Annotated in this window: 102 protein-coding genes, 1 tRNA gene, 1 other RNA gene and 4 pseudogenes (1 of these 108 only partly in view); 19 read left to right on the forward strand and 89 right to left on the reverse strand. The window is 37.4% G+C overall.

All coding sequences use genetic code 11. The features are described 5' to 3' along the window. From rpsG to rsgA, 9 genes are all read right to left on the reverse strand, one after another. Positions 1 to 249, reverse strand: the 5' portion of a protein-coding gene (gene rpsG / locus FGK96_RS09485; RefSeq protein ID WP_003085033.1) for a 30S ribosomal protein S7. 222 nt of this gene lie to the left of the window's left edge; the window shows 249 of its 471 coding nt (coding positions 1-249); its start codon is at positions 247 to 249; its stop codon lies off the left edge, out of view. Positions 250 to 269: 20 nt separating this feature from the next. Continuing rightward, positions 270 to 683: a 30S ribosomal protein S12 gene (gene rpsL / locus FGK96_RS09490; protein WP_003085715.1), complete on the reverse strand. Its 414-nt coding sequence runs from the start codon at positions 681 to 683 to the stop codon at positions 270 to 272. A gap of 184 nt (positions 684 to 867) precedes the next feature. Beyond that, a complete protein-coding gene (locus FGK96_RS09500) occupies positions 868 to 3,471 on the reverse strand; it encodes an SEC10/PgrA surface exclusion domain-containing protein (protein ID WP_232045820.1) in 2,604 nt (867 codons plus the stop codon). A gap of 22 nt (positions 3,472 to 3,493) precedes the next feature. Next, positions 3,494 to 4,309: a pur operon repressor gene (gene purR / locus FGK96_RS09505; RefSeq protein WP_007892515.1), complete on the reverse strand. Its 816-nt coding sequence runs from the start codon at positions 4,307 to 4,309 to the stop codon at positions 3,494 to 3,496. Positions 4,310 to 4,444: 135 nt separating this feature from the next. Continuing rightward, positions 4,445 to 5,383, reverse strand: a complete 939-nt coding sequence (locus FGK96_RS09510; protein WP_138083312.1) for a 3'-5' exoribonuclease YhaM family protein — start codon at positions 5,381 to 5,383, stop codon at positions 4,445 to 4,447. After that, positions 5,373 to 6,611 (reverse strand): DNA recombination protein RmuC, encoded by a 1,239-nt coding sequence (locus tag FGK96_RS09515; RefSeq protein ID WP_172601643.1) that lies wholly within the window; start codon positions 6,609 to 6,611, stop codon positions 5,373 to 5,375. The genes FGK96_RS09510 and FGK96_RS09515 overlap by 11 nt, the downstream gene beginning before the upstream one ends. 34 nt (positions 6,612 to 6,645) lie before the next feature. After that, on the reverse strand, positions 6,646 to 7,278 hold the full coding sequence (locus tag FGK96_RS09520) for a thiamine diphosphokinase (protein WP_138083314.1): 633 nt from the start codon (positions 7,276 to 7,278) through the stop codon (positions 6,646 to 6,648). After that, positions 7,271 to 7,933, reverse strand: coding sequence for a ribulose-phosphate 3-epimerase (gene rpe, locus FGK96_RS09525; protein WP_138083315.1), 663 nt, complete (start codon positions 7,931 to 7,933; stop codon positions 7,271 to 7,273). The genes FGK96_RS09520 and rpe overlap by 8 nt, the downstream gene beginning before the upstream one ends. A 10-nt stretch (positions 7,934 to 7,943) precedes the next feature. Beyond that, positions 7,944 to 8,816 carry a ribosome small subunit-dependent GTPase A gene (gene rsgA / locus FGK96_RS09530; RefSeq protein ID WP_138083316.1) on the reverse strand — a complete coding sequence of 291 codons (873 nt, stop codon included), beginning with the start codon at positions 8,814 to 8,816 and terminating at the stop codon, positions 7,944 to 7,946. Between the two features lie 242 nt (positions 8,817 to 9,058). Between rsgA and FGK96_RS09535 the strand changes: the two genes are divergently transcribed. Further along, positions 9,059 to 10,558 (forward strand): MDR family MFS transporter, encoded by a 1,500-nt coding sequence (locus tag FGK96_RS09535; protein ID WP_138083317.1) that lies wholly within the window; start codon positions 9,059 to 9,061, stop codon positions 10,556 to 10,558. Between the two features lies 1 nt (position 10,559). Then, on the forward strand, positions 10,560 to 11,276 hold the full coding sequence (locus tag FGK96_RS09540) for a DUF4811 domain-containing protein (RefSeq protein ID WP_138083318.1): 717 nt from the start codon (positions 10,560 to 10,562) through the stop codon (positions 11,274 to 11,276). A gap of 249 nt (positions 11,277 to 11,525) precedes the next feature. Here FGK96_RS09540 and FGK96_RS09545 read toward each other — a convergent pair whose 3' ends face one another. From FGK96_RS09545 to argF, 3 genes are all read right to left on the reverse strand, one after another. Further along, positions 11,526 to 13,085 carry a YfcC family protein gene (locus FGK96_RS09545; RefSeq protein WP_138083319.1) on the reverse strand — a complete coding sequence of 520 codons (1,560 nt, stop codon included), beginning with the start codon at positions 13,083 to 13,085 and terminating at the stop codon, positions 11,526 to 11,528. A gap of 102 nt (positions 13,086 to 13,187) precedes the next feature. Continuing rightward, on the reverse strand, positions 13,188 to 14,120 hold the full coding sequence (arcC, locus tag FGK96_RS09550) for a carbamate kinase (protein WP_138083320.1): 933 nt from the start codon (positions 14,118 to 14,120) through the stop codon (positions 13,188 to 13,190). Positions 14,121 to 14,132: 12 nt separating this feature from the next. Beyond that, positions 14,133 to 15,131, reverse strand: a complete 999-nt coding sequence (gene argF / locus FGK96_RS09555; protein WP_138083321.1) for an ornithine carbamoyltransferase — start codon at positions 15,129 to 15,131, stop codon at positions 14,133 to 14,135. Positions 15,132 to 15,234: 103 nt separating this feature from the next. Between argF and FGK96_RS09560 the strand changes: the two genes are divergently transcribed. Together FGK96_RS09560 and FGK96_RS09565 are read left to right on the forward strand one after the other, a co-directional pair. Beyond that, positions 15,235 to 16,530, forward strand: a complete 1,296-nt coding sequence (locus FGK96_RS09560; protein WP_138083322.1) for an ATP-binding protein — start codon at positions 15,235 to 15,237, stop codon at positions 16,528 to 16,530. Further along, positions 16,531 to 17,379 carry a DNA-binding domain-containing protein gene (locus FGK96_RS09565; RefSeq protein WP_138083323.1) on the forward strand — a complete coding sequence of 283 codons (849 nt, stop codon included), beginning with the start codon at positions 16,531 to 16,533 and terminating at the stop codon, positions 17,377 to 17,379. It begins immediately after the preceding gene. Between the two features lie 101 nt (positions 17,380 to 17,480). On the opposite strand, the gene rsmA is transcribed toward FGK96_RS09565, so the two are convergent. The 3 genes from rsmA to FGK96_RS09580 all read right to left on the reverse strand — a co-directional run bounded on the left by rsmA (position 17,481) and on the right by FGK96_RS09580 (position 19,845). Continuing rightward, the gene (gene rsmA, locus FGK96_RS09570) at positions 17,481 to 18,353 is read right to left on the reverse strand and encodes a 16S rRNA (adenine(1518)-N(6)/adenine(1519)-N(6))-dimethyltransferase RsmA (RefSeq protein ID WP_138083324.1); all 873 of its coding nucleotides are present in this window, start codon (positions 18,351 to 18,353) and stop codon (positions 17,481 to 17,483) included. Positions 18,354 to 18,509: 156 nt separating this feature from the next. Beyond that, the gene (gene rnmV / locus FGK96_RS09575) at positions 18,510 to 19,100 is read right to left on the reverse strand and encodes a ribonuclease M5 (RefSeq protein WP_138083325.1); all 591 of its coding nucleotides are present in this window, start codon (positions 19,098 to 19,100) and stop codon (positions 18,510 to 18,512) included. Further along, on the reverse strand, positions 19,069 to 19,845 hold the full coding sequence (locus tag FGK96_RS09580; RefSeq protein ID WP_138083326.1) for a TatD family hydrolase: 777 nt from the start codon (positions 19,843 to 19,845) through the stop codon (positions 19,069 to 19,071). The genes rnmV and FGK96_RS09580 overlap by 32 nt, the downstream gene beginning before the upstream one ends. A 224-nt stretch (positions 19,846 to 20,069) precedes the next feature. Here FGK96_RS09580 and FGK96_RS09585 point away from each other — a divergent pair, with 224 nt between their 5' ends. Then, entirely contained in the window at positions 20,070 to 20,882 is an 813-nt protein-coding gene (locus FGK96_RS09585; RefSeq protein WP_138083327.1) for a MurR/RpiR family transcriptional regulator, read from the forward strand. Positions 20,883 to 21,125: 243 nt separating this feature from the next. On the opposite strand, the gene FGK96_RS09590 is transcribed toward FGK96_RS09585, so the two are convergent. The 18 genes from FGK96_RS09590 to FGK96_RS09675 form a co-directional block, all read right to left on the reverse strand. Beyond that, the gene (locus FGK96_RS09590; RefSeq protein WP_138083328.1) at positions 21,126 to 22,013 is read right to left on the reverse strand and encodes an ROK family protein; all 888 of its coding nucleotides are present in this window, start codon (positions 22,011 to 22,013) and stop codon (positions 21,126 to 21,128) included. Positions 22,014 to 22,019: 6 nt separating this feature from the next. Then, a complete protein-coding gene (locus FGK96_RS09595; protein WP_138083329.1) occupies positions 22,020 to 22,952 on the reverse strand; it encodes a dihydrodipicolinate synthase family protein in 933 nt (310 codons plus the stop codon). A gap of 173 nt (positions 22,953 to 23,125) precedes the next feature. Then, positions 23,126 to 24,484: an ABC transporter substrate-binding protein gene (locus FGK96_RS09600; protein WP_138083330.1), complete on the reverse strand. Its 1,359-nt coding sequence runs from the start codon at positions 24,482 to 24,484 to the stop codon at positions 23,126 to 23,128. A gap of 54 nt (positions 24,485 to 24,538) precedes the next feature. Beyond that, complete coding sequence (locus tag FGK96_RS09605; RefSeq protein ID WP_138083331.1) at positions 24,539 to 25,372, reverse strand: carbohydrate ABC transporter permease; 834 nt, start codon at positions 25,370 to 25,372, stop codon at positions 24,539 to 24,541. A gap of 14 nt (positions 25,373 to 25,386) precedes the next feature. Continuing rightward, complete coding sequence (locus FGK96_RS09610) at positions 25,387 to 26,262, reverse strand: carbohydrate ABC transporter permease (protein ID WP_138083332.1); 876 nt, start codon at positions 26,260 to 26,262, stop codon at positions 25,387 to 25,389. An 18-nt stretch (positions 26,263 to 26,280) separates the two neighbouring features. Then, the gene (locus FGK96_RS09615; RefSeq protein WP_138083333.1) at positions 26,281 to 26,985 is read right to left on the reverse strand and encodes an N-acetylmannosamine-6-phosphate 2-epimerase; all 705 of its coding nucleotides are present in this window, start codon (positions 26,983 to 26,985) and stop codon (positions 26,281 to 26,283) included. A 201-nt stretch (positions 26,986 to 27,186) separates the two neighbouring features. Next, complete coding sequence (rpmH, locus tag FGK96_RS09620; protein WP_000831903.1) at positions 27,187 to 27,321, reverse strand: 50S ribosomal protein L34; 135 nt, start codon at positions 27,319 to 27,321, stop codon at positions 27,187 to 27,189. 285 nt (positions 27,322 to 27,606) lie between these two features. Continuing rightward, a complete protein-coding gene (gene jag / locus FGK96_RS09625) occupies positions 27,607 to 28,584 on the reverse strand; it encodes an RNA-binding cell elongation regulator Jag/EloR (protein ID WP_138083334.1) in 978 nt (325 codons plus the stop codon). Positions 28,585 to 28,599: 15 nt separating this feature from the next. Next, the gene (locus FGK96_RS09630; RefSeq protein ID WP_138083335.1) at positions 28,600 to 29,412 is read right to left on the reverse strand and encodes a YidC/Oxa1 family membrane protein insertase; all 813 of its coding nucleotides are present in this window, start codon (positions 29,410 to 29,412) and stop codon (positions 28,600 to 28,602) included. Further along, on the reverse strand, positions 29,396 to 29,755 hold the full coding sequence (rnpA, locus tag FGK96_RS09635; protein WP_138083336.1) for a ribonuclease P protein component: 360 nt from the start codon (positions 29,753 to 29,755) through the stop codon (positions 29,396 to 29,398). Before rnpA ends, FGK96_RS09630 begins: the two co-directional genes overlap by 17 nt. Before the next feature lie 687 nt (positions 29,756 to 30,442). Then, positions 30,443 to 31,180, reverse strand: a complete 738-nt coding sequence (locus tag FGK96_RS09640) for a response regulator transcription factor (RefSeq protein ID WP_138083337.1) — start codon at positions 31,178 to 31,180, stop codon at positions 30,443 to 30,445. 1 nt (position 31,181) lies between these two features. Further along, positions 31,182 to 32,333: a histidine kinase gene (locus tag FGK96_RS09645; RefSeq protein WP_232045821.1), complete on the reverse strand. Its 1,152-nt coding sequence runs from the start codon at positions 32,331 to 32,333 to the stop codon at positions 31,182 to 31,184. A gap of 159 nt (positions 32,334 to 32,492) precedes the next feature. Then, positions 32,493 to 33,839 carry a GHKL domain-containing protein gene (locus FGK96_RS09650; RefSeq protein WP_138083339.1) on the reverse strand — a complete coding sequence of 449 codons (1,347 nt, stop codon included), beginning with the start codon at positions 33,837 to 33,839 and terminating at the stop codon, positions 32,493 to 32,495. A 379-nt stretch (positions 33,840 to 34,218) separates the two neighbouring features. Then, on the reverse strand, positions 34,219 to 35,664 hold the full coding sequence (gene gltX / locus FGK96_RS09655; protein ID WP_138083340.1) for a glutamate--tRNA ligase: 1,446 nt from the start codon (positions 35,662 to 35,664) through the stop codon (positions 34,219 to 34,221). Positions 35,665 to 36,051: 387 nt separating this feature from the next. Next, the gene (locus FGK96_RS09660; protein WP_138083341.1) at positions 36,052 to 36,552 is read right to left on the reverse strand and encodes a beta-class carbonic anhydrase; all 501 of its coding nucleotides are present in this window, start codon (positions 36,550 to 36,552) and stop codon (positions 36,052 to 36,054) included. Between the two features lie 154 nt (positions 36,553 to 36,706). Next, positions 36,707 to 38,074, reverse strand: a complete 1,368-nt coding sequence (gene radA / locus FGK96_RS09665) for a DNA repair protein RadA (protein WP_138083342.1) — start codon at positions 38,072 to 38,074, stop codon at positions 36,707 to 36,709. Between the two features lie 26 nt (positions 38,075 to 38,100). Continuing rightward, positions 38,101 to 38,547 (reverse strand): dUTP diphosphatase, encoded by a 447-nt coding sequence (locus FGK96_RS09670; RefSeq protein ID WP_138083343.1) that lies wholly within the window; start codon positions 38,545 to 38,547, stop codon positions 38,101 to 38,103. A gap of 120 nt (positions 38,548 to 38,667) precedes the next feature. Continuing rightward, complete coding sequence (locus FGK96_RS09675) at positions 38,668 to 39,027, reverse strand: YbaN family protein (RefSeq protein ID WP_138083344.1); 360 nt, start codon at positions 39,025 to 39,027, stop codon at positions 38,668 to 38,670. A 180-nt stretch (positions 39,028 to 39,207) separates the two neighbouring features. Here FGK96_RS09675 and FGK96_RS09680 point away from each other — a divergent pair, with 180 nt between their 5' ends. Further along, on the forward strand, positions 39,208 to 39,810 hold the full coding sequence (locus FGK96_RS09680; RefSeq protein WP_003084465.1) for an NADPH-dependent FMN reductase: 603 nt from the start codon (positions 39,208 to 39,210) through the stop codon (positions 39,808 to 39,810). A gap of 17 nt (positions 39,811 to 39,827) precedes the next feature. After that, positions 39,828 to 41,072, forward strand: coding sequence for an NAD(P)H-dependent oxidoreductase (locus tag FGK96_RS09685; RefSeq protein WP_138083345.1), 1,245 nt, complete (start codon positions 39,828 to 39,830; stop codon positions 41,070 to 41,072). A 41-nt stretch (positions 41,073 to 41,113) separates the two neighbouring features. On the opposite strand, the gene FGK96_RS09690 is transcribed toward FGK96_RS09685, so the two are convergent. The 4 genes from FGK96_RS09690 to FGK96_RS09705 form a co-directional block, all read right to left on the reverse strand. Further along, complete coding sequence (locus FGK96_RS09690) at positions 41,114 to 41,899, reverse strand: epoxyqueuosine reductase QueH (protein WP_138083346.1); 786 nt, start codon at positions 41,897 to 41,899, stop codon at positions 41,114 to 41,116. 97 nt (positions 41,900 to 41,996) lie between these two features. Further along, the gene (locus FGK96_RS09695) at positions 41,997 to 43,781 is read right to left on the reverse strand and encodes an ABC transporter ATP-binding protein (RefSeq protein ID WP_138083347.1); all 1,785 of its coding nucleotides are present in this window, start codon (positions 43,779 to 43,781) and stop codon (positions 41,997 to 41,999) included. After that, on the reverse strand, positions 43,781 to 45,493 hold the full coding sequence (locus FGK96_RS09700; protein ID WP_138083348.1) for an ABC transporter ATP-binding protein: 1,713 nt from the start codon (positions 45,491 to 45,493) through the stop codon (positions 43,781 to 43,783). The genes FGK96_RS09695 and FGK96_RS09700 overlap by 1 nt, the downstream gene beginning before the upstream one ends. After that, positions 45,486 to 45,938: a MarR family winged helix-turn-helix transcriptional regulator gene (locus FGK96_RS09705; RefSeq protein ID WP_138083349.1), complete on the reverse strand. Its 453-nt coding sequence runs from the start codon at positions 45,936 to 45,938 to the stop codon at positions 45,486 to 45,488. Before FGK96_RS09705 ends, FGK96_RS09700 begins: the two co-directional genes overlap by 8 nt. Positions 45,939 to 46,132: 194 nt before the next feature. Between FGK96_RS09705 and FGK96_RS09710 the strand changes: the two genes are divergently transcribed. After that, on the forward strand, positions 46,133 to 47,149 hold the full coding sequence (locus FGK96_RS09710; protein WP_138083350.1) for an NAD(P)H-dependent glycerol-3-phosphate dehydrogenase: 1,017 nt from the start codon (positions 46,133 to 46,135) through the stop codon (positions 47,147 to 47,149). A 25-nt stretch (positions 47,150 to 47,174) separates the two neighbouring features. Further along, positions 47,175 to 48,083 carry a UTP--glucose-1-phosphate uridylyltransferase GalU gene (galU, locus tag FGK96_RS09715; RefSeq protein ID WP_138083351.1) on the forward strand — a complete coding sequence of 303 codons (909 nt, stop codon included), beginning with the start codon at positions 47,175 to 47,177 and terminating at the stop codon, positions 48,081 to 48,083. Positions 48,084 to 48,126: 43 nt separating this feature from the next. Here the strand turns inward: galU and FGK96_RS09720 are convergent, their stop codons facing one another. The 15 genes from FGK96_RS09720 to tgt all read right to left on the reverse strand — a co-directional run bounded on the left by FGK96_RS09720 (position 48,127) and on the right by tgt (position 60,380). Next, positions 48,127 to 48,798, reverse strand: a complete 672-nt coding sequence (locus FGK96_RS09720) for a rhomboid family intramembrane serine protease (protein WP_138083352.1) — start codon at positions 48,796 to 48,798, stop codon at positions 48,127 to 48,129. Continuing rightward, entirely contained in the window at positions 48,795 to 49,322 is a 528-nt protein-coding gene (locus FGK96_RS09725; protein WP_138083353.1) for a 5-formyltetrahydrofolate cyclo-ligase, read from the reverse strand. The genes FGK96_RS09720 and FGK96_RS09725 overlap by 4 nt, the downstream gene beginning before the upstream one ends. Before the next feature lie 638 nt (positions 49,323 to 49,960). Further along, a complete protein-coding gene (locus FGK96_RS09730) occupies positions 49,961 to 50,326 on the reverse strand; it encodes a PTS glucitol/sorbitol transporter subunit IIA (protein ID WP_138083354.1) in 366 nt (121 codons plus the stop codon). A 37-nt stretch (positions 50,327 to 50,363) separates the two neighbouring features. Next, positions 50,364 to 51,353, reverse strand: coding sequence for a PTS glucitol/sorbitol transporter subunit IIB (locus FGK96_RS09735; protein WP_138083355.1), 990 nt, complete (start codon positions 51,351 to 51,353; stop codon positions 50,364 to 50,366). A 19-nt stretch (positions 51,354 to 51,372) separates the two neighbouring features. Beyond that, positions 51,373 to 51,921 carry a PTS glucitol/sorbitol transporter subunit IIC gene (locus tag FGK96_RS09740; RefSeq protein ID WP_138083356.1) on the reverse strand — a complete coding sequence of 183 codons (549 nt, stop codon included), beginning with the start codon at positions 51,919 to 51,921 and terminating at the stop codon, positions 51,373 to 51,375. 12 nt (positions 51,922 to 51,933) lie between these two features. Further along, positions 51,934 to 52,410, reverse strand: coding sequence for a transcriptional regulator GutM (locus tag FGK96_RS09745; protein ID WP_138083535.1), 477 nt, complete (start codon positions 52,408 to 52,410; stop codon positions 51,934 to 51,936). Continuing rightward, positions 52,410 to 54,278, reverse strand: coding sequence for a BglG family transcription antiterminator (locus FGK96_RS09750; protein WP_138083357.1), 1,869 nt, complete (start codon positions 54,276 to 54,278; stop codon positions 52,410 to 52,412). The genes FGK96_RS09745 and FGK96_RS09750 overlap by 1 nt, the downstream gene beginning before the upstream one ends. 22 nt (positions 54,279 to 54,300) lie before the next feature. Continuing rightward, positions 54,301 to 55,101 (reverse strand): SDR family oxidoreductase, encoded by an 801-nt coding sequence (locus FGK96_RS09755; protein WP_138083358.1) that lies wholly within the window; start codon positions 55,099 to 55,101, stop codon positions 54,301 to 54,303. A 146-nt stretch (positions 55,102 to 55,247) separates the two neighbouring features. After that, a complete protein-coding gene (locus FGK96_RS09760) occupies positions 55,248 to 56,597 on the reverse strand; it encodes a glucose-6-phosphate isomerase (RefSeq protein ID WP_003085392.1) in 1,350 nt (449 codons plus the stop codon). Positions 56,598 to 56,742: 145 nt separating this feature from the next. Next, an RNA gene (gene ffs / locus FGK96_RS09765) (signal recognition particle sRNA small type) lies at positions 56,743 to 56,832 on the reverse strand. Between the two features lie 9 nt (positions 56,833 to 56,841). Continuing rightward, a complete protein-coding gene (tadA, locus tag FGK96_RS09770) occupies positions 56,842 to 57,372 on the reverse strand; it encodes a tRNA adenosine(34) deaminase TadA (protein WP_138083359.1) in 531 nt (176 codons plus the stop codon). After that, positions 57,372 to 58,151, reverse strand: coding sequence for an MBL fold metallo-hydrolase (locus FGK96_RS09775; RefSeq protein WP_138083360.1), 780 nt, complete (start codon positions 58,149 to 58,151; stop codon positions 57,372 to 57,374). Before FGK96_RS09775 ends, tadA begins: the two co-directional genes overlap by 1 nt. Positions 58,152 to 58,281: 130 nt before the next feature. After that, complete coding sequence (locus FGK96_RS09780; RefSeq protein WP_138083361.1) at positions 58,282 to 58,818, reverse strand: biotin transporter BioY; 537 nt, start codon at positions 58,816 to 58,818, stop codon at positions 58,282 to 58,284. A 2-nt stretch (positions 58,819 to 58,820) separates the two neighbouring features. After that, positions 58,821 to 59,126: a CHY zinc finger protein gene (locus tag FGK96_RS09785; RefSeq protein WP_138083362.1), complete on the reverse strand. Its 306-nt coding sequence runs from the start codon at positions 59,124 to 59,126 to the stop codon at positions 58,821 to 58,823. Positions 59,127 to 59,237: 111 nt separating this feature from the next. Continuing rightward, positions 59,238 to 60,380: a tRNA guanosine(34) transglycosylase Tgt gene (tgt, locus tag FGK96_RS09790; protein ID WP_138083363.1), complete on the reverse strand. Its 1,143-nt coding sequence runs from the start codon at positions 60,378 to 60,380 to the stop codon at positions 59,238 to 59,240. Positions 60,381 to 60,567: 187 nt separating this feature from the next. On the opposite strand from tgt, the pseudogene FGK96_RS10680 reads away from it, so the two are divergent. Then, a pseudogene (locus FGK96_RS10680) lies at positions 60,568 to 61,335 on the forward strand (DUF975 family protein). 133 nt (positions 61,336 to 61,468) lie between these two features. Here FGK96_RS10680 and FGK96_RS09800 read toward each other — a convergent pair. The 29 genes and pseudogenes from FGK96_RS09800 to FGK96_RS09940 all read right to left on the reverse strand — a co-directional run bounded on the left by FGK96_RS09800 (position 61,469) and on the right by FGK96_RS09940 (position 95,062). Then, positions 61,469 to 62,790 (reverse strand): IS3 family transposase gene (locus tag FGK96_RS09800; protein ID WP_138083301.1). Its coding sequence is split into 2 segments (ribosomal slippage): positions 61,469 to 62,349 and positions 62,349 to 62,790, totalling 1,323 coding nucleotides; the frame shifts between segments, so codons are not numbered across the junction. Between the two features lie 81 nt (positions 62,791 to 62,871). Next, the gene (gene perR, locus FGK96_RS09805) at positions 62,872 to 63,342 is read right to left on the reverse strand and encodes a peroxide-responsive transcriptional repressor PerR (protein ID WP_138083364.1); all 471 of its coding nucleotides are present in this window, start codon (positions 63,340 to 63,342) and stop codon (positions 62,872 to 62,874) included. Between the two features lie 36 nt (positions 63,343 to 63,378). Then, positions 63,379 to 63,819, reverse strand: a complete 441-nt coding sequence (locus FGK96_RS09810; RefSeq protein ID WP_138083365.1) for a CoA-binding protein — start codon at positions 63,817 to 63,819, stop codon at positions 63,379 to 63,381. Positions 63,820 to 63,940: 121 nt separating this feature from the next. Beyond that, the gene (gene polA / locus FGK96_RS09815; protein ID WP_138083536.1) at positions 63,941 to 66,586 is read right to left on the reverse strand and encodes a DNA polymerase I; all 2,646 of its coding nucleotides are present in this window, start codon (positions 66,584 to 66,586) and stop codon (positions 63,941 to 63,943) included. Between the two features lie 97 nt (positions 66,587 to 66,683). Next, positions 66,684 to 68,411, reverse strand: a complete 1,728-nt coding sequence (locus FGK96_RS09820; protein ID WP_138083366.1) for an ABC transporter permease/substrate binding protein — start codon at positions 68,409 to 68,411, stop codon at positions 66,684 to 66,686. A gap of 15 nt (positions 68,412 to 68,426) precedes the next feature. After that, complete coding sequence (locus tag FGK96_RS09825; protein ID WP_138083367.1) at positions 68,427 to 69,707, reverse strand: quaternary amine ABC transporter ATP-binding protein; 1,281 nt, start codon at positions 69,705 to 69,707, stop codon at positions 68,427 to 68,429. Positions 69,708 to 69,994: 287 nt separating this feature from the next. Beyond that, positions 69,995 to 70,885 carry a diacylglycerol/lipid kinase family protein gene (locus FGK96_RS09830; protein WP_138083368.1) on the reverse strand — a complete coding sequence of 297 codons (891 nt, stop codon included), beginning with the start codon at positions 70,883 to 70,885 and terminating at the stop codon, positions 69,995 to 69,997. 198 nt (positions 70,886 to 71,083) lie between these two features. Continuing rightward, positions 71,084 to 72,175: an L-ascorbate 6-phosphate lactonase gene (gene ulaG / locus FGK96_RS09835; protein WP_138083369.1), complete on the reverse strand. Its 1,092-nt coding sequence runs from the start codon at positions 72,173 to 72,175 to the stop codon at positions 71,084 to 71,086. A 173-nt stretch (positions 72,176 to 72,348) separates the two neighbouring features. Then, positions 72,349 to 74,013, reverse strand: coding sequence for a BglG family transcription antiterminator (locus tag FGK96_RS09840; protein ID WP_172601644.1), 1,665 nt, complete (start codon positions 74,011 to 74,013; stop codon positions 72,349 to 72,351). Positions 74,014 to 74,085: 72 nt separating this feature from the next. After that, a complete protein-coding gene (locus FGK96_RS09845) occupies positions 74,086 to 74,844 on the reverse strand; it encodes a sugar phosphate isomerase/epimerase family protein (RefSeq protein ID WP_138083371.1) in 759 nt (252 codons plus the stop codon). Positions 74,845 to 74,865: 21 nt separating this feature from the next. Next, positions 74,866 to 76,385: pseudogene (locus tag FGK96_RS09850) on the reverse strand (FGGY-family carbohydrate kinase). A 188-nt stretch (positions 76,386 to 76,573) separates the two neighbouring features. Continuing rightward, positions 76,574 to 77,563, reverse strand: coding sequence for an amidohydrolase family protein (locus FGK96_RS09855; RefSeq protein WP_138083372.1), 990 nt, complete (start codon positions 77,561 to 77,563; stop codon positions 76,574 to 76,576). Between the two features lie 20 nt (positions 77,564 to 77,583). Then, positions 77,584 to 79,035: pseudogene (locus FGK96_RS09860) on the reverse strand (PTS galactitol transporter subunit IIC). A gap of 85 nt (positions 79,036 to 79,120) precedes the next feature. After that, on the reverse strand, positions 79,121 to 80,077 hold the full coding sequence (locus FGK96_RS09865) for an NAD(P)-dependent oxidoreductase (protein ID WP_138083373.1): 957 nt from the start codon (positions 80,075 to 80,077) through the stop codon (positions 79,121 to 79,123). Between the two features lie 38 nt (positions 80,078 to 80,115). After that, on the reverse strand, positions 80,116 to 81,135 hold the full coding sequence (locus FGK96_RS09870; RefSeq protein ID WP_138083374.1) for a hypothetical protein: 1,020 nt from the start codon (positions 81,133 to 81,135) through the stop codon (positions 80,116 to 80,118). 230 nt (positions 81,136 to 81,365) lie between these two features. Continuing rightward, positions 81,366 to 82,352 (reverse strand): LacI family DNA-binding transcriptional regulator, encoded by a 987-nt coding sequence (locus FGK96_RS09875; protein WP_138083375.1) that lies wholly within the window; start codon positions 82,350 to 82,352, stop codon positions 81,366 to 81,368. Between the two features lie 207 nt (positions 82,353 to 82,559). Then, positions 82,560 to 83,273 (reverse strand): L-ribulose-5-phosphate 4-epimerase, encoded by a 714-nt coding sequence (locus FGK96_RS09880; RefSeq protein ID WP_138083376.1) that lies wholly within the window; start codon positions 83,271 to 83,273, stop codon positions 82,560 to 82,562. 4 nt (positions 83,274 to 83,277) lie between these two features. Further along, positions 83,278 to 84,141, reverse strand: a complete 864-nt coding sequence (locus FGK96_RS09885; protein WP_138083377.1) for an L-ribulose-5-phosphate 3-epimerase — start codon at positions 84,139 to 84,141, stop codon at positions 83,278 to 83,280. A 4-nt stretch (positions 84,142 to 84,145) separates the two neighbouring features. After that, positions 84,146 to 84,811 (reverse strand): 3-keto-L-gulonate-6-phosphate decarboxylase UlaD, encoded by a 666-nt coding sequence (locus FGK96_RS09890; protein ID WP_138083378.1) that lies wholly within the window; start codon positions 84,809 to 84,811, stop codon positions 84,146 to 84,148. 50 nt (positions 84,812 to 84,861) lie between these two features. After that, positions 84,862 to 85,347, reverse strand: coding sequence for a PTS sugar transporter subunit IIA (locus tag FGK96_RS09895; RefSeq protein WP_138083379.1), 486 nt, complete (start codon positions 85,345 to 85,347; stop codon positions 84,862 to 84,864). Positions 85,348 to 85,409: 62 nt separating this feature from the next. Continuing rightward, a complete protein-coding gene (locus tag FGK96_RS09900) occupies positions 85,410 to 85,688 on the reverse strand; it encodes a PTS sugar transporter subunit IIB (RefSeq protein WP_138083380.1) in 279 nt (92 codons plus the stop codon). A gap of 205 nt (positions 85,689 to 85,893) precedes the next feature. After that, complete coding sequence (locus FGK96_RS09905) at positions 85,894 to 87,333, reverse strand: PTS sugar transporter subunit IIC (protein WP_003082939.1); 1,440 nt, start codon at positions 87,331 to 87,333, stop codon at positions 85,894 to 85,896. Positions 87,334 to 87,528: 195 nt separating this feature from the next. Beyond that, complete coding sequence (gene leuS, locus FGK96_RS09910) at positions 87,529 to 90,030, reverse strand: leucine--tRNA ligase (RefSeq protein WP_138083381.1); 2,502 nt, start codon at positions 90,028 to 90,030, stop codon at positions 87,529 to 87,531. Positions 90,031 to 90,195: 165 nt separating this feature from the next. After that, positions 90,196 to 91,059: an LPXTG cell wall anchor domain-containing protein gene (locus FGK96_RS09915; RefSeq protein WP_138083382.1), complete on the reverse strand. Its 864-nt coding sequence runs from the start codon at positions 91,057 to 91,059 to the stop codon at positions 90,196 to 90,198. Positions 91,060 to 91,269: 210 nt separating this feature from the next. After that, positions 91,270 to 91,812 carry a transcription termination/antitermination protein NusG gene (nusG, locus tag FGK96_RS09920; protein ID WP_037598996.1) on the reverse strand — a complete coding sequence of 181 codons (543 nt, stop codon included), beginning with the start codon at positions 91,810 to 91,812 and terminating at the stop codon, positions 91,270 to 91,272. A gap of 137 nt (positions 91,813 to 91,949) precedes the next feature. Then, positions 91,950 to 92,129, reverse strand: coding sequence for a preprotein translocase subunit SecE (gene secE / locus FGK96_RS09925; RefSeq protein ID WP_003085088.1), 180 nt, complete (start codon positions 92,127 to 92,129; stop codon positions 91,950 to 91,952). A 9-nt stretch (positions 92,130 to 92,138) separates the two neighbouring features. Then, positions 92,139 to 92,291 (reverse strand): 50S ribosomal protein L33, encoded by a 153-nt coding sequence (gene rpmG, locus FGK96_RS09930; protein ID WP_077322630.1) that lies wholly within the window; start codon positions 92,289 to 92,291, stop codon positions 92,139 to 92,141. Positions 92,292 to 92,339: 48 nt separating this feature from the next. Continuing rightward, positions 92,340 to 94,643, reverse strand: coding sequence for a penicillin-binding protein PBP2A (gene pbp2a / locus FGK96_RS09935; protein WP_138083383.1), 2,304 nt, complete (start codon positions 94,641 to 94,643; stop codon positions 92,340 to 92,342). Between the two features lie 32 nt (positions 94,644 to 94,675). Continuing rightward, on the reverse strand, positions 94,676 to 95,062 hold the full coding sequence (locus tag FGK96_RS09940; protein ID WP_138083384.1) for a RidA family protein: 387 nt from the start codon (positions 95,060 to 95,062) through the stop codon (positions 94,676 to 94,678). A gap of 227 nt (positions 95,063 to 95,289) precedes the next feature. Between FGK96_RS09940 and FGK96_RS09945 the strand changes: the two genes are divergently transcribed. Continuing rightward, positions 95,290 to 95,484 (forward strand): hypothetical protein, encoded by a 195-nt coding sequence (locus FGK96_RS09945; protein ID WP_138083385.1) that lies wholly within the window; start codon positions 95,290 to 95,292, stop codon positions 95,482 to 95,484. Next, positions 95,465 to 96,355, forward strand: a complete 891-nt coding sequence (locus FGK96_RS09950) for an RluA family pseudouridine synthase (protein WP_138083386.1) — start codon at positions 95,465 to 95,467, stop codon at positions 96,353 to 96,355. The genes FGK96_RS09945 and FGK96_RS09950 overlap by 20 nt, the downstream gene beginning before the upstream one ends. An 8-nt stretch (positions 96,356 to 96,363) precedes the next feature. Here the strand turns inward: FGK96_RS09950 and FGK96_RS09955 are convergent, their stop codons facing one another. Further along, positions 96,364 to 97,998: a zinc ribbon domain-containing protein gene (locus tag FGK96_RS09955; protein ID WP_138083387.1), complete on the reverse strand. Its 1,635-nt coding sequence runs from the start codon at positions 97,996 to 97,998 to the stop codon at positions 96,364 to 96,366. 203 nt (positions 97,999 to 98,201) lie between these two features. Between FGK96_RS09955 and FGK96_RS09960 the strand changes: the two genes are divergently transcribed. Continuing rightward, positions 98,202 to 99,704: a C69 family dipeptidase gene (locus tag FGK96_RS09960; RefSeq protein WP_138083388.1), complete on the forward strand. Its 1,503-nt coding sequence runs from the start codon at positions 98,202 to 98,204 to the stop codon at positions 99,702 to 99,704. A gap of 112 nt (positions 99,705 to 99,816) precedes the next feature. On the opposite strand, the gene FGK96_RS09965 is transcribed toward FGK96_RS09960, so the two are convergent. The 6 genes from FGK96_RS09965 to FGK96_RS09990 all read right to left on the reverse strand — a co-directional run bounded on the left by FGK96_RS09965 (position 99,817) and on the right by FGK96_RS09990 (position 108,216). Then, positions 99,817 to 102,675, reverse strand: coding sequence for a G5 domain-containing protein (locus tag FGK96_RS09965; RefSeq protein WP_138083389.1), 2,859 nt, complete (start codon positions 102,673 to 102,675; stop codon positions 99,817 to 99,819). 160 nt (positions 102,676 to 102,835) lie between these two features. Then, positions 102,836 to 104,464, reverse strand: coding sequence for a chaperonin GroEL (groL, locus tag FGK96_RS09970; RefSeq protein WP_138083390.1), 1,629 nt, complete (start codon positions 104,462 to 104,464; stop codon positions 102,836 to 102,838). A gap of 42 nt (positions 104,465 to 104,506) precedes the next feature. Further along, positions 104,507 to 104,797 (reverse strand): co-chaperone GroES, encoded by a 291-nt coding sequence (groES, locus tag FGK96_RS09975; RefSeq protein WP_138083391.1) that lies wholly within the window; start codon positions 104,795 to 104,797, stop codon positions 104,507 to 104,509. 141 nt (positions 104,798 to 104,938) lie between these two features. Next, a complete protein-coding gene (locus FGK96_RS09980) occupies positions 104,939 to 107,380 on the reverse strand; it encodes an ATP-dependent Clp protease ATP-binding subunit (protein WP_138083392.1) in 2,442 nt (813 codons plus the stop codon). Continuing rightward, a complete protein-coding gene (locus tag FGK96_RS09985; protein WP_138083393.1) occupies positions 107,380 to 107,841 on the reverse strand; it encodes a CtsR family transcriptional regulator in 462 nt (153 codons plus the stop codon). The genes FGK96_RS09980 and FGK96_RS09985 overlap by 1 nt, the downstream gene beginning before the upstream one ends. A gap of 171 nt (positions 107,842 to 108,012) precedes the next feature. Beyond that, positions 108,013 to 108,216 (reverse strand): cold-shock protein, encoded by a 204-nt coding sequence (locus FGK96_RS09990; RefSeq protein WP_003085753.1) that lies wholly within the window; start codon positions 108,214 to 108,216, stop codon positions 108,013 to 108,015. Positions 108,217 to 108,563: 347 nt separating this feature from the next. Here FGK96_RS09990 and FGK96_RS09995 point away from each other — a divergent pair, with 347 nt between their 5' ends. From FGK96_RS09995 to FGK96_RS10720, 3 genes and pseudogenes are all read left to right on the forward strand, one after another. Beyond that, the gene (locus FGK96_RS09995) at positions 108,564 to 108,833 is read left to right on the forward strand and encodes a hypothetical protein (RefSeq protein ID WP_138083394.1); all 270 of its coding nucleotides are present in this window, start codon (positions 108,564 to 108,566) and stop codon (positions 108,831 to 108,833) included. 2 nt (positions 108,834 to 108,835) lie between these two features. After that, positions 108,836 to 110,905: a cation:proton antiporter gene (locus FGK96_RS10000; protein WP_138083395.1), complete on the forward strand. Its 2,070-nt coding sequence runs from the start codon at positions 108,836 to 108,838 to the stop codon at positions 110,903 to 110,905. 369 nt (positions 110,906 to 111,274) lie between these two features. After that, positions 111,275 to 111,639, forward strand: a pseudogene (locus FGK96_RS10720) (tyrosine-type recombinase/integrase); the annotation flags it as partial. A 130-nt stretch (positions 111,640 to 111,769) separates the two neighbouring features. On the opposite strand, the gene FGK96_RS10010 reads toward FGK96_RS10720, so the two are convergent. Beyond that, positions 111,770 to 111,840: transfer RNA gene (locus tag FGK96_RS10010), tRNA-Cys, on the reverse strand. A 283-nt stretch (positions 111,841 to 112,123) separates the two neighbouring features. Here FGK96_RS10010 and ahpC point away from each other — a divergent pair. The 3 genes from ahpC to rpsB all read left to right on the forward strand — a co-directional run bounded on the left by ahpC (position 112,124) and on the right by rpsB (position 115,230). Then, positions 112,124 to 112,687: an alkyl hydroperoxide reductase subunit C gene (gene ahpC, locus FGK96_RS10015; RefSeq protein ID WP_138083396.1), complete on the forward strand. Its 564-nt coding sequence runs from the start codon at positions 112,124 to 112,126 to the stop codon at positions 112,685 to 112,687. 33 nt (positions 112,688 to 112,720) lie between these two features. Then, complete coding sequence (ahpF, locus tag FGK96_RS10020) at positions 112,721 to 114,253, forward strand: alkyl hydroperoxide reductase subunit F (protein WP_138083397.1); 1,533 nt, start codon at positions 112,721 to 112,723, stop codon at positions 114,251 to 114,253. A 209-nt stretch (positions 114,254 to 114,462) separates the two neighbouring features. Continuing rightward, positions 114,463 to 115,230, forward strand: coding sequence for a 30S ribosomal protein S2 (gene rpsB, locus FGK96_RS10025; RefSeq protein WP_071794140.1), 768 nt, complete (start codon positions 114,463 to 114,465; stop codon positions 115,228 to 115,230). Positions 115,231 to 115,343 lie beyond the last annotated feature (113 nt).

Raw genomic sequence — 115,343 nt, forward strand, 5'->3', positions numbered from 1 at the left:
TGATCCACCAACACGACGTGCACGTACTTCAAGTACAGGCATGATATTTTCCATTGCTGTTTCAAAAACTTCTAAAGCATCATTTCCTGTTGCTTCTTTAATTGTTGCAAAAGCATCGTATACGATAGTAGCAGCTGTACCACGTTTACCATCAAGCATAACACGGTTGATAAGACGTGTTACAATTTTTGAATGATATAATGGATCTGGTAATACTTCACGCTTAGGCGCTTGATTTTTACGACTCATTGATTCTTATCCCCCTTCTATTATCCTTTTGGACGTTTAGCACCGTATTTAGAACGGCCTTGTTTACGATCAGCAACACCTGCAGTATCAAGTGCACCACGAACGATATGGTAACGTACCCCTGGAAGGTCTTTTACACGTCCACCACGAATAAGAACAACACTGTGTTCTTGCAAGTTGTGTCCAATACCTGGGATGTATGCTGTCACTTCGATAAGGTTGCTCAAACGTACACGAGCGAATTTACGAAGGGCTGAGTTAGGTTTTTTAGGTGTCATTGTTCCAACACGTGTTGCAACTCCACGTTTTTGTGGGGCAGACATTTTAGTGTGAACTTTTTTATGACTGTTGTAACCAATGTTCAAAGCTGGTGAATCTGATTTTTCAATTTTAGATTTACGTGGTTTACGTACCAACTGGTTAATTGTAGGCATCTACATTCTCCTGTGTTTTTTATTTTTGGTTGATTTAGCACTTGGTGACAGCCTAAATCCGGGTGTACTTTTGCAACAATTGTCAGCACGTCTCTGTACACTTTTGAGAGACCAAAAGTAAAAAGTACCGTCTACTATAGTAACATGGACGGTACTTTTTGTCAAACTGATTTGTTAGATTTTCTTATTTTTTACTACCTTTACGAAGCTTATATCCAGTTAAACCAGCAGCTGCCAACATAACTACTCCCGCACGGATAGCACGTTTTGTGCTTTCATCACTTGATGTTGCAATATTACCTGCTGTTGTTGAACCAGCCACATATTCTTTTTGGCTAGATTTATTATTTTTAGTCACGCTCTCAGCGACTTTTCCAACAACACTTTGATTGCCAGCAACGCCTGGAACAATCGTAATAGCTTCTTTTGCAACGGTAGTTGCATTTGAAACAATTGCTTGACCTGTTTTAGCAACAAAGTTTGAAGTAGTTTCTTCAACTCTAGATACAACATCTGCAAGGAGACCAGCTGGAGTAAGAACACTGTTTGAATCAGACTTAAACTCTTTTGCCATTATCATCGCTTCATCTGCAAGCTGTTTCTTAAGGTGTTCTTTTAAAGCAAAGACATGACGACTTGTGGTATGAATCTCTGTTTCAAGTTTATCTTTTAAGGAAGTCAACTCTACTAACTGTTTATTCTTTTCAGCTAATGACGCTGTAGTTTGTTTCAAACCATTCTGTGCAGCATTAAACCTTTGTTTAGCCAGCTCCTTACGGTTTGGATCTAAGTTTAAGTCTAACGCTTTTTTAAGTTCAACTTTTTTACCAACTAGAGATGTAACTTGAGCCTTAAGCGCTTTTTGCTTTGCTTCAAGCCTATGAAGATCAACTTTTTTATTTGAGAGATGTCCTAGAGCCTTGTCCAGTTTAGCTTTAATATCAACATGGTTCTCTTGCGCTACTTTAAGTTGCTTACTCAATTCATCTTTAGACTGATTGAGTTTTGTTAACTGTGCTGATAATGATGCTGATAAGGCTTTTGCCGCAGTCAATTGGGATTTTTTAAGGTTAACTTGATTTTGCGCTGCTTTGACTGGAGCTTCAGATGAAACTTGCGCTAGTCGCCCTTTAAGTGAATTAATCTTGCTCGTAATGTTTGCAATGCTTGTTTTTAAAGACGAAACTTTTGCCGCATCAATAGCTACTATGCTAGATCCAGAAACCAGTTTTTGGTTAAACAGGCTAGCGTTGCGAATATTTGTCGCTGGGAAAACAACAAAGTGAGTTCCTAGACCAGCTACCGTCTCCGTAGAAACTCCGAGATGTACTGTAGCACGTGGGTTGGTTTTATCTACCCTAAGAAGGTTAACTGTATGACCAAAAGTATTCCCATGCAGGTGGTCAGTGAAAAGCATGTACTTGATAGTATTATAAATGCTACGTTTGATGCCATTGACAGTATGAACATCATTAAAGAAACCAATATCCTCATACATATTATCATCATTTGGAATCAGTCCAACACTTGTTGCTGCCCGTTCAATCAAGGTTTTATCGTGTGGGCCCACTCCATAGTGGCCTGCTACACCCGGTTGCCCATAACTAAAGGAGGGCACCTTTGTTCCGTGAGTTGCTTTATAAGAAGTTGTTAGCGTTCGTACAAATGCTTGTGCCCCCTCAGAAACAACGACTGGAGGTAAACCAAGTTGTTGGCGAACAGAATTAATCATTGCAGCTGCAAAGAGTGCTAGTTCATTTTGAACTTCTGGTGTTAACTTGTCTGGATTAACAAAACGGTTCAAATCCTTAGCAATATCAACATAGTGATTCATTGAAGCCCCAGGGCTTGCTTTTGCAACCAGTGTTGACTTCATAGAGTTATAGGCATTAACATATGACTGACTACCAATATAGCCACTTGATACTAATTTTTTAACTTCAGCAATAGGGAAGCCCGTTGGAGCAACCATCTTATTTGCTCCTAGAATATTAACTGTTGTATTTCCAGTAGTAGATTGAACCTTCGCCAATTCTGCTTTTTTACTTTCAAGGCTCTTTTGATTGGAAGCCAGTTCATTTGAAAGTTGCGTTTTTGTAGCACTAGTAACAGTTGTTAAATTATTCTGTGCTTTAGCTAAATCAGCAGTGGCAGTTTGAACTGCTTTAGTGGCATTTTCTGCTTGTGTCGCAATAGTTTTAGGTTTATTAACCAAGTTATTTAAATCAGTTACTTGTTTTTTAGCTACCGCAGCTCTCTCTACTAATCTCTTTGCTTCATTAGTGGCAGCAGTTACTTCGGAAGTTTGAGCATTAACTTGCTTTGCGATTTGCGTTTCAGTAGCCTGAGCAACCTGAATTTGACTTTCAGTCTTCGAAATTTCTTCTTTATGCTTATCTACTAGTGCCTTAAATTCTGTTTCTGAAGCATTCGACACTGTTTCAAGAGTTTGCTTTGCCTTTGTAAGCTCTTCTTCTTTAGCTTGACGATCTGCCTCTAAGGCTGCAATCTGTTCATTGGTAGTTTTGATATCTGTATTAACAGAATCCAACTCTGAACTTTGCTTTTCAAGCTTAGCTTCTTTGGCATCAAGACTTTTTTTCGTCTCCTCCGCTGTTGCTTTAGGTGAGCTAGGATCACTAGCACCAGTATTAGGAGAAGCCTGATCAGTATATTCTTCTGCCTTTACCTGTTGTTGCACGCCAACACTAGCCCCTAACAAGGCCAAAGTCGATGTTAAAGCAATGGTATTTTTGAGTTGTTTGCTCTTATTTGTTTCAAATTCCATTTTATTTCCTTTTCTCTCTTCGTCAATCATTAAAAATATTCCCCACTTCAACAACGACTTTATTATTCTTTACATCAATCTCTGAAACTTTCAGAAGTGACTTGTAAATCATGTCTTCGCGCTCTTCTTTAGCATTCTCTGCAAAGACCGCTACTCCCACCAAATGACTATCAAACTCAGATAGCAAGCTAATCATTCCTGTGATGGTTCCTCCACCTTTAAGGAAGTCATCTACAATAAGTACCCTACTATTTGGTCGTAAACTACGTTTTGATAAAAACATTTTTTCAATACGGTCGCTAGAAGCACTAGCATAGTTAACAGATACTGTTGATCCTTCGGTAATTTTTAAATCGCGTCTAACGATAACAAAGGGGACATTTAAAATATTGGCAACTGCATTAGCCAAAGGAACCCCTTTTGTAGCAACTGTCATAACAGCATCTATTTTTTGTCCTTTGAAGGCATTGGCAATAATTCGCCCAATATTTTGTAAAATTTTTGGTGTACTTAAAAGGTCAGATAGATAAATGTAACCACCTGGTAAAATACGGTTATTTTCCGAAAGGCGTTGACATAAATCTTGGACAATAGCCCTAGCTTCTTCTTCTGAGATGCTTGGCGTAAAAATAACACCTCCACTAGCTCCCGTCAAGGTTTCAATTTCACCGATATTTGACTCTTCAAATGCTTTTTTGATAATTGCAATATCTTCTGAGATAGAAGATTTTGCGGCTTCATATTTTGTTGCAAATGTGTTTAAACTAGTTAATTTATAGGGATTGTTAATCAGGTAATTTGAGATAACAACCATTCTTTCGCTACGTCTTAATTTCATTCTGACCCCATAATAATGTACTTTAGAAAAATTATATCATAAAGGCAAAAAAAAGACGAACGTTCGCAACTGCGACAAATCGCCTTTTTAAGCTATTCTCGGACTTTTGATAATAATTTAACCAAAATGTAACATTTAGTACTTCGGTTTGTAAAATGAGCGGTTGTCCATCGCAAAAATCCGACTTGTCATCTCGCCTTCTCCGACACGATTCAGAGCTGTTAACATCATCATCATATTGGCATCAATATTGTCAATCATGTGCAACATTTCAGCTTCCATGATTCTGGGACGAACTGGGCTACCATACTCCAGTTGACCATGATGACTCAAAATCAAATGTCTAAGGACAGTAACTTCTTCTTTCGTATCATCAATTTGCAGTTCATTTATGACCTTTGTGATTTCTTCATTAATTAAAGAAATGTGGCCAATTAAGTTTCCTCGAACAGTATATTCTGTATGATCTGGACCTGTCAACTCTAATACTTTTGCTAAGTCATGAAGCATTATTCCAGAAAAAAGTAGACTCTTATTTAGTTCGGGATAAATATCCCCAATACTATCTGCTAAACGAACCATAGTTGCAGTATGATAAGCTAGGCCTGATTCAAAAGCATGATGATTGGTTTTGGCAGCTGGATAAGTATAAAATTCCTTGTCAAATTTTCGATAAAGCGCCCTAACAATCCTTTGCCAAGTTGCGTTTTCAATTTTAAAAAGCATTTGTTCTAAGTAATCGCGAACATCATCAACACTCACTGGAGCCTTCTCTCTAAATTCACGTGGATCATTTGGCTCCCCTTCTCTTGTATTACGGAGGGTAATCTGGTTAACCTGAGGTGTTCCATTATAAACCTCTCGTCGCCCTTTCATATGAACAACCTTTCCAGCCACAAATTCCTCTACATTGTAGGGTTGTGCATCCCAAAGATTGCCTGAAATTTCACCAGAATCATCTTGAAAAGTAAAGGAAATAAAATCCTTACCCGCCCTTGTTTTTCTTACTTCTGCTGATTTAATCAGATAAAAGCCCTCAAACAGTTGGTCTTTCTTCATTTGGTTAATTTTCATAGGTATCCTCTTCTATATCAGGTATATTAAGCAAAGCTTCAGTATCCTTATCTTGATAAGTTTCAACTTTTGTCAAAGCTCTAACAATGGCCTTACTGCGTGTTGAAATTAAGTTGTCTAATGTTGAGTTTGCTGTCGAAATTTGTTTTTGCGCCTTGACTAAAATAGTTCCAAACTTTTCAAACTCACTTTTAACATTGCCTAAAATTTTGCTAATATCATCAGCATTTTTTTGAATATTTAAGGTTTTAAAACCTACCGATAGAGAATTAAGCAGAGCCGATAAGGTAGATGGACCTGCCACAACGATATTATCTTCCCTTCGAAGTGCATCAAAAAAGGCTGCGCTGCGAACCACTTCTGAGTAGAGACCTTCAGTCGGTAAGAAGAGAATCCCAAAGTTGGTTGTTTCAGGTGGCTTAATGTATTTTTTGTTAACATCTTTAGCAAAACGTTTAATAGCAGCAAGTAAGGCTTTACGAGTCTGTTCAATCTGCTCTTTGTCTCCAGATTCATAGGCATCTTCTAGACGATAATAGTCTTCCAAGGGAAACTTGGAATCAATCGGCAGATAAACATACTCTCCTTCGTTTTGACCAGGAAGTTTGATGGCATACTCAACGCGTTCACTAGAGCCTTTGATGGGTGAAAACTCTTTTTCATACTGTTGAACTGTTAGAATATCTTCAATAATCTGTCCTAATTGAAGTTCCCCTAAAATACCGCGTGTTTTGGTGTTAGATAGGACTTTATTTAAGGTACCGACATCTTTAGCAACTGTGCGCATCTCGCCTAAACCAAGATTGACATTTTCCAATTGTTTAGACACTGTTTCAAAAGAAACTTGCAGACGTTTATTTAAAGTTTCTTCTAACTTTTCCTCCACAGTCCGACGCATCTCTTCCAAGCGTTTCTCGTTGGAGTCCTGCATTTGCTTGACGGATTGGGAAAGATTCTTGTCAATCAGTTCCAACCTCTGATCACTACGATCACGACTCTCTGATAAATTATGATACAAAACAGTCTTTAAATCATTAAGTTGTTGATAAAGATCTGTTTGATTGCGGTTCAACAAGGAACTGACTTCAATAATCTGATTTTTACTATAACTTTCTAATTGATAAGATAATTGATCTGACAAATTATCAGCATTGTTTTCCAAAGTCTTTTGAAATTGAGCTTCTAAGGACTGAACCTTCTGATAAAGAACGACAATAATAATCCCCATAAGGATAAGTAGAATTACAATAAGAACTTCCAAATTAACTCCTGTCTCTACTTTGAATAATAATAATATAATCAGAATCAACACTGACTTCTATTGGTTGTCCAATAAACTCATTACTAGAATAGACTTTTTTCTCAAAATAATTTGAACTAGTTAAGTCGTATTTAGCGCCTTTTATTGACAAGGGATTTTGACCTACGGCCATAAAAGAAACATAAGTCATACCCTCTACTTGATGGATGATGTGACTACCACTTGGACGAAATTGCACATGGTTTTGGTGATCAAGAAGAGTAATCTGCGATAGAAAAGGCTTTAACTCTGGATTACTAGGCAAGTAAAGATTGGATAATAAATGATCCAATCGTCCTCCAAAGGCCCCAAAAATCGTCACCTCCGCTTCTGGATAATCTTCGAAAACTGTCTTTAAAGCTAACTCCGTATCTGTATCATTTTTTTCAGCAGGCGACTGCATGAAGTGTTTAGCCTCCCTTTTTATATTCGATAATTCCGACTCAGAAACCGAATCAAAATCACCTACTGCATAAGTTAAAGGTAAATTTTCTTCAATAACAAAAAGGCTACCACGATCAATACCACAATAGAAATCGTATTGCTTAGGAAGTGTCTCAAGGTCACCGCCAGCAACTAAGGCTATTTTAAGCATCCAAAGCCAACCTTAATGTTTGGACTTGAGAAACTAAATCATCAGCTTTAAAGAGATAAGAGCCTGCCACAAAAACATTGGCACCCGCTTTGGCACAGGCTGCAATCGTTTTGTCATCGACGCCACCGTCAACTTCAATATCAAAGTCTAAACCAGCCCTTTGACGCATCTCAACAACTTTTTTAACCTTGTCTAAACACTCTGGAATGAAGGCTTGACCTCCAAAGCCAGGATTTACTGTCATAATCAGAACTTGATCAACCAAGGATAAGAGAGGCTCAATGGCACTTACTGGCGTTCCAGGATTGATAACAAGGCCAGCTTTCATACCAGCTGTTCTAATTTTTTGTAGGGCACCATGAATATGATGAGTGCTCTCAACATGGATTGTCATAATATCGGCACCTGCTTGCGCATAAGCTTCCACATAACGCTCAGGATTAATCACCATCAAGTGACAATCAAAAACCAGTCTGCTATGTTTGCGCATACTAGCGACTACGTCTGCACCAAAGCTAATATTAGGAACAAATTGACCGTCCATAATATCAATATGAACATACTCAGCATCTGTTTCCTCAATACGTTTTAACTCTGCGGCAAAATTAGCATAGTCAGCCGCTAAAATAGAAGGTGCAATTTTGTGACTTGTCATGTTCAATACCCTACTTTCTTTTAATTACTTTCTTAAAGGTTTCGCGCCGGTTTTCGATTTCACTGAGGAATTGTAAATAGTTATCATAGCGCCTTTGCCATATCCGGCCTGCCTTTACTGCAGCGATGACAGCACATTGCGGTTCGTGACGATGGCTACAGGATCTAAATTTACAGTTATGGCTAAAATGTCTGATTTCAGGAAAAGCTTCACTAAGGTCCTCTCCATTATCAATAGCGTAATCTAAGTTGGAAAAACCTGGCGTATCAGCTATTTTCCCGCCGTTAACATTATAAAAACTAACAGCACGTGTCGTGTGGCGTCCGCGCCCTAAACTACCAGAGATTGCTGCCGTCTCGAGGCCTAGTTCTGGAGAAATTTTGTTAAGAAGTGTTGATTTACCGACGCCAGTCTGTCCCATAAAGACTGTTACTTTCTCTCTTAAATGTGGTAAAAGCTGACCAAGAGACATAGCAAAATTATAACCTACCTGCTCATAATGACGCCTGGCATCTTCAATAGCTGTCAGATCTTGAAGTAGGTCAAGTTTAGAAATATAAACAATTGGCCTAATACTTTTATTTTCCAACAAAACCAAAAAACGGTCCAAAAGGTTACTGTTAAAATCAGGTTCCTTGGCCGACATAATAACAACAGCTTGGTCAATATTAACAATAGGAGGTCTGACTAGCTCATTTTTACGTTCATGTATGGCTAGAATATAACCTTCCGAGTTATTCTCTGCTGTAAAGTCAACAAAATCGCCTACATAGGGAACCTGTCCTTTTTTTCTAAAATTTCCACGCGCACGTGTTTGGTAAACTCTTCCTTCAGACTCGACATAATAAAAGCCGGCCAAAGATTTAATAATTCTTCCTTGCAAATGAACTCCTCGTAATCATAATAACTTCATTATAGCAAAAATAAGTCTTTAATTCAGCAGATTTACGTTTTCCCTTATGACAATTTTTTTAAATTTTTTCCTGAATCTCTCTAAAAAACGATGCAAATTAATTGCAGCTCATTTAGGTTTATGATATAGTTCTCAGGGTAACTATGTTGATTTCTGAAATTTTAATATATTGTAGCGTCAGCATACTCATAATTCATTTAAAGGAGAGAAGAATGTCAACAGATTATAACGTTGATATACACGGCAAGCCTTTTAATCGGACGACTATGGTTATTTTGCTATTAGTCGCTACCTTTGCCGGTATTTTAAATCAAACCAGTCTCGGTACCGCGATACCGACATTGATGGACAGTTTCCATATTAACTTAGCAACAGCTCAACAAGCAACCACGTGGTTCCTATTAGCAAATGGGATTATGATTCCTGTTTCAGCTTACCTTGCCACTCGTTTTTCAACCAAGTGGCTCTATGTGTCAGCTTACGCTATATTGGTTGTCGGACTACTAATCACAACCTTAGCACCTACATCCAATTGGACCCTTTTTCTAGTAGGTCGAATTATTCAGGCTGTTGCGGTTGGAATTACTATGCCCTTAATGCAGGTGGTAATGGTCAATATTTACCCAGCTGAACAAAGGGGAGCTGCAATGGGACTTAGTGGCTTAGTAGTTGGACTAGCTCCTGCAATTGGACCTACCTTTGCAGGTTGGTTATTAAAGCACGATATCATCTTGTTCGGTCATAATTTAGCTTGGCGTGCTATTTTTGTTTTACCATTAATTATCTTAACTATTTCATTTTTTCTATCACCCATTTTTATCAAAGATGTTATCCCCAACAAAAAAATGACCTTGGATTTTCCTTCCTTTATTTTATCTATTATAGGATTTGGTCTTTTTCTCTGGGGATTCACCAACGTGGCTAGTGATGGCTGGGAAAACCTGACTAATGTTATCATTCCAATTCTTGTAGGGATTGTTATCATTGCAATCTTTATCCGACGACAATTAACTTTAGAACAACCTTTCCTAGATATTCGTGTGTTCAAGGTTAAACAGTTCTCTATTACCACACTTGCCATCGCCTTATCTATGATGGCTATGATGGGAGTGGAAATGATGCTACCTCTGTATTTACAAAACGTACATGGTTTATCTGCCCTTGATTCTGGACTTGTCCTACTACCTGGAGCTCTAATCATGGGAATTATCAGTCCCCTCGCTGGGAGCGCCTATGATAAAGTTGGTGCTCGTCGACTTGCCTTAATTGGCTTTACTATTCTTGGTATCGGAACTATTCCTTTTATTTTCCTTACTGGAACAACACCTGACCACTATATTACCCTATTATATGCCGTTCGTATGTTTGGTATTGCCATGATTATGATGCCTTTAACAGCTTCAGCTATGAGTGCACTACCACCTCATGAGGCTGCTCACGGAACAGCTTCAAACAATACAGCTCGTCAAATTGCATCAGCCATTGTCGTTGCCTTATTATCAAGTGTAACTCAAAACGTTATCAACAATAATAAACCTTCAAAATTATTACAAGAGCAAAACCCACTAGAATATGCTTCTAAATTGTTAGATGCTAGTCTAAAAGGTTTCCATATCTCCTTTACTATTGGATTATCCTTTGCAATTATTGGTTTTGTCGTTGCCCTCTTTCTCCGTCGAGGAAAAGTTATTGAAGTAGGAAAGGAGCTTTAAGATGATTCTATTAATCATTGCCTTAGCAACTGTGCTGTCCTTTGTGACATGGATGTATATTCCCAAACAGCTGGTAAGATATCTTTTGGGAACTCTGTCACTACTTAGTCTACTAGCTAGCACCCTCTATCTAACAGACCACTTTGTTAACCACCGAGGTATGACAGTTGACACAAAGATCAACAAACAGGAAATTTATTCTGCTGGTGATGTTAAAGCTAACTTTGGCCTTCTCATTGCTAAAAAGATTGGTACGAAATCAGACCACCATGTACTCATCTATAGAGAGCATAAAGAAGATCAAAAACCCAAAGCCCATTTTGTTCCTAACAGAAAGAAAATAAATCAAGCCACCAAAATATCTGCTAACTACAAGCAAACTGATAGTGATAAGGCCTATTTGATAACCACTACCAAACGGTATGTTTGGAAAACTCACCTTGATAAACTTATGTTTGGCTTTGGAGGAGAAACTAATGAACTGATTTCGCAAAAAGCGGAGGCGGTCATCCCAAGGGATTATTGGCTAGTGGTCACACCAAAGCAGGCGCAACAATTAGCTAGCCTTGCCCCTCAATTAAAAGCTGACCAAGAAAAAGCATTAAAAGCTAATCCTCAGTTAACTTTCAAAATGCAAGTTTTAGCCAAAGAAAATCCCAAAGCACTAAGCAAATTGCAAGTAGACCAATTAAAAAAAGCATTAGGAATGATTGAATAATAAAAGCCATGTCAGGTTGACATGGTTTAGAACGTAAACAAACTCCTAACAATAAAAAAATGTGAATAGTCTTGCGTAAAATGACACGATATTAAACTCTAAAAAACGTTGATATTCCAATGTTTCTGAGAGTTTTTACTTTTCATAATAAAGAAAAAAGATTGAAGAAAATTGTCCAAAATGGACTTTTTCTTCAATCTGAACCATGTCAGATTGACATGGTTTTTATTATCTGGAGATAAGCTGTCACTAACCTGCCAAAAGTACTAGGAAAACTAACATACCACCACCGAAAATAAGTAGAAAAGCGACAACCGGCCATACAAATTTCAGCCAATGTGAATACTTCATATCTAGCATTTGAAGAGTTGCCATAACCAAACCGGTGGGCGCTAAAAATAGCATAGCATACTGTCCAAACTGATAGGCCATAACAACAAGATATCGTGGTATTCCCACTGTATCAGCCAAAGGGGCCAGAATAGGCATAGACAAGACAGCGAGGCCTGATGAAGACGGAACAACAAAGCCCAAAAAGAAGTAAATAATCATCATCACGATAATAAAGACTGGACCACTTACATGCGAAGCGACTTTTGAAGCACCAAATAGCATCGTGTCAGATATAAAACCTTGGTTTAATATGATATTAATACCTCTCGCTAAACCAATAATCAAGGATACTCCAATTAAACTAGCTGCTCCATTGACAAATTCGTCAACGACTTCCTTTTCACCAATTCCGTTTGGACCTGTTGCCGCAAGAAACATTATAACTATCGTAATAGCCAAAAAAGAGGATGCCATTGTTGGAAACCACCAACCTTGAGACATAATACCCCAAACCATCAAAGGAAAGGAAATCGTAAACAAAACAAGTATAATTTTTTGTCTAATAGTAAATTTTGCTTCTGAAATTCCTGCCACTAACCCCCATTTTTTATTAAACTCTTCTCGATCTTCATAGGAATAAGAAAAACTTGGATCAGCTTTGATTTTTTTAGCATACCAATAAAGATAGGAAACAACAAAGATGGCACCTGCAATACAACCAAACATCCGCCATTCTAAACCTTCTGTAAAGCTAATACCAGCTGCATTTGAAGCAATGACTGATGAAAACGGATTAATTGTTGAGAAAGAAGTTCCCACCGAGCTGGCCAAGAAAATTGCTCCAACACAGATGATGGAATCATAACCCATAGCCAAAAAAACAGGGACCAAAATCGGATAAAATGCAACAGCTTCTTCTTCAATACCACATAGCGTACCACCTAACACCATTAATAATGACACTAAGAAAATCAGTGTGAACTCTCGACCTTTAGTTTTTCTCGTCAAAGCAATTAATCCAGATTCAAAGGCTCCGCTTCGACGAACCACCCCTATCATACCTCCAAGAACCATTATAAAAACCATTATATCTACAGCTTCAATAGTTCCCTTGACCATGCTTGTTGTAATGTCACTTGGTCTAGCAGGATTTTGTTTTAACCTTTTGTAGGTGTTTGGTACAGAAATGGGTTTGCTAATGGCTCCTGAAGTAAACTCTTTAATTTTTATATTGACACCAATTTTATCCAACTCTTTTTGCGTTGCTGCGACATTTTTGACCTTTCCTGAAGGTTCGGTGATCATTAATTTAGACGTTTCAGAATTATAGAGTAATTTTGCATAAGAGCCTGACGGTATAATATAAGTTGCCATTACTGCAATTATCGTCAAGATAAATAGTATCGTGAAGGCACCTGGCATTCGAAAAGCTTTTTTTGCCACTATCCCTTCATTTTTAGTTTTACCTATTATCATATCATTTCTCCCTTTAAGTTGGTTATTTGTATCGAAGGCTAATAGCATAGAAAAAGGCATGAAAAACAGATAATCACTGATCTTTTCATGCCTCCAAAGCTTTTATTTAGTAATGTGTGTGCCAGTAACACCATTTAAAGCTTTTTCCAGGCTATCTAAAGAGGTTATGATTGCTTTTCCGTTTGGATTATGATCAAGGAAACTCAAACAAGCCATTATTTTAGGCAACATACTACCCTTGGCAAATTCTCCATGTTTAACATAGTCAATCAGCTCCCCGGTCTTTACCTGGGTCAGTTTTTCTTGATTTTCTTTCCCGTAGTGAATGTAAACATGCTCAACAGCCGTTAGAATAATTAATTGATCTGCCTCAAGTTTGCCTGCTAGCAAAGCACTAGATTGGTCTTTATCAATAACGGCTGCAACACCTTTATAACTGCCACTTGAACCCTTAATTACTGGGACACCGCCGCCACCACCTGCAATGACTAAAGTTCCTGCTTCAATGAGGGTCTTTATACTAGCTAATTCCAAAATCTCTATTGGTTGAGGAGAAGCTACAACTCGTCGATAACCCCGCCCGGCATCTTCAACAAAAGTATAGCCTTTTTCAGTAGCTATTTTTTCAGATGTTTCTTTATCATAAAAACTTCCTATTGGCTTTGTGAGATTTTGAAAGGCGCTATCTTTAGGATCAACTTCTATTTGCGTCACAAGGGTCGCAACTTCTTTAGTGATACCTTCTTTACCTATTTCATTTAATAAACTTTGTTGAAGGTGGTAACCAATATAACCCTGACTCATAGCACCACACTCAGGGAAGGGAAATGCTGCTCCTTGTCCGTTTTCTGCCGCATAATTCATCCCTAAATTAATTGCTCCGACTTGTGGCCCGTTCCCATGACTGATAACAACTTCATGGCCGGCTTTAATAAGTGAAACAAGCGATTTAGCTGTTCCCTTGACCAGCTCAAGTTGTTCCTCCGGTGAATTTCCTAAAGCATTCCCGCCTAATGCAACGACTATCTTTGTCATAATACAGACCCCCTAGTCGCCCAAGGTAGCTACCATAACTGCTTTAATGGTATGCATACGGTTTTCAGCTTCTTGGAAGACTACAGAATGAGGTCCTTCAAAAACTTCATCAGAAACTTCCATTTCTTTTAGACCATATTTATCATAGATTTCTTTACCTACTTTTGTGTCTATGTTATGGAAGGAAGGCAAGCAATGCTCAAAAATTACATTAGGATTCTTTGTCATTTCAATCATTTTCTGAGTTACTCGGTAAGGCTCTAAGAGTGCAATCCTCTCTTTCCAAACTTCATCTGCTTCACCCATTGACACCCAAACATCTGTATAAAGAACATCTGAGTTAAGGACTCCTTTTTCAATATCATCTGTAATTTCAATGACAGCACCTGTACTCTTAGCTATCTCTTGACACTTCTTCAAAAGCTCTGGATCGGGATTTAAATCTTTGGGACAAACTAAATGATAGGTCATACCGACAATTGAAGCCCCAATCATCAAAGCGTTAGCAACATTATTCCTACCATCTCCGACATAGGTAAAGCGAATCTCTTTGTAAGGTTTTTGAAGACACTCTTTTGCAGTCAAAAAATCAGCTAATACTTGCGTTGGGTGGTCAGCATCTGTTAAACCATTCCATACTGGAACCCCTGCAAATTCTGCAAGAGTTTCAACAGTTTTTTGAGAAAAGCCACGATATTCAATACCATCATACATCCCACCAAGAACACGTGCAGTATCTTTTGCGGTTTCTTTTTTACCCATTTGACTTCCTGTTGGCCCCAGGTAAGTAACGCGAGCCCCTTGATCGTAAGCAGCAACCTCAAATGCACAACGGGTACGGGTTGAATCTTTCTCAAAAATGAGGGCAATGTTTTTTCCAACTAATTTTTGTTGTTCAATGCCCGCATACTTAGCACGCTTCAAATCTTCAGAGAGATTTAAGAGAAATTCAACTTCCTGTGTTGTGAAATCCAATAAGGTTAGAAAATTACGGTTTCGTAAATTTTTCATTGCTTATTACCTCCTTTTTATTTATACTTAGATTATAGTTAGCGCTTTCACAAAGCTTCAATAATATTCAAAAATCTTCAAATAGAAATTTTTAGGAATTGATATGCTTGATATTTTAACCGAAAATCATCTTGAAAGACGACAACGGATTGTTATTGCCGCTATTACTATTGCTTTAGCTGCACAGATACATATTTCAACAATTACTGATGGTTTTATCCTAACTTTGTCTCTCTTCATCTTGCCAGTTTTTTTATACTTTAATGATGATGTGAACCCTTTCCATATTTGTTTAGGAATTGCAGCAGTTTCTCCAATCTTTAGAGGGCTTATTTTGGCCCTTGTAGGAAAATCAGCATCTCTGAAAATCTTAGAATTTGTTTTTACTGATGTTGTATTCTACTTGTGTTACGGATTCTGTTTTTATTTTCTATATTGGAGCCGTTCCTATCGAAATAAAGGAACGTTTTTTCTAGCCATCATTATCTGTGACTATCTTTCGAATATCTTAGAAATTAGTTTATTACTCAATTTTAAGAATTATACCGTCAGTATTTTCCAGATCCTTTTTCTAACCGCCTTGGTAAGAGCTTTAATAAGCTGCGCACTGGCCTACACTTATAGTTATCTGACCCTCTTACTTCTTAAGGATTACCACGAACAGCGTTACTATTATTTTATTTGGTCAACTTCTGCTGTTAAAAGTGAAGTTTACTTTATGCAGAAAAACATTCTTGAGATTGAAAACATCATGAAAAATGCTTATCTTCTTGACAAAGAGTTAGCTAAACATCACTTACCTCAAGAATACCAACATTTATCTTTAGACATCGCAAGAGATGTGCACGAAATTAAAAAGGATTACCAAAATGTTATCAAAGGACTTGGTACTTACTTTAGTGTAGAAAACGAATCAAGTATGACCGTAAAAGATATTTTTAGAATTGCTCTGTCATATATCCGTAGCCTAATTCAAGCACATCAGCAAGACATCATTATTACCGAGCATATTCAAAGCAAGACGACCATTACCAACTATTATTTTCTCCTTACAATCGTGTCCAATATTGTGTTGAATGCTGTGGAAGCTATTGGGGACCAAAAAAATGGTACTATTATTGTTTCAACACAAGAAAACGACCAAAACCTTAGCATCACCATCACTGATAACGGCCCTGGCATTTCTGATAAGATGAAAAAGTTTATTTTTCAATCTGGTTTTTCAACAAAATTTAATGCAAATGGGGATATTTACCGTGGAATAGGGTTATCAAATGTTAAAGTTATTGTTGAAGAACAATTTAAAGGAAGTATAACCTGTTCTGACAACCAACCTAAAGGTGCTATTTTTACTATTAATTTAAGCAAGAAGCAATTAGTAACTGGAGTGAGTGAATGAATGAAATTCTATATTATAGATGACGATCCCTCTGTGACAATGGTGCTTCAAGAAATCATTGAGGATGATTTTAACCACATCGTTTGTAAGACAACAAATGATTCAACTGAAGCCTATCATGATTTATTAGTCTCCGATATTGATATCGTCTTAGTTGACTTATTAATGCCAAAGTTAGATGGTGTGACACTGGTTGAAAAAATCCACCACAGTCGCCCAAAACTCAAATTTATTATGATTTCTCAGGTCAAAGATGAAGGTCTTCGACAAGATGCTTATCAAGCAGGAATTGAGTTTTTCATCAATAAACCCATTAACATTGTTGAAGTACGATCGGTTGTCAATAAGGTCAAAGAAAGTATTCAAATGGAGGCAAAATTAAAGCTAATTCAAGAACTTTTAGGCCCTACCTTAGCACAACAGACTCAAGATAGCATACAAGAAAAGCAATTAGAGAAAATCCGTTCCATCTTATCCTACTTAGGCATTACCGCTGAAGCTGGTTATACCGATATAATGACGATTTGTAAGCTGATGTTAGATCATAATATTCCCTTTGAAAAGGTTAATTTTGAGCATTATTTATCACTAGACGCTCATTGTCAAAAAATTATGCTGCAAAGAGTGCGTCGAGCGGTCAAAAAAGCTATGATTAATATTGCCCACCTTTGCCTAGATGATTTTGAAAATGATATTACTCTTCAATACGCTAATGCATTATTTGGCTATCAAAATATTCATCTTGAAATTCAAGTTATCCAAGAAGAGAGCTTTCAAGGTGGAAAAATTGTTTTGCGAAAATTTTTTGATGAACTAATCGTTCAAAGTCATAACGCACTTTTCATGTAGATGATCGTGCAAAAAAAATAGCCTAGGAGGTAAGCCTAGCTATCACATTCCTAAACTAACTGAAACTAAAATCCCTATTCAACTGAATAGGGATTTTAGTTCTAAATACCAACTGACTTCAACGCATCAGCTAATTTTCCAAATTCTGCAATAGTTAGAGCTTCACCGCGAACATTGGCTTTAATACCTGCTAATTCTAAGGCGTTCTCTAACTTCTTTTTAGTCTCTTCAGACTTACCAAAATGACTGGTCAAGTTATTCCATAAGGTCTTACGGCGATGGACAAAACCCACTTTAACTACTCGGAAGAAGAAATCTTCATCTTGAACTTTAATTAAAGGTTCTACACGACGTTCCATTTTCAATATGGCAGAGTCAACATTTGGAGCCGGTACAAATACTGTTCTCGGCACAATGAAGGCTACTTTAGCCGCCATATAATATTGAACGGCAATTGACAAACTTCCATAGGCTTTAGTATTAGGCTCTGCTGAAATACGATCAGCGACTTCTCTTTGCATCATAACCACAAACTCTTGGAAAGGAATTTTACTTCCAATCAAATGCATTAATATTGGTGTTGTAATGTAATATGGTAAATTAGCCACCACCTTTATAGGTAATTGTGGATTTTTAAAACCTTGAATCTGTGTTTGCAAATCAGCTTTTAAGATATCCTGGTTGATAACTCGGACATTGTCAAAATCTCTGAGGGTGTCAGCTAAGATCGGGACGAGACGATCATCAATTTCGAAAGCCATAACTTCAGCTGCATTCTCTGCTAAAAATTCTGTCAGAGCACCAATACCTGGTCCAATTTCAATAACATTGACATTTTTATCAATTCTTGCCGTATCAACAATCTTTTGTAAGATATTGGTATCCGTCAAAAAGTTTTGTCCGAAAGATTTCTTAAAAGTGAAACCATGACGCTCAAGGATAGCTCTCGTAACACTGTAATCTGCAATTCTCATGTATTCTTTTTTCCCACTTCTTCTTTTCTCTATTGTAACATATTCCTTATCACATTCTATAATAGCAAGACAAGTACATTAACAAAAGTAGTGTCTTTGTATAATTAGGAAAACCGACTAAGAAAAATCATCGGACTTTCTTGTGAGTGTTGGCAGTTAGCTTTTATAGCACGCCATAGCTTCTTCGAGGTCTGCTAAGCTGATGCCAAAAAGCTCTAGTCTCTTCAAAAGTTGTTTACCATTACAGTAGCCTATTCGGAGTTGGTCCCCCAAATATTCACGTTTTTGCCGACTTTCTTTACCCAATGTGAGGCCTAAACGTACCAAGTCCCCACTTGTAACATCAAACTGATTGTCATCGTCATAGGCCTGAGTTACTTTCCTTAGTGCTTTTTGCAGATCCTCAAAAGAAGCATGTTCAATTCCTAATGACCGTCCCTTAGATTTAGATGCTGGTATAGCTTCGTTACGTTTTAAGAAAGCATGTCGAACTGTTGGCACAGCTTGCATAATAATCTTACGGATGCGTTCCCCATTATAATCTGGGTCTGTAAAAACAATCACTCCACGCAAGTTATTTAAACGGTCAATCCTCTCCAAGTCTTTCTCATTAATAGCAGAACCTTGCGTCTCATAAGTATCCACATCATAAAAGCGTCTCAAATTGGCTGTATCATCCTTGCCTTCAACCACAATAACCTCTTGAATTTTAATTTTATCTGTCAATTCTAAAGATCCTTTTCGCATTTTCTGTCGTAGCAGCAGCCACTTCCTCCACTGAAAGTCCTCGCAATTCCGCTATTTTATCGACCACAAACCGAGTATAAGCTGTGCGATTTTCCCGACCACGCTTCGGAACAGGCGCCAAGTATGGTGCATCAGTCTCCACCAAGATTTTCTCTAAAGGTAATTGCTGTGCTGCTTCTTGAATTTCTAGTGCTTTTTTGAAGGTTACCACTCCTGAGAAGGAAATCATCATGCCAAGCTCTATGAATTTGTTTGCCATTTCTAATGACCCAGAATAAGAATGCATGATACCTCCGCGAAAACCGACACCTACTTCCTTGAGAACTTGGTAAGTGTCTTCTAAAGCATCTCTTGTATGCACCACAAAAGGTAAATCATATTCTTTTGACAACTGAACTTGTCGTTTAAAAACTTTGATTTGAATCTCTTTAGGATCTTCCATCCAGTGATAATCTAAACCAATCTCACCTAAGGCTATGACTTTAGGATCTCTTAAATGCGAAACAATCATCTCTTCTATATCCTGAGTGTAGGAACCAGCTTCAGTCGGATGCCAACCAATGGTAGCATAAACTTCTGGATATTTCTGAGCCAGTGTCAGAGCACCTCCGATGGTTTCTTTATCAAAACCAACCACATTATGGTAAATTACACCCTGTTCTTTAGCCAAAGCTAGTTCTTCATCTTCCCTACCTGAAAAGTTATCACTGTTCAAATGAGTATGAGTATCAAAAATCTCAAGCATTCTTAGCTCTTCCTTTCACACAACATTGTTTGACTATTATAACATAAGTCTAAAGGTTTCACATGACTGGGTTTAACTATAATAGTTTCAAGTTGTCTTATTGGCTCTCCCTAAAGACTATAAGAAGGTGTTTGTAAATGGTAAAGTGGTACCATTGTCTTACGGTATCAGTCGCACGTCCTTTATGGTATACTGAGTTGGTAAGGTTTACAGGAGGATATAGGATGCGCAAAGACCACCGTTTGATCACTCAAATTGAAGATGCTTTAGACCAAATGACAGACCTAGAAAAAAAGATTGGCTCCTTTTTTATTGAAACAGAGTTAGATGACCAAAATCTAAAGGCAACTAATATTATAAAGCAATTACATATCTCCCAATCAACTTTGACTCGTTTTGCTAAAAAGTGTGGCTTTGCTGGTTATCGGGCTTTTTCCTTTGAATACAGCAAAAGCTTACAAGAATCCAAAGTCAATTTCCAACCTTTTCATTTGGAATTAACTAAGAGGGTTCTATTTGATTACGATGCCTTGATCAATAAAACTTACGACTTAGTGGATGAAGCTAAACTCCAAGATCTAGCTACTTGTTTTGACAAGGCAGAGCGCATCTACTTCTACGGAAAAGGAAGCTCTGCTCTTGTCGCTCAAGAAATGAAACTGCGTTTTATGCGACTTGGCTTAATTTGTGATGCTTATTCTGACACAGATGGTTTTACTTGGGCTAATAGTGTTGTCAATCAAAACTGCCTTGTCTTCGGCTTTTCTTTGTCGGGTAAAACACAGTCTGTTGTTAAGGCCCTAGACAAAGCCAGCCAAAAGGGAGCCAAAGCTATTCTCCTCACAACCAACAGTAATCAAACATTCCCAAAAGCTATTGACATTATTCCCGTTGCTTCTAATCATAAACTGAATTATGGTAATCGTATTTCGCCTCAATTTCCTCTCCTCATTATGATGGATATCATATACGCTTATGTATCAGCTATTAATAAAACTCAGAAAGAGGAAATTTTCAAAAACACCATTATAAAGTAAAAAAGTTCTAAATTCCTATTTAGAACTTTGAGAACGTAGACAAACTCCTAAAAATAAAAAGTTTGAATAGACTTACGTAAAATGACAAAATATTAAACTCTTAGAAATGTTGATATTCCAATATTTATGAGAGTTTTTGTTTTTCATGATAATAAAAAAAGATTGAAGAAAATTGTCCAAAATGGACTTTTTCTTCAATCAGAAAGTTCTAAATTCCTATTTAGAACTTTTTTATAAATGAAATTAGACTCTCTGCTTTTGTTTAAAATGGTAATAAGCCCCCATCATTCCTGCATTATTTCCGTGACTGGCAAAAACAATTTTCGTTTTTTGGGAGATACTAGAAACTAAATACTTTTCTAGAGCTTGGCTGATTTTAGGGGATAAGTAAGTTTTTTGTCCCATTATACCACCGCCTAAAACAATACATTCTGGATTCACAACATAGCATATATTAGCTATCCCTTGACACAAGTAGTCTACCAATTGATCAATTGCTGCTATACAGTGCCGATTCCCAGCTTTTGCCTCTTCAAAAATTCTTCGTCCATTCCAATCATCAGGCTGGTCACCATGTCTTTTTGCAACATCATTTATTAGTGCTGTCGTTGATGCTAAAGCTTGAAACTGATTATTATCAAGACGCATATAACCAACCTCACAAGCTGAAAAACTGCTCCCATGAAAGACTTGTGAATTCAGCAAAAAGCATCCTCCGATACCTGTTCCGATTGTTAAACAGATGGCAACTTTTGCATTTTTTGCACTACCAGAAATAGCTTCTGCTAGCCCCGCACAATTGACATCATTTTCTACTTCACATGGGATATTGAATTGCTCTTCGATTGACTTTTTAAATGATATTCCTACATAATTAGGAATTTGTGGACCTGAATAAAAAATTTCTCCTTTTTCAGGATTCACCATTCCCGCGGTAGAAATTGCTACACCTGTTAGGGGGACTTGATTGTGATAGTCTTCTACTAGGGATAAGACCTTAGCTAAGATTGTTGGTCCACCTTTTGAAGCTTGCGTTGGAATTTCTTCTTTTCTTAGAAGCTGTCCCTGATCAGTTACTAAACCATATTTTATTGCTGTTCCACCTATATCAATGGCTAAATAAAATGTCATTTTTACTCACCGACTTTCACAAAATCGTTCTTTAGCTAATCTAATAAGGGCAGCAGCTTCTTGACATATTTTATAATCGCTTTCTTCTAATTCTGTCAGAGGTGAGCGAACAGAGCCTATATCAAGCCCTTCATTAATACGCAAAACTTCTTTTATGATAGCATACATGTGCCCATGACCCGATACAAGTAACGCTATGATGTCATTGATCTGTCCTTGTAACTCATATGCTTTTTCTAACTCTTTTTCTGCTATCAGATGATTCAGTTCTAAGAACAATTCTGGCATAACTCCGTATGTCCCCCCAATACCAGCAGCAGCTCCCATTAATCGTCCTCCTAAAAACTGTTCGTCAGGACCATTAAATACAATGTGATTATCACCTCCAAGAGCTGAAAATATCTGGATATCTTGAACTGGCATTGATGAGTTTTTGACACCAATAACTTGCTTATTTTCTAACATTTTTTGATAAAGACTAGGGCTCAGAGCCGTCCCAGCAAGTTGTGGAATATTATAGATGATAAAATCAGTAGCTGGAGCTGCTTTTGAAATTCGGTTCCAATAGTCAGCAACAGCATAATCAGGCAATTTGAAATAGATTGGCGGAATAGCTGCTATAGCATCAACTCCCAAGCCCTCAGCATGTTCTGCTAATTCAATGCTATCCTTAGTGTTATTACAAGCTACATGGTTGATTATTGTTAATTTTCCTTTTGCAACTGCCATGACATTCTCTAGAACACATTTTCGGTCCTCTACACTTTGATAGATACATTCTCCTGAAGAACCATTAACATATAAGCCCTTAACACCTTTTTTAACAAAATAAGTTGTTAGTGCTTGAACGGCTCTAGGATCAATTTGACCTTCCTTATCATAGCAAGCATAAAACGCCGGAATTACTCCTTGGTATTTGACTAATTTTCCTGATGGCATCGCCAACTCCTTTCCTGTATTTTCTCACACCTAACACTCCAAAACTAGCTGAAAACTTCCGCTAATGCTATTGATTTATCCCTATTTCCACGAAAATTTTAACTTAATCTTAAACTTTATGAGATTATCATGGAGCCATTAATCAGTACAGTGTCCAAAACCTTATTATTTTCTTATTTATCGTTTAGGATTTTTGAGCGCTTTATTCCTTGAGAAATAGCCTTATTGCCTTTCTCTACAAACGTATCAAGAGCTTCTTTTGAAGTTTTTTCACCAGTTAATACAGCCTGAATTTCTGGGAACAAGGCATTTCTAACTTCTACATATCCTGACGTATTATTAGAAAAGTTAATAACATACTGATCATTATTAATATAAGTTTCTAGCATTGGATGGTTTGCTTTTTCTTGCTCAACCAGTGATTTCCGTACAGGCATAAAGTTCATACTTGCTTTAACTAACTCTTTATTTTCAGAATAATATTTAACAAAATCTCTTGCTAGTTTTTGTCGTTTATCACCATTTGTATTAAAGACTGCTGATCCTAAAACGTATGTGAATGACTTAGGTCCATCTATACTTGGAATATTGGCTAAGCGTGCATCAAATTTATTGACTGTTCCTGCTGACATACTGTCAAGCATCCCTTTATACAATACCGCGTTGGTAAAACTAATTGCTATCTTCTTATTTTGGAACATAGCATTGACATCATTACTTGTTAATGATTCTGCACCAGAGGTAATCATTTTTTTAGCATTTAATTCCTTGATATAATCTAGAGCTTCGATACCCTTTTTATCATTCACGTTGAGTTTCCCTGACTTATCAAAGAAGCTACTTCCATACATTCTTAAATACATCATGGTCCAAGTATCACCTTGATTATTTTTAGCATAGAAGCCTAACGGTGTGGCATGAATATCACTTTCTTTCAATTTTTTCAAAATCGTTTGAAAATCATCAAGAGACCAATTAGCGATCTTATCTTTATCGGCAATATATTTTTGAAGACCCGCTTTTTCAAACATTTCAGCGTTGTAAGCTAGCATTCCTGGATTTTGAGCAAATGGATAAAAGTAGGTTTTATGGTTAATTGTCACATTATCCCAGACCGATTTAGAAATATCAGCTTTATTTTTATGATCAATAGTGGCATCAAGCGGTGCTAGTAATCCTTGATGAGCTAAGTCAGAGATAGCGAAAGTTGATTCGAAAAATATATCAGGCAAAGTTTTCGTTTGTGTCGCCACACTTAATTTACTATCACGCTCTTCACCAGGAATAACTTGAATAGAAATTTTTTTACCGGGATGCTCTTTTTCATACATTTTAGCGGCTGTTTTAAAGAAACTATCATAATCCGCTCCTTTTTCATCCCCTTTATAAGTTCCTTTCCATTGTGGGGTTAACCAAACTTCTATTTCATTTTGGTCTTTTTTCTTTTTATCAGCTTCTTTTGTAGAACAAGCTGTCAACCCAAGCAGAGGGACTAGTGCAACGGTTACTAAGCGTAAAATACTCTTTTTCATACTTTTTTCCTTTCAAAATAGATAGACATCTTAGCAGCAAAGCCAGTAAAAATTTTATTCTTTTAGGGCACCATCAGTAGCTCCCTTTATAAAAAATCGCTGAAACAAAAAGAAAATTACAAGCATTGGAAGCGCAGCAATTGCTGCCCCAGCTACCTTTAAGCCGATATTAGGGTTAATATCTTGTTGAAGACTTGCAACACCGATAGTTAAAGTTTTCATCTCCTTACTTCGAGCCATTAATAGTTGCCATAAATAGTCATTCCAAGCAGTGACAAAGTTCAAGATGAAGAGGGCACCAATCCCTGGCTTAACAATAGGTAACATCAACTTGGTAAAAATAGTCCATTCACTCGCACCATCTAATTTTGCTGATTCGCGAATAGATTCTGGAATCACTTTAAAATAGGAATAGAGCATAAAGGTTCCAAAACCTGTTGCTAAATTCGGAACAACCATGGACTGATAGGTATCTACCCAGTGTAATTTTTCAATAATATCAAATAGAGGGACAATAAAAGTTTCCTTTGGAATCATGATTGAAGCAATAACAACAATAAAGAAAACTGTTTTTCCTTTAAAGTGAAGTTTAGAAAAACCGTAGGCTGCAAGAGCTGAAATGTAGACACTTAATAGAGCTGTCATAAACGAAACAACAAAACTATTGAAAATCCACCTTAACGTTGGCTGACCTTTAAAGAGTTCAGCTAAATTTCCTAAGTACCACTGTTTGGGCAAAATATCAGGTGGCATCTGATAGATTCCTGAGGAGGTTTTAAAAGTATTAGTTAGTAACCAAAACAGAGGCAGTAAAAACAAAATAGCCAATATAAAGACGATGATATTAGTAATTAAATCAAATCCCTCCATGCGCTTTAATTTTTTCACACAAACACCTCCCACTAGTTTGTTTTAATAAATGATCGCAATTGAGGAACACTTAATAACAAAGCAATCAAGAACATTAATACACCAATTGCCGCAGCTACCCCTGTATTATTGTAAACAAAAGCATTCTGATAAAGATAATACATCATTGTAACTGAAGCATTATTTGGACCTCCACCGGTTAACAGTTGAATAACAACAAAAATTTTCAGAACTGCAATAATGTTAATAACGACTAAGTATGCTGTCGTTGGTCTAACCAAAGGAATAATAATATGACGAATCCGTTGCCACCTCGTGGCACCATCTAATTGAGCCGCTTCAAAATAGTCTTGAGAAATCCCAATCATGGTGGCCAAATAGAGGATAATTGCTTGTCCAACATTTCCCACAAAGGTCACAAAGACAATAATTGGCATTACAGTTTTTGTATTCCCTAAAAGGTTAAGGTGTCCTACTCCAAAATGTTCAAAGTAAAAACTAATCAAACCATTTGAAGGGTTTAACAAGAAATTCCAAACAATACTCATAACTACCATTGAAACCATAACGGGTAAATAATAGGCACCGCGAATGAAAGAGACGTATTTACTATTTTTGTCATAAACAGTCGTTGCGACAAATAAAGCAAATAAGATTGTCAATATGACAATAGCTACAACAAAGAAAACAGTATTTAAAATTGATTTGACAAAGACTGTATCTTGCAAAAGGTGGCTAAAGTTCTCAAACCCGACAAAATAAGAATCCACCCCATAAACAGAGTATAAACTCATCTTAAATCCTTTAATAACAGGATAAAGGATGAATATCAACATTAAAAGCATCTGCGGACCAATAAATAAATAACCAAGGTAATCTTGCTTTGTTTTTATTAGATGTTTCTGCACGAGCAATCCCTTTCTACGCTACGATTTCAAGACCTTTATAAATCGCTGAGCAATTTCTTTTGGCCTAGTAATGGCACCGCCAATAACAATGCCAGCAACCCCCAACTCGTGAACTTTTTTCAAATCAGCTGGCGTGTGTATCTTCCCTTCAGCTATAACAGGAATTCCTTCTTTACAGAGATCAGCCATCAACTCTAAATCCGGTCCATCTTCTTGTCTACTATAAGAGGTATAGCCAGATAAAGTTGTTCCTACAAAATCAACCCCCGCCTCATAAGCTAGAATCCCCTCTTCGTAGGTACTGATATCAGCCATTAATAACTGATGAGGATATTTCGCTCTAACTTCTTTGATAAACTGCTCAATACTTTTTTGATCAAAGCGTTCACGACGAGTACAATCAAAAGCAATGACAGCAATCTCAAGTGCAGCCAGTTGATCCACCTCACTCATAGTGGCCGTTATAAAGGGTTCTTGAGGAGGATAATCTTTTTTTATAATACCAATAATTGGCAAGTCAGTGACCTCTTTGATTTCTTTAATATCCCTAACAGAATTAGCTCTTATCCCAACAGCTCCTGCTTCTTGGGCAGCTTTTGCCATCAGAGGCATCACCCCTCCCTCTTCACTATAAAGAGGTTCTCCCGGCAAAGCCTGACAAGAGATGATAATGCCATCTTTAATTTGTCTTAAAAACCCTGTTTTTGTCATATAACCTGGCATCTTTTCTCCTTTTTTTGTTTTTTTAGAGAACGTTCACAATCCTTATTATAACAACAATAAAAGCGTTTTCAATAGTTTAGAGCCATTTAGAAAATACTTTCGCAAATTTAACATTTCCGCCTTCTTTTGAAAGTATTTTCAAGATGCAAAAAAACCAAGAGTCTCGAGCACTCTTGGTTTGATTTTATATTGTATTCGCAATTATGCAGATAATACTTTACGCCCTTTACGACGACGGCTAGCTAGCACGCGACGTCCGTTTTTTGTTGACATACGGTGACGGAATCCGTGTTTACGTTGACGACGGATTTTACTTGGTTGATAAGTACGTTTCACAGTGAATACCTCCTCATAGATTTTCGTATTCGTTTAGCCGGCTATTGTGATATCAGTTACTAAACATACCTTAATATTCTATTATATATCCTGTCCCTTGTCAAGGTCTATTTCTTATTTTTGTTTTTGATGACAAGGTTGTGATATAGCTTTTATTGTCTTTTCTACTAACTTCCAGGAAGGCTCTAGCTATCTCTCTTATGATGGTTTAAAAAACTGATAGAGGACTCTGATTAATCAAAAAAGCTCTAAGTTTCTCAGACACTTAGAGCTTTTATCACTGATTTAACTTTCAATACTAACAACCACATAACGATTAGGATCATTTCCTTCAGAAAAACTTTCCACACCCTCAATGTTAGCAATTGTTTTATGAACAATTTTGCGCTCGCTATTACTCATCGGATCCATTGTGTAATTTTCTCGACTTTCAAGTACACGACTAGCTACTTTCTGAGTAAAATCAATCAAGGTTTCAGTCCGATGCTCAACATAGTCATGAACGTTCAAGGCAACTGAAAAGTTCCTTGAATAGCGATCATGTAAAAAGTTTTGTGCTAAAAGTTGTAACGATTTTAAAACTTTTCCATGATAACCAATTACGCGTCCAGCTTCCTGCGTGTCAATTTTTAGATTAATTTGACGTCTCGTGTAACTCTTTTCAATAGTCGCTTCAATATCCATTTCATAGATAATCTTTGTCACATAGTCAGCGACTTCTTCAGTTGCTTTTTCGATATCCTTACTGGTAGTGTTCTCTGAAAAGTCACTCGTCACAAAAGCTTCAAAAGAAGCATCTGCTTGGTTATGGTTTATTTCAACTGCATCTTCGTTTTCTTCCACCAATGAAGTCTCTGTAGCAACAGAGTTGTTTTGCGAGTCATCTATTTGTTGATCTATTTTAACACTTCGAGCTTGATTTGCTAGATCTCTGTCAGTGACTGAGGCTTCTAAAGAATCTGTCTTGTCATCTCCGGTTGGACTATTTATACCTTCTCTAGTCAATTGTTCTGGATTAACAACTGGTGCATTTTGACGGTTAATTTCGTCGGGCACCCCACGAACAGCCTTTTTATCAGCTTTATAAACGGTTTTATCACTAATTCCTTCAACATCAACCTGCGCAAGCTTTTTACCAATCCCTAAAAATCCTTTTTTCTCCTTAGAGATAACACGGATATGTGCCTTTAGGCGCGGAATTTGCAAGTCTTTTAAGCCTGTCTCAATCGCTTCTTCAACTGTTTTACCTGTATATAAGGCCATAAAAAATACTCCCTATTATTTTCTTTGTTTTAATGCTTTTTTGCGCGCTCGTCTCTCTCTAAGACGACGTTCTTTCGCTTCTGCTGCTTGACGGTCTCTTTCAGCGATGATTTTAAACGGATTATTCAACAAGAGTAACTGGAAAACTTGGAAGGCATTTGAAATTACCCAATAAAGAACGACCCCACTAGCTAACTTAAATCCCATAAAAAAAATCATCACGGGCATCATATAGGTCATTACTGTCATAACCATATTTTTTTCTTTAGCCGCAAGATTGGTTAACCAACTCGATAAAAAAGTGAAGAGCGCTGCCAGGATAGGTAAAATATACAGGTGATCATGTTGCGCGAGCTCTGTCCATAAAAAAGTACCTGTTTTAAGAAAAGGAACTCTTGTTAATGCTTGGAAGAGGGCTATCATGATAGGCATCTGTATAATAAGCGGAAATAAACTTGCATACGGGTTAACACCGTTACTCTTATATAGAGCCTGCGTCTCGTCTGCCAATGCCATGCGACTTTCGCTGTCTTTCCCTGGATATTTAGCTTGAATTTTTTTGAGTTCAGGCTGTAAATCTTGCATTTTTTGACTTGATTTAATTTGAATATTAAATAAAGGCATAAGCAAGACGCGAATCAAGATAGTAAAGAGAATAATTCCTACACCAATGGATCCATTAAAGGATAACCATTGTACAGATTTGGCAAAAAAATAAACCAACTGATCCCAGCCACTTGTGGAGTGGGCAGAAATATCATTTCTCCCACATGCAACGAGTAAGATTGCCAGAGGAAGCAATCCTGCTATTTTAATTTTCTTTTTCACTTTCAAAACCTTCCTCGAGTAATTTTGCTAGTTTTAAGACATGTTTTAAATTTTGTCTTAAAGCCTGATAATCCAAATCTTCAACACCTCTTCTTGCAACCACAACAAAATCATCTTCTTTAAGATGATTCTTAAATTCCATAAGGACATGGCGAATTTTTCGCTTGATTGCGTTTCGGGTCACAGCGTTGCCAAGGCGTTTGCTAACCGAAATTCCCACTCTAAAGTGGGCTTGTTTTTTTTCTAAAAAATGGATGACGAATTTTCGATTTGCTGTGCTTTCCCCTCCACCAAAGATGGCTTGAAAATCTTTCTCACGCTTGACACGATAGGATTTTTTCAAAACTTAACTCCAATTATCTAAATTAGTATCATTATACCATAAAAAACAAAAAAGCCTCAACTCTATTCATTTCAGGCTTAAAAGAGGGCTATCTACCTTTTCCTCTATGTCTAATTGTTAAACAGTGTAATTTACTTTCATAGCCTTGATTAACTTTCATTTTAAAAGAAGGTAGATTTTTGAATTAGGTTGGCTAGGGAAATGTTGCATATTTATCCTAAAATACATGAAAAATAAAAATGTTTTTACATTTTAAGTTTCCTAACAATAGGTGATTAGTTAATCGCAAAATTATCTAATTTTTCACTGATAAGAAAGTAATTATTTAAAAATGATTACCATAATTGTAAGCCATGAGAAGTGGTTTACCATCTGATTGTTCTGAAATAAGAATGATAAGAAAAGAAAAAGCCTAGAATACTCTAGGCTTCACTGATAAAATCAGTTTCATATCCAAACAAAGACAAATTTTAGTCGTAACCATCAGTAAAGTTAAATCAAAAATACTATTTGTTTTTATGGAGAGAGAGAGAAAACAATATTTTGATTGAATTGGGGAATAACTTCATGATTTGAGACGACTTCAGTCTTTATCTATAACACTATTATAAATAAAAATACAGTTTTTTGAGTTATTTTTCCTAAAATGTCAAAAATTCGTCCTGAAATGTTAACTTTTTAACTTCTTTAGGTAAGTAATTCCCATTGTTCAATTAAATTCTTTATTTTTAAGCGCGAAACTAGGCAGGAATCTCCATTTTCAAAGTACACCAATTGACGCGGTTTGTCTATTCGCACTACATTTTCCAAATTTATTAAAAAAGAACGGTGACAAAGAAATAGCTTAGGAGCAACTTCTTGAATTTCTGCTAAATTACCATAGAACTCTAAACGTTCTGTCTGAGTCCAAAGGCAAACTTTATGAGGAGTTGTTGAAGTAGCAAAATACAAAATATCTTTATAGGGCAATCGAAGACGAGTTTGAGGTGTTTCAAACAAAAACACCTCCTCTGTCTCATGGCTTGACATCATTTGTCTCGCATAGAGGATACATTCTTGAATTTGTTCTTTAAATTGGACATTATCAACAGCTTTATCAATAAAGTCAAGGGCTGAAACCTTATATTTGAATGAAATAGGAGCAAATTCAGAATGCGTTGTAACAAAGACAATAATCGCATTAGTATCTAACTTCCTAATCTCTGCCGCTAATTCTAAGCCTCTCTTTGTTTCACCATTGATATCAATATCCAAGAAAAAAAGTTGATGTTCCCCACGTTCATGAATGCTATCTAGGAGCTTTTTAGGACTTGAAAAAACCTCCATATATGATTTCGTTATTTTCTGCTCTTTTAAAATCTCTTCAATGATAGACTCAATCCGACCTTGTTGGATGTAGTCATCTTCTAATATAAAAATATTCATTCTAATCATCCATTTCTAAACATTGTCTTAAGCGGTAATGATCACTTTTTGAGGAAAAAACTGCTTTGGGATAGTCAGCTAGTATGTCAAAAATATAGACCGAACTTTCTGACATTTCACTTTCAGACTTTCTTCTATTGTCGTCAAATAATTGACTGATGTCAACTCTCTTTACTTTTGTACTATTTTCAATAATGAAAAACTGCTTCTTACCCTGATAGAAATAGGCAACTGAGATAAACGGCCTTCTGCTACCTTTTGCTGTCATAATCGCATGATCGAATAATTTTGATAAAAGTGGTACTAAATCTAATATTTCAATATAGTTTTCACTTATAGTATCAGGAATTTCTAGATAAACATCAATTTCCTGCTGCTTTGCCTCAAGTAACTTTGCATTAATCAATGATTTAATAACAGCTTCTTTTATGTTTCCTAAAGAATTGAAATCTGGTCCTAAAACCTCCATAGCTTTGCCAGATTCTCTAACAATATTACGATAAACATATGAAATATCAGCAAGATTGCCACGATCAATACTATCTTTTAAACTAATCATAATATTTTCAGAATCATGTTTTATCGTTCGAATATCACGATAGAGTTGCTCAATATGATTATTGTAATTTTCTAAATAAAGAACCCTCTCTCTTTCCGCTTGTCTAATTTCAGCTTTTAGTTGATCTTTAGCAAAGCGGTCTAATTTTATAACCACAGTCATCATAATAACTAAATAAATAAAAATAAATAAAGTTCGATAATTTAAGAAATAGGATTGATAAACTGTGTCAAAATGAGCAAAAAAGTGAATGATTAAATAATAGGCCACCATAGCAAAATTCATACCGATTAACCATGTTTTAAGTTTATTATGGGAAATAAACCTTATCAGGTTAAAATTAAATCCAAACATAAAATTAAAAAGATTAGCTACTGGAAGAATTAATAGGTAGGAAAACTCTAGTAACGTAAAATTAGAAACAATCTTGTCCCCCGTCAAACCAGTCACAATAGGTAAAATAATCCCTGATATTACTCGAAATACCACTTCTACAAGCATGACCGAAAAAAAACCATAAAAAATATGTTCTGACCATCTTTTACTCGGGTGAACAAAGTAGCTAACAAGCACTAACAATATCGGATCTACCATAATAAAGCTAGCTGTCAAAAAGTTTAAAATTAAAAAAATAATAAAAAGTCCAGAAATTTTATATAGGGATAATGAGATACTAGTGCATTTTTGAAAAATGAACCAATCTGCCATAAACACAATAAAACAAAACAGAATAACCTGCAAATTGTTCACCATTTAGACTCCGCTTTCTTTTGTAATTGTTATGAGCTGTTGAAAAGTATAATCCTTACTTTGAGTACTTAAACTTAGATTAGAGTATTTTTGTACGATGTTTAAAACGTTAGCTAATCCGATTCCTCGTCCTTTACCTTTTGTTGAAACTCCCTCTTTAAAAATCCGATTAATATTAACTCGCTTTTCTAAACAGGAGTTTGCAACAACCAAAATCTGTTTCCCCTCTGATTTAAAATAAGCAATAGTGATTGTTTTAGCTGCTGACTCAATTGCAGCTTCAATAGCATTATCACAGAAAATAGATATGAGAAGTAAGAGGTCGAAACGAGAAATATAAGTATTATTAATGTAATCTGGCACCTCTAGATTAACTGTTATCCCTAATTTTTCAGCCTTTATAATTTTTGCCGATAAGAGACTCTTAATAGAAGGCATGCCTATATTACTCAATTTTGAAATATTATAGTGCTTATCATCCCAATATTCTCTAGCTTCTGTAACCGTAGACTCATAGACATTTCGGATTAAGGAAATATCTTCTGCTTCGATAGTTTTCCCTAAAATAACTAGTTTGTTAAAATAAGTATCTTTAAAAACGGTAATTTCCTTATACAACTTTTCCAAATGATTACCATACTGCACTAAATTTTCGATGTAGTTCTCTTTTTCTCTTCTCAATGCTCTTTCTAAATGTAGCTTAGAGAGGCGATTAAAATAAGCTAGCAAAAATAAAAAAATTATCGAAAATGTCAGATAAAAAATTTGATAGGATCGAGGGAGACTATTTGGATACAGATAAAACAGAAATGGATCTTCAAAACCTAAAATTAGAAAAATATCAATATAGTAAGCAAAGATAAAAATCAGCATAATCGCAACAAATCGTTTAGCATCTTCAGAATGTTCATTTTCATATATTTTTTTATAATCCTTACCAATCAAATATGAAAACAGTTGGAGACTTGGAAAGAGCAAAAGATAAGCCAACAAATTGATCCACAAATGATCTGTCACCTGAACATGTATCTGAAAAAGATAAGGAATCAAGCAAGAGGCTAAAAAGCGTGACACCAAATCTACAAAGACACTAGGAGCCAACGCTAGATATAAGGTTCGATAGCTGAACACACGGTACCCATGTATAATTAAGATTACCCAAAAGAGCAAAGGATCAATTAAGAGCGGAGCTAATACAGGCACTTGATTAAAGAATAAAGCAACTGCTGTAATCAACATTTTTTTCCAAAAAGAAAGTTTTAAATCTGAAAAAAAACTCAGAACACTAATCTCAGAAAAATAAAACACTATAATAGATAGTTGAAATCCTAGTAACTGAATGGGCGTCATTGGACTTCCTTTCCTCGTTATTTATGTAACCCATATATTCTATCATATATAGTTCTCAAGAATTATACCTTTTTTATTACAAATATTTCAAAAACAGATATTACTTTCAGCAACTACTCCTAAAATTGTCTTATTGCTTATCTAGAAAGCTCTGTCCAAAACATCTCTAAACAAATAGAAACTTAAAATATCCTCTTTATAAGTCTGTTACAAAAAAAATTATGATAGAAAATTTTCTATCAACCTTTGATATATATAACTAACGATATCATTACAGCTACTTCATAATTAACTAGTCTTAAAGAGAAAAAGAGAAGACCTGATTGGTCCTCTCTAAGTCTTAACTCATTAGAATTGACAAAAAGTCAACAGTCCTGATTTAAAGCATGTTATTGATATGTTCAATTGATTTTTCACGACCAAGAAGATAAATGGTATTTGGTAATTCTGGTCCATGCATTTCACCTGAGACAGCGATACGAATTGGCATGAAAAGGTTTTTCCCTTTAATGCCAGTTTCTTTTTGAACAGCCTTAATCTGCGGAAAAATATTTTCAGGTTGAAATTCTTCGTCTGACATAGCTTCCAATTTTTCCTTAAAGGCTTTCAAGACTGTCGGAACTGTTTCGCCAGCCATAAGTTCTTTTTCAGCTGCTGTTAACTCAGGAAAATCACTAAAGAAGAGATCTGTTAAAGGCACGATTTCATCAGCCGATCTCAATTGTGGTTGATAAAGTTCCACTAATTTTTCAGCTTTGTCCGTTAAACGACCAGCAGCTTCCAAAAAAGGCTTACAAAGGTCAAAGACTTTGGCAGAATCAGCTTTTTTCAGATAATCGTTACTCATCCAATCCATTTTCTTTTGGTCAAAGGCAGCTGGTGATTTGCTAAGGCGATTTTCATCAAAAAGATCAATTAACTGCTGACGTGTGAAAATCTCATCTTCCCCACCAGGATTCCAGCCTAAAAGCGCAATAAAATTAAAAACAGCCTCAGGCATATAGCCTTTTTTACGGTAATCTTCGATAAATTGGAGAGTGTCAGTATCACGTTTGGATAACTTTTTCCCAGTTTCAGAATTAATAATCAAGGTCATGTGACCAAATGCAGGTGCTTCCCAACCGAGGGCTTCATAAACCATTAATTGTTTTGGAGTATTCGCGATATGGTCATCTCCACGGATAACATGTGAAATTTGCATGTCATGGTCATCAACAACCACGGCAAAGTTATAAGTTGGATAGCCATCTTTTTTCTGTATAACCCAATCACCACCGATGTTACCACCTTCAAATTCAATATCACCTTTAACCATGTCAGTCCATTTGTAGATACCTGACTCATTGACTTTTAAGCGAACTGTCGGGATAATGCCTTGGGATTCACGGTCTGCGATATAAGCTAATTTTTCCTCTTCAGACATGCCAATAAACTCGTTAATGTATCGAGGCGTTTCGCCAGCTGCCTCTTGACGTTCACGTTCTGCAGCTAGTTCTTCTTCTGTGACATAAGATTTATAGGCTAAGCCTTTTTCTAAAAGAAGATCAATATATTTCTGATAGAGTTCAAGACGTTCTGACTGACGGTAGTTTGCATGGGTTTCAGGGCTTTCATCCCAATCAATACCTAACCATTTAAGGTTCTCAAGCTGGGAGCGCTCGCCATCTGCTACGTGGCGTTTGCGGTCAGTATCTTCAATACGAATAATAAAAGTACCACCGTGATGGCGGGCATATAGATAGTTAAAGAGTGCGGTACGGGCATTACCAATATGCAATAACCCTGTTGGACTTGGTGCATAGCGCACACGAATTGGTTTAGACATTCTATTTCTCCTCTTCCTGTTAGACATCATTAGGGTCAGTTAAAAACAAGCAACACTAAAGTTGAACTTGTTTTTTGATTTAATATACTAATGAATGATTCAAATCACATCTATTATAGCACATTTTATAGGCCTGAGTGAAGAAAATCAGTCTTATGCAGACTGATTAAAATGATATCGTCAAATTATTGAGAACAATTTTTAATGCTCATCGATTATCCTATCCTTTGTAGAGATAAAAGATATAGCTACAAGCTAACGTAGGGGTCCTACTCCAAGCAACAAGGTGAGTCTTGCCATTAAATAACACTCTTCTCACAGTCTATAATTAAAATATTAATTACCATATTAAAGGAAGAGAAAAACTTGCGTTCTCCTAGCTATTATTTATTTTAAAAAAACTTGCGTCATTTTACCAGTATCAACATCATAAACAGCTCCATTAATGTCAACATCATCTGGAATCAGCGGAGATTCTTGCAGTACACGCATATCTTCTCGGACTGATTCTGCTACATCTTGGAAAGGTAAGAAATCCTGACCTGATACATCTATTCCAAGCTTTTGCTGGATATGTTCCGCAAAGCTTTGGTTAGTAAATGTTTGAGCACCACAGTCCGTATGATGTAATACCACAATTTCACGCGTTCCCATTTGCTGCTGTGAAATAACCAAAGATCGTATCATATCATCTGTCACACGACCGCCAGCATTTCTCAAAATATGGGCATCACCAAGTGCTAACCCTAAAGCTTGGGCAACATGCAAGCGAGAATCCATACAGGTTACGATAGCAACACGCGTTTTAGGCTTAAGTGGTAGGTGAGCTGTTCCATGAAGTTCAACATAGGCACTATTAGCTGCCATAAAACTTTTAAAATATGACATAATTTCTCCTTAGTAAATGTAGCGATAAACTACCAGTTTGTGACATCATATCATTTTAAACTTAAAAACTCTAAGTATTTAACCCTGATTCATTTCCCATTACCAATAATTTTTGGAGACTGAAGATAAGGTAATAGCACTGACATTATTATTTCTAAGCTTTAGAGAAAACAGCTTTAAGAACCTCTCCTACCGTGGATACACCAACAACTTCTATATTTTTAGGAATATCTAACCCTTGTAAAGCATTTTTAGGGACATGAATCTTGGTGAATCCAAGCTTAGCTGCTTCATTAATTCTTTGTTCAATACGAGTCACCCGTCTAATCTCACCCGTCAAACCAATTTCTCCTAGAAAGGCCTCTTGAGGATTGGTTGGCAGTTCCTTATAACTTGAAGCAATGGCCACAGCCACAGCTAAGTCAATAGCCGGCTCATCTAACTTAACGCCTCCAGCAGCTTTCAAATAGGCATCCTGATTCTGTAGCAGCAAACCACAGCGCTTTTCTAAAACAGCCATAATCAAACTAACTCGATTGAAATCTAGCCCTGTTGTTGTCCTCCTAGCATTACCAAAAACAGTTGGGGTTACTAAAGATTGAACCTCTGCTAAAATCGGGCGACTACCTTCCATAGTGACCACAATAGCTGAACCTGTGGCACCGTCTAAGCGTTCCTCTAGGAAAACTTGACTAGGATTAATAACCTCAACCAGCCCACCTGATTGCATTTCAAAAATACCAATTTCATTGGTCGAGCCAAAACGATTTTTAACAGCCCTTAAAATTCTAAAGGTATGATGACGTTCACCTTCAAAATAGAGGACTGTATCCACCATATGTTCCAACATTCTTGGTCCTGCTATGGTTCCTTCTTTAGTAACGTGCCCAACTATAAAGGTCGCAATATTATTAGTCTTCGCTAATTGCATGAGTTCCGCTGTTACTTCTCTAACTTGACTAACAGACCCTTGAACACCTGAGCTATCAGGACTCATAATGGTTTGAATGGAATCAATAATTAAAAAATCAGGTTGAATTTTCTCAATCTCAATCCTAATCTCTTGCATGTTGGTCTCGGCGTAGAGATAGAATTCATTATCAATCTCCCCTAAACGTTCACTTCGCAATTTTATCTGTTCTGCCGACTCTTCTCCAGACACATATAAAACTGTTCCTTTATTAGCCAACTGAGTCGAAACTTGCAAGAGTAAGGTTGACTTCCCAATCCCCGGATCTCCACCAATCAGGATAAGGCTACCTGGAACGACTCCTCCACCAAGAACTCGATTAAATTCATCCATGTTGGTCTGAGTACGGGAATAATTAAGATTATCAACATCTTTTAGCTTTACAGGGCGACTCTTTTCACCCGTTAGGCTAACACGCGCATTCTTAAGCTCTTGGACTTCAACTTCCTCTACAAATGAAGACCAGGCTGAACAATTGGGACAACGTCCTAGATATTTGGGAGAGTGATAACCACATTCCTGACAGACAAATGTTGCTTTTTTCTTAGCCATATATACTTTCCTTACTGAGAGGCTTCTTAGTGACCTGTTGAACCAAATCCACCTGTACGAACACCATCTGCCTGATCGTCGTCCGCTAGAAGGTAGGGGCCAAAAATTGCTTGAACAATCCGTTCACCGACTTCTAGGGAGACTACCTGATCAGTAATGTTTTGCATCTGCGCAAAAATATGTCCCTCATTATTATCATTATTATAGTAGTCGCCATCAATAACCCCAACAGAATTAATCAATACTAAGCCTTTTTTGCGAGGATTTGATGAGCGATCATATAAATAAAGAACCTCCCCTGCTTGCATATAGGCTTTCACACCGGTTGGAACTAGTTTTATCTCACCTGGGCCAATCTCTGTAGCCTTGGCTACTTTTAAATCGTAACCTGCCGCATGTTTTGTTTCTCTTTTGGGTAATAGCTGAGCAGCGTCAGCATATTCCGTAATTAACTCAAAACCACGAATTTTCATTAGATTTTATCCTTTTCTCTACAAAATTTATTCTCTCTATTATAAGTTATTCGTAAAAGAATAGCAAAAATGACCACAAAAAAACATTTAATTATTCTTACTAATTAAATGTTATTAGCCTCATTTCTCTGGGACAAATCGGAATAATACCACAGACATGATAGTCGTCATGGTAAAGAAAATGATTTTCATCCAAATAAAGGGCATAAAAATAATTGAGATTCCCATTAATATCCAAACTTGAACGAGAATTTGTTTTTTACGGGCACGGGGGATAATCCGTGTTTCAAGGTAGTCACCTACATAATATTTGTAAACTTTAGTGCTACGCAGCCAATTGTTAAAGCGGTCAGAACTACGCGAAAAACAAAAGCCCGCTAGTAAAAGTAAAGGTGTTGTCGGTAATAATGGCAAAGGTATGCCTAAGATTGCCAAGGCAAAACTAAGGCAGCCAGCACTGATATATAATGTTTTTTTCATGATAATCCTTTTCATTTCTTACTATTATATCAAAAATAAAAGGGACTCGCTCTTTCTATGTTTTCTAGGCTTAGATCATATATAAATGAATAATTCAGAAAATAATTGCTATTCTTATATTAAAGCGGTATCATTGTAATGAGAAAAAGTTCTTGAAATTTTAGAAATAGAGGAATTATTATGAAAGTCATTGGTCTTGTTGGTACAAATTCAAGTCATTCCACTAACCGTCAACTTCTCCAATATATGTCAAATCATTTTGCAGATAAAGCAGAAATTGAATTAATGGAAATCAAAGATTTTCCTCTCTTCAATAAACCTGCTAACAAAGAGTTGCCTAAAATAGTCACTGAAATGGCTGCTAAAATTGAAGAAGCCGATGGTGTCATTATCGGTACACCTGAATACGACCATTCAGTGCCCGCTTCATTGATGAATGCTTTAGCTTGGCTATCTTATGGAATTTATCCCTTGCTTGGTAAGCCAGTGATGATCACCGGGGCTTCTTACGGAACTTTGGGCTCCTCGCGGGCGCAATTGCAATTACGGCAAATCTTAAATGCTCCTGAGTTAAAAGCAACTGTTCTGCCAGATGAATTTTTGCTTTCCCATTCTTTACAAGCATTTGATGCTAACGGTAATCTCTTTGATTTAGAAACCATTCAAAAATTGGATGCTATCTTTGATGATTTCCGAATTTTTGTTAAGATTGCTGGAAAACTATCACATGCTCAGGAACTTTTACGTAAAGAGGCTGAGGATTTTGACTGGGAAAACTTGTAATAAGAAAGGACCTTACTATGAAATTTGTCGCTATTGTTGGCTCAAATGCAGAACAATCTTACAACCGAATGTTGTTAGAGTTTATGAGACGCCACTTTAAATTAAAATGTGAGATTGAAGTTTTAGAAATCAAAGATATTCCCATGTTTAACCAAGATCAAGATCAATCTGATTGCTTTGCCATTAGATACCTCTACCATAAAATCACGCGTGCAGATGGCGTCATTATTGCAACACCTGAACACAACCATACGATTACACCCGCTCTGAAGAGTACTCTTGAATGGTTATCCTTTAAGCTTCACCCACTTGAAAACAAGCCAGTTATGATTGTTGGTGCCTCTTATTATGATCAAGGGACCTCACGTGCTCAAGTTCACCTTCGTAAAATCTTAGAAGCACCTGGTGTTAATGCATTTACACTTCCAGGAAATGAATTTTTGCTTGGTAAGGCTAAAGAGGCTTTTGATAACAGTGGCAATATTAGTAACGAGGGGACTGTTTTGTTCTTAGAAAGTTGTCTTGATAATTTTATTAAATATGTAAAAGTTGTCTCATCACTCCGCCAACCTAAAGCAATTGAGCCTGAGGATTTGGATTGTGGGAAGCCAATTTCAACAACAATCAAGGAAGTCGACCCAGACGATCCTGACTGGTTGGAAAAAGCTGCTAAAATCGTCAATGCTGTTGAAGGGGACACCTACGTCAAGTTGGATCATGGTCTCCTAACAGTCAATCAACTCAACATGTTCTTAAAAGCTATGCCATTTGAATTAACTTACTCAGACGATAATAACCAATTTTTATACTACAATAATGCTCATCAAGATCCTGAAACCATGTATGCAAAGCGTCTTCCTGAACAAGTTGGCAATCGTCTATCAACTGTCCATGGTTCGCTTCCACCTGGACGTATGAAAAATGTGGAGTGGGTAATTGGTTCTTTACGTAATGGTAATGAAGAATATGTACGCACCATCGTTCCTGGATCTCCGGCTGAAGTCATCAATACACATAACTATCAAGCTATGTATTATCCTGATGGCTCATTCTCAGGCATCAACGAAATTGTCTTCAACTTCAAACCATGGTTGGACTGGTATTTAAAAGAAACGGGTCAACATTTGGTAGGAGGAAAAGCTAATGCAATACCTACTTCCCATACAAGCGTTGATGCCACATCTGGTGCCTCAGATACTGGGATAGCTACCAGTCCCGTAGTCGCTGAAGCCGATGCTACGTCGGGTGCTTCTGAGCATTAAATTTAAATCAAAAAACAACTTTTCATAACAAAAGTTGTTTTTTACTTGCTCTTGATTTCTTTTCCTTGATAAATAAATGGCACTCTTACCGAAGCTTCTGATTCTTCTAATCTTTGTTGATTATCTAAATAAGCTTTTGCATCCATCTTTACTTGCCTTAAATCAACTCCTTGTGACTTAGCTGCGTATACACAGCCACAGTAACATTGACGATAAATATCATATTCTTGACACATTTGAACCGAGCGACGATAACCATTATTCTTCTTAAAATCACTCGGAAGGTATTTGGTTCGGTAACAATTTTGAATATCAATCCCAATCTGGTTAATCAATTTGGCATTTTTATGAGGACTTATAGTTAGAGCACTAGCAAAATAATCAAAATCCAATTCTACAGCTTTACGGGCTGTTAAATCCAAACGATAATCAAAACAAACGCGACACCGTTCACCACCCTCTGGCTCGTTTTCAAGTCCCCTTACTTTTTGGATATAGTTATTAGGTTGATAGACTTCCTCTATATAGGCAACCTTATGTCCAGTCTTTTCATTAAATGCCTTGATAAATTCTTGTGTGACTAGTGCTCTTCGTTGATATTCTGTTTTAGGATGAATATTGGAATTCGCAAAGTAGACTGTTATATCGGCAAAATCCGCTAAATACTCCAAGCTATAAGTCGAACATGGAGCGCAGCAAACATGCATTAGAATCCGTGGTCTAATCTCTTTCTTTAACCAATCCTTCCGCATTTCTTGCATGAGTTTGTCATAATTAATAGTTTGATTTGGCTTAGCCTTCCTCAATACATCTTCAACGTTAATCATCTTATTTTCCTCTATTGTACAGTCTTCCATATTGATAGGATACTATAAGTCACTTTGTAAATCAAAAAAAGTTGAGAAGAAACTCAACTTTTTTCTCTTATTCAAAGACAAACTGGTTGTGGTAAAGTTCTGAATAGAAGCCTTTTTGATGTAACAATTCATGATGATTTCCTTGTTCGATAACTTTACCATCTTTAAGAACAATAATTTCATCTGCATTCAAGATTGTTTTCAAGCGATGGGCGATAACAAAACTGGTTCTGCCAGCTACAATAGCTTCCATAGCTTTTTGAATCTTACTTTCGGTTACAGTGTCAACGTTGGAAGTAGCTTCGTCCAAAATCAAAACTTGTGGATCGGTCAGTAATGTCCTAGCAATTGAAATCAATTGTTTTTGCCCAGTAGAGAAAATATTCTCATCGTCTGTGACCATGGTCTCATAACCTTCAGGAAGAGACATAATAAATTCGTGTATATGGGTAGCGCGCGCAGCAATCTCTACCATCTCCTGACTAATACTTTCGTCCCCAAAACGAATATTATCAGCAATTGTGCCAGAAAATAAAACAGATTCTTGTAGGACAATACCGACATTTTTTCGAAGACTATCCAGGTCGTAATCACGGATATCAATCCCATCAAAAGTAATGGAACCACTGTCAACATCATAAAAACGATTAATCAAGTTCATAATAGTGGTCTTACCTGAACCCGTCGGACCGACAACGGCAATCATCTTGCCTTTAGGAGCTTTGATGGTCACATCAGAAAGCACCTTTTTACCAGGTTTGTAACCAAAATCAACATGGTTAATGGCAACTTCTTCTTTTAACTCAGTGAAAAGCGGAGCATTCTGAGGTCTGATTTCCTCAGCCTCATCAAACATCTCTTGGATACGGCTAGCGCCTGTGAAAGCAAGCTGGAGTTCGCCCCATGAGGCAGCCACCTGCATAATTGGCTGATAATATTGTTGCGAAAATTGAACAAATGTCACAACCAATCCAAGTCCAACAGCCATTGAAATGGATTTGTCATTGAGGACAATACTTGAACCGATAAATATAACGATTGCCGTGTTTAGCAAGCTCATTCCGTTCATGACTGGAAAGAGTAAACCTGCAAAAAGGCGACCTTTGAAGGTTGCTGCTCGGACTTTTTCATTATGCTCTACGAAACCATCAATTGTTTCTTCTTGAACACCTTGAACAATAATTGCTTTTTGACCAGAAATTTTCTCATCCATGTAAGCATTAAGTGCTGATACTTCTTTTTGTTGAATATCTGTATACTTTCTAGCTAGACGGATAATAACAACTAAAATGATAAGCGCAAGAGGCGTTGTTGCCATTGTTAAGAGGGCTAAACGGGGGTCTTGGCGGAACATCATCCAAACTAAACCAATGTAAAGAGCAATATTGGTCACAACTTGGACTAAGGACTGGTTCAGGGAATTTTGAATATTATCTAAATCACTAGTAAAGCGAGAAAGAATAGCACCATCCTTATGACTATCAAAGAAAGAAACTGTTAAGCGTTCCAATTTCCCAAACAACCCCTTACGCATCCGGTTAGTTGAGTGTGCTACGATACGTGTAAAAAGTAAGCTATACACCAGATTAGCTAGAGCTGTAAAAAGATATGCCAATAAAAGTTTAGTCATAACAGCCATAAAAGCAGATGTATCAGGGTGATATGCTGATTGACCAGCCATTTTAGCTACGTAATACTTTTGACCAAGTTTCCCAAGCTCCGTTAAGGATTCCCCAAGGAAAACAGGGGCCTTGACCTGAAGGTAAGTGGCTAGAATAATGGCAATTGCTATAAAAACAAAGGAGATTTTATAGCGTTTAAAATAAAACCAAAAAAAACGCGCTGTCTTCATTAGTCTTCCTCCTTACCTTTTTGTGTTTCATAAATTTCACGATAAACAGCGTTATTTGCGATTAAATCCGCATGCTTACCTTGACCAATCAAACGACCATTATCAAGAACCAAAATAGTGTCAGCTTTTACCACAGATGAAATTTTTTGGGCAATAACAACTGTTGTTGTCCCCTTCAAGTCGTGGTTTAGGGCGTCTTGAACTAATTTTTCAGACTTAGCATCCAAAGCTGACGTTGAATCGTCTAATACTAAAATCTTCGGATTATTGATAACGCCACGTGCAATGGACATTCGTTGCTTTTGACCACCCGAGAAGTTGTTGCCACGTTCTTCAACTTGACTTTCATAACCATCATCCATACGATCAATAAATTCCCTAGCTTGAGCAATTGTTGCTGCCCGTTGCATAGTGTCAAAATCAGCCATAGCATTCCCTTGGCGCAAGTTCTCGGCAATCGTACCAGAAAAGAGGATAGCTTTTTGCAGAACAATAGAAATATTTTCTTTTAATGCTTGCTGGCTTAAGCTCTTAAGATCTTTACCACCGACTAAGATACGACCTTTATGGGGATCGAATAAACGTGGAATTAGCTGTGCCAATGTTGACTTACCAGCACCAGTAGCTCCAACGATACCCACCATTTGTCCAGATTGAATTGAAAAAGAAATATCCTTCAAAGTAGGCTCTTCTTCATTAGGGTACGTGAAACTGACCTCTTCAAAGACAATATTACCAGAAATTTCTGTTTCGTCCTCATTATTAACGTAAGTCATTGCTGGCTCAGTATCGAGAACTTCTTTAAGACGGCCAATAGAAATAAATGCCCTACTTGCTTGCATCCCCATAAAACCAACCATAATGATAGAAAACATAATCTGCATCATGTAAGTCATAAAGGAAGCGATACTACCAATAACTGTCGGCTCTGTCTTTACCATTCCAGAAACAATCAAAATAGAGACATAGACTGCCAGATAAGATACCAGCATTAAAGCTGGTTGCATCATTGAGAAACCATAGCCAATAAAAAGATTTAACCCAAGTAACTCATTTGATGTCTCTTTGAATTTAGCATATTGCTCACGTTCTTGAACAAAAGATTTAACCACACGAACACCACGAAGATTTTCTTTTGCAATACGGTTAATCTTATCCATTAAAGATTGAAATTTACCAAAACGTGGCCCCATTTGGCTCATAACCAAGGACATAATAATAGCAATCAAAATCACCATTAAAACTAAAACCCACCATAATTTTGGTAAAGTTTGGACGGCCATATAGAAGGCACCAATAAATAAAATTGGTAAGCGAAAGAGAACTTGGAATAGCATCATGACTAAATTTTGAATTTGATTCACATCATTAGTCATTCGAACGACTAAGTTTCCTGCATTAAATTTTTCGACATTTGCATAAGAAAAACTCTGTATTTTACGGAAAGTTTCTTCCCGAATATCAGCTGAGACACCTTGGACAATTTTAGCTGATAAAATGGTATTGACTGTCCCTGCAATTAAACCGATTCCGGCAATTATCAGTAGCAAAACCCCAACTTGCGCTATTTTTGTTTTATCATTTTTAATAACAGCTTCTAGGACATCTTTCAGATAATGCGGCTGTAACAAAGTACTAGCTACTACACCTATAATCATCATAAAAGAGCCCAGTGCATACCATTTATATTTAAGAATGGCTTTTTTAAGCATCTTCTTCTCCTTTTTTATAGTCAAGCATATTTTGTTTGAGTTGATATATTACTTTTCGGACAACTTGAAATTCTTCCTTTGTGATTTCCTTAAAGAAATAATTTTCAACATCTTTACGACATTCTTGTAAAAGTGGTAATTTATCCACTCCTTTTTGCGTCATTACAACTTGTTTATAACGCTTATCTGTTTGCGATGGTATGACTTCAATGAACCCATTTTTTTCCATCCGCTTAACAAGGTTACTAGCGACTGATTTTGAAATTCCAAGCTCTGTTTCAATATCTTTAACAAATAGTTCTCTTTCAAAATTTCTACTCAGAAAGATTAAAACATGCCCTTGAGGTCCAGCTAAGTGGGCAAGATTATACTTTTGGGCAATTTCTTCACTAATTTGTTCTATTTGATGAGTTAAATCTCTCAAATCAGCAATAATCCGCGACATTATTATCCTCCTTAGTTCTCATGATGACCATTTTAGTTCTCTTAAGAACTATTGTCAAGAAATATGTCTTTAATATTAAGAAAAATGAGATTAATTTTCTCCCCCTATCCCCATAGGCTTTCTATCCCCTTTTCTAATAGAGTAATAATAGCTCTTATGATATAATGAGGTGATGACTCTTAAAGGAGATGGAAATGAAAAAAGAAAAAATTGCAGTCTTGGGACCAGGTTCATGGGGGACAGCACTTGCACAAGTTTTAAATGACAACGGTCACGATGTGTGCCTTTGGGGAGACTCCCAAGAACAAATTGATGAAATCAACGCTACACACACTAATAGTCGTTATTTCAAAGATATTGTTATTGATAAAACTATTAAAGCGACAACTGATTTGAAAGAGGCCCTCACAGATGTTGATGCTGTTTTATTCGTTGTCCCAACGAAAGTTACCCGTTTAGTGGCTAAGCAAGTTGCCACAACCTTAGACCATAAAGTTATCATGATGCATGCTTCAAAAGGACTTGAACCGGGTAGCCATGAACGCCTTTCAACGGTAATTTCTGAAGAAGTTCCAACGCACTTACGGAGTGATGTTGTTGTTGTATCTGGACCCAGTCATGCTGAAGAGACTATTGTCCGTGACATTACCTTAATCACCGCTGCATCTACAGACTTGGAAGCCGCTAAATATGTTCAGTCCATTTTTAGCAACCAGTATTTTCGTCTTTACACTAATAAAGATGTTGTTGGTGTTGAAACCGCCGGCGCCCTTAAAAATATTATTGCCGTTGGTGCAGGAGCATTACATGGTTTAGGTTATGGTGATAATGCTAAAGCAGCTGTCATTACACGCGGGCTTGCTGAAATCACCCGTCTTGGTGTAAAACTTGGCGCCGATCCCCTAACTTACAGTGGGCTATCAGGAGTCGGAGATCTTATAGTCACTGGTACCTCTGTCCATTCTCGAAACTGGCGTGCCGGGGATGCACTTGGGCGCGGGGAAAAATTAGAAGATATCGAGCGTAGCATGGGAATGGTTATTGAGGGAATTTCTACTACAAAGGTAGCCTATGAGATTGCCCAAGAATTAGGTGTCTATATGCCGATTACCACCGCAATCTATAAATCTATTTATGAAGGAGCCGATATTAAAGAAAGCATCCTTGGCATGATGTCCAACGAATTTAAATCCGAAAATGAATGGCATTAATTTCTATTATCAAGAGGAGACATAAATGACTAAAGTAAGAAAAGCAATTATTCCGGCGGCAGGTTTAGGAACGCGTTTTTTGCCAGCAACCAAGGCTTTGGCAAAAGAAATGTTACCTATCGTTGACAAACCAACCATTCAATTCATCGTCGAAGAAGCTCTCAAATCTGGTATCGAAGAGATTCTAGTTGTAACTGGTAAAGCTAAGCGCTCTATTGAAGACCACTTTGACTCAAACTTTGAATTGGAATATAATCTGCAAGCTAAAGGTAAAACTGTGTTACTAAAATTGGTTGACGAAACAACCTCAATCAACCTACACTTTATTCGCCAAAGCCACCCACGTGGGTTAGGGGATGCTGTTTTACAAGCTAAAGCCTTTGTCGGCAATGAACCTTTTATTGTTATGTTGGGCGACGACTTAATGGATATCACAGATAATCAAGCTGTTCCTTTGACGAAACAACTGATGGACGACTACCAAACAACCCATGCTTCAACCATTGCCGTTATGAAAGTCCCACATTCCGATGTTTCGTCTTATGGCGTTATTGCACCACACGGAAAGGCTGTCAATGGTTTATATAGCGTTGATAATTTTGTTGAAAAACCAAAACCAGAAGATGCTCCAAGTGACCTAGCTATCATCGGTCGTTACTTGCTAACTCCAGAAATTTTCGGCATCCTTGAAAACCAAGCTCCAGGTGCAGGAAATGAAGTTCAATTAACTGATGCTATTGATACACTAAATAAAACTCAGCGTGTCTTTGCCCGTGAATTCACCGGCCAACGTTATGATGTGGGTGACAAATTTGGTTTTATGAAAACATCAATTGACTATGCTCTAAAACACCCTCAAGTAAAAGAAGATCTTAAAGACTATATCATTAAACTTGGACATACTCTAGAAACGAAATCAAAAACTAAAGACTAATAAATAAGCAACTACTAGTTTGTAGTTGCTTATTTTCATAAACTTAGATAAAAATACCTACTAAAATAAGGGCACCTATTGTCCCATAGACTAAAGCTGCTATACCTTTTTGCTTTTTAGTTGCCAACAATGGATCGACTTGGTTCGACAGAAAAATAGCCGAGAGCCCACCGCCTAGCACCCCTCCAAGATGTCCTGCTAGGCTAACATTAGGCATAAATATATTCATCACTAGGTTTAGTACGATCAATGTCTGATAAGACTTCCCAAAAGTTTTCAAATGATGGTTCTCACTAAAAATACCCAAAATCACAATTGCTGCAAAGATCCCAAATAAGGATGTTGATGCACCTGCGGCAACTACGCCCGGACTTAATTGCAAAGTAAGGAGATTTCCCATAACTCCAGATAAGATATAGAGAAGAAAGAAATTTTTTGATCCCCAAATAGTTTCTGCTAATTGACCAATAAAGAATAGAGTTAGCGTATTTAAAAGGAAGTGTTGCCAACCGATATGGACAAAAATCGGAGTCAATAGACGCCAAATTTGACTAGGCATCGCTTTGACAGCTAAACCAAACATACCACCAAAGTGAAAGACTGCTTGAGGGGATCTAGCTGCCTGTCCATAATAGTATTGCATAGCAAGAAAAACTAAAATAGTAAGGGATAGAAAGAAGAAGGTAACTGGACTCTTTTTCAAATTATAGGTCATCTTACAAGAACCTCCTGAACAGCAATGTCATAGGATTCAGCTTGAAAGTCACTCTGTTGACAATCATAGATAGTGCTAATGGTTGCTCCTTGATAATCACTCAGATAACGGTCGTAATAGCCTGCACCATAACCAATTCTAAACCCTTTAGCATTAAAAGCTACTCCTGGGACATGTATCATATCAATATCCTTTTTGGGTACCGCTATTGGACTTGTTGGCTCAAGTAAACCAAAAGAAGTCCTTTCAAGTTTTTCAGGGTCATAAGCTACAAATTCCATCACTCCCTTTGGATAGGTTTTAGGTACTAAAACCATTTTTCCGTCACTAAGTGCCTGCTTAATGAGAAGAGCAGTCTCATACTCAGTTGGCATGGCTAAGTAAGTAGCTATAACTTTAGCACGCTGATAGGTAGCCGTTGAGACCATCGCCCCTAGCAAGGCCTGATCTTTCTGATGCTTTTCTTTTTTGTTCATAGCTTTTAGAGTTCCTAAAACCTCATTACGAATGTCTTTTTTTATCATAGGCTTATTTTAACACAATTTCAACAGTTAGAAAGATTTCTAATACTGTATTGAAATTTATCGAAACGAGAGTTTAATTTCATCGAAAACATAAAACCTTTTTTTAGTTATATTACCTAAACAACTATCGGGATATCCTCTTGATAAGCTATCCGCTACTTTAAGGCTTAAGCCAATTTCTAGTACTTGATTTAAAAGTTAGAATCTTACTTCCAACAACTTTATTTTACTCAAAAAGTTTAACAAACAAGAATTGTTTGAAAATAATTTAAGAATTATTTAAGGTAATGGTAGTATATTATAGTCATTCCTAAATAACGGTCTCCTAAACCGTGGGGATAAATAAGTTTCCTACTTCATTTATCCTTTTCATAAATCTCCAAGGTAACTCGCTTCGAGTTACCTTTTTTTGCCTTATTGAGTTAGCCACCTATGTGAATTTTCTCAATTTGAAGACTTTTTAGGGGCCTCTTAAGTTCTCAATCAATTCAAGTGAAAAACAAGAGTTTTGTGATTATCAAATCTTTTTTGTTGATTTTATTTAAAGGTGTGATCGTTTTAGAGCTGTTTTCAGATCCAAAAAGCCCCTTAGGGCTAAATTAATTTAGGGATAATAGAAATGGTAGATGCGAATCACTTTATTGCATGAAGAGAACACGACTTCCCAACCCTATATTTGGTGAGGTTGAGCCCAGTACATGTAAAGTCCCTGGTAGAGAAGCTTGTTGTTCTCCATCAAATGAAATCGTTATATGCCCAAGATTTTTTAAGTTTTTAGTAACTAGGCTACCAACAGCCGTGATGTGATATTCATCTTCATCAATCATTATCTTTCCTCCGGGCTTAATATCACCAAGAAGCGTTTTATTATCAATAGTGTAACAAAATTCAGCTAGATCTTCTGGAGCTCCTTGTCCAAAGAGGATCAACATATTGGCATTTCTAATCATTTCTTCTGCTTCTGGTCCGACTGCTATGATCTTGGTTTCAAATACTTTAACCATTTTAACATCCCTTCTTTTTATTTTCTTGAAAACTATTTTATTGATAAAGCCCTATACTGGCAATCCATGCAACAATGACACGCGGCACCCCGTTTAAGAAACGTGAATAGAGGACAGATGGAACACCAACTTCAACAGTCTCTGACTCTGCCTCAGTTAAACCAAGTGCAACTGGGATAAAATCACAGCCATTTTGTGTATTGATAGCAAACAAAGCTGGTAAGGCCATTTGTGGTGGAATATTTCCTTTACCAATTTCAACACCAATTAAAGTACCAATAATTTGTGAAATAACAGCCCCCGGACCTAACAACGGCGATAAAAATGGTAATGAACAAATAAAACCAATAATAACAAGCCCCCAAATATTTCCTGCTAGAGGAACCATTAACTTGGCTAACCAATTACCAACTCCCGACCCTTGAATAATCCCAATTAAAAGAGAAACAAAAGCCATAAATGGTAAAATAGTATTTAACATTGTTTGAATAGCATCGCGAGCTGCTTGGTTAAAAGTGGCAACGACTTTACCTGCTCCCATCCCTATGCGGGCAACAAAACTAGACTCTGCCCGTTGTTCTGTAATTTTTTTACTGGTGTCGTAGCTCCCCTTTGAGGAAACTTCTTGGCTGAGTTCACTAAGTGGTGCTGTTTCATCAGTTGTTGAAATTTGATTAAGGCCTACAGCAGAGACATAAATATCTTCTGTAATGTATTGCGCTAAGGGACCACTTTTTCCTGTAGCTACAATATTAATTGTCGGAATCCCTTTTTTAGGATAAATCCCACAACGCAAGGTTCCACCACAGTCAACAATAGCTAGGGCGATTTCCTGATCTGGAATAGAAGTTTTAAAGCCATTAACAGCTTCCATACCTGTTAATGAAGCGATTTTGTCAACAATTTCTGGTTTTTCACCTCCACCAGTGATGTAGATAAATTTGTGCTTGGTTTCAGTTGGAGTAATAACAAGTGGGCCACCATAGCCACCACTACCTTTAACAACTTTTATACTTTGATAAACCATTTTCTTAAGCTCCTTTTTCTTAATCAAGTTTCACTGTTTTCCTTAGTGTCACACCTTGTTGCTTGGCAACGTAAGCAGTTGTAAAATCAGTTACCCAACCGCCAATAAAGTTCATAATTAGACCTACAAGTAAGTAACGAATAGCTAATTCCATTTGGCTTAATCCTAATGTTTTAATACCCGTCGCGATACCTAACCAAACAAATAACTCACCGGGATTGATATGAGGAAAAACACCATTGGAAGTGTGACAAAATTGCATTTGTGAAGCAACATAACTAGGTTTATAATATTCAGGCATAAAGCGTCCCATACTGATAGCCATTGGATTCCCAAGCATAAAAGCTGAGATAAAGGGAAGAATCATATAACGACTAATAGGATTTTTAGCAGATACAGCTGCCAGCTTATTCACACGCTCCTCACCTAATAAGGCAATAAAAGCATTCATAGCAACTAAGAGCATTAATACTACAGGAACAATACCTGTCATCCAACTAATAAAGGTTTCGCCACCTAATTGAAAAAGTTTCATAAAACCTTCTGCGAATTTTGTAATATAATCCATTTTAAACTCCTTTTATTTTTTTAACTGATATTTTAAACGTGTCATTAGTCCCTTCACATGGACGTCCAGATCAAGTGCCGAACTATATTTTGGAGCTTCTTGATAAGACCCAGCCTCAATTTGTAAAAATAAATCTCTAGCATCTTCAATAGCAACCTGAAGAAGTTTGTTTTCCTGACGAATTAAGGGATTATAACTGTCAAAATAGTGGATATCTTGACCTATAAATTGTGGCATTTCTTTAAAACGAGCAGCAACAGTTACACCTTGCATTTTACGTGCATCTAGAACTGTACCAGCTTGATCTATAGCGAACATAACAAGCGTGCCCGCTTTGACTTTACCTGATCTGCGACCAATTGCTACACGACCTTTTTGGCGAAGCTGGGCGTAAACATGATTGAAATGCTTTAACTGCTTCATTCCTAATATGATTTGAACAAGATATGCTACTATAACTATAATAGCGAAGACAACAATTGTATCCATCAAAAAATTCCTCTTTCTTCAGTCAATTGAATAAAAGCTTCTTGCGTTTCAAGCGACATTAATTCCCTCTTTAAGATAGGATCATTTGAAATCCTAAAGATATCGTCATAAAGTTCCAGCAACTCCGACTCCATTTCTTCTTCAATTTTTGCAGGGATCGCTATCATAAAAATCAGGGTTGCTTGCTGGCCATTTTCTTGATAAGGCCTATCTAAAATGCCTGCCATCAGTATTGGTTTTTTGTCTAGCTGGTTAAGAGCATGGGGAAGGGCAATCTGATTTCCAAATATGGTTGACTGGACTCTTTCTCTCTGGATAATTCTTTCAGTAAAGCCACAATCAACCAAACCTTCTCTAACTAAAGCGTCAGCCATTTTTGTCAAGATATCGGGATAGGTTCCTTCTGTTTGTAATCTCATGAAACGGATAATATTGCTCTGCAATCGTTTTTGATGGAAATAATGCACCCTTTGCCATTCATTTTGTAACCATTGATCATTAAATAAATTAGTAATCTGGACCAGTGGAGATTTTAACTGGCCAAATTTGAGGGGTACTGTTGTAAAAATTGCAAAGTAATCATCATCTTTTTCTGGATTAAACTGTTCCTCAGAGAATTGGGAAATTTCAATATCTGGACCTAGAACTTTTGCTAAACGCTGACAAATCAAATGAGCTGTTCCCCTACCTGTAGTACAAACAACTGCTATTTTTTTTGTGCTTTTTTCTCTAACCTTATCCTTATCACGCATAATCAGTTCAAAGTAAAGGGCTAAATAGCTACATTCAGATAACTCAAGCGGTGTTGAAAAGACTTCCTCTAAAACCTTACCTGCTACAGTCGCCATTTCAAATGCTAAGGGGTACTTGTGTTGAATTTCCCCGTGAAAAAGGTCGTTTGCTTGGATATGAAAAATCAAACGATTAACTAAAAATTTAAGATGGGTATGCATCTCAAGGAATAGTTTATGGTCATCAAAATGAACCAGTAGCCTATCCTTTACTTGCGCAATCATCTTTTGATACAAGTTAATAAAGTCCGGATCTAGCATCCCTTCTTGATAAGACAATCCTTCTATGTACTGTGTATTAAGAGCAAAAGAAATGAAGTTTCGCTCAAAGTAACTCATTGAAATATGATAATCCAACTCTAAATGATAAACGATTTCTTCCATAAAACTTGTTGAATTAACTTCATTACTATAGAAGGGGATAGCCGTTGACAAGTGATGATTTTCCTGAATTCGTTTGATACTTATAGCAATTGTATTTGTCAGCAATTCTTGAATTCTTCGCGGAAGACGATAAGATGAATAGACTTTCTCCAAGAAGGAGTAACTATCTTTTTTTAAAATTTCCGGATCAAAATAATTATAAACATGGTGGATAAATAGAAGCCTTAATTGCATTTCTGCTCCATAAATTTGGATCCCTCGGTTTGGAATACCCTTGATAGAGACTTGGTAATCACGAGCAATCATTTTGGCAGTCTTTAAGTCTTTATTGATTGTACTTCTACTTACAGCAAGTTCTTCGGCCAAATCGTCGATAATTATGGGGGAAGTCGCCTCAAGCAAACGCTTTAAGATATAAGCAACTCGTTTACTAGCTGAGTTAAAATCACTTGCTTTGCGTAAACTTCCAGTTAATATGGTTTCGAACCTTGCATAATCATATACAGCTAGTTCAATAAGATTATTCTGCTGAATAATTTCAATGTCACCATCTAGAACTGTATTTAATTGTTCAATACTTTTTGTTAGTGTTTGTGGACTAATCTGCAGCCGCTTTCTTAAATCATCAAAAGTTATCTGATTTTGAATCACTAACGCTTCTAAGATGTCATACCAACGGTTAACTAATGCCACGACTATCCTTTCTAACGGGATGTCATCCTCTTGTCTTCCCACCTGCTACATTGGTTGTAATTCCAGTAATATAGCTTGATCTGTCAGAAATATAATAGGCAACAAGATCCGCAACTTCACTGAGTTTACCACTACGTCCAAGTGGAGTCGTACTTGTGGATGAATACCCCGCACGAATTTCTTCAACGGTTTTTCCTCTAGTATATCCCAAAGCTTCTTCATAGGCGAATGTCCTTAAGCCTGTAGCTTCCATAATACCAGGAGCTATTCCAACAACACGTACTCCGTGCTTTCCTAACTCTTTTGACCATGAGCGGGTGTAAGAATAGACTGCTGCTTTTGTAGCAGCATAAACACTTTGTCCTTCAGAACCTTCAAGTCCTGCTTCAGACGCCATGTTGATGATAACACCAGATTTTTGTTCTACCAAAATTCGGCCAACTGCTTGACTAACTAAATAAAGGCCCTTTTGATTAATAGTTGTTATTTTGTCAAAAGTCTCATCGTCTAACTCGTATTGACCACGAGGATTCTTCGGGTCAACTAATAAACGTGGGATATTAATTCCCGCATTATTAACTAACGCATCTATCTTACCAAACCGCTCCAAAACTTTTGACACACCATTTTCCACTTCTTTACGAGAAGTCACATCCACCTGAACAAACATCAGATTAGGATGCTTTAAAGCATTGTCTACGATGTCAAAATTCGCAACCAGAACATCAAGCTCCAATAGTTCCTCCACTATAGCTTTACCAATGCCAGATGAGGCACCCGTAACAATCACTGCCTTACCAGCAATATTTAACCAGTCTGTCATTCCATTCCTCCTTTTTTATAATTACCAGTTAATTATAAAACGCTTTCAAACTAAAATTAAGACAGCCTTTTTTATCAACTCTTAAAATTTGTGATACTAATCAAGCCCAAACAAAAAAGCCCCTAAGGGCTTTTAACGTATGACTTTTAGAGTCGAGCATTTAACTCTGCACCTAGTTCTTCAAATCCAGGTTTACCAAGTAGGGCGAACATATTTTTCTTGTAAGCTTCAACACCTGGTTGATCAAATGGGTTAACACCATTTAGATAACCTGAAAGTGCAATTGCAATTTCAAAGAAGTAAATGGTATAGCCTAACGTAAACTCATCTTGGTTAGGGATTGTTAAGTAGGTATTTGGAACACCACCATCTGTATGGGCAAGAAGAACACCATCTGTCGCTTTTTTATTGACAAAGTCCACATCTTTACCTTGTAAGTAACCTAAACCATCAAGATCAGCTGCTTCAGTTGGAATAGTAATATTTTTACGTGGTTTATCCACACGAATAACAGTTTCAAAAAGATTACGGTAACCTTCTTGGATAAATTGTCCTAAGGAATGTAAATCTGTTGAGAAATTAGCTGAAGTTGGATAAATACCTTTTTGATCCTTACCTTCTGATTCACCAGCTAATTGTTTCCACCACTCACTAAAGTATTGAAGTGACGGTTCGTAGTTGGCAAACACTTCAGTGATATATCCTTTGCGATAAAGAATATTTCGGATAACAGCATACTGATAAGCTTCATTTTCAGAGATTTTTTCTGAAGAATAAGCTTGACGAGCTGCATTAGCACCTTCCATCAATTTAGTAATGTCTGCACCTGAAGCAGCAATCGGAAGTAAACCAACTGGTGTTAAAACAGTAAAGCGACCACCTACGCTATCTGGAACAACAAAAGTTTCCCAGCCATTAGCGTCAGCTTCTACCTTGACAGCACCTTTAGCCTTATCGGTTGTAGCATAGATACGTTTGTTAGCTTCATCTTGACCGTATTTTTTAACAAGAAGTTCTTTAAAAACACGAAAAGCAATCGCAGGTTCAGTGGTTGTGCCTGATTTTGAAATCACATTAACTGAGAAATCCTTATCAGCAACATAGTCAACTAAATCAGCAAGGTAGTTAGAAGAGATTGAGTTCCCGGCATAGAGAATCTGGGGTGCCTTACGTTCTTCAGCAGTTTGTAAGTTAACAAATGAATTGCTTAAAAAATCAATAGCAGCACGCGCACCAAGATATGACCCACCAATACCAATAACAACGAGTACTTCGCTATCAGATTGGATTTTAGTCGCTGCTTTTTGAATACGAGCAAATTCTTCTTTATCATAATCTTCTGGTAAATTCAACCAGCCTGTCATTTCAGCTCCAGGACCTGTTCCCTGACGTAAAGCCGCGTCAGCTGCAGAAACATGCATCTGCATATAGTCTAATTCATGTGGTGCAACGAATTGTCCAAGGACTTTTGAATAATCAAATTTAATATGTGACATAATATACCCCTTATAATTTTTGCCTTCATTTACTATATTAACTCTTTGTTATCATTTTTTCAATCATTTTGAAGCTTTTTTCACAATGTGTGAAATCTTTCTCTACTTTCAGAAAAAACACATGAAAATAGCGCTTCCTATAAAAAGAAAAAAATAGAGCACACACCCGAAATCGCTTAGGGCTGCTGGATTCCTCCCCTGACCCACTTCACGCACAAGTGTTGCTCCACCTAATATTCTACCATTAAAAGGACTGATTGGCAAGACCTGAACTTGCTTGCGCTTTAACTAGCTTTTTAGCTTCTTTCTTCTGGAGACGGCTCTGATGGAAAAAATCCTGCATAATTTTAGCACATTCTACTTCTAGAAGACCACTTTCTAATTCCACCCGATGATTCAGTCTTTGGTCCGTTAAAATCTGGTATAAGCTCCCTGCACCACCAAATTTTTGATTGGGAGCTCCAAAAATCACATGCGGTATCCTTGCTAGTCCAATAGCACCACTGCACATAACACAGGGTTCAATCGTTACAAAAAGAGTAGTTTCTAGTAATCTCCAATTTCCTTCGTGAACATTTGCTTCATTAATTGCCATAATTTCTGCATGCATAATAGCTTGATTTAGCTCTTCTCTGGCATTATGCCCGCGTCCGATAATTTTTCCTTCCTTAACAATGACACAACCTATTGGAATTTCAGCTTTTACCAAAGATTTCTCGGCCTCTTTCAAAGCTTCACGCATGAAAAATTCTTTTTCATCTTGACTATATGCCATTAGTTCATACTTCCTAAGTCCCATGATTTATGAGGAAATGCTAATTCTACTGGAATAGGGCCTGCATATTTTTGCGTTTCCTCTTTTAATATTTCGAGGTGACGACTTGGATCAACACCCTGCGGTGGGAGAGGAGGCATATGGGTGAGAGCTAGTTTTTTTACCTTAGCTTGCTGAGCAATTTGCCCGGCTTCTTTAGTGGTTAAGTGCGCTATATGATTTTCATTACCTTCATAAAGATAAACATCTGCCAAAAAGAGATCTGCATCTGCTGCAAATAAAGCTAAATCATCAAAATAACCAGTATCTGCAGTAAAGACTAGAACCTGTCCTGTTTGCCTCTCGACAATACGAAAAGCATAGCAAACAACAGGATGAACCGTTTTAATAAAGGAAATATCAAAAGGGCCAATGGATTGTGAACCTTCCACATCATAAGCTACACCAACAGAGACATCTGGTAAGCTTAATTTGGCAAATTCAGTTTGGTCTTCATTGTGTGCATAAATAGGTAATAGTTTAGGTTCCCATAGCTGCTTGGGGTAGAGTTGACGATAGTGACGAAGAACACCCAAATCAGCCACATGGTCAGGATGATAATGACTGATGATAACGGCATCTAAATCTAGAGGACTCACTACTTTTTCTAATTCATTTAAAGCACGGCTACCAGCATCCATTAGGAGCTGAAAGCCATCATGGCCAGTCAAAAGATATGAGGTTGTCCCTTGATCTTTATAAGGATATCCTCCCCAAGAGCCTAAGGTTGTAATTTTCATAAGACTAAACCTTCTTTCTTCATTTCCATTATTATATCAGAAATCCTCACTTCTAGCTTTCTTGAAGAATAAAAAACAAGCCCCCCTGAAGGCCTGTTTTTAAACAAAGAACAAAGTCTTTATTTACTCACTACCGAATATTAATGTATGACTCTCTTAACTTTAATGCAAGAAGAGTCGCAAGTGCTGCCTTAATAGTATCTCCTGGAATGAAGGCAAGATTAGAGACCAATGCCGCACTGATTGGCATTCCTGTATGAATGGACAACCAAATAGCACCAAAGATATCTACTAAAAGTACACCTACCACCCAAATGAGGGCAAAAATCATGAGTTTACTCTGCTTTTTAAACAGGTTAAAAAGAAAAGCAAAAAGAAAGGGAACTAGAAGCCAAGCAAAAACATACCCTGCGGTTGGCCCCATAAACACTGGAACTGTCGTGGCTTTACCTGAAAAAACTGGAACAAAAAATCCAACTAATAAGAATAAAAGAACGGACATACTTCCCTTTTTGCCACCCAATAGCAAAGCTGCAAGTATAATTCCCATATTTTGCAAAACGATAGGAACAGGAATGAAGCCCAGTGGGATTGGGGGGATAAATCCAAGGATAATAATCAAGGTTGTCATCATAGCCACGTAGGCTAAGTCTTTAGTTGTAAACATCTTTACTCCTTTTTAAAATAGATAGCTTTATGAAAAGCACATTTTGGATTAAAAGCTTTGTTACAATAGGGACAATATCCCCCTTCATAGGCCTCTAAGCTCAGCTGACTCTTACAAGAGCCACATAATACTGGAAAGGATTCAGTTTTGCCGCTGGGGCTAAAACGATGATCCTCTAAACTATCGTGGCACTGGTAACAGGCATAGTATTTTTGACAAGCTTGGCATTTTAAAGTAACAATATCTTTAGGTCCATGATAATGACAGCAACGTGATTCATGATCTAAATCCATTCCATAATAATCCATAATATCTCTTTTCTGTCTATCAGTTTAATGAAAAACAGCACCTTTGTCAACCTTGTTTTAAAAATCAGGTAACTATAGAACACTAAAAAAACAGAGCTAAACTCTGTTTTTTTAAAAGTTCCGGTTAGAAACATTATATCCATAACGCTCAAGGAAATCTTCACGAAACTCCAAAAGGTTATCGTCCATAATAGCTTGATGAACTTTTCTCATAAGATTTACCAAGAAATAGAGGTTATGATAACTTGTCAGACGAATACCAAATGTTTCGTCTGCTTTCAACAAGTGACGAATATAAGCTCGGCTATAATTTTGACAAGTATAACAATCACAATCATGATCAAGGGGAGTAAAATCTTCAGCAAATTTAGCATTCTTAACAACTAAACGTCCTTGACTAGTCATACATGTTCCGTTACGAGCGATACGGGTTGGTAGTACGCAGTCAAACATGTCAATACCACGGATAACACCATCAATCAAGCTATCTGGCGCTCCTACCCCCATCAAGTAGCGTGGTTTATTTTCTGGTAGTAAAGGTGTTGTAAAATCAAGAACAGCATTCATCTCTTCATGGGATTCACCAACAGCCAAACCACCAACGGAATACCCAGGGAAATCCATAGCGACTAAGTCAGCTGCTGATTGGCGACGTAAATCTTCAAAACCAGCGCCTTGAACAATTCCAAATAAACCTTGGTCATGTGGGCGACGATGTGCCTTGAGACCTCTTTCTGCCCAACGACTGGTTCTTTCAATTGATTTTTTGACGTAATCATAAGGTTGGTAGAATTGTGGGCATTCATCAAAACTCATCATGATATCAGACCCCAGATTATTTTGAATTGAAATTGCTTTCTCTGGGGAAAGGAACATTTTTGAACCATTAAGATGATTCTTAAAGGTTACCCCTTCCTCCGTTATATTACGAGAATCAGCTAGAGAATAAACCTGAAAACCGCCTGAGTCCGTTAGAATCGGCTGGTCCCAGTTCATAAACTTATGAAGCCCTCCAGCTTTTGCAATCAATTCATCTCCAGGTCGTAACCACAAATGGTAGGTATTGGAGAGAATAATCCCTGAGCCCATCTGTTTGAGTTCTTCAGGAGATTGTGTTTTAACAGTAGCCTGTGTACCAACGGGCATGAACATAGGAGTTGGGAAAGTTCCATGGGGTGTAATAATTTCCCCAAGGCGAGCCCCAGTATGTTTTTCTTTTTTTATGAGACGGTACTTTATTGGATAATCAGTCATTTTTTCCTCGCTTTCAAGAATAACAGTCTTGCGCTTTAATCAAACTAAGTATGACCTAGACTTTTTCGTCTATAGCTCTATTATTCTATCAAAAAAAAGAGGGCTTGTCATGACCCTTAAGGAACAATCTAGTATTCGAAAAGCTTTCTAACTTATGCTATAATAAAATATACTAAAAGGAGGCTAAATGAAATTATCTCAATACAAAACCCAAGCTAAAGCTACACTAAAAGGCTTGCCTGGTAAATACCAGTTATTTTTTCTTCCCATTTTATTTATTTTCTTTTTAATTAGTGTTCAAATTCATCAAAATTATTTAATTGAAGAACAAATTCAACTGTCTATCTTTGCTTCAATCTTTCCAACCATTCTAAATATTATCTCGAGCTTATTAGGTCTCTCCGCTGCTTTTACCATCTTAAAGGTCATTCGACGCCAGCAAAACCGAGTATCTTTTAATGATATAGGCCTCAGCTTTTCTAGACCTTTTTTCTGGAAAATTCTCTTCCTTGGCTTGATTCGTTAGCTCCTTTTATTGGTTTGGTCACTTATTTTTTTTGTTGGGGTCGGAATCATAGTATTAGGTATCTATCTCTATCAGATGAATGGTTTATCGGTAGCGCTTTTTCCCCTTATTATTGGGGTTATGACTAGTCTTATTGGTCTTGCTATTGCTATTAATCGTCAATATGCCTATTCAAAAAGCCAGTATATTTTATTTGATCAATTACAAAATGGAAACTATACTGGAGCATCAGATATCATTGATAAGAGTGTCTCCTTAACAAAAGGTTACAAGTGGAAAAATTTTCTTTTACATCTTAGTTTTCTAGGATGGTTTATTCTCTTACTATTATCTTTTGGGTTATTAATCATTTATCTCTATCCTTACCTAATAACCTCTGAACTCTATTTCTACGAAGACCTTAAAGCTTCTAAAGAAGTGGTAAAGTAGCAGAAGTAATACCTAAAACAAATCTAGATAAAACATCTTCTTTTATTATATGATATGAAAAAACCAACAAGGCTATATGTACTGACCCCCAAAAGTTGGACATTATATTTTAAGCAAAGGATTTAGTTCTGTATTATACGGGATTAAGTCCTTTTAGTTTTACTTTGATCCGTTTATTGTTGTAATAATCAATATATTTTTTAATAGCTTTTTCTAAATCTCCCAGAGATTTATAGTAGCTCTCATAGCCATAGAACATTTCTGACTTTAATATGCCAAAGAAGGATTCCATCATCCCATTGTCAGGGCTGTTTCCTTTACGTGACATAGATGGACGGATACCTTTAGAGTTTAAAAAGTGATGATAATAGTTGTGCTGATACTGCCAGCCTTGATCACTATGTAAAATAGTTCCGTTATAGTATTTATCTGGAAATGTCTTTTCTAGCATCGTTTTAATTTGGTTTAAGTTAGGAGAACGTGAAATGGTATAGTTTATTATCTCGCTATTATAACCATCAAGAACTGGTGATAAATAGAGTTTTCCCTCAGGTAAAGCAAATTCAGTCACATCGGTGTAACACTTCTCAAAAGGTTTAGAGGCTTCAAAATGGCGTTGAATAAGGTTATCTGCTTTCTTTCCAACCTCACCCTTATAAGATGAATAGCGTCTTTTGCGACGTATTCTCGCTGTTAAACCTAGTTCTTTCATCAAGCGCTGAACTCTTTTGTGGTTGATGATAAAACCTCTGTTACGCAGTTCCAAAGTGATTCGACGATAGCCATAGTTACCTTTATGTTTCTGATAGACTTCTTGAATTTGGTCTTTAATGGACTTGTCTAAATCATCTTGTTCTAGTTGCTTAAGATGATAGTAATAGGTAGAACGAGCTAATTGAGCTGCTCTTAGAAGTAAACCTAATCTAAATCCTCCATCAACCATTTCTTTAATGATTTCTGTCGTTCTTTCTCGATAGCTTCGTCCCGTTCTTCTAACTCTTTTAACTTTTTTAGGAAGGCGTTCTCCGTTCTGAGATATTCGTTCTCTTCCTGAAGGCGCTCTAATTCAGTCATTTCTTCCCAAGTTTTCTTTGGTTTACGTCCCATTTTTGCTGGTCTCCCTTTTGTTGTCTCAACAATAGTATAACCATTTTTCTTGTATTGCGCTATCCAATTGGCAAGAGTTCCTGGATTTGGGAAGGCGTAATCTAGAGAAACTGACATTAAGGATTGCCCATCTTTCAAGACTTTATTAATCATTTCTTGCTTCATTTCAGGTGAATAAGCTTGGTACTTTTGCTTCTTAACGATCTCGACTCCATAACGATCCATCAGTCGAATGGTATATTTTAAGTTGCAGCGGGTTACTCCAAATTGAATCTCTAATTGAGTCCAGGAAACACCTGACTTCTTTAAACGATAAATTTCTAATTTATCTTCATAACTTAATTTCATACAAAAACACCCCAAATGTTAGATTTTTTGTCTAACTTTTGGGGTGCAGTGCAATATCCTTGTTGGTTTTTGTCACATTGATTAATAGAGACGTTTACTTTTCTTCTGACATTCTGGACAAATCCCATAAGCAATGATAGGAATACGAGTAACTTTATAGCCAGTTTGGTCATAAGCTTCCTTAGCGACATCCATCACATCGACATCCATGAAATCAGCAATCTTACCGCAGTCCTCACAAACCACATTAACATGTTGGTGACCCATAAAATCATAATATGTGGTTAAATCGTTGGAAATTTTAATTTCAGAAACAAACCCCTCATCTACTAGTACTTTTAAATTATTGTAAACGGTGGCCAAGCTCATGTTAGGAAAATCGTCCTTTAAATCGCGGTAAATTTTGTCCGCACTTGGATGCTCTGTTGACAAAACCATATATGAAATAATAGCCTTACGCGTTTCTGTAATCCTAATATGTCTTTCTCGTAGATGCTCTAAAACATTTTCAAAGGCATCTAAAGCTTGTTGGTTATGTGAATGAACATCCATAAGCAATCTCCTAACAATCTATTTTCGCGGGTAGTTTTAATCTTGATTCAATATAATATTCCGATAGTCTATTTTGAGGCATCTATTCATAACAATATCTTGACGGCCACTAGCCCTTAAAAGCTTTTCAGCTTCCTGACTTTGGAGACCTAATTGTGCCCAAAAAACCTTTGCGTCCGTTTCGATAAAATCCTCTGCAACTTGCGGCAAAGCTTCACTGCGTCTAAAAACATCAACAATATCAATAGATATGGGAATGTCTTGTAAGCTTGCATAAACTTTTTGTCCTAAAACGGTTTGACCAGCTAGTTTAGGGTTGACGGGGATTATCTGATAATCCATTGCCTGCAAAAACTTAGCAACACCATAAGCAGCCGTTTCAGGTCGATCTGAAAGTCCAACAACAGCAATTGTTTTAGCCTGGCTAAGGTAGGTTTTTAGTATTGCTTCTGGTGGATTTTGAAAGGTGTAAGTCATTGATTCCCCATTTCCCTATCATAAGTGATCTTTACAATCACTGTCAGTACAATTTCCCTTTCATTATAACATAAAAATATTAGATCGCTAAAAAAACTTTAAACCCTAGACTCTTCAAGGCTTATTTGGCTTCATACCATGATTGGCCTGAATTCTCGTCCGCACGTAAGGGTACCGCCAAGTCAACAGCATCTTCCATTATTTCCTTGACCAGTTGCCGAACAGCAACTAATTCTTGATTGGGCACCTCAAGGACAATTTCATCATGCACTTGAAGTAACATTTTAGCCTTAAACGCTCTGTCGGCTAGGGCTTTATCTAGGTTAATCATGGCTATTTTAAGAATATCTGCTGCGCTCCCCTGAATAGGTGAATTAATGGCTGTTCGCTCCGCAAAAGATCTTACGTTGAAATTACGAGAATTGATATCCGGTAATTCACGGCGACGCTTAAAGAGTGTTTCAACATAGCCCTTGTCCTTAGCTTCTCGAACTACAGAATCCATATATGCCTTAATACCTGGGTAACGTTCAAAGTAGGTGTCAATATAGTCACGCGCTTTTTTACGACTAATCCCCAAATTGTTTGAAAGCCCAAAATCAGAGATACCATAAACGATACCAAAATTAACAGCCTTGGCATTACGACGATCATTTGGAGTAACATCTGTTTCTTTCTCAATACCGAAAACACGCATAGCCGTTGCTGTATGAATATCAGCATTGTTATTAAAAGCAGCAATTAAATGTTCATCACCTGATATATGCGCCAAGACACGTAATTCAATTTGTGAATAATCAGAACTTAAGAGAACCGAATCATCACTAGATGGGGTAAAGGCTTTACGGATTAGACGTCCCTGTTCCATTCGTATTGGAATATTTTGTAGGTTGGGATCAGTACTCGATAAGCGGCCTGTTTGCGTCAAGTCTTGAACATAACGTGTATGGATTTTGCCATCTTCCATAATATAGTCTTGTAAACCAATCAAATAGGTTGATTGCAATTTCGTAATTTGTCGGTAATCAAGTATCTTAGCAACAATTGGTGCAATCGGAGCCAATCGTTCCAAGACATCAACAGCTGTTGAATAGCCCGTTTTAGTTTTCTTAGTCATTGTCAAAGGTAGCTGCATTTTCTCAAAAAGGATACTACCTAATTGTTTTGGTGAATTAATATTGAACTCTTCACCCGCTAAGTCATAAATTTCTTGTGTCAGAGCGTCAATAACATTCCTATTCTGCTCGGCCATTTCCATAAGAGTATGTTTATTGACTTTTATACCAGCAATTTCCATCTTAGCCAGGACATTCGCCAATGGCAACTCAATCTTGTAATAGAGGTCACTTTGTCCGTTATCCCCCAATTTTTCCAGCATAACTGGCTTACTAGCCACAAGAACAGCCACCTTACGAGCTAAATGGTCAAAAAGAAGATCTTTAGCTGGGAAGGCACGTTTAACACCTTTCCCATAGATAGTCTCATCGGACTCTAAGCTGATACTAGTGTGTAACCTAGCAATAGTCGCTAGTTCATTATCATCCACATTTGACAAAAGGTAATTTGCGAGACGTGCATCAAAAGCAGCCTCGGGAATCTCTATCCCCAGATGATTTAAAAGAACTTTTGTCCTCTTGAAATCATAGGTAAGAATTGGTTTCTCTAAAACTTTTGTAAACAAAGGCTGACGCAGTAATTCAGGATTCTGACTGACATAAATAGCCTCTTGATTCCCCCAAGCAAAAGCAGTTATGGCTTCGCGGTGATAATTGTCTTTTAGGATTTCAAAGTAGAAAAAACTATCCTCAGCAAACATTTTGTCCGTCACATTATCAACGACTTCCTGATAGGTCATTTCAATAACTGAAGAACTTGGTAATTGCGTTTTTAAAGCTGTCCGCAATTGCACAAAGCCCATCTCATCGTAAAATGCAGCTAAAGCATCAACGTTTGGTCCCCGATAAACCAAATCTTCTAAACCAATGGTTATCGGTGCATCTGTATTGATTGTTGCAAGGGTTTTAGATAAAAAGGCCTGTTCCTTGTCATTAATCAAGTTTTCTTTCATTTTAGAAGCCTTAAAATGATTAATATTAGCATAGATACCTTCTAAACTACCATATTCATGTAGTAACTTGAGGCCTGTTTTTTCTCCAATTTTAGTGACCCCAGGGATATTATCTGATTTATCTCCCATTAAGGCTTTAAGGTCAATAAACTGCTCCGGTGTCAATCCCATTTTTTCCATCAGGTAGGCTGGAGTGAATTCTTCAAATTCCGCCACTCCCTTTTTGGAGATTTCGACCACGGTATTCTCGTCAGTCAATTGGATCAAGTCCTTGTCACCACTAACAATGGTGACATCAAATGGCACCTCTGTCCGCTCTGCCATTTTATCAAGAGTTCCGATAATATCATCAGCTTCGTAGTTATCCAGATCATAGAAAGGCACCCCGAGAGCTGTCAGCATTTCACGGATATAAGGAAATTGCTCGCGGAATTCATCCGGAGTCTTAGCACGTCCAGCCTTGTAGTCGGCGTACATCTCGGTCCGGAAAGTAGTTTTGCCCGCATCAAAAGCCACCAGAATATGAGTCGGTTGCACCCGCTTCATCATATGGTCCAACATCAAGTGGAAACCATAAATAGCATTCGTATGGAGGCCGGACTGATTCCGGAAACGATCAATTTGGTTGTAAAGAGCGAAAAAAGCACGAAAGGCTACAGAAGAGCCATCAATTAATAATAGTTTATTCTTGTTTTCCATAGCCTTATTATAACACAAGCCTAGCCTCTTTGACCTTTTAAAGCAACCACCAAAAAACCTTTGAATCATCTTCAAAGGTTTTGTTATGGCAATTCTTTTAGTTAATCCATTTTTTAACTTTATCTTGGTTAGCTTTAACCCATTTTTTTGCAGCATCTTCTGGTTTCATACCGTTGTTCATATCTAACATGACTGATTCCATATCTGCTGTTGTCCAATGGAATTTATCAACAATCTTGTAAAGTTTTGGCATGTCTTTTTTCAGGCCTTTACGAGCAATACTATTGATATTTTCTTCTGAACCTAAAGTTTTCTTAGGGTCTTTAAGATATTTCAAATCGTATTTAGAGAACATCCAGTGTGGCGACCAACCGGTTACAACGATTTCTTCCTTGTTCTTAATAGCTTGGTCTAGGGAAGTTGTCATGGCGCCGGTTGAAGATAAGACTAACTCCCAGTCAGACAAGTTTGGGTAAGCCTTCAATGTCTTTTGTGTAGCAGTTGTAATCCCTGCACCTGGCTCAATACCGGTAATTTTTTTCTTGGCTTGGTCCGATAAATCCTCAATGCTGTTTACATTTTTCATATACTTGGGAACAACCAGACCTAATTTAGTTCCTTTCAGATTAGGACCTAAATTGTCCACTTGATTTTTATATTTTTTCATATGTTCGGCTTGTGTGACGGGCAACCAAGGGCTTACTGTAAAGTCGGCATTACCATTAGCGACAGTTTGCCACATAACAGCATTATCTAGTGGCGTCATTTCTACACGGTAGCCTTCTTGTTTTAAAACTTCAGCAATAACATTAGTTGAAGCAATTTCTGAATCCCATTGCATATAAGCAATTTTGACCTTTTCACCCTTTTCACCTGAACCTGAACTCATACTTACAATAGTTTGGCCAAGGGCTGCAATGATAAAAAATCCTAAGGCTAGCAAACCAACTACTTTATTGGTTTTGCCAGCTGCTGCTTTATCTTCTTGCTTACTATTAATACTTTGTGTTGTACGGTCTAGAATGATAGCTAAAATAACTAAAGCCAATCCAGAAACAAAACCAGTACCAATATCAGCATGTTGTAAGGCTGATAAAACCTCACGACCAAGACCAGGGGCACCAATCATTGATCCTGTAACAACCATAGAAAGTGCTAACATCATGGTCTGGTTAATTCCCGCCATGATAGTATTCTTAGCTAAAGGAAGTTCAACTTTTAATAATTTTTGCCGAGGAGTTGAACCAAAAGCATCTGACGCTTCTACCAACTCTGTTGAGATATTACTAATCCCTAAGTTGGTAAACCGAACAGTCGGTGGTAAGGCAAAAATAACAGATGCGAAAACTCCTGGAACCATTCCAATACCAAAGAAAGCAACAGCTGGAATAAGGTAAACAAAGGCTGGCATGGTTTGCATAAAGTCCAAAATAGGGTTAACAATTTGTCTAACGGTAGCACTTTTAGCCATCCAAATCCCTAGTGGAATTCCTATAATGATTGAAATTAAACTGGCTACTAAGACCAAGGTGAAAGTATTAATCAAATGTTCCCATAAACCTTGGTTATAGATAAAGAGCAAACCAAGAAAAGTAAAGGTTGCCAAAGGCCATTTCTTCTTAGCTAAGAAAAAAACAGCTGCTGTTACTAATACAATAAATAGTAAAGGATTAATAAATAAAAGTACACTTGTTATCCAATCCATTACATAACTTCCAATGGTTTGTAGAAAATTAAACAAACCAGAGAAAGTATGCGTTAGCCACTCTGTCAATTTTTCTACCAGCTTAGCCACTGGTAATTTTGTTTCTAATATATTTCCCAAAATATTATCTCCCTCTTACTCAGATTGCTCTGCCATTACCGTCCCATTTTTAAGGGATTGGTCTGCGACCTCTTGCTCAGTATCTACCGTTCTAATGATCGTAGTGTCGTCTTCTTCTGGAATATTAGCCAAGGCTTCGATGACACGTCCACGGATGATAACACCCAAGAGACGGTTTTGCTCATCAGTAACAGCAATAGGCGCTGATGAATCATAGATTAACGGCATAATGTCTGTAATAGTAGTGTCTTTATCAACAGTTCTGACCTCACGATCAATTACTGCTTCTAGAGGCAAACCTTCTTTTCTTGCCTTGATAGCAGCGTCAGCCGTCAGCGTACCTACAAGTTGACGCCGTCTATTCGTTGCCATAAGCATCGAAACCTCTTCAGTATGCATGCGATTTAGAGCAACTTGTGGACCATCAATTTCCACTGTTGTCGTAAATGGTTTGATCATAATATTTTGTGCGGTTAAAACTTTAGAGCGATCAACATCTTCTACGAACTCACGAACAAAATCATTGGCTGGGTTAGTTAAAATTTCTTCTCCTGTCCCAATCTGCATGATTTGACCATCTTTCATAAGGGCAATCCTATCACCGATACGGAGTGCTTCATTTAGATCATGGCTGATAAAGATTATGGTTTGACCAGTTGAATCTTGTAAATCTACTAATTCATCTTGCATATCACGTCTAATTAACGGATCAAGGGCAGAGAAAGCTTCATCCATCAAAAGTATTTTAGGGCCATTTGCAAGTGCTCTTGCTAAGCCCACTCGCTGTTGCATACCACCTGATAGCTGATTTGGGTATTGATCTTTAAAACTAAGCAAACCTGCATTGTCAAGGGCTTTTTCAGCCCTCTCTTGGCGTTCCGCTTTTGGCACACCCCTTAATTCTAATCCGAACTCCGTATTCTCTAAGATGGTTTTATGTGGGAAAAGAGCAAAGCTTTGAAAAACCATATTAATATCATGACGTCTGACTTCTCGGAGATTTTCTGCATTCATTTTTGAGATATCTTTTCCTTCAAGTTCAATTGCTCCCGCAGAGGGTTCAATCAATCGATTAAGCATTCGAACTAAAGTTGATTTACCACTCCCTGATAGGCCCATAATAACGAATATTTCGCCTTCTTTGACATCGAAGCTTGCATCATAGACTCCTACAGTTGCCCCTGTTTTCTTAAAGATTTCTGTCTTACTCTTCCCTTGCTTTATCATCTCTAAGGCAACTTTTTGCTTTTTTCCAAATATTTTTGTCAAATGCCTAACTTCTAGTATATTTCCCATCGTAAACCTCTCTTATTTATTCTTTAACAGTTTCATAATAATCATATAGAAAATCCTTCTCACTTTCTCATAATTATCAACGAAACCTTTCATATTCCAAACAGAACATATAAGATAATATCATGTGTGGTCACTTATGTCAACTCTGAACCCTCACTAAAATGACCTAAAAACCCTTAGCAATCGCTTTCTTCCCTCTGCTACTATTGACAAATAACCTTCAAGAACACCTTCAGATCAACAAGTGACCGCATAAAAAAAGAAGTGGATTGTATTCCACAACTTTTTTATGATAAACAAGTATATACTTGAAGGTGACTAGGAAGGACTTTTAATGTTACAGGGAGATAGTCACCTTGGTCTCCATCAACGTTTGTTTGTAATTTCTCATTTTTAACAGTAATGGTTACCTTTTTAACTTTTTCATAAGCCACAATATCATCCGTTTGACTCTCTTTTGAAAATAGTGTTGGCAACGCTTTTAAAGTCTCCGAAAAAGTTTGATCTTTAGTAAATACCAAATGTAAGAAGCCATCATCCACCTCAGCCTCTGAGGTAAAACGATCCATGCCACCAACTGAATTAGTTAATCCGACTAAAATTAAGGATCCTTTAATTTCATTTCTTTTTTCAGGTGTAATCATTTCAAATTCATAAGTTTTATTCCCTAAAATTTCCTTCATTCCTGAAATGATATAAGCCATTGGACCAAGAAACGTTTTCTGTTTGTCGTCCACATTATTAATGGAAGCTGGAATATTACCAATAGCCACAATGTTGGTAAAATAGGTATCATTTACTTTACCAATATCTAAAGGACGAGTCTCCTCAAAATTCAAGCTATCAATAGCTTTTTGAGGATCTAGGGGAATCTCTAAAGCCCTAGCTAGATCATTGACTGTTCCCAGTGGTAGAAAACCAAAATTTGGCACATAATCTTGCTCAGCAATGCCGTTGACTGCTTCGTTAACTGTCCCATCTCCACCCATAACAAAAATACTGTCATAATGCTTTTCCGAAGCTTCTCGTGCAAAAACTTTAGCGTCACCTATATCCTCTGTATATCGTGTGTCCACACGATCAAAATGCTTTGTTAGTTTATCACGCGCTACTTTTTCAAATTCCTTGGCTTGCTCGCCACCAGAAGCTGGATTAACTATTAATAACACTTTCTTCATAGAACTCCCCCTTATTTCTCTCCTTATTTTCCTACATTTTAACATAAAATCCTTTTGATAGCTTAGCTCAACTATTATTTGAATTGGAAGAGGGATCCATGTTTATCATCCTTTTATAAGGTAATAAAGAAAGAGGGAATAAAAAAGAAGACAAAGTAACTTTGTCTTCATAGTGATCCCACTTTCAATACTTTAAGATTATAGCAAAGCTTTAAATTGAATATTAGAATCTTCTAAGAAGCAATCATCAAAGCCTCTTGGATGATGGTACTCGATTTTATCTTTGTCTAATGGATAAGTATATTTTCCACCAACTTCCCATATGAAAGGATGGAAATTGTATTGTAATCTTTCCTTCCGCATTTTCCAAAGTTCCAAAATTTCATCTGTTGAAGCCATGAAGTTGGACCAAATGTCATAGTGGACTGGGATGATAACTTTGGCACGGAGATTTTCTGCCATTCTTAACAAGTCCACAGAAGTCATCTTATCCTGAATACCAAGTGGGTTTTCACCATAATTATTGAGAGCGACATCAATTGAGAAATCACGGCCATGTTTGGCAAAATAATTTGAGAAGTGTGAATCTGCTCCATGATAAATAGTTCCACCTGGTGTTTCAAAAACGTAGTTTACAGCTTTACGAGCCATCTCTTCATCTGTTACAGCCAAGCCAGCTAATTCACCGTCTTGAGCATCTGCACCTTCAACAGGTAAGGTAACTAGACAGGTACGGTCAAAAGATTCTACAGCAGTAACTTTCATATCTTTAATTGTAATGCTATCACCTGGTTTTACAATAATAATTCGTTCCTCAGGAACACCCCATTTTTTCCAAATTTCGCCACATTCATACGGACCAACCAATTTCACATGAGCTAATTTTGGATTATTAATAACTGCTGCAGCTGTATTAATATCAATATGATCACTATGGAAGTGGGAAACAAAGTAATAGTCTAGTTCATTAATAGCAAAAGGATCAATAACCATAGGCTGAACCCGCAAATTAGGTTGTAATTTGCGAACACCAGCCATATTAGCCATCTGATGCCCGCGAACCATATCTTTGACCTTTTTAGTTGACTTCCCTCTATTTGACCAGAGATCCATCACGATGTTAGCTCCAGCTGGCGTTTTAATCCAAATACCACAATTCCCTAGCCACCACATAGAGACATTGTTTTCAGGAACTACTTCTTCTTCAATTTCTTCATTCAACCATGTTCCCCATTCTGGAAATGTGCTTAAAATCCACGATTCACGAGTAATGTCTTGTACTTTTGCCATTAATGCTTTCCTCCGATAATAATGATTTATGTACTTTAAGTATATTACTCTCTCGAAAACTAAAAAAGACCAAGTCTCACACAGCTATGTGTTCAAAAATGGACGCTTTAAAAGGTGACGAAACTAAAAAATCCCCAACAGTCATTCCGTCCTTGGGAAGCGTCGAGGTATGTCTAACTATTCTTAAAGTCTTGAAGTAGCTCGCGATGAATAAGAGCTTCTATTTCCATTTTCAAGCCATAGTTTTCGGATTCATCAGCAACATATTGACTGATGCATTTTGCTAATTGGTCCGTAAAACGTGACTCTTTATTAATATTTTGCCGCTTAGCGAGACGAATTAATGATAAGATATGATCATCATTCAATATGGGGTCAACAGTGATAGTAGTAAATGGACTATCCAAATCTCGATTTGTCGTAATAACAACATCAACATCTAAAAGATCTTTAACACTTTCAAACTGTTCTGTAGTAAAAACTGCTAGGATGTGCTCACTTTTTAAGTATTGACTACATTGCTGAAGTACAATTTTTTGAATAGCAATGCCATCGTCAGAAACGATAATAAATCGCGTTTCTTCCACTTTATCAAGACTATTTCTAAGCTCCCCACCTAAATGAATAGTTAAAAATGCAAGATCATCATCTGATAAGTGAATTGCCCAGGCCTCTTCTAAAATAGTCGCACAAGAAACTGTTTCCTGATATAAAGTTTGGTACCGCTTTTGAATGTGCTCAGTTAGAGGATTAACTGATGAAATCCCATATTTCTTACGGTAAATTAGAGCCTTACAGTGTTGGGTTAGTTGTTTAATCAATTCCTGCTTATGAGTGAACTGCAAATCAAACCGATCTTCAAGAGCCTTAATAAAATGGCTAAGCGTCGTCCGCATATCATCATAATCTGGACTTTCTACATGACTATCTTTATCCTTTCGAAAAGATAGCATTAACATAGCTACTAAGCCAACTTCAATATCATCTAAATGTAATTTAAAACGTTTATACAGCTCTTTTGCTAAGTCCTTGGCAATATAATATTCTTTACGCTTCCAAATCAGATTAAAATCTTTTTTTAAGGTTTCAATAACCTGATAATCGCAGCGCATATTACGATAACTTAATAAGATAAAGGGTAGAATTTGAATCATAAAATGACTATCTTGGCTGTTAATACGCTTCCCTAGCTGAACTTGTGAATCAGAGAGGTAGTCATCCAGAACGCGAGTAAACTCACTTGAAAAATAAGTTGTCTTTGCTAAATGTTCTTCTAATTTATGATTAAAGAAATCAAGGAAGGTTTGATTGCCTCCGTGGTATATATCATCTAACATCTTGTAGAGAAATTGAATATATGATAAAGGATAACATTCAAAGTAATAACCCATTGACTTTGTCGAATGCAGTTGAATGGAGTACTCGTAAGCTGCCAAGGCCTCACGCAATTCATTTAGATCGTTCAAAATCGTATTACGAGACACATCATTGATCTGCATTAACTTCTCAATCGTGACACGTTGTGTCGAAATCGCGATAAAGATAGCAGATAATTTCATGCGCTCATCGCTTTTCATAACATAGTTATAATCCGTCACATCTTTCAGTAAATACCGACAAGCTTCTTTTTGTTTCTGGTCTAAGAGAATTCCAATACGTGGCAAAGAAATAATCTGACTAACCACCTCAGGCAAAGCCTCATTAATTTTTTCTAAGTGGTAATAGACCTTTCGCCGTGATTGTCCTAATGCTTTTGAAATGGCCATTACCGTCTGAGGCTTATCAAGTTTAATCAAATAAGATAACAAATCGTAGCTTTTTTTATCTAGCAAGAGCACCATTTCAATCTTCCCCTTAAAATCTATCTTTGCCTATTTTATCATTATTTCAGCGACATTGCATCTCTTTTTTTAAAAGCTCTCTCGCTTAAGCTGGCTTAATTTTTGGGCATCAGCTAGTAATTGGTCGTTTGTTGTTGTATATTCTAGTGCTAGATATCTTGCTTTGGGAAATTGTAAGATGATAGTCGTTATATCAATCTCCCCTTCAAATAAAGAGGGACTATTTTCTAAACCAAACAATGATTTCTGATAGTTTTTACAGTGAAGATAAGTGGTGAAATCACACATCTTTAAAGTTGCTTGGGAAAGGGATTCCCCAAGAAAGGCCCAGTTTGCTGTATCAAAAACGAAACCTATAGGTAAACCAGCTTGATGCACTAATGACATAAAATGGGAGCAATTAGAGAGGCTTCCTCCTCTAGTATCCTGATTATTTTCTACCAAAATTCTCATATCACTTGATAGCAGTTCTTTTAAAGCTTGTAGAGTTGCTAACGTTAGATTAGTCGCATCACCAATATTCAACTTTAAAAAAGGGGCCCCAAGCATTCTTGCTTCTTGTATTAAGTCATTTAAATTAGGGTTAATCTTATTATTGACTAGTAGATTTTCATTAATGCTATAAAATAGTGCTAAATCTAATTCCTTTGCTTTTTCTTTTAAAGCTTCTAACTCTTGGGGAATGCTTTTTAAAAACTCCCGACGTACCTCAAACCTTTTAAATCCCATTTCGAAAACTTGGTCTAAGAGGTTTTCTTGTAAAAGCCCCGCTTCTAACTGGGCTTTAAATGCAATACTATTAATAATAAGATTTTCTTTTTCAAACATTTACTTTTCTTTCTATTCTTTTTACGATAGTTTCGACAAGTCAGCTAACGATTGCCAAGCAGGAGCCATAGCCTTTAATAATTGCTGATAGATGTCATATTTTCGCTGATAATAATGGCTTTGTTCCGAAGTCGGCTGATAAGAATATTTGACAAATACCATTTCTGCTACAGCTTGCTCCAAAGAAATATTATCCAAGGTCGACCTAGCAATCAGAGCGCCTCCTAAACCACCTACCTCACTAGCTTCTACTGTCTCAATTGGTAGGTTTAGAATATCTGCAAAAATTTGAACCCATGCCTTTGAATGCGTTGCTCCACCAGTCATTCTAATAACCTTAGGGGCCGATCCTTTAGCTGAGATAAGTTGTTCAATGTGTTGTTTATGAGCAAAAGCAATTCCTTCATAAACTGAACGTAACATGTGTGACTTAGTTGTTCGTGTACTTAAACCAAGAAAACATGACTTGGCATCTGTGGAGACATTGCTACCATATAAAAAAGGGAGAAAAATAATATCACTATAGGTTGCGTCCGTGTTTTCCAAAAATATTTCGAGAGTCTCATAGATAGATTCAGCCCCATTTTCTTCGATGTTTTTCATTTCTTCTGACATGAGCATCTTTAAAATAATATCTAAATTACCAGCAGAAGTTGGACTACTAGCTTCAACTAAAAAATCACGGTTTGGAAAATATGAATTCATTTGACCACTACTTTGACTAGCCGCTTGCTTGGAAAAGCATTGATATTCCAAGTTCCAGAAATCAAACTGAACGTGTCTTCTTCTAAAACACCCGAACCAATCGCGCATGCATCAATATCAAATAAGCCTCCTAAGACTGGAGTTCCTTCTATTAATCCTGTTAAATTGGCAACCTCTTTTGTTACTTCGCCTACGATATCCTTACAGTCCACTAATTCTGGCAGAGCTTGGAATATCTCATCAATACCAAAAAAACTCAGGATAGCTTGGTCATAAGTTCCCGTTTGAAAATTTATCCAGTGATTACCTGAAGCATCGCCATATTCTTGATTAACTTTACCCGTTAACTTAAAACGAATAAAATCCTTTGCCGACATAACCCAGCCAATCTGATCATAAATCGTAGGTTCATACTCTTTCAGCCATCTTAATAAAACCGGACTTTGAACACCTACAACATGTTGTTTTGTCATCCCCCAAAGCTCATTAATATTAGCTTCAAAATTAGCTGCTAAATCTTTGGCGCGCTCATCCGTTGATAAAATTCCGTGGCAAAAAGTCGCCTTGTCTTTATTTAACAAGTAAAGTCCTTTACCATGACCAATAGGCACTACTGCTGCAATGTCTGAGCTCTTAATAGCTGCTTTTGTAATAACTTTTTTGATTGAATCACAGATGGCCTGCCACATGGTTTCCAAATCAATTTCGCGAAATCCAGGTTTATTTTCTATTCTTAAAGTTGGAAAAGAAGACACCAGAATCTCTCTTCCCTTATTATCAAATAAAATTGCCTTTGTGCTGGTTCCACCATAATCAATACTCAAAAAATAGCGCATCGCTTATCCTTTCTTATAAAAATGAGTAAGCCCCTAAACTATCAACTGACTCTCCCTAATGATTACTTACTTAGATATTCTATTCATCAATAGTTGAGAACTAATACCAAAACACCTCTAATGTTCATAGGATTCCCAATGACAAAATGAGTTTGAAACACTTTATTGTTCCAAACTCCTAATATCTCTTAATACAGACCTAGGTCTTTTGTGACAGGATCTATAGCTTGCTGGTTAGCTTCAATAGCAGACCGCTTGAAGTAAACCCGTTCTGCATTATTATAGAGAACATCTTCCAATTCTTCTTGTGAAAAAATATCAACCTCTTCTAACCAAGTTGCCAGTTCTTCATAGGTGTTAAATGTCGCTGACCAAGGAGAATCTGTTCCCCAAATAATACGCTTTGCCCCCAGAACCTCTTTAGCAATACGGACATTTTGCTCAGATTTAGGAAAAGGAAATTGGTCCGGACTATCAATATCTTGAATAGCTGAAATATCAGTATAGACATTATCTAAGTCCTTCCACATGCTAAGTTCTGCACGCAGACGATTTGGTGTGTCGGCATGAGGGAATGACAAGTGACAAACGACAAAATCAAGGCCTGAATATAGGCGAGCCAGATTAGCAATGGCATCAGGTTGGTGGCTGATTTGATCCCAATTGCCATAATCAACAGTCACCACAAAACCAGGATAATTTAGGAGATAAGTTAAAATGCGACTAACATGAGGATCTGTATCTAAACGAAATGGTGTTTTTTGTCCACGGTAACCGTGAATACCTCCACCTTGGCTGATTTCAAATTTAATGGCACGAAAACCCAGTGTTTCAACGTGACGTTGAACAATCTGCATAGCATTTTCAGCAAAAGGATCTACAGAAAAAGCTCCTGTAAAGCGTTCCGGATATTTTTTAATAGCAAGGTGGGTATAATAATTTTGGTAACCATTGAGATGTCCTTGTAAGATGACTGCTTTCTCAACATCATTAGCATCCATAAATTTCAAGAAAGCTTCTGCTGTGAACGATTGATCACCGTAGCCATTTGGAATTAATTTAATCAGATCTCCATCATCCCAAATAGCATAGCCATCGCCGATAGCATTTAGACGTCCTTTGCCATTAAAACCAGCAATAGTATTAACAATATGTGCATGTCCATCAATTTTTTTCATTTATACTTCCTCCATTACAACTAGTCTTCTGCGATAAAGATTTTTTCATTAGAGCCTTCAAATCCACTGTTTTTATCTGACATTACTTTTAGATAACGATAGATAGCTTCTCTTCTTGTTCGTAAGAGAACTAAGAAAGCTAAGTAAACGACAATTGTTAATCCTATATAAATTGGATTACCAGAAATCCAAGCAAACAGAACTACTGCTGTTAACGGGTGAGCAAGAAGATTAAAACTCATAATCAAAGTAACTCCCGCAGGAAGAGCAGTTCCAAATTGTTTAACGGCATCGGTATAAATCGGACCAAGTGCACTAGCAGCGTAGAGACCTAGGCTAAACCATATAACCCCATTTAGAATAGCTTTTAAAATATTCCCTCTAGTAACTGCTATCATAGCCTCTATCATAAAAGGAATAGCAATTAAGTCAACTACTGGTAACGCCTTATTCCCCGGTAATATAAGAGAGATGACGACCATAATTGGCACCAATACCAAACCAGCAATGATGGTCGCCGGTTCACCAAAACCTACTCCATCATCAACGGCAATAAACCAACGTTTTTTATCAGAAAGACTTGAACTTTCTTCATTTTCTTTCTTCTTGTTACGCTCAACAGCTTCAGCAAGGGGAGCAAAAGCTTGAGCAAATACTCCTGTAATTAATGGGAAAATGGTCATAACTGCAGCCAAAGCCACGGCAAAGGAGAAGATTCCTCCCCAAGTTTCTATAGAGGTAAGTTTTTTAATACTGCCTAAAATACTAATGATTAAGCCTAAGATAAATCCTAGAGTCATTGGCTAACCAAAGATACCAAGTTTTGTTTTCAAAGATTCTGGATTTAATTTTACCTTATTAATGCCTAATAAATTCCATAAGGGATCAAGTATTAAAGCCGGAATAAGGGTTTCAATATTGTGAATAGAATTAATCGTAGCGTTTTTAACCCCGTAATACTCTGACCAACGGTCTGCTAAAACTTCTGACATCACTAACGAATAAAGTAGAACAAAAACCATGAAAGCAAAAGAAAGGACAAAATTTCCTGTCGCTACGTAGGCCATTGTCCCCCAAATCATGTAACCAAAATTATTCCATAAATTTGAAGGTACAAATACTCGGGTAATACCTGTCAAGAATAAAACAAGCTCAATCAAAAGGCCAAAGACAAAGAAAGACAAACCAATCTCTGAAGAGAAGGCAGTCAAAGATCCAGCCTGCCAGCCAATATCAACAATAGGAAGGTTAAGTCCAGTTGTTTCAACCATTTGCTGGATATATTTAGTTACCATTGGAGCAAAAGCTGAAATTATCCAACCAAATCCCGTTAAACCAACTCCTGCACGCAGAGCACAGAAGAAAGCTCGCTTAGGATTAACTTTTAGAAAAAGACTAACAATAAAAATCATTGCAGGTACAACCGTTGCTGCACCAAAGACTTCGAAAAATTTGTGTAGAGCTTCTAACATAGAGTCACCTTTTTATTTTTTATTAAGCGCTTACATTTCCTTTAGAAATGAACGCCATTTCTAAACCTGTAAGGCCTGAACTATTTTATGCGTTGACAACATTGACAGCTTTTCCATCAAAAAAAGATAGGATATTCGCAGCGGCCTCTTCAGCTAGGGTAATGCGGCCTTCAATCGTTCCTGTTCCAGCATGCGGGCTCATGATAACATTGTCAAGCTGACGCAGTTCTTCAGATACCTCTGGTTCAAATTCAAAAACATCGAGACCTGCACCCGCAATTTGACCTTCTTTAAGTGCCCAAATCAAATCTTCCTCAGCAACAATCGGACCACGAGCAGCATTAATTAAATAACTACGATTCTTCATTTGCCTGTAAACATTTTTATCAAACTTATGCTGAGTTGATGGTAATAATGGCGCATGAATTGTGATCACATCAGCTTCGCTAACAAGCTGATCAAACCCTAGATAAGTAACCCCCAACTCTTTTTCACGTTCTACTGGCAAACGATAGACATCATTATAAACAATATTCATACCTAGAGCCTTTGCAAATTGTGCCACTGTTGATCCGATGCGCCCCATGCCATAAATCCCCAAAGTTGCACCATTGAGAGTCATCCCCTGGTAGCGACGTTCACTTGGATCAATCCATTTTCCTTCTCTCACAACTTTATCGTAAAAAGCTAAACGCTTAGTTGCTGCCATCATTAAAGTAATGGTCATTTCAGCAGTTGGCAGGCGTACTGCTTGAGGGGAATTGGAAACTGTAATTCCTTTTTCTTTTGCATAAGCAATATCCACATGGTCAAAGCCAACAGCATTTAAAGAAATAATCTGTAAGTTTTTTCCTGCGTCAATCATCTCTTTATCAGCTTGTTGCCCCATCAATAGCCAAGCATCGTAATCTTTCAGGTGCTCAAGCACATACTCCCTTGAAAACGGCGTGCCTTTTGAATAGGTTACCTCAAACTGATCCATGAGCTTTGTTAGTCCTTCTTGAGGGACTATCCCTGTAACAAGCACTTTCTTTTTCGTCATAAAATCCTCCTTAATATCTATAATATATGGTTACAACCTTAAAAACATAATTCATAAAGGGCCACCTGATGGCTACCATTATTAGCAGAAAACAGATAAGACTTCTCATCTTTATCAAAAGCTAAGCAATTACTTGATGCAACCCCAGCTTCCACTAAACATGATTTAAAGTGACCGTCTAGGTAATTAAAAACACGAAGCTCTGCTTCTTCTGAGCGCCAGCCAAAAACAAAAGAAGCAATACCCGATATGGTTCCACTCCAAATTGCGTGACCAAATGGAGTTAGATTTGGGTAATGGTATAATTCGTGATTGAAGTCCTCCGAGAGTACTCTCAAATGATCACCATGAAAACCTTGAATCACTACATTCTCGATATGACCGTCATTGTCAATATCTCCTTGTACAATGTCACTGGTTTCCTGACCATATAAAATATCTAAACGCCAATCACCAGTATCTGAAAAATCTGGATAAGTCAGCTTAACAACCCCTTCTACAGCCGTAATCAAAGAATAACCTTCTGAGTGCGCTCTATAGTAACCATGATTCTTTAACAGACACAAAGGTAATTCTTTAAGTTGCTCTAGAGTTAATGACTTACTATCAAACTTACCCACAAAAAGTCGCCCCTTATCCGACCAATCCTCGACAAAAGCTTTCGAATTAGCAATAGTTGCACCAATAAATAGCAGTTCTCCTCTCTGATTTTCAACTAAATCAAATCTGTGAAGATAAGGAAAATCTGCAATCTTTTGGATATCCCAAGTGCTTCCATTAAAAAAACCATAGACAATTTGACATTCCTTAGCATTAAAACCTGGGTAAAACTTCTGTGTCGCCAAAAAATTCATTGTTCCAGGAACTTGTACAATAGACATCGTTCCACCGATATCCTGCCACACTACTTGCTTATCAAGGCCTCGATTTAGATCATAAGCAAAACAAGCAGCATCAACTTCCGAAGCAACTAACAGAAAATCAGCAGTTCCTTTCTGAAGTCGGCAAACAGCATAAGCAGCTGGTAAATCATCTGTTAATAATTTTTTAACCTGCATGAAACCTCCTTAGCAAGCACAACATTTGTGAGTTAAACGATTAACCAAATTCATAAAAAAATAGAAGCGAAGACCTGAACTGCAACGGTTACACACAAAATCTTTTTCTTTTGTGTTAAACGGTTAACCAAAGACACCCCTATTATAACACTAGACAAACAATAAAGCAAGCGTTTACAAGATTTTTTTAAAATTTAGTGAGTTCAGAAAACCTGGACTCACTATCATTTCTAAAAAGAGTGACGAATAATGATTTCGTTAACCACTTCCAACAGTTTTGGGCTAGCAACTGAAGATCTGGTCCCTCTCAATTTTGTTATCAAATGATCCGCAGCCAAACAACCAATACCATAAGAATCTTGTTTGATACAAGACACCGATGGTGTCAGCAATTGCATCCATTCCAAATCTTCATAGGTTCCCAGGCCAAAATCGTTAGGATAATGATATGGGGACTGATTAACAATTTTCATAAAACTCAAGAGAGTAGGTCCATTCATCATTAAGAAGGCTGGCTTAGAAGACGAGTTCTTTATAATATTCAAAATATACTCATCACTGCCTTCCTTACCTAAAATGATTAAATGATCTTGACTAGCTGTAACCATTTCTTTAAAGCCTTTATACCGCAGTTCTCGTGTCGAAATTCCCTCAATAGGGAAGCTGACAAAATAAATATCCTGATAACCTGCGGTAATCATCTCTTGTAAAAACTGCTTTGTAGAGGCTTCATTGTCTGAAACAATTGTATCAAATTGAAGCTGATTAGCTTGCCTATCAACCATGACAAGAGTTTGAGGATCAAAAGCACTGACAAAGGGATTATTAGGATCTACGGAATCAAGAATAATACCTGACACATCTTGTTGTTTCAAATGATGCAAGTTCTCCAGCTCAATCTGAAGGTTATTATCTGAGTTGGTAAAGTTAACCGTATAACCATATTGCTGACATGTATCGTGAATCCCTTTCATCACCGAAGAGATAAAGGGATTGGTAATATCAGCAATAACCACCCCTATAGTCTGTGTATCACGTGTGACTAAACTCTGAGCAATTTTACTTGGTTGGTAGCCCGTAACGTCAATCGCCTGCTTAATTTTTTCTTTCGTAGCTAGAGACATCTTTTTATAGTTCCCATTAAGGTAATAAGAAACGGTAGCTTTTGACACTCCAACTAACTTAGCAATATCGTTAATAGTTACCTTTTCAAACATGTCTAACTCCTAATCATCCTATCGTTCATTACGCATATTATATCATGATTGAAGCAATTATCAAGTAACGACAACAGATGACGACTACGCTTAAAAACCTTATCTGCCCAATGTAACAATAAAAAGGTAAGTCAGTACGACTTACCTAAGGATAGTTAGCGAAGTATTATGTTATTGTTTCACCCCTTCTTCAGAGTTAAGACAACCTCAGTGCTCATCACCTTTTTGACCATAGTAAGCATTAGGGCCGTGTTTACGCAAATAATGCTTGTCCATGATGTATTTTGGCGCTGCTTCCACATGTGGATTAATCTGTTCGGTGAAACGATTCATTTTAGCAACTTCTTCTAAAACAACGGAATGATAAACTGCTTGTTCAGGAGTTTTTCCCCAAGTAAATGGACCGTGATTGCGCACCACAATCCCTGGTACAGCCATCGGGTCAAGTTCACGTTTACTAAATTCTTCTAGAATTACAGTACCCGTTTCTTTTTCATAAGCACCATTGACTTCTTCTAATGTTAAAGAGCGAGCGCAGGGAATCGGACCATAAAAGTAGTCTGCATGAGTCGTTCCATAAAAGGGAATATCACGACCTGCCTGAGCCCAACCAACTGCTTCTGTAGAATGGGTATGGACAATACCACCAACCTCAGGCCACGCTTTATAAAGTTGTACATGCGTTGGTAAGTCTGATGAGGGATTTAAGTCCCCCTCAATAACATTTCCCTCAAGGTCGGTGACGACCATGTTTTCTGGTGTCAATAGGTCATAATCCACACCAGAGGGTTTAATGACAATACAGCCTAGGTCACGACAGACTTCTGAGACATTACCCCAAGTAAACTTGACAAGTCCATGTTCTGGTAGCGACTTGTTAGCTGCACACACACGTTCTCGCATTTCTTGTAAATTTTTCATCCTGTTACCTCAATCCCGCTTTTTCAATGAGTGGGTAAAGGAAGGCTTGGGCATCTTTGATAGCAGCCACTGTCTCCTCAACCGTCTCACAATTTTCTGACCACATTTCAATCAAGAAAGGCCCCTTGTAATTAGTCTTCTTGATAACAGCAAACATCTCTTCCCAATCAACACACCCTTGACCAAAGGGAACATCACGAAATTGCCCTTTACAAGTTTCTGTAACAGCATAGGTATCTTTTAGATGGAGAGCAGCAATAGATTTATGACCATTGTAAAATTCACTCCACAGATCATTATGCCAAGCAGAAACATTTCCTGTATCTGGGTAAACAAAGAGGTAAGGTGAGTCTATTTCCTTTTCAACTGCCAAATATTTTTCAATAGAGTTGATAAAAGGATCATCCATAATTTCAATGGATAACATGACTTGCGCTTCTTCTGCCCAGTCACAAGCCTTTCTTAAGTTTTTGATAAAACGAGCACGGGTTGCAGGTGATTTTTCTTCGTAATAAACGTCATAACCAGCTAATTGAATGGTTCGAACACCCAAGTCCTGAGCCAATTCAATACATTGTTTCATCAGATTAAGTGATTTAGCTTCAATAGTAGGATCGTTTGAGCCCAATGGATAACGTCTATGTCCAGAGAAACAAATTGTTGGGATCCGAATCCCAGTTTCATAAATAGCCTTAACGATATCTAGACGCTCTTTCTTGCTCCACTCCAGACGAGCAAGGCGAGCATCTGATTCGTCCACAGACATTTCCACAAAGTCGAAACCTAAATCTTTTGCAAATTCTAAGCGTTCCCGCCAAGAAAAATGTTTTGGCGTAGCTTTTTCATAAATACCAATAGGACGCGCCATCTGGTTACCCCCAAATACGTTTGATTTCGTCTTTGAATGCACGCGCCGCTGCAGCAGGATCTTCTGACTCAGTTATACCACGACCTGCGATAAATGTAAAGACATCAACCCCTTCAAAGAGCTTCAAGGTACTCACATCTAGTCCTCCAGTTACTGATACTCGGAAGCCCATTTCAATCAATTTTTTCACCTTGTTAAGGTCTTTTTCACCCCAAGTTTCACCAGCTAAAAGAGCATCGCGTGATTGGTGATAGATAGCTTGGGAAATCCCTGCGTCCAACCACAACTGTGCTTGTTCAAAGGTCCAGTCTCCATACAATTCAATTTGTATCTCACCTTTATCGCCACGAATTTCTTTAATGGCCTTAAGGGCTGCCTCCATAGTTGGAATAGTAGCACAACAAATACAAGTCATCCAGTCTGCTCCACGAAGAGCATTGTTTTTAGCGACCGTACCGCCTGCATCAGCACACTTGGTATCAGCAACGATTGTTTTCTCAGGAAAAAGACTCCGGAGAACTTCCACTAACTCACTACCTACTTGAAGCAAACAAACCGTTCCCGCTTCAATAACATCAACTTCATGACCAACTGAAACAGCGGCCTTAATAGCTCCTTGCAAATCAGAATGATCAAGAGCAACTTGTAAATTTGGGGTATGTTTTGACACTATCTATTCCTCTTTCTAAATGTTCGATATTTTTGATATGACTGTCAGCCTTAAGATTCCAAATCCAAACCTTCAAGGTAGGGACTGTTTTTTGATTCTTCTACTAAAGCCAAAACATCTTCAGAAGATTGACAGGCTAGAAGACGATCAATTGAATTTTCCATATCAAATAGTGCAATGATTTGAGGGATTGCTACTGTTGTGTGGATATCAGAGCTAGTCGCTGCTAAAGCCAACAGAACCTGAACCTCTTTACCATCCGGGAAAACAACTGGACTCGTTAATGTAATTAATGAGAAAGCATCTCTTTGCACACCTGCTTCGGGTCTTGCGTGTGGCATGGCCATCCCTGGCATCAAAATATAATAGGGACCGTATTCTTCTGTTGAATCAATAATTGCCTGATAATATTCTTCTAAAACAGCACCACTTTCAATCAAAGGTTCCACTGAAAGTTCAACAGCTTCTTGCCAGCTTTCTGCTGACAGGCCTAGTCGAATAGAATTGTTCTCGATAAAAGCTTGTTTTAAGTTCATGTCATATCCTTTCTTTACTGTCAGTCAAAAAGCTTCTTTTTAACCAATAATTTATCAAAAGCTTACAATACGTGACTAAGCTTCTCTTTAATCTCTTGGTCATCCATTAAATTATCAAGACCAACCAGATGCCCTTTAGTCCGGCCATCTAATTCATGAATTAAGTGATTAGAAGCAACTACAATGTCGTAACCTGCTGCTAAACTTTTTACTTCACCGACCGAACAAGACGCAGATTGAATATCCGTTACACCAAGTTGACGTAAAGCATTTTCAACTTTCATTTTGATAACCATAGATGATCCCATACCATTTCCACATGCTGTTAAAATTTTAACCATAATCTTTTTCCTTTTTCTTTCATTTTGATATATCGCAGAGCTATTTAGTTATTAGTTCTTACGATTGGAGTTTATTTTTAAATAGTGCAAGCTAATAAGCTTTGCTGACTATTGCTTAATAGAATAGCAACAAGTCTTATCTGTTATAAGTATCTTTTTTTCGCTTAGCCATACTAAGGCAAATCAAGCAAAGGACAAATACCTTTTATTTTGGTTGTGCTTCCCCTCGGTAGTAAGCTTCTTTGTCCTTAGCTTTCGCAAATTGTAATTGTGGAATAGCTAAGAAGAAGAGACACACGACGATATAACCAAGGATGCCCAAATATTTGAAGATATAACCAAAAGCTAACCAAGGGAACTCGAAATCGATATTTCCGTGGTAACCACCAGCCAAATCAAGTAAGCCAACTGCAATGGCACCTAAAGCCACCTGAATCACACCAGAAATAAAGGATAAGGCAACTGCTGCTTTCCAACCACCGCGTTTATCTGCGAAAACGGCAATAGCCGCGTTATCAAAGAAGACCGGTACAAAACCTGTGATGATTAGAATTGGATTTTTAAAGACAACTAATAATGTAATGGTTATCAATTGGCCAATGAGACCAAAGGCAAATCCTGAAAGAACTGCATTTGATGACCCAAAACCATAAGAAGCTGCAACGTCAACAGCAGGGAATGATCCTGGCAAGAGTTTGTTAGAAATACCTTGGAAGGCATTAGTTAACTCAGAAACAAACATCCGCACCCCTTGCATCAAGATAAAAAGATAAACTGAGAAAGTAAGTGATGTCTGTAGAATGTACATGAAGAAGGCTTGCTTAGCAGGTACAAAGGCTCCAGGTCCAATTAACTTAACATTAGACATGATGTCTGGACCAAGTACCGCTAGAATCCCACCGAAGAAGACTAACATTAAAGTAGCTGAAGCAACAACAGTATCATGGAAAATACTTAGAAAAGTTGGTAACTTCAAATTATCAAGGTTTTCTTCTTTTTTACCAAAGAAGGGAGCCACTTTATCCACGAACCAAATCGCAAATTGTTGTTGGTGGCCAATAGCAAAACCTCCACCGCCAGTCAAGCGTTGAGTAGCTTCAACCGTCATATTAGAGCTTACTGCCCAATAAAGTCCACAAATAATACCTACTGCCCATGCTCCAAAAGCATTTTGAAATTGCGGGATTAAAAGAAGGACAAAAACAGAAATAGTTGCTGCTTGTTGGACCATAATGTGACCCGTAATAAAAAGAGTACGGATCTTAGTCACTTTACGAAGAGCTACCAATAAAATGTTAACCCCAAACCCAATCAGCAAGGCAGTAGTGGCAACGCTAATGAACCCCATACCTTCTAACTTGGCATTTGCTGCTGCCAAACCAAAATAAGGGTCAATAACTGCCGCTTTCAATTCAAATTTCTTAGCTAAAGCCACTAAAATCGGTCTAAATGTAGTAACAAGACCACCCGCACCAACGTTCAAAATTAAATAGCCGACTGTTGCTTTAATAAAACCGGCAAAAACTTCATGCGGAGGTTTATTGAGTAGCATGTACCCAATCAGTACCAAAAGACCTACAAAAAAAGCTGGATTCTGCAAAATATTTTGCGAGAACCAATTTAGGGGAGCTAGGAACAATTCCATGACGACTACCTCTTTTCAAAGTTATTAAGTATTTTTATATCTTTATTATAAAAATTGAAAGCGTTTTAAAAAAGACCAAGTATCACACAGCCTTGTGTTCAAAAATGGACCAGAGTCTTAATCATCAAAAAAGTATCTCCCTAAAATCAAGGAGATACTTTGTTTATTCTATTGTTCATAAAAGGAATAACTAGCTTATTTCACGACAATATTAACCAATTTATTAGGCACAACTATGACCTTCAGCACTTCTTTACCTGCAATTTCAACTTGAACTTTTTCGTTAGCCAAAGCGATAGCTTCTAATTGAGCTTTTGGTAAATCTTTGGCTACTAAAAGCTTCGCTTTAACTTTGCCTTTGATTTGTACAACAATTTCAACTTCATTCTCGATGAGCTTACTCTCATCCCAAATCGGCCAAGCGACATGGGTTACTGATTCTTCTATGCCAGTTACTTTCTGCCATAATTCTTCCCCTAAGTGAGGTGCAAATGGAGCAATTAATTGGATAAAGCCTTTGGCATAGTCAATAAAGAGGTTTTCTTCTTTATTAGCTGCATTAATGAAAATCATCAATTGAGCGATAGCTGTATTAAATTTCATGGCTTCAATTTGTTCAGTAACAGCTTTAACCGTTTCGTGATAAACCTTGTCCAAAGCTCCATTATTCTCAGCAATTATAGCTTTAGTCGTAATGAGTCGGTAAACACGATCCAAGAACTTACGACTTCCCTCAAGACCTTCCTCAGACCAAGCGATAGAAGCATCAAGGGGACCCATGAACATTTCATAAACACGCAGAGTATCCGCACCGTACTCTTCTACCACATCATCAGGATTAACAACATTCTTAAGAGACTTCGACATTTTAGCTGGTGCTTGTTCTAATTCTTCGCCAGTTTCCATGTGGAAATAAGAACCATCACGTTTTTCAACCTTATCTGTTGCTACAAGTGCCCCGCGGTGATCACGATAGCTTGTTCCCAAAATCATTCCTTGGTTAAAGAGCTTTTGGAATGGTTCCTTAGTCGGTACAATCCCTAAATCGTAGAGGACTTTATGCCAGAACCGTGCATAGAGCAAGTGAAGAACGGCATGTTCTGCACCACCCACGTAAATATCAACTGGCAACCATTGTTTTAATAATTCGGGGTCTGCCAAAGCCTGATCATTATGAGGGTCAATATAACGTAAATAATACCAACTAGACCCGGCCCATTGTGGCATCGTATTAGTTTCGCGACGACCTTTAACACCATCTTCACGAACCACTTCTAACCAATCCGTAAGATTGGCCAAAGGCGACTCACCAGTGCCTGAAGGACGAATATCACCCGTTACAGGAAGAATCAACGGTAGTTGATCTTCTGGCACAGCTGTTGAAGTTCCATCCTCCCAATGTATAATCGGAATTGGTTCCCCCCAATAGCGTTGACGAGAAAAGAGCCAATCACGTAAGCGATAAGTCACTTTCTCATTGCCAACTTGCTGTTCTTCCAACCAAGCAACCATTTTAGCGATGGCATCTTCTTTGTTGAGACCGTTTAGGAAGTCAGAATTAATATGAAGTCCATCTTCTGTGTAGGCTGCTTCCTCAACATTACCCCCTTCTAAAACAGGAATAATGTCAAGATCAAATTGCTTCGCAAATTCCCAATCACGTTCATCATGAGCAGGCACTGCCATAATAGCACCTGTTCCATAGCTTGCTAAAACATAGTCAGCAATCCAAATCGGCATTGCTTGTCCATTTACTGGGTTAATGGCATAGCTACCAGTCCAAACACCCGTTTTTTCTTTGGCTAAGTCTGTACGCGCTAAATCTGATTTAAGGCTTGCCTGACGTTTATATTCAGCCACCGCTTCAGCTTGTTCTGTACTCGTAATAGCATCAACAAGCGCATGCTCTGGAGCCAGGACTGCATAGGTAGCCCCAAACAAGGTGTCAGGACGAGTGGTGAAAACAGTGAAACTTTCGCTAGAATCCTTAACTGCAAATGTGACATTAGCCCCTACTGATTTGCCAATCCAATTCCTTTGCATGTCTTTGATGGACTCTGGCCAATCTACTTCTTCAAGGTCTTCGAGAAGTCGTTCCGCATAGGCTGTGATTTTAAGCATCCACTGACGCATTGGTTTACGGACAACTGGATAACCACCACGTTCTGAAGTTCCATCAGGCAGTACTTCCTCATTAGCAATTGCCGTTCCAAGCTCTTCAACCCAGTTGACAGGTACTTCGGCTTCATAAGCCAAGCCTTTTTCATAGAGTTTCGTAAAAATCCATTGTGTCCACTTATAATAGTTGGGATCTGTTGTATTAATTTCTCGGTCCCAGTCATAGGAGAAACCCAGAGCATTAATTTGGCGCTTGAAATTGGCAATGTTTTCTGCTGTAAATTCAGCTGGATCATTTCCAGTGTCCATAGCATATTGTTCAGCCGGTAATCCAAAAGCGTCCCATCCCATTGGATGAAGAACATTATAGCCTTGAGCGCGTTTAAAACGGCTTAAAATATCAGTAGCTGTATAGCCCTCAGGGTGACCAACATGTAAGCCCGCACCAGAAGGGTAAGGAAACATATCTAAAGCATAAAATTTAGGTTTTGAAGCATCCGTTCCCGTTTTAAAGGTATGATTTTTAGCCCAGTAAGCCTGCCATTTAGGATCTATTTCTTTGTGATTATAAAATGTCATATGGAATCTCCCGTGTCAAAAGTCTAGTTCTTCCTATTATAGCATGAAATCAATGGTTAATAAATGGGGAATCACAAGCAATAGCTCTTTTTTCGCTTATAAGTGTTATAACTAGCAATGACCAAAAAAAGACGGGAATCCCCATCTTTTCAATAATCTAAATCATTATTGTTTTTTACGTTTTGTACCGTATGCTACCATACCTGAAGCCGCTATAACAGACATAGCAATTGCTGTTAAGATTGGGCTGTTATCTTCACCAGTTACAGGTAAAGTTGTTGTGTAATGAGATGCTTTATCTGATCGTGGCATTGCTTGTGGTGCCGCACTTTCCGCAATTCTCTTTGTTTCTTGTGGACGAGCTGTTTCTTGAGCTACCTCATTTTGTTTTGCTTTTTCTTGTTCTTTTTCGTTATCAACTGTTTCGGTTTTATCTTTTGTAAGTGATTCAACCATTTCTTCTGTATGTGGCTCAGTTGTTTCTCCTGAGTTTTCTGTATCTGAATTAGTTGACTCTACTTCTGTTTCTGGGTTTTCTGGTTGAACACTTTCACTTTCCGAATTCTCATCTTCCGTATTTTCAACCTTTCCTTCTTCCTCATTTTCAAGAATTTCAGGATGTTCTTCGGCTACTTCACGTTTAAGTTCTTCTTCTAACTTATCTTTGTGGACTTCTTTTAACCCTGGTAGAGTTTGTTCCATAAACTCTTTCAAGCCCTCCACTGTTTTTGCAGAGCCTGCTATTTTTTTAATTAAACTACTAGCTCCTAATGCTTCTAACTCCTCTAAAGCGTCCTTTTTAGCAGTTTCTAATTGGGTCTTTTTATCTTCTTTTTTATCTTTTTCCTTAGTTGTTACTCCCTCAGAAGGCACTTCAGGTTTCTCTTTCATTTCCGCCACTACTGGTGATGGCTCACTTACTTCATTCGCTGATACAACGCTTCCCCCTGCTAAGACAGCCACAGAAACAGCTGCCAAACCGTAGGCAGATTTTCTGAGGTAGTATTTCATACGCTTATTTTCTTTCATTTCAACTCCTTTTTTCTTATTTAAAATTAATTTTTATTAACCTTTTATAAATTCAAGGTTAATAATATTATAACTTTATATTTTAATTAAATCAAGATTGGTTTATTGTGTTTGTTTGTTAATTAGATTACAAAAAGATGTCAATTCCAAACAAAAAAGCACTAGACTAAACATCTAGCACTTGATTTTCCTAATCATTATCACATAACATTATTGCAACTCTGCAATCTGATACAGCTCAACTTCGGCAATGGTTTCAGAACCAAACATATTAAGCGTTAATTTAACCTTATTGTTCTCGATCTCAACAACTCGACCCTCTTGTCCCATAAAGGCCCCATCAATGATTTGAACAACATCTCCTTCTTTTATATTAGTGTCAAAGACATCAATCGTTTGTCCCATCGAAAGCAGGATTGAACGAATCTCTTCTTCAAGTAATGGGGTCGGTTTTGAACGGTTCCCGTGAGAACCAACAAATCCTGTAACATTTGGCGTATTACGAACAACAAACCAAGCTTCATCCGTCATAACCATTTCTACTAAAACGTATCCAGGGAAGCGATTTTCTTCAACTTCTTTGGTTTGACCATTTTTTTCAATATTTACTGTTTGTGTAGGAATCTCAACACGTAAAATATTGTCTAACATATTGTAGGTTTGAGCACGCTGCAAGAGGTTTTCTTTCACTTTATTTTCATAACCAGAATAAGTTTGAAGCACAAACCAACCTTTATCAAATGAGTCTAACATATATTTTCCTTTCATCAGAAAAAAGCCTAAGACGGCTTTTGGAATGATTTCGTTACCCTCATTATAATCCAAGTCCTTAGCCCTGTCAATGATTTCCTGAATGCAAGCAAAAAAAGCCGAACCGTGTCGGCCTTGTTTTAGTTAAAATAGGTAATTATTGATAAGATACCTTTAGATAATAGGTGGTCAAAAATGAAAATAATAATAGTAAAGAATGCAGTGTATTCAAGTACTGCAATAAAATCTTTCCAACGTTGTTTTCTATTTGGCCAGGTTGTATCTTTCAATAATGTAAAAATACCACTGATAAATCCCATCAGACTCTCCTAACGTGTTTCTTTATGTAACGTATACTTTTTACAATGCTTGCAAAATTTATTTACTTCTAGTCGTGTCGCTTTAGGCGTGCTACTAACCCCAATTGAATAGTTTCGGCTTCCACATTCGACACAGGCTAGGCTTGCTTTTTTCTGTGCCATAGCGCCCTCCGTAGAGATATTCTAACACGAATTATGCAATTGCGCAAGCTATCTAAAATAGTCAATAATCCCATTCCAGATACTTTTGGCTTTCTCTTTTAAGCCGTAGTTATTGACTGCATCCGAAATTGATTTCGAAGCATCTTCAGCTGATTTTCTAAGATTATCGATAATATCATGAGATCCTTGAGCAGTTTCAGTACTTGTTTCATTTATTCCATAGACCGCCGAAATACCATTGGCAGCATAGGCGTTATCCACTTTAAACTGGCTACCTTTAGTGTAAGGTAAAATATAAGAGGCTTGTGTACTAAAGATTGCTGAAGCTGTTCCGGCACTGGAATCCGATAAATAATGGTGCTCGTCTGTCTTATTAAAACCTAGCCACTGACTAATAACAACGTCTGGGGTATAACCAATAACCCATTGGTCACCTGATAAATCTGGGTTAAAATCTGTTTCTGTTGTTCCTGTCTTACCAGCTAATGTATAACCATAAACATTAGCATTGACAGCAGAGCCATTTGAAAACGTTCCTAACATCATACTAGTCATCTTATCAGCAACAGATTGACTAATGACACGTTTGGACTGATCAGAATGCTCTTTGACAACTTTTCCACTTGCGGTTTCAATCTTAGTAATAAAGTGAGCTTTGTGCATCACCCCATTATTAGCAAATGCCGAATAAGCCTGAGCCATTTCAAGTGGATTCGTCGTAACGCTCCCACCTAAAGCAATTCCTAATTCTTTACTAGAAGAAGGCATATCTAAGCCAAATTTTTTACCATAAGCAATGGCTTTATCAACCCCCAAATCCTTAACCGTTGCAACAGCTGGAATATTATAAGAATTAGCTAAGGCCTGATACATCGGCACATCTTCCGATTCATAATTTCCATAGTTATGAGGTTTGTAGTCACCAAAATCACGAACTGTGTTTGGTAAGAGCTTATCAATAGACCAACCAGAAGCTATGGCTGGAGCGTAGACAATCAACGGTTTGATGGAAGAAGCCGGGCTACGTTTTGCCTGTGTAGCATAGTTGAAACTACGAAACTCTTGCTTCCCATCAGCATTAACCCTTCCTACAAGTCCACGAACACCGCCAGTTTTAGGGTCTAGCGCAACACTAGCACCTTGAGCACTTGTCCCATCGTAAGCAGAAACAGGAAAAAGACTAGCAGTATTGAAAGTCGTTTGCATCCCTGTTTGGTAATTCTGATCTAATTCAGTGTAAATCTTATAGCCATTATTAACCAAGTCTTTTTCCGAAATACCATAAGTAGAGATAGCTTCATTAATGACTGCATCGAAATAGGATGGGTATTTATAATCATCTGATTTACCAACGTAAGTGTCTGCTAAACGATTACCAATACCAATAGACTTAGACTCTTGGGCCTGTTGTTTGGTAATCTTACCAGCATCAACCATGACAGATAAAACGGTATCTCGCCGATTGGTCGCATTCTTAATAGAATAAAGAGGATTATAAATTTCTGGACCCTTTAGCATTCCCGCCAAAGTGGCCGCCTCATCTAGGGTCAAATTGGCTGCGCTTGTTCCAAAGTACTTTCGACTGGCGTCTTCGACACCCCAAATTCCATTTCCAAAGTAAGAATTATTGAGGTACATGGTTAAAATTTCTTTTTTGCTGTACTTTTTGGTTAATTCTAAAGCTAAGAAAAATTCACGCGCTTTACGCTTAATCGTTTGATCTTGAGATAGATAAGCATTCTTTGCTAATTGTTGCGTAATTGTTGAGCCACCACCAAAATGTCCCGCAGTGGCAACTGCCAGTAGGAAACGGCTAAGATTAATACCGTTATTTTCATAAAAGGTGCGGTCCTCAGTTGCAATAACAGCATTCTCAAGATTGTCAGAAATAGCATCCAACTCTACATAGGTTCCTTTTTGACCTGATAAACTTCCAGCATACTCTGCTTTATTGTCATAAATAACAGTTGTTGCCTTTAATGCATTCTGTAAATCTGAAACCTTGGCCGTCTTGGATAAGTAAAAAAGATATGATCCTATCGCTAAAACGAGCGTCCCAATAACAATCAAGAAAATTTTTCCAATATGATACCGACGCCAAAAACGCCTGATTGGATTCCGAGGAGAAGGTAAGATAGCTTCTAACTTCTGCTTCCAAGCAGGCTCTTGTTTTTGTGGGTTCTCTGAGGACTCCCTCCGCCGATGAAAAGACGCTTTTGCTAGTTCTTCTTGGCTAGCTGTCTGGGATTCTTTAGTCAAACCCTCAGACATTTTGGAGGTTTCTCGTTCTTTTCGTTTTTCCGCATATTTTTTGGGTAAAAACTTCTTTTCAAGTAATTCTAAAAATGTCATAGTGTCATTATACCACTATGAGTAATCAAGTTCTAGTTTGAACCTATTTGAACAGGTTTGGAATAGGCAATCCCATCAACTTGAAAGAGCAACCCGTCAGGTCCTCCATCTTGAGCAAACTCTGTTTGAATAGATTTACGAGCTGGGTATTTGCCATTAAAACGTTCTTTTATCACTTTTTCTAAAATTGGAAGGTTCCAAACATCACGAAAAAGACAATCCATTTTAACAACTGCTTCTAAACTTAAACCAACCAATCCGAGACGTCGTTCCATTTCATCGAAAGCACCATTAATTTGGTCTTCAATTGGTTGACCGACATTTCCAGTGCAAAAATTCAAAAAATAAAAATCACCTGCCTCCACAAGTCCTGTGTGAGCAGATTCTTCATTTACATCGTAACGTCTAATACTTTTCATTAGGTATCCTTTTTTTTACTAATCAGTTTTTACTTATTATACCAATTTATTAAGGAAATCCTATATCAAAAAAATTAAAAATACTTCTTTTTATCCTAAAAGGCAAAGACCGCCGTTAACCCAACTTTAAAGGTAGGTACATGGTTTTCAGTCATCCAAAACAAAGAAACATGGTATAATGGTACTATAACTTATAGTAAACATTTAGAAAGAATATGGTAACATTTATGAAAAGATTTGAGGCCTTTAAAGAAACTTTATCTGCTGATAGTTTAAAAGCTATTTACGAAGAAACAAAGATGGAAGTCGCAAATGATGAACGCGAGGGTACCGAAGCTTTCTCCGCTGCTTTAGCAACCCAAATGGCTGTAAACCTTATTGAGAAGTATCACGATTGGCTCAATGAAAATCCAAACAAATAGTCTCGGGGGTTTTAGAGTCACTTTCACCAACCCTTACTCACAAATGACTGTAAAAGAATTATTAGAAACTAAATTATTAATCCCTCGAAAAATCCGCCATTTTTTAAGAACAAAGAAGCATCTCTTGGTTAACCAGCAAGTGGTGACTTGGCAGGATTTGGTTACAAAAGGTGATGAGATCAGTTTAAGTTTTGATCCGGATGATTATCCTCAAAAAAAGATTCCTTTTGGCAACCCCCACTTAGTGGAGTGCCTTTATCAAGATTCTCACCTTATTGTGGTTAATAAACCCGAAGGAATGAAGACACACGGAAACGAACCTAATGAGTTAGCACTTCTCAACCATGTCTCCGCTTTTGTAGGTCAAACCTGCTACATTATTCATCGTTTAGATATGGAAACAAGTGGAGCTATTATCTTTGCCAAGAACCCATTTATTCTTCCCATTATGAATCGCTTACTTGAGAATCGTGAAATTGGCAGGAACTACTGGGCTTTGATTGATGGGGTAATTGAGAATAAGGATACAGTCCTACAGTTTCCTATCGGGCGCCATCGCCATGACCGAAGAAAAAGACTAGTTGATTTAAAGCATGGTCAAAAAGCCATAACACATGTAAAACGGTTAAAAACGTATAGGCATCAGTTCAGTTTAGTTGATTGCTCCTTAAAGACCGGTCGAACGCACCAGATTCGAGTCCACTTGTCATATATCGGCCACCCTATTGTCGGTGATCCTTTATATCAGCAGCAAACTGTCTCACAGCGCCTCATGTTACATGCCCATCAACTCTATTTCAAACACCCACTAACACTTGAATTAATTGTGGTTAAGGCCAAGTCAGAAACCTTTGAAAAAGGACTCCCTTAGGAGTCCTTTTATTGACGTGTTAGCGTTAAACCAGGAGCTGATTTACTGTAATCAAACTCTTTATCCAAACCGGTTTGCCATATAATTGATGTTAAACGATCACCATCAAGATGGAAACCATATTCGTATTTTATGTTCATACCACCAATACCTCCTCCGATAATCACAACTTCACCAGTTCCAGAGGAGAAGCTTAAGCGATAGTCACCAGGAGATTTTTCTTCTACCTTGCTGATCTTAGCACTTAATGTTTCTTCTTTTCTTTTAGGATCTTTATAGGTGGTTTTACGCGTTATAGTACCATCCTCATCAATAATCACGGTATAAGTAACATCATCCTTAGTACCTTTCCAAGTACCAGCCATACCTTCAGGTAAAGGCGACGGCGCCTTTACCTGATTTTTCTCACTAACTACCGTAATATTTTTATCACCAGCTTCACTAACGAGATACTTATCCCCTGATTTTTTCAAGGTCATTTTACCTGTGATATCTTGAATAATATGGCCTGAGGAACCTTTCGTAGGGTCTGTATCCTTGTTATAGGTATAATCATAATTCGCAATAAAATCAATTAGATATGCCTCTTTGCCAACTTGAGTCAAACCACTTAAAACGACATTTGGAATAGCAAAACTAGAAGCCTTACGCTTGTCTGTTTCAAGCTTAGCTTTAACACTTTCTTTCAATCCCTTATAAAAGCTATTGTTAGCACCATTTTCAAAAACATCATTCAGTTTTGTTGAGTCTTGACGAGTACTTGTATAGATCATTAATTGATCAAAGGCTGATAGTAAATATTGTCCAGCTTTATCTTTAGCTAGTAAATTATCCACATCTAATGAGATACTTGAATCTTCTCGAATATCATCCAGCCCAACTTTTTTAGAGAGTAGTTCTCCATCCGGAAAAGTCTTTTTTACATAAGCTTGCGCTGAATGGGTTACCGGGTAATCTTTAACATCGTAAATGCCATCTTTCAAGCTACCAATCCGACTGTCGTCAAAATATAAATCGCCATCAACTAAATTACTGCTAACGGTAAAATTCTTAAACGTTACCGATAAATCTAAAATTTGATTTGTCCCATCATATTTTTTACTAATAACAACTTTTCTTCCCTTATAGTTGCCATTGATACTAGCTTTATAATCGGCAATCGGCAATCGTTTTAGTTCTGTCGAAAAGTGGTCAGAGTCAGAATGTGCTACCATTTTCTGGTTTAATAAAATATCTTCATTAGGAAGATTCGTTTTTATTGTCAAAGACATTGGCTTCATAGCGATATAATAGGCAGGGAAAATACCGAAATGGCGCCCTTTGGCCTTAAGATATATAGAATCAGATGCATCTGCCTCACTTAGCTTCTTTTTGATCTGGTTGATTTCTGACTTCTTCAGACGAGTAAAATGGGCAAAGTTTGCCTCGTCATTGGTAATCTTTTCATTGGTATCTGACCAAATTAGATACTCTTTAATATTTTCAAATACAGAACCTGTTGAGAGACTCCTTGCTTTCGTGTAACGATTAATGACATTAGCTTTTGAATAATAGAAACTACCAAAAGCAATAACACCTAAAAATAGCAAACCTAGGAAGCTAAAGCTGATTTTAATCCATTTCCTTTTAAAAAATTGTTTCATATTGGTATCCCTTTCACTGCGAACTAATCTTTATTATACCAAATTTATAAGTATTCTCCTAAAAAATCCAAAATATTAAAAACAACATACCTGTTAAACTTTTAGAAAGTTTATAAAGTCCTCCAATATCGATAAATGATTGAATTTATTTTTTTTGTAGTATATAATGTTATTGGAAGCGCACACATTTTCGGAGGATTATTATGAACGCAAAAAAATTTACTCTCACAGCAGCAACATTTTTAGCTGCTTTTGGTTGTTATTCATCTGTTGATGCTTGTACAGGTTTCATCATTGGTAAAGATTTAACAACAGACGGATCAACTCTTTACGGACGAACAGAGGATTTAGAGCCAAACCATAACAAGACATTTATTGTTAGAGATGCAAAAGATCACAAAAAAGGAGAGATGTGGAAGGACAAAGCTAATGGATTTGAATATCCCCTACCAGGTCATTCCTTTAAGTATACAGCTGTCCCTGATGTTACTCCAGAACAAGGAGTCTTTGATGAAGCTGGTTTTAACGAACATGGTGTTTCTATATCTGCCACAGTCTCTGCTTCTGCAAATGCAAAGATCTTAAAAAAAGATCCTTATGTTAAAAATGGTTTAGCAGAGTCTTCAATGGCTTCCGTCATTCTCCCAAGCGTAAAAACAGCTAAAGAAGGCGTCCAACTCATCGCAAAAATCGTTAAAGAAAAGGGAGCTGCTGAAGGTAATATCATTACTATTGCTGATAAGGATGGCGTTTGGTATATGGAAATTCTATCAGGGCACCAATATGTAGCCATTAAATTTCCAAACGATAAATTTGCTGTCTTTCCAAATACTTTCTACTTAGGCCATGTCAACTTCGATGATAAAGAAAACACTATTGCATCTGCTGATGTTAAAAAGATTGCAAAGGAAGCTGGATCCTATAAAGAAGTGGACGGACAGTTCCATATTGCACGATCCTACAATCCCAAAATGGATGATGCCAACCGATCTCGCTCGTACTCAGGTATTAAATCTCTAGACCCTGATTCTAAGGTCACTTATAAAGATGATAATTTTGAATTATTACAAAGTACTACTAAAAAATTCACCTTAGAAGATGCTATCAAATTACAACGTAATCGCTTTGAAGGCCTAGACTTAAAACCTCTGGATCAAATGGAGCTAGATGGTAAAGGAAAGCCTAAATCAAAAGAAGCAATAAAAGGTTACGCCTATCCTATTTCCAATCCAAATGTGATGGAAGCACATATTTTCCAACTTAAACATGACATTCCTGCTGAAATGGGAGGTGGTGTTATGTGGCTATCTATTGGAAGTCCAAGAAACGCTCCATATTTACCTTATCTAGGTAACATCAGCCAAACTTACAAAGCATATCATGAAAACAGTACTAAATATAACAAAGACTCTTGGTATTGGACTGTATCACATATTAACGATATGGTTGCCGCTAATCCTAAAAAATTTGGCACTGAAGTTATTGACGAGATGAAAAAGCTCGAAAAAAACTGGATGGCCGAGCAAGAAACAACAAATCAAGAAGTTTCTAAATTAATCTCAAGCGACCCTAAAGCTGCTCAAGAAAAAGCTAACCGAGACTCTATGAATCGCGCCGAAAAAACCTTTAAACGTCTTAAAGAAATTGAATCTAAGCTAGAAAAAGAAAGTCCTAAAAGTAGAGATAAAAAAGTAAAAAATAAGTAGACTTTGACTACCTTTAAGCTTTATTTAAGTTAAGATGTTTAATCTATGGGCATCCTAACCCTTTTTTCATAAGTTTAATAGCGCCCCTGATTTTCAGGAGCGCTATTTTTGTTTAGATAATATCTTTTTTCTTGAGTTTTAATCCTAATCCAAATAACAAAATGCTAGAAAACACTGTCATAAAGAAATTGCCATCATCACCAGTAGTTGGTAAACTTGATTTTAACGACTCTGGATTCATCTTTTTAAGGACTGAAGTATTTGTTGCTCCAATCTGAACCAATGGCTTTTGAGCTTCTTTACTAACGATTCCCATCTCAGAAATCTCTGACTTTGGAGCCGCTACAGTAAGTTTTGAACCAACCGCAATCACTCGATCTTGAGCAGCATCAACTACTGGGCTACTATAAACAATGGACTCAAATCGACTATTAGGCCCATCTTGCACAAAATGGTATGAGACCACACTCACTGTGGAAGAACCTTCTCGTCCCAAATTAAGAATTACCTGATCTCCAAGCGGAAGATGAGGATCATTAACATACTGAACCTGATAAGCAATCGGACTCGACTGCGACCTACCTACTTGATATTGTATTACCATTGGACGCATTTCTGCAACAAGGATTTCCTTAGTAGATGGTGTGATAACACCTGTCACTGGATCAAGATTATAAGTTGTTGTCAACCTCACAAGACCATCTTGTCCAGCATCAACTACCTTAACTTGCCAATCACCAAGTGAACGGTCCTTCACTTCTTGGTAAACAACAGCCATAGCCACCTGTTTCTCACTGACTATCGGTTTAATCCCCTTAATAATGACTTGATCCTTAGCTATGCTAGAAGAAACAACTGACTCAGTTGCCACTAATCGATTATCACTGCCAAGTGTATAGGTCGTTCTAGTCGTTTCTGACCCATTTACACCTGCTTTTATGATATCACTTTGACCCGTAGGGTCATAAGCTAACGTCATATCGCCTGCATAAACCGTTTTATAAGGTATTGACACTGTCGTCTCAACCGGCATTGCACCATAAATAACTCGACCATTAACTGGGGCAGTCACCGTGTTTGTGACTAAGTAAGGTACAACTCGAGCAGTCCTTGGATAGTCAAACAATTTATGATAAAGGTTAGCAAAATAATACTCTGACGCAGCAAATGGACTATACCCACTTCCATTTCTAGGCATATATGCATCCCCTGTAAGCGGGTTGGCAACAAATGTATCATAAGGAGTACCATATAAACGATGCATGATGTATTGGCTTAGCCCTTCAGCAAATGCTTCCTCACTATTATCTCTGTAGTATGACCACACATCTGGGCGATCAAAATAAGTATGGTAAACATCTAAGAATTCTGTTGTGTCCGAAAGAGCCATGACCGTGTCAAGCGTGTTATCAGTATTGCGATCAGAGGTTTCCATATAAAGACCACTTTTGAAGTCAATAATATGAGTCATTTCATGCAAAACAGTCGCTAACAATTCAGTATTATTAGACACATACTTCAAAGAAATCGATTGATCTGCAGAACTAGCTAAACCAAGTGTAGTTGCTCCCATACCAGGAATTTCCCCATCATAGATAACCAAATTAGCAATAACGCGCTGAATTTCTAAAGGGAGAGACTGTAGCCTTGCTTCAAAATCCTGCTTTTGATCATCAGGCATAGCTGTATGGCTATAATCGACATCAATCCTGACACTATCTCGGTAGTTATTATAGCGATGTGTTAAGGAATCAAATTGTCTGGTCATCAAATCCATATCAGCTTGTTGCTCAGCAGTTAAGGTGCCTAGTGCTGTTAATTGATTATAAGCCAGCTGTGCTCGTTGATAATCAGCTTTAATATCTGCATATAAAGCATCATTAATAATGTTACTATTGTTATATCTTAAGAAATCATCACTAGAGCTTGTCAAATTTTCTGGTACCAACTCTAGTCCGTAATCTTGAGCCGAAGTGTTCCACAAATCATCTTTACTCGCTTGCAGCAGTCGAGCATAAAATGTACTATCATCTGATAAGCCAAGTGTGGCTCTAAGTTGGGAGTTAGTTGGATCTAGCATTTCACTTGTTACAGGTCGAACCACTCGTGTTCGAGTAGTTGAACCATCAGCATTCGTAACAGTGATGTAGTCGTACATGTAGTTTTCAGCATACTGAGCATACTCCCTAACAGTGCTTTCACTTCTATTAAAGTCAGTAGGTAAAGCTGGCATAGGCACAAAAAGACTATCTACAGCAATCCTATCACTAGGTAATACCTGTGTAGAATCAACATGGTAAAAAGGCTGATCAATCCATTTATAAGCTTCAGAATAAACAGCTGGACTTGTGGGAGCTGTGGTTTCTGTCTCTATCTTATATGTAGTAGTTGTACTGGTACTGCCATCAACCGCAGGACTGACAAGATCTGTCCCCACAGGTTTTGTAACATCAACACTGTATACAGTAGTAGCTGGTGTCGTCGAGGTTACCATAGTCGTCGGCTTAGTTCCTAAGACAATGACTGTTTCGGTTGGCTCAATCCGCTGAACAGTAATTACTGGGTTACCATTAGCGTCTAAAGCTCCTGTCTGAGTGGTAATTAATTTACCATCAACACCTTGAGTCTGGATTTGTCGGTAACCTACAGCTTGGCTAGGATCTGAAACATATCGAATAGGACTAGAAATAACTGTTTCCGTAACAGTTGGAGTCGTCGGCACTGCTAAAGTCGTTGTTGCAGATGATGGAACTCCTCCACTAGTAGCTAAAGGTATTGTTGCAGTGGTACTAGTTGAGTTTGTAACAGCAGGTGTTGTCGTTACTAAACTAGTTGGTGATGTTGACGTTACTAGTCCAGTAGTCTCCTCTGCACCGACAACCTGAGTTGTTAGCATCACCCCTAATAAGATACTACCAACTCCCAGCACCGTTTTGCGGATGCTAAAAACTTCTTTTTTATCCCTAAACATTCTCCTAATCCTCCCTTTTGTAACCTCTTTTTAATATTCCCTAACCTGATTGTAGCATATATGTATTAATTCACAAAAGGTTTTGCTATAATTTTTTAACAAATTAAAAAAGGTAGCAAAGATCAAGGCTCTTGCTACCTTTCTAATGTCTCTTCTAACTTTACATCATGCCACCCATCATACTTGGATCCATTCCGGCTGGCATCGCTGGAGCTGCTGGTTCTGGTTTATTTGCCACAACCGCTTCAGTGGTCAATATTAAACTTGCAACCGATGCTGCATTTTGAAGTGCAGAACGTGTCACTTTCACAGGATCTATGATTCCTGTTTCAATCATGTCAACCCATTCTCCGCTTGCAGCATTAAAACCTGTTCCGACTGGGCTATTTTTCAACTTATCAATAATAACCGAACCTTCAAAGCCAGCATTATAAGCAATTTGACGAACCGGCTCTTCAAGTGCACGGAGAACAATATTACGTCCGGTCGCTTCATCTCCCGTTAAGTCAAGCGCAGCTACTTTTTCAATAACTGTTACAAGTGCTGTTCCACCACCACTAACAATACCTTCTTCGACTGCTGCACGAGTAGCGTTTAAAGCATCTTCAATGCGCAATTTCATTTCTTTTAGTTCTGTTTCTGTTGCGGCACCTACTTTGATAACTGCAACACCACCTGCCAATTTAGCTAAACGTTCTTGTAATTTTTCACGATCGAAGTCTGAAGTTGTTGTTTCTAACTGTGATTTGATCAGTCCCACACGGTTAGCAATCGCTTCAGCAGAGCCAGATCCCTCAACAATAACTGTAGAATCCTTGTCAACAGTTACTTTAGCAGCCTGTCCAAGCGCAGCAATTGTCGCATCCTTAAGCTCAAGTCCTAAATCTTCTGTGATCACTGTTCCGCCAGTTAAAATAGCAATATCTTCTAACATAGCTTTACGACGATCACCAAATCCTGGGGCTTTCACAGCTACAACATTAAATGTTCCGCGAATTTTGTTTAAAACAAGAGTTGGTAATGCTTCTCCATCCACATCGTCAGCAATAATAAGCAATGGACGACTTGTTTTAAGAACTTCTTCTAATAATGGTAGAATTTCTTGAATATTTGAAATTTTCTTATCTGTTATTAAAATAAATGGATTCTCAAGATCAGCAACCATCTTCTCATTGTCAGTTACCATGTATTGTGACAAGTAACCTCGGTCAAACTGCATACCTTCAACTACTTCAAGTTCAGTCTCCATACCGCGTGACTCTTCAATTGTGATAACTCCATCATTTCCAACACGTTCCATAGCTTCTGAAATGTATTCACCGACTTTTTCTGAACGGGATGACACAGCTGCTACTTGAGCAATAGCTTCTTTACCAGTAACAGGTTGCGCAATTGTTTTCAATTCTCCAACAGCTGCTGAAGTGGCCTTTTCAATCCCACGACGAATACCGATTGGATTAGCTCCTGCAGTCACATTTTTCAAGCCTTCACGAACGATAGCTTGTGTTAAAACTGTCGCAGTCGTTGTTCCATCACCAGCAATATCGTTAGTTTTTGATGCTACTTCTGAAACCAGTTTTGCACCCATATTTTCAAAGTGATCTTCCAGTTCAATTTCTTTAGCAATGGTTACCCCATCATTGGTAATTAGAGGTGAGCCGAAGGCTTTTTCAAGTACAACATTACGGCCTTTTGGTCCCAAGGTAACTTTGACTGTATCTGCTAAAATATCTACACCACGTACCATTGCTGCACGCGCATCTGCTGAAAATTTAATATCTTTTGCCATATAAAATCCTTCTTTCTGTAACTATTGTAATGAGGTGACTACTTATTCAGTAATAATTGCAATAATATCTGACTCTCTAATGATAGAAACTTTTTCTTCATTAATGGTTACTTCTAAATCATGTCCGCTTTCAACTAAAACTTCTTGACCAACCTTAACAGAAGGTGATACAAGCTCACCAGTGATAGTTCGCATACCAGTTTCGCTAACGGCTACAACCTTAGCTTTTCTTGTTGACTCTTTTTGTGCTCCAGCAAGAACAAAGCCTCCGACTGTTTTTTCTTGCTCTTCATTAAATTTAACGACCACGCGGTCACCTAATGGTTTTAACATGAGTATTACCTCCAATAAATTGAATTTTATTATTTTTAGCACTTTTTTATATAGAGTGCTAGTTCTGTTTACTATTTTATCACTTGGTCAAAAATAGTCAAGAAAAAAGAGCCTAGTTTTTTACTAAACTCTCTCTTTATCTTATTCTATGTCACATTTTATTTTGCCTTTGGTTAAACCAACTTTTAATTTATTTCCAGAAGATAACTGTCCCGAAAGGAGTAGCTCTGACAATTTATCCTCAACTTCTGTTTGAATCGTTCTTCGAAGAGGACGAGCCCCCATTTCAACATCATAACCTTTTTCAGATAGGTATTTAAGTGCAGACGGTTGGAATTTTAGAGTAATTCCCTTTTCTTTTAGGGTAGCAATTAATGGTTTCACCATAATCCTAACTACTTGTTGCATATCTTCTTGACTTAAACTGTGGAAAACAACCTTTTCATCAATTCGATTAATAAATTCAGGACGATAAGTTTTCTTTAGTTCTTCTAAAATCCGTTTTTCCATAGCTTGGTGATCGTGACTAATATCTCTAACACCAAAACCTACAGTCTTATCATCTCGAAGTGCTGTCGCACCTAAATTGCTGGTCATGATAATAATAGTATTCGTGAAGTCAACTTTGCGACCACGGGAATCTGTCAGCACACCGTCATCCAAAACTTGAAGAAGAACGTTGAAAATATCTGGGTGAGCTTTTTCAACTTCATCAAAGAGCAAAACGGAGTAAGGCCTATTCCTTACTTTTTCTGTCAATTCTCCACCCTCGTCATAGCCCACATATCCTGGAGGAGCACCATTAAGACGACTGGCTGAAAATTTTTCCATGTACTCTGACATATCGAAACGAATCAATGCTGATTCATCATCAAATAAAACTTCAGCCAAGGCTTTCGCCAGCTCTGTTTTCCCAACACCTGTGGGACCTAGAAACATAAATGAACCAATTGGCCGTTTGCCAGTGCGAATACCAGATTGGTTACGACGTATAGCCCTTGAAATAGCTGAAATAGCCTCGTCTTGACCAATAACGCGTTTGTGTAATTCTTCCTCTAAACGAAGGTATTTTTGGCTATCAGCTTGGCTAATTTTCTCAAGCGGTATGCCTGATAGTCTACTCAAAGTTGCCATAATATCATCTTCTGTAACTGGGGTTGGGTTGGGCTTTGTTTTCTGACCAGCCTTTAACAGACTAGCCACCTTTTTAAAATCCTTATCTAGGATAGCTTGATCAATAGGACTTAAAAGGGAGGGAGCCTCTTTTTTGATTAGTCCCTGAACTGTTGCACTTGCCTCATCTAAGAGGTCTATAGCAGAATCTGGCAGGTTTTTGCTAGTTAAATAACGATGTGCAACTTTAACAGCCACTTTGACAGCCTGATCAGAAATACCAACATTATGATACATCTCATAAGAAGATTTTAGACCAAGAAGAATTTGGTAAGCATCTTCAAGGCTTGGTTCTTCAATTAAAATTTTAGCAAAACGACGAGATAGAGCTGCATCTTTTTCAATATGTTTTTGATATTCTTCCTGAGTTGTTGCACCTACCATATGTAGCGTTCCACGAGACAAGGCTGGTTTCAAGATATTAGCTGCATCTAAGGTACTATCGATACCACTTCCAGACCCCATAATCGTATGTAATTCATCAACAAAAAGAATGATTTTCCCATCAGCTTCGATATCATCTATTATTTGGTTCATCCGCTCTTCAAAATCACCACGAAAACGGGTTCCTGCAACCACACTCATCATGTCCAATTCCAAAACTCGCATCTCCTGCAATTCGTAGGGAATAGCCCCCTCGACAATTCGTTGAGCTAGTCCATACGCCAAAGCCGTTTTCCCAACACCCGCATCTCCGACTAAGACCGGATTATTCTTGGTCTTGCGGCTCAATACCTGGACCATCCGAGTAATTTCTTTATCTCGACCAATCACCGGTTCTAAAAGTCCTTGACTGGCCATCTGCGTTAAGTCACGTGTGAAATCAGAAAGTTCACCTGCTGAACTTGCCGGTTTCATCATATCTGAGAAGGTCCCACCTGCTTTTGATTTTTTAGGTTTGCGTAATTCATAAATAGCTTTAATAGTCTCTTTACTATAGGCAGCCTGTCTTTCAATTGCTTTACGTAAATCAGAGATTTTCAACTCCCCTTGACCCTCATCTCGTAGTTTAAAACCAGCCATTTCAAGTAAACGTGCTGCCATCACATCAGGGTTCAATAATATTGCAAAAAGCACGTGTTCCGATCCCACTTCCTGGGCACCTGTTACTTGACGGATAGCATCTGAAAACTGGAGAATTTTTGTTAAAGTTCTAGACTGACCTTTTAAAGTCCATTCTTTCACATCATCATTTGGTGTTTGTCCCATAGCCAAAATAGCTGCCGCTTCATATTCTTCTATGGCAACTTTATCATCAAATTCATTGAAAACAAGTCCCGCGAGTGAATTGTTAACCACAACCATTGCTAAAAGAAGATGCCAGGTTTCTAAATATTGGCTATCAAAGCGTGCAGCTTGATATTGAGCCTGCTTGAAAATTTCTTGCATTTTAAGTGAGTAATCTATCATTAATTGCTTCCCTTCCTGTCAATACGCTGTAGCAAACGATATAGCATACGCGCACGAATAGCAGATGCGTCTGCCCCTAGAACTTCATCAGAGGCCATTGCTAAGATAACGTTCCCCTCGCGTTCAGTAATTAAATGTTCATCAAATAATAATTGAATAGAATCAGTAAAAACAACTTCACTCACCTGCTGACCAATATTTGCAGTTAAATTGCCAATGAGATGGTGTTTGTCTGAAAAGTGCACTTTAGCAATTCGAATATAGCCACCGCCACCCCGCTTACTCTCAACTTCATATCCCCGACTTTCAGTGAAACGGGTTTTAATAACATAATTAATCTGACTTGGTACCACTTGAAAAGAATCTGCTAATAGGGAACGTTTAATTTCGGCAATCCCCGATTGAGCTAATAACTCTTTGATATATTCCTCAATGCTATCCGATGTGTTTTTTGTCGGCATCAACTCACCCCTTCATTTCTACTCAATTTTTGACTAAAACTGACTTTTATTATAACAAATTGCAGATGTGAAAAGCAAATCTTTGTTTGCTAAAACAATCTCTTTGGTTCATATAGACACAAAAAAGGCAGAAACTAGTCCGCCTTTTCTTTATCTATTGTTCATTACTGATTAAGATAATTTAGTGATATTCACTGCTTGAGGGCCACGTTGACCTTCTTCAACATCAAATTCAACTTTTTGACCTTCATCTAAAGTTTTGAAACCATCAGACTGAATTGCTGAAAAATGTGCGAAGACATCTTGACCTTCCTCAGTTGAGATAAAACCGAAACCTTTTTCAGCGTTAAACCATTTAACTGTACCTTGTGCCATATACATCCACTTCCTTTCTAATAAAGCTATTGTGTAAAACTAGAGAGAAATGAAGATGTTAAAACACAAATATTTACTCAAAAACTAATTTACAATCCCAGTTTAACAGAGAATAAGGGTATTGTCAAGGCAAAACATTAAAACTCCTTTAAAACTTTAAAAAATAAATTAAATAGAAAGCGTTTAACTAGATCAAGGTAGTTTTTAGTTGAGTTTCTCCTCTCTCTAGGCTAAAATGTGTTGTATAAAGAAGTCACTATTTTTAACAGCTCAAAGTCATTAATTTCTTTGAGATAATTAATGAAAAATTAAGCGAATTGCTAAAATAGGCGATTATAGGAGAGAACATGTCCAACACCAACTTAGTAGACCGCATTCAAACTATGCGTCAAAAATATATTAACAATTACCCTACAGAGAAACTAAAGGCAGATTACACCTGTTCAGATATCAGAAAAGCTAAAAAATTAAAAAAGAAGCTTATTGCTCTTGAAAAAGAACGTTGCCACAAATTAATTGAACATATTGATGTCACTGAGATTGACCAAAAAATTGCTATTTTAAAAAATAACTACATTAATGAAAGTCAGTCATCTCATAAACAGGAAAAATCTTAATCATGCCAATAGCTATAATTGTCATCACCTTTTTACTTTCCCTCATCTTATCCAACGTTATTAATCGTATTATTCCTCAGATACCTTTACCCGCTATACAACTCTTTTTTGGTATTCTATTTGGAATTTTTAGCAAAGATCAAGCTTTAATTCTAAACCCTGAGCTTTTTCTAGCTTTTGTTATCGCACCTTTAAACTTTCGTGAAGGTCAAGAAAGTGATGTTAAAAGTTTTCTAAAGTCACGCAATCTGGTTTTATTCCTTATCTTGCCTACTGTTTTTTTAACCACTATTCTTATGGGGCTCAGTATTAAGGCCTTACTTCCTGTAGAATTACCCCTTGCTCTATGTTTTGCTATGGGGGCTTCTTTAGCCCCAACTGACGCCGTAGCCTTCTTATCCCTTGCTAAGCGTTTTAAGTTTCCTAATCAAATCAAAAATATTCTTACTTCCGAAGGGCTTTTAAATGACGCTAGTGGTCTAGTTGCTTTTCAGTTTGCCCTCATTGCTCTTACTACAGGCTATTTTTCTCTGACAAAAGCAGGGCTCCAATTATTAATTTCCATTGTCGGAGGGTTAGCTGTTGGTATCATCTTTGCATTATTAAATAGAATCTTTTTGTCTATCCTAGAAAAATATGACGCTGCCGATGTTACAGGAGCTCTATTACTTGAGTTAACTCTTCCTTTCGTTGTTTACTTTATTGCTCATGTGTTAAATGTTTCAGGTATTATTGCAGTTGTTATTGCTGGGGTTATGCAAGCCAACCGACTTAAAAAAGTTACCTTATTCGATGCACAAGTTGATCGTGTGACAACAATTATCTGGGAGACTATAAATTTTATGTTAAATGGTCTTGTCTTTATGATATTTGGCATGGAATTAGCTCAATTTACTAGTCCCGCAATCGCTAATCCAAACTATAGCAATGTTTCCCTCTTTCTACTGGTTTTTGCCCTCACTGCGATTCTATTCCTCATTCGTTACGTGTTAATCTTCAGTTATTTTTGGATAAGGAGTCTAAAGACTCGTAAAAGTATTCAAAAATACTGGAAACATATCAACCTTCTAACAGTTTCTGGTGTTAAAGGAAGTGTCTCTATCGCTATCATTTTATTGCTCCCAAAATTGACTGGAGTTCAAAATAGCATCGCTTTATTTATTGTCGGTTCAGTGACCTTGTTGAGTTTTTTGAGTGGCTTGCTTATTCTTCCTAAACTAGCACCTTTAGTGACCACATCTCAAAATCTTGTAACTAAAATCGCACTCTTGACAGATGTTTTACAGAACCTAGCGATGGAGAGTAGAACAGCACCAGCTAACCAAGCAGCACTCTACTACGTCATGGACAGTTATAATAATAGAATTGAAAACCTAATTTTGGAGCAAGAGCCCAATAATGTCAAAGAAGAATTAGCGGAATTACAGTTGCTCACCCTAACAATTGAAAGCGAAGGCTTAGAGCATGCTTACAAACAAAAGAAAATCAATATCATCGAGTACCGTGTCTACCAGAATTACATAAAATTACTTGAAAGACAGGTTAATCGTAGCTTTATCTCAAGTTTCAGCTACACAATTACTATTCTTTTACGCGTTTTACGTCATCTTTTACGAGAACTCCTTTCCTTTGGAGGGCGAAATGATAGAGTATCAACCACTTTCAGACAAGGAACACATCTTTCGCAGGAGAACCGAGATCATCTAACGGAATTGTATTTAGACAATACCGAGCTTATTATGGAAACTTTAGAAGATTTAGAAGGATTCTACACAACATCACTGGTTGATTTTCTGCAAAATCAACGCCTCCAAAAAGCAGAACTAATTAAATCTGGTTTATTTGTGGAACGCGTTATTGCCAATTTTATTCCCGATATTAGCGGGGAAAGATTGCATGGGTATTATCTAGAAAGACAGTTTATTTCTAATTATGAACAGCGAGGTGAACTAACAGCTAAAGAAGCTCAAGCCTTACGTGATGAAGTTAATGAACTAGAAAGTTATTCCTTACGCGAGAGCTCCCCCAACTTTGCCTACGACCTTATTAAATATCGACACACAACGAAGTGACCTCCTCACTTCGTTTTTTTGAGCAAATCAACTGAAGTACCACTAGTTAGTTGTAAAATAGAATTACGATAACTACTACTAGTACATGTATCAGAAAAGAGCTTCTAAGCAGGACAAATTCAAATCTATTTTTGATACTAAACGACAATATTAAGGAGGTTATTATGAAAACGATTAGACACTTTCACCATATTAGCGTCAATGTTTAAGATGCTCGAAAAAATTTAGACTTTTACAGAGATATCTTACAATCAAGTTTCGTTAAAAAATTTAACTTCAATGACCCAAGTGATTATCATCACTATTTTGCTAACCAAGAAGCAGAGCCTGTACAGCTTCCTTAACCACACTAACTTGAATGTTATAACAATCCGTAATCGTAAGTATTTCAAATCCATCTATTTTCGTGAGCTCGGCAAAGTTATTTTTGAATTGGCAACTCAAGAAGCAGTTCTAACAATTGTTAAAAAAACAATTGAATTACTTAAACTATACCGAGCTAAATATTTTAAAGAAAATGCATTGAATCGACTTGTAATAAATTAATTAAGTAGCTTGTTGGGCATCTAGTTCACAATCACTCACTAAGACATATATATGCTTCCTTTCTTATTCTGAAAGGCATTGACTTGATATCCATCTCACAACTACTTGGTCATGAGAACTTAAATATTACCTTAAAAGTGTATGCCCACCAACTAGATAAACTCAAACAAAAGAATAATCAAGCGTGAAAAGATATCTTTGGAAATTTGACCGACTTTTGACCGATTTAATTTCCTTTTTATACCCTTAGCAAAAATTAAAAACCTTGATTTATCAAGGTTTTAGAGAGTTTTAAAAATGTCTTAAGATATTAAAAAAAGGCGGTAGACGGATTTGAACCGACGATCAAGCTTTTGCAGAGCCGTGCCTTACCACTTGGCTATACCGCCACGACAATAGCTATTTTACCTCAATTGTAGGGAAAGGTCAAGATAAAATTTCCCTATCACTTTTTTAAAAATTTTTTCTAATCATATTTAAAACTTTTAGAATTCATTAGTCCAAAAAAGCTTAATTCTACACCGTTTGGAAGCATTATAATTAAAATAAACTTATTAACTGGTTAATTTTCTGATAATTCACCAAAAATGCAAGGGCTTTCTTTTAGACTTTTGGGAAATCTTTTCCTATAATACATGTATAAAATAAAATAATAATATGGAGGTTCTTTATATGTCTTTAATCGGAAAAGAAATGGTTGAATTTTCAGCCGACGCTTATGTAAATGGTGAATTTGTTAAGGTGAGCACCGAGGATATCAAAGGAAAATGGGCAGTCTTCTGCTTCTATCCTGCTGATTTCTCTTTTGTCTGCCCAACTGAGTTAGGTGATCTTCAAGAACAGTATGAAACATTAAAATCTTTAGATGTGGAAGTTTATTCTGTGTCTACAGACACTCACTTTGTCCATAAAGCATGGCATGACGATTCTGATGTTGTCGGCACAATTACGTATACAATGATTGGTGACCCTTCTCATAACATCTCACGTGCTTTTGAGGTATTAGATGAAGAAAATGGTCTTGCCCAACGCGGAACCTTTATCATTGATCCTGATGGCATTATTCAAATGGTAGAAATTAACGCTGATGGCATTGGCCGTGATGCAAGTACACTAATTGATAAAATTCGTGCCGCTCAATATGTTCGCCAACACCCAGGTGAAGTTTGTCCAGCCAAATGGAAAGAAGGGGCTGAAACCTTAACACCTAGCCTTGACCTCGTTGGTAAAATTTAATAACTAACTTCAAATTTTCAAAGGAGGTAACAAATGGCATTAAGCCCAGATATAAAAACACAACTCAATCAATACTTAGCTATGTTGGAATCTGATATTCAGTTGCAAGCTCACCTAGGTGATGATGAGCAGTCAAAAAAAATGCAAGAATTTTTAGAAGAGATTGTTGCTATGTCAGACCATATTTCACTTGAATCCTCAGACCTAGATCGCATCCCTAGTTTCAGCATTGCTAAAAAAGGAGAGCAAGCCCGCGTTACTTTTGCAGGCATCCCATTAGGTCATGAATTTACATCATTTATTTTAGCTCTTTTGCAAGTATCTGGTAGACCTCCCAAAGTGGATCAAGAAATCATCGACCGTATCAAATCCATTGATAAACCGATGCATTTTGAAACCTACGCTAGCCTTAGCTGCCACAACTGCCCGGATGTCGTTCAAGCCTTTAATATCATGGCTGTTCTTAACCCAAATATCACACACACTATGATTGAAGGGGGGATGTTCCAAGATGAAGTCAAGGAAAAAGGCATTATGTCTGTTCCTGCTGTCTTCTTTGAAAATGAACTCTTCCATTCTGGCCGTGCAACCATTGATCAACTCTTAGAGAAAATTGCTGGTCCTCTGTCAGAAGAAGTTTTCTCTAATAAAGAAACCTACGATGTCTTAGTTATTGGTGGAGGTCCAGCGGGCAATAGCGCAGCAATTTATGCAGCACGTAAAGGCCTTAAAACAGGACTTCTTGCTGAAACTTTTGGTGGCCAAGTGATGGAAACTGTCGGCATTGAAAATATGATTGGCACCCTCTATACCGAAGGACCTCAATTAATGGCTCAAATTGAAGAGCACACAAAATCTTACAAAGTTGATATTATTAAATCACAGCTGGCGACTAAGATTGAGAAAAAAGAGCTTGTCGAAGTCTCATTAGCCAACGGCGCTGTCTTAACAGCTAAAACGGCTATTCTGGCTCTGGGTGCTAAATGGCGGAATGTGAATGTTCCCGGTGAAGAAGAATTTCGAACCAAAGGTGTTACCAATTGTCCGCATTGTGATGGCCCACTATTCGAAGGAAAAGATGTGGCTGTCATCGGGGGAGGTAACTCCGGCCTAGAGGCAGCTCTCGATTTGGCGGGCATATGTAAGCACGTTACAGTTCTTGAGTTCTTACCTGAACTTAAGGCTGATCAAGTTCTTCAGGATCGCGCAGCAAAAACAAACAACCTTACTATCATTAAAAACGCTGCTACCAAAGAAATCCTCGGCCAAAATCATGTTACTGGTATTGATTACACTGACCGTGAAACTGGTAAAGATGCTCATGTTGACGTGGAAGGCATCTTCGTGCAGATTGGTCTCTTACCAAATACTGAATGGCTTAAAGATAGTGGCATTGAGCTAACAGATCGAGGCGAAATTATTGTTGATGGACATGGTGCAACTAATATCCCTGGTATCTTTGCTGCTGGTGATTGTACCAACTCAGCATATAAACAAATCATTATTTCAATGGGATCTGGAGCTACAGCTGCTATTGGAGCTTTTGATTATCTCATTCGTCAATAATATTAAAAATCAGTCCTGAACTAAGCTGAGGGCTGGTTTTTTTGTCATAAAGTAGAATCCCCTTGCTTTTCCCTGCCTTTTTTGTTAGAATAGGTTTGTCGTTTGTCGACAAATACTCATCTCTTATCGATTGTGGGCTTGTTGCCTTCGGGTTAGTCTGCAAGTCAACGTAAGGGAGAGGAAAAAACATTATAAAGGAGAAACTACTCATGGCAGTAATTTCAATGAAACAACTTCTTGAGGCTGGTGTTCACTTTGGTCACCAAACTCGTCGCTGGAACCCTAAGATGGCAAAATACATCTTTACAGAACGTAACGGCATCCACGTTATTGACCTACAACAAACTGTTAAATTAGCTGATCAAGCTTACGAATTCGTTCGTGATGCTGCTGCTAACGACGCTGTTATCTTGTTCGTTGGTACTAAAAAACAAGCTGCTGAAGCAGTTGCTGACGAAGCAACTCGTGCAGGTCAATACTTTATCAACCACCGTTGGTTGGGTGGAACTCTTACTAACTGGGGAACAATCCAAAAACGTATCGCTCGTTTGAAAGAAATCAAACGTATGGAAGAAGAAGGAACTTTCGAAGTTCTTCCTAAAAAAGAAGTTGCACTTCTTAACAAACAACGCGCTCGTCTTGAAAAATTCTTAGGCGGTATCGAAGATATGCCTCGTATTCCTGACGTTATGTACGTTGTTGACCCACATAAAGAACAAATCGCAGTTAAAGAAGCTAAAAAACTTGGTATCCCAGTTGTAGCTATGGTTGATACAAACGCTGATCCAGATGATATCGATGTTATCATCCCAGCTAACGACGACGCTATCCGCGCTGTTAAATTAATCACTTCTAAATTAGCTGATGCTGTTATCGAAGGCCGTCAAGGTGAAGATGCAGAAGTTTCTTTCGAAGCAGAAGCAAAAGCAGATTCAATCGAAGAAATTGTTGAAGTTGTAGAAGGCGACAACAACTAAGTTTAATACCAGTTCTTAAACTCAAATTTAAGAAAACTTGATATTCAAAATACCTAAACGGGGCAGAAAGCAAACCGCTCTGTCTCGTTTTTTTAACTAAATTGATATAAAAA

This window comes from Streptococcus porcinus, assembly GCF_901542335.1.
GTDB classification, from domain to species: Bacteria; Bacillota; Bacilli; order Lactobacillales; family Streptococcaceae; genus Streptococcus; species Streptococcus porcinus_A.

Coding starts and splice junctions, on each gene's coding strand:
- rpsL (WP_003085715.1), bottom strand. CDS start 683: ATGCCTACAATTAACCAGTTGGTACGTAAACCACGTAAATCTAAAATT.
- FGK96_RS09500 (WP_232045820.1), bottom strand. CDS start 3,471: ATGGAATTTGAAACAAATAAGAGCAAACAACTCAAAAATACCATTGCT.
- purR (WP_007892515.1), bottom strand. CDS start 4,309: ATGAAATTAAGACGTAGCGAAAGAATGGTTGTTATCTCAAATTACCTG.
- FGK96_RS09510 (WP_138083312.1), bottom strand. CDS start 5,383: ATGAAAATTAACCAAATGAAGAAAGACCAACTGTTTGAGGGCTTTTAT.
- FGK96_RS09515 (WP_172601643.1), bottom strand. CDS start 6,611: ATGGGGATTATTATTGTCGTTCTTTATCAGAAGGTTCAGTCCTTAGAA.
- FGK96_RS09520 (WP_138083314.1), bottom strand. CDS start 7,278: ATGCTTAAAATAGCCTTAGTTGCTGGCGGTGACCTTGAGACACTTCCT.
- rpe (WP_138083315.1), bottom strand. CDS start 7,933: ATGACAAGTCACAAAATTGCACCTTCTATTTTAGCGGCTGACTATGCT.
- FGK96_RS09535 (WP_138083317.1), top strand. CDS start 9,059: ATGTCAACAGATTATAACGTTGATATACACGGCAAGCCTTTTAATCGG.
- FGK96_RS09540 (WP_138083318.1), top strand. CDS start 10,560: ATGATTCTATTAATCATTGCCTTAGCAACTGTGCTGTCCTTTGTGACA.
- FGK96_RS09545 (WP_138083319.1), bottom strand. CDS start 13,085: ATGATAATAGGTAAAACTAAAAATGAAGGGATAGTGGCAAAAAAAGCT.
- arcC (WP_138083320.1), bottom strand. CDS start 14,120: ATGACAAAGATAGTCGTTGCATTAGGCGGGAATGCTTTAGGAAATTCA.
- argF (WP_138083321.1), bottom strand. CDS start 15,131: ATGAAAAATTTACGAAACCGTAATTTTCTAACCTTATTGGATTTCACA.
- FGK96_RS09560 (WP_138083322.1), top strand. CDS start 15,235: ATGCTTGATATTTTAACCGAAAATCATCTTGAAAGACGACAACGGATT.
- FGK96_RS09565 (WP_138083323.1), top strand. CDS start 16,531: ATGAAATTCTATATTATAGATGACGATCCCTCTGTGACAATGGTGCTT.
- rsmA (WP_138083324.1), bottom strand. CDS start 18,353: ATGAGAATTGCAGATTACAGTGTTACGAGAGCTATCCTTGAGCGTCAT.
- rnmV (WP_138083325.1), bottom strand. CDS start 19,100: ATGCGAAAAGGATCTTTAGAATTGACAGATAAAATTAAAATTCAAGAG.
- FGK96_RS09580 (WP_138083326.1), bottom strand. CDS start 19,845: ATGCTTGAGATTTTTGATACTCATACTCATTTGAACAGTGATAACTTT.
- FGK96_RS09585 (WP_138083327.1), top strand. CDS start 20,070: ATGCGCAAAGACCACCGTTTGATCACTCAAATTGAAGATGCTTTAGAC.
- FGK96_RS09590 (WP_138083328.1), bottom strand. CDS start 22,013: ATGACATTTTATTTAGCCATTGATATAGGTGGAACAGCAATAAAATAT.
- FGK96_RS09595 (WP_138083329.1), bottom strand. CDS start 22,952: ATGCCATCAGGAAAATTAGTCAAATACCAAGGAGTAATTCCGGCGTTT.
- FGK96_RS09600 (WP_138083330.1), bottom strand. CDS start 24,484: ATGAAAAAGAGTATTTTACGCTTAGTAACCGTTGCACTAGTCCCTCTG.
- FGK96_RS09615 (WP_138083333.1), bottom strand. CDS start 26,985: ATGCCAGGTTATATGACAAAAACAGGGTTTTTAAGACAAATTAAAGAT.
- jag (WP_138083334.1), bottom strand. CDS start 28,584: ATGGCCTTATATACAGGTAAAACAGTTGAAGAAGCGATTGAGACAGGC.
- FGK96_RS09640 (WP_138083337.1), bottom strand. CDS start 31,180: ATGAATATTTTTATATTAGAAGATGACTACATCCAACAAGGTCGGATT.
- FGK96_RS09645 (WP_232045821.1), bottom strand. CDS start 32,333: ATGGTAGATCCGATATTGTTAGTGCTTGTTAGCTACTTTGTTCACCCG.
- FGK96_RS09650 (WP_138083339.1), bottom strand. CDS start 33,839: ATGACGCCCATTCAGTTACTAGGATTTCAACTATCTATTATAGTGTTT.
- gltX (WP_138083340.1), bottom strand. CDS start 35,664: ATGTCTAAACCAATTCGTGTGCGCTATGCACCAAGTCCAACAGGGTTA.
- FGK96_RS09660 (WP_138083341.1), bottom strand. CDS start 36,552: ATGTCATATTTTAAAAGTTTTATGGCAGCTAATAGTGCCTATGTTGAA.
- radA (WP_138083342.1), bottom strand. CDS start 38,074: ATGGCTAAGAAAAAAGCAACATTTGTCTGTCAGGAATGTGGTTATCAC.
- FGK96_RS09670 (WP_138083343.1), bottom strand. CDS start 38,547: ATGAAAATTCGTGGTTTTGAGTTAATTACGGAATATGCTGACGCTGCT.
- FGK96_RS09675 (WP_138083344.1), bottom strand. CDS start 39,027: ATGAAAAAAACATTATATATCAGTGCTGGCTGCCTTAGTTTTGCCTTG.
- FGK96_RS09680 (WP_003084465.1), top strand. CDS start 39,208: ATGAAAGTCATTGGTCTTGTTGGTACAAATTCAAGTCATTCCACTAAC.
- FGK96_RS09685 (WP_138083345.1), top strand. CDS start 39,828: ATGAAATTTGTCGCTATTGTTGGCTCAAATGCAGAACAATCTTACAAC.
- FGK96_RS09690 (WP_138083346.1), bottom strand. CDS start 41,899: ATGATTAACGTTGAAGATGTATTGAGGAAGGCTAAGCCAAATCAAACT.
- FGK96_RS09695 (WP_138083347.1), bottom strand. CDS start 43,781: ATGAAGACAGCGCGTTTTTTTTGGTTTTATTTTAAACGCTATAAAATC.
- FGK96_RS09700 (WP_138083348.1), bottom strand. CDS start 45,493: ATGCTTAAAAAAGCCATTCTTAAATATAAATGGTATGCACTGGGCTCT.
- FGK96_RS09705 (WP_138083349.1), bottom strand. CDS start 45,938: ATGTCGCGGATTATTGCTGATTTGAGAGATTTAACTCATCAAATAGAA.
- FGK96_RS09710 (WP_138083350.1), top strand. CDS start 46,133: ATGAAAAAAGAAAAAATTGCAGTCTTGGGACCAGGTTCATGGGGGACA.
- galU (WP_138083351.1), top strand. CDS start 47,175: ATGACTAAAGTAAGAAAAGCAATTATTCCGGCGGCAGGTTTAGGAACG.
- FGK96_RS09720 (WP_138083352.1), bottom strand. CDS start 48,798: ATGACCTATAATTTGAAAAAGAGTCCAGTTACCTTCTTCTTTCTATCC.
- FGK96_RS09725 (WP_138083353.1), bottom strand. CDS start 49,322: ATGATAAAAAAAGACATTCGTAATGAGGTTTTAGGAACTCTAAAAGCT.
- FGK96_RS09730 (WP_138083354.1), bottom strand. CDS start 50,326: ATGGTTAAAGTATTTGAAACCAAGATCATAGCAGTCGGACCAGAAGCA.
- FGK96_RS09735 (WP_138083355.1), bottom strand. CDS start 51,353: ATGGTTTATCAAAGTATAAAAGTTGTTAAAGGTAGTGGTGGCTATGGT.
- FGK96_RS09740 (WP_138083356.1), bottom strand. CDS start 51,921: ATGGATTATATTACAAAATTCGCAGAAGGTTTTATGAAACTTTTTCAA.
- FGK96_RS09745 (WP_138083535.1), bottom strand. CDS start 52,410: ATGGATACAATTGTTGTCTTCGCTATTATAGTTATAGTAGCATATCTT.
- FGK96_RS09755 (WP_138083358.1), bottom strand. CDS start 55,101: ATGACAGACTGGTTAAATATTGCTGGTAAGGCAGTGATTGTTACGGGT.
- FGK96_RS09760 (WP_003085392.1), bottom strand. CDS start 56,597: ATGTCACATATTAAATTTGATTATTCAAAAGTCCTTGGACAATTCGTT.
- tadA (WP_138083359.1), bottom strand. CDS start 57,372: ATGGCATATAGTCAAGATGAAAAAGAATTTTTCATGCGTGAAGCTTTG.
- FGK96_RS09775 (WP_138083360.1), bottom strand. CDS start 58,151: ATGAAAATTACAACCTTAGGCTCTTGGGGAGGATATCCTTATAAAGAT.
- FGK96_RS09780 (WP_138083361.1), bottom strand. CDS start 58,818: ATGTTTACAACTAAAGACTTAGCCTACGTGGCTATGATGACAACCTTG.
- FGK96_RS09785 (WP_138083362.1), bottom strand. CDS start 59,126: ATGGATTATTATGGAATGGATTTAGATCATGAATCACGTTGCTGTCAT.
- tgt (WP_138083363.1), bottom strand. CDS start 60,380: ATGACTGATTATCCAATAAAGTACCGTCTCATAAAAAAAGAAAAACAT.
- perR (WP_138083364.1), bottom strand. CDS start 63,342: ATGGATGTTCATTCACATAACCAACAAGCTTTAGATGCCTTTGAAAAT.
- FGK96_RS09810 (WP_138083365.1), bottom strand. CDS start 63,819: ATGACTTACACCTTTCAAAATCCACCAGAAGCAATACTAAAAACCTAC.
- polA (WP_138083536.1), bottom strand. CDS start 66,586: ATGGAAAACAAGAATAAACTATTATTAATTGATGGCTCTTCTGTAGCC.
- FGK96_RS09825 (WP_138083367.1), bottom strand. CDS start 69,707: ATGGGAAATATACTAGAAGTTAGGCATTTGACAAAAATATTTGGAAAA.
- FGK96_RS09830 (WP_138083368.1), bottom strand. CDS start 70,885: ATGAAGAAAGTGTTATTAATAGTTAATCCAGCTTCTGGTGGCGAGCAA.
- ulaG (WP_138083369.1), bottom strand. CDS start 72,175: ATGGCAAAAGTACAAGACATTACTCGTGAATCGTGGATTTTAAGCACA.
- FGK96_RS09845 (WP_138083371.1), bottom strand. CDS start 74,844: ATGTTTGAAAAAGAAAATCTTATTATTAATAGTATTGCATTTAAAGCC.
- FGK96_RS09855 (WP_138083372.1), bottom strand. CDS start 77,563: ATGAAAAAAATTGATGGACATGCACATATTGTTAATACTATTGCTGGT.
- FGK96_RS09865 (WP_138083373.1), bottom strand. CDS start 80,077: ATGACGAAAAAGAAAGTGCTTGTTACAGGGATAGTCCCTCAAGAAGGA.
- FGK96_RS09870 (WP_138083374.1), bottom strand. CDS start 81,135: ATGCAGGTTAAAAAATTATTAACAGATGATTTACCAGCTGCTTATGCT.
- FGK96_RS09875 (WP_138083375.1), bottom strand. CDS start 82,352: ATGTTTGAAAAGGTAACTATTAACGATATTGCTAAGTTAGTTGGAGTG.
- FGK96_RS09880 (WP_138083376.1), bottom strand. CDS start 83,273: ATGAAAAATTTACAAGAAATGCGAGAACGTGTGTGTGCAGCTAACAAG.
- FGK96_RS09885 (WP_138083377.1), bottom strand. CDS start 84,141: ATGGCGCGTCCTATTGGTATTTATGAAAAAGCTACGCCAAAACATTTT.
- FGK96_RS09895 (WP_138083379.1), bottom strand. CDS start 85,347: ATGAACTTAAAACAAGCTTTTATCGAGAACAATTCTATTCGACTAGGC.
- FGK96_RS09900 (WP_138083380.1), bottom strand. CDS start 85,688: ATGGTTAAAATTTTAACAGCATGTGGAAATGGTATGGGATCATCTATG.
- FGK96_RS09905 (WP_003082939.1), bottom strand. CDS start 87,333: ATGGAATTGTTCCTAGCTCCCCTAAATTGGTTCTCGCAAAATATTTTG.
- leuS (WP_138083381.1), bottom strand. CDS start 90,030: ATGACATTTTATAATCACAAAGAAATAGATCCTAAATGGCAGGCTTAC.
- FGK96_RS09915 (WP_138083382.1), bottom strand. CDS start 91,059: ATGAAAGAAAATAAGCGTATGAAATACTACCTCAGAAAATCTGCCTAC.
- nusG (WP_037598996.1), bottom strand. CDS start 91,812: ATGTTAGACTCATTTGATAAAGGTTGGTTTGTGCTTCAAACTTATTCT.
- secE (WP_003085088.1), bottom strand. CDS start 92,129: ATGGGATTTATCAGTGGTATTTTTACATTATTGAAAGATACAACCTGG.
- rpmG (WP_077322630.1), bottom strand. CDS start 92,291: ATGGCACAGAAAAAAGCAAGCCTAGCCTGTGTCGAATGTGGAAGCCGA.
- pbp2a (WP_138083383.1), bottom strand. CDS start 94,643: ATGACATTTTTAGAATTACTTGAAAAGAAGTTTTTACCCAAAAAATAT.
- FGK96_RS09940 (WP_138083384.1), bottom strand. CDS start 95,062: ATGAAAAGTATTAGACGTTACGATGTAAATGAAGAATCTGCTCACACA.
- FGK96_RS09945 (WP_138083385.1), top strand. CDS start 95,290: ATGAAAAGATTTGAGGCCTTTAAAGAAACTTTATCTGCTGATAGTTTA.
- FGK96_RS09950 (WP_138083386.1), top strand. CDS start 95,465: ATGAAAATCCAAACAAATAGTCTCGGGGGTTTTAGAGTCACTTTCACC.
- FGK96_RS09955 (WP_138083387.1), bottom strand. CDS start 97,998: ATGAAACAATTTTTTAAAAGGAAATGGATTAAAATCAGCTTTAGCTTC.
- FGK96_RS09960 (WP_138083388.1), top strand. CDS start 98,202: ATGAACGCAAAAAAATTTACTCTCACAGCAGCAACATTTTTAGCTGCT.
- FGK96_RS09965 (WP_138083389.1), bottom strand. CDS start 102,675: ATGTTTAGGGATAAAAAAGAAGTTTTTAGCATCCGCAAAACGGTGCTG.
- groL (WP_138083390.1), bottom strand. CDS start 104,464: ATGGCAAAAGATATTAAATTTTCAGCAGATGCGCGTGCAGCAATGGTA.
- groES (WP_138083391.1), bottom strand. CDS start 104,797: ATGTTAAAACCATTAGGTGACCGCGTGGTCGTTAAATTTAATGAAGAG.
- FGK96_RS09980 (WP_138083392.1), bottom strand. CDS start 107,380: ATGATAGATTACTCACTTAAAATGCAAGAAATTTTCAAGCAGGCTCAA.
- FGK96_RS09985 (WP_138083393.1), bottom strand. CDS start 107,841: ATGCCGACAAAAAACACATCGGATAGCATTGAGGAATATATCAAAGAG.
- FGK96_RS09990 (WP_003085753.1), bottom strand. CDS start 108,216: ATGGCACAAGGTACAGTTAAATGGTTTAACGCTGAAAAAGGTTTCGGT.
- FGK96_RS09995 (WP_138083394.1), top strand. CDS start 108,564: ATGTCCAACACCAACTTAGTAGACCGCATTCAAACTATGCGTCAAAAA.
- FGK96_RS10000 (WP_138083395.1), top strand. CDS start 108,836: ATGCCAATAGCTATAATTGTCATCACCTTTTTACTTTCCCTCATCTTA.
- ahpC (WP_138083396.1), top strand. CDS start 112,124: ATGTCTTTAATCGGAAAAGAAATGGTTGAATTTTCAGCCGACGCTTAT.
- ahpF (WP_138083397.1), top strand. CDS start 112,721: ATGGCATTAAGCCCAGATATAAAAACACAACTCAATCAATACTTAGCT.
- rpsB (WP_071794140.1), top strand. CDS start 114,463: ATGGCAGTAATTTCAATGAAACAACTTCTTGAGGCTGGTGTTCACTTT.